Annotated in this window: 95 protein-coding genes, 1 tRNA gene, 1 pseudogene and 1 riboswitch (2 of these 98 cut by a window edge); of the genes and pseudogenes, 53 read left to right on the top strand and 44 right to left on the bottom strand. The window is 35.3% G+C overall.

The genetic code is table 11. From position 1 onward, the window contains the following. Positions 1–1,282: the 5' portion of a hemolysin family protein gene (locus G5B32_RS01730; RefSeq protein WP_165289829.1), read on the bottom strand. 44 nt of this gene lie to the left of the window's left edge; only the first 1,282 of its 1,326 coding nucleotides appear in the window; it begins with the start codon at positions 1,280–1,282; its stop codon lies beyond the left edge, outside the window. A gap of 155 nt (positions 1,283–1,437) precedes the next feature. Between G5B32_RS01730 and G5B32_RS01725 the strand changes: the two genes are divergently transcribed. Both G5B32_RS01725 and G5B32_RS01720 read left to right on the top strand, forming a co-directional pair. Further along, positions 1,438–2,553, top strand: a complete 1,116-nt coding sequence (locus tag G5B32_RS01725; RefSeq protein ID WP_165289828.1) for a phosphotransferase enzyme family protein — start codon at positions 1,438–1,440, stop codon at positions 2,551–2,553. A 3-nt stretch (positions 2,554–2,556) separates the two neighbouring features. Then, positions 2,557–3,183, top strand: coding sequence for a carbohydrate-binding family 9-like protein (locus G5B32_RS01720; RefSeq protein ID WP_165289827.1), 627 nt, complete (start codon positions 2,557–2,559; stop codon positions 3,181–3,183). A 45-nt stretch (positions 3,184–3,228) separates the two neighbouring features. Here G5B32_RS01720 and G5B32_RS01715 read toward each other — a convergent pair whose 3' ends face one another. The 5 genes from G5B32_RS01715 to G5B32_RS01695 all read right to left on the bottom strand — a co-directional run bounded on the left by G5B32_RS01715 (position 3,229) and on the right by G5B32_RS01695 (position 7,762). Then, a complete protein-coding gene (locus G5B32_RS01715; protein WP_165289826.1) occupies positions 3,229–3,888 on the bottom strand; it encodes a hypothetical protein in 660 nt (219 codons plus the stop codon). Between the two features lie 22 nt (positions 3,889–3,910). Beyond that, complete coding sequence (locus G5B32_RS01710; protein WP_206366759.1) at positions 3,911–4,660, bottom strand: hypothetical protein; 750 nt, start codon at positions 4,658–4,660, stop codon at positions 3,911–3,913. 121 nt (positions 4,661–4,781) lie between these two features. Further along, entirely contained in the window at positions 4,782–5,456 is a 675-nt protein-coding gene (locus G5B32_RS01705; RefSeq protein ID WP_165289825.1) for a hypothetical protein, read from the bottom strand. Continuing rightward, positions 5,457–7,412, bottom strand: a complete 1,956-nt coding sequence (locus tag G5B32_RS01700; protein ID WP_165289824.1) for a M1 family metallopeptidase — start codon at positions 7,410–7,412, stop codon at positions 5,457–5,459. Beyond that, positions 7,409–7,762 carry a Spx/MgsR family RNA polymerase-binding regulatory protein gene (locus G5B32_RS01695; RefSeq protein WP_165289823.1) on the bottom strand — a complete coding sequence of 118 codons (354 nt, stop codon included), beginning with the start codon at positions 7,760–7,762 and terminating at the stop codon, positions 7,409–7,411. The genes G5B32_RS01700 and G5B32_RS01695 overlap by 4 nt, the downstream gene beginning before the upstream one ends. A gap of 302 nt (positions 7,763–8,064) precedes the next feature. Between G5B32_RS01695 and fbaA the strand changes: the two genes are divergently transcribed. From fbaA to G5B32_RS01670, 5 genes are all read left to right on the top strand, one after another. Continuing rightward, on the top strand, positions 8,065–9,144 hold the full coding sequence (fbaA, locus tag G5B32_RS01690) for a class II fructose-bisphosphate aldolase (protein ID WP_165289822.1): 1,080 nt from the start codon (positions 8,065–8,067) through the stop codon (positions 9,142–9,144). 153 nt (positions 9,145–9,297) lie between these two features. Next, complete coding sequence (gene lepA / locus G5B32_RS01685; RefSeq protein WP_165289821.1) at positions 9,298–11,088, top strand: translation elongation factor 4; 1,791 nt, start codon at positions 9,298–9,300, stop codon at positions 11,086–11,088. Between the two features lie 31 nt (positions 11,089–11,119). Further along, the gene (locus tag G5B32_RS01680; protein WP_165289820.1) at positions 11,120–12,004 is read left to right on the top strand and encodes a bifunctional 5,10-methylenetetrahydrofolate dehydrogenase/5,10-methenyltetrahydrofolate cyclohydrolase; all 885 of its coding nucleotides are present in this window, start codon (positions 11,120–11,122) and stop codon (positions 12,002–12,004) included. Positions 12,005–12,070: 66 nt separating this feature from the next. Then, positions 12,071–12,586, top strand: coding sequence for a hypothetical protein (locus G5B32_RS01675; protein WP_165289819.1), 516 nt, complete (start codon positions 12,071–12,073; stop codon positions 12,584–12,586). A gap of 64 nt (positions 12,587–12,650) precedes the next feature. Continuing rightward, a complete protein-coding gene (locus G5B32_RS01670) occupies positions 12,651–13,100 on the top strand; it encodes a GreA/GreB family elongation factor (protein WP_165289818.1) in 450 nt (149 codons plus the stop codon). Here the strand turns inward: G5B32_RS01670 and map are convergent. Further along, entirely contained in the window at positions 13,097–13,861 is a 765-nt protein-coding gene (gene map / locus G5B32_RS01665) for a type I methionyl aminopeptidase (RefSeq protein ID WP_165289817.1), read from the bottom strand. The genes G5B32_RS01670 and map overlap by 4 nt on opposite strands. A gap of 37 nt (positions 13,862–13,898) precedes the next feature. Then, positions 13,899–14,777: a 1-aminocyclopropane-1-carboxylate deaminase/D-cysteine desulfhydrase gene (locus G5B32_RS01660; protein WP_165289816.1), complete on the bottom strand. Its 879-nt coding sequence runs from the start codon at positions 14,775–14,777 to the stop codon at positions 13,899–13,901. A 122-nt stretch (positions 14,778–14,899) separates the two neighbouring features. Between G5B32_RS01660 and G5B32_RS01655 the strand changes: the two genes are divergently transcribed. From G5B32_RS01655 to trxB, 4 genes are all read left to right on the top strand, one after another. Then, on the top strand, positions 14,900–15,934 hold the full coding sequence (locus G5B32_RS01655) for an RluA family pseudouridine synthase (RefSeq protein WP_165289815.1): 1,035 nt from the start codon (positions 14,900–14,902) through the stop codon (positions 15,932–15,934). Positions 15,935–15,947: 13 nt separating this feature from the next. Further along, positions 15,948–16,805, top strand: coding sequence for an aminotransferase class IV (locus G5B32_RS01650; RefSeq protein ID WP_165289814.1), 858 nt, complete (start codon positions 15,948–15,950; stop codon positions 16,803–16,805). Between the two features lie 150 nt (positions 16,806–16,955). Further along, a complete protein-coding gene (locus G5B32_RS01645; RefSeq protein WP_165289813.1) occupies positions 16,956–17,879 on the top strand; it encodes an exonuclease domain-containing protein in 924 nt (307 codons plus the stop codon). 20 nt (positions 17,880–17,899) lie between these two features. Next, positions 17,900–18,859 (top strand): thioredoxin-disulfide reductase, encoded by a 960-nt coding sequence (gene trxB / locus G5B32_RS01640; protein WP_165289812.1) that lies wholly within the window; start codon positions 17,900–17,902, stop codon positions 18,857–18,859. Between the two features lie 59 nt (positions 18,860–18,918). Here the strand turns inward: trxB and G5B32_RS01635 are convergent, their stop codons facing one another. The 7 genes from G5B32_RS01635 to G5B32_RS01605 all read right to left on the bottom strand — a co-directional run bounded on the left by G5B32_RS01635 (position 18,919) and on the right by G5B32_RS01605 (position 27,164). After that, complete coding sequence (locus G5B32_RS01635) at positions 18,919–20,346, bottom strand: amino acid permease (RefSeq protein WP_165289811.1); 1,428 nt, start codon at positions 20,344–20,346, stop codon at positions 18,919–18,921. Further along, complete coding sequence (locus G5B32_RS01630; protein WP_165289810.1) at positions 20,333–21,652, bottom strand: DUF5103 domain-containing protein; 1,320 nt, start codon at positions 21,650–21,652, stop codon at positions 20,333–20,335. The genes G5B32_RS01635 and G5B32_RS01630 overlap by 14 nt, the downstream gene beginning before the upstream one ends. Positions 21,653–21,664: 12 nt before the next feature. After that, a complete protein-coding gene (locus tag G5B32_RS01625) occupies positions 21,665–22,072 on the bottom strand; it encodes a hypothetical protein (RefSeq protein ID WP_223815315.1) in 408 nt (135 codons plus the stop codon). Between the two features lie 151 nt (positions 22,073–22,223). Next, on the bottom strand, positions 22,224–23,105 hold the full coding sequence (gene dapA / locus G5B32_RS01620; protein ID WP_165289809.1) for a 4-hydroxy-tetrahydrodipicolinate synthase: 882 nt from the start codon (positions 23,103–23,105) through the stop codon (positions 22,224–22,226). 25 nt (positions 23,106–23,130) lie between these two features. Next, complete coding sequence (gene ligA / locus G5B32_RS01615) at positions 23,131–25,152, bottom strand: NAD-dependent DNA ligase LigA (protein WP_165289808.1); 2,022 nt, start codon at positions 25,150–25,152, stop codon at positions 23,131–23,133. A 117-nt stretch (positions 25,153–25,269) separates the two neighbouring features. Then, entirely contained in the window at positions 25,270–26,322 is a 1,053-nt protein-coding gene (locus G5B32_RS01610; protein ID WP_223815316.1) for a glycosyltransferase family 2 protein, read from the bottom strand. Beyond that, complete coding sequence (locus G5B32_RS01605; RefSeq protein ID WP_165289807.1) at positions 26,292–27,164, bottom strand: lysophospholipid acyltransferase family protein; 873 nt, start codon at positions 27,162–27,164, stop codon at positions 26,292–26,294. The genes G5B32_RS01610 and G5B32_RS01605 overlap by 31 nt, the downstream gene beginning before the upstream one ends. An 80-nt stretch (positions 27,165–27,244) precedes the next feature. On the opposite strand from G5B32_RS01605, the gene G5B32_RS01600 reads away from it, so the two are divergent. The 3 genes from G5B32_RS01600 (at position 27,245) to G5B32_RS01590 (ending at position 29,198) form a co-directional block, all read left to right on the top strand. Continuing rightward, entirely contained in the window at positions 27,245–27,853 is a 609-nt protein-coding gene (locus tag G5B32_RS01600; protein ID WP_165289806.1) for a WbqC family protein, read from the top strand. 51 nt (positions 27,854–27,904) lie between these two features. Continuing rightward, positions 27,905–28,444: a hypothetical protein gene (locus G5B32_RS01595; RefSeq protein WP_165289805.1), complete on the top strand. Its 540-nt coding sequence runs from the start codon at positions 27,905–27,907 to the stop codon at positions 28,442–28,444. A gap of 94 nt (positions 28,445–28,538) precedes the next feature. Continuing rightward, positions 28,539–29,198 carry a hypothetical protein gene (locus tag G5B32_RS01590; RefSeq protein ID WP_165289804.1) on the top strand — a complete coding sequence of 220 codons (660 nt, stop codon included), beginning with the start codon at positions 28,539–28,541 and terminating at the stop codon, positions 29,196–29,198. 290 nt (positions 29,199–29,488) lie between these two features. On the opposite strand, the gene G5B32_RS01585 is transcribed toward G5B32_RS01590, so the two are convergent. Next, positions 29,489–30,082, bottom strand: coding sequence for a sugar O-acetyltransferase (locus G5B32_RS01585; protein ID WP_165289803.1), 594 nt, complete (start codon positions 30,080–30,082; stop codon positions 29,489–29,491). A gap of 119 nt (positions 30,083–30,201) precedes the next feature. Here G5B32_RS01585 and G5B32_RS01580 point away from each other — a divergent pair, with 119 nt between their 5' ends. From G5B32_RS01580 to G5B32_RS01565, 4 genes are read left to right on the top strand one after another with little or no spacing between them, the layout of a single operon-like run. Next, positions 30,202–31,212, top strand: coding sequence for an NAD(P)H-dependent glycerol-3-phosphate dehydrogenase (locus G5B32_RS01580; RefSeq protein WP_206366758.1), 1,011 nt, complete (start codon positions 30,202–30,204; stop codon positions 31,210–31,212). Between the two features lie 5 nt (positions 31,213–31,217). Continuing rightward, positions 31,218–32,111, top strand: coding sequence for an oxygen-dependent coproporphyrinogen oxidase (hemF, locus tag G5B32_RS01575; RefSeq protein ID WP_165289802.1), 894 nt, complete (start codon positions 31,218–31,220; stop codon positions 32,109–32,111). A gap of 13 nt (positions 32,112–32,124) precedes the next feature. After that, complete coding sequence (locus G5B32_RS01570) at positions 32,125–33,357, top strand: M16 family metallopeptidase (protein WP_165289801.1); 1,233 nt, start codon at positions 32,125–32,127, stop codon at positions 33,355–33,357. A gap of 10 nt (positions 33,358–33,367) precedes the next feature. Further along, positions 33,368–34,645, top strand: coding sequence for a M16 family metallopeptidase (locus G5B32_RS01565; protein ID WP_165289800.1), 1,278 nt, complete (start codon positions 33,368–33,370; stop codon positions 34,643–34,645). Positions 34,646–34,699: 54 nt separating this feature from the next. On the opposite strand, the gene G5B32_RS01560 is transcribed toward G5B32_RS01565, so the two are convergent. Both G5B32_RS01560 and G5B32_RS01555 read right to left on the bottom strand, forming a co-directional pair. Further along, the gene (locus G5B32_RS01560; protein WP_165289799.1) at positions 34,700–35,845 is read right to left on the bottom strand and encodes an exo-beta-N-acetylmuramidase NamZ domain-containing protein; all 1,146 of its coding nucleotides are present in this window, start codon (positions 35,843–35,845) and stop codon (positions 34,700–34,702) included. A gap of 75 nt (positions 35,846–35,920) precedes the next feature. Further along, complete coding sequence (locus tag G5B32_RS01555) at positions 35,921–36,778, bottom strand: AraC family transcriptional regulator (protein ID WP_165289798.1); 858 nt, start codon at positions 36,776–36,778, stop codon at positions 35,921–35,923. 147 nt (positions 36,779–36,925) lie between these two features. Here G5B32_RS01555 and fucP point away from each other — a divergent pair, with 147 nt between their 5' ends. Genes fucP through G5B32_RS01520 form a run of 7 tightly spaced genes read left to right on the top strand, consistent with a single transcriptional unit; the run spans position 36,926 to position 43,482 of the window. Further along, a complete protein-coding gene (gene fucP / locus G5B32_RS01550; protein ID WP_165289797.1) occupies positions 36,926–38,179 on the top strand; it encodes an L-fucose:H+ symporter permease in 1,254 nt (417 codons plus the stop codon). 9 nt (positions 38,180–38,188) lie between these two features. Next, entirely contained in the window at positions 38,189–38,518 is a 330-nt protein-coding gene (locus G5B32_RS01545; protein WP_165289796.1) for an L-rhamnose mutarotase, read from the top strand. Next, on the top strand, positions 38,519–40,183 hold the full coding sequence (locus tag G5B32_RS01540; protein WP_165289795.1) for a UxaA family hydrolase: 1,665 nt from the start codon (positions 38,519–38,521) through the stop codon (positions 40,181–40,183). A 31-nt stretch (positions 40,184–40,214) separates the two neighbouring features. Further along, on the top strand, positions 40,215–40,979 hold the full coding sequence (locus G5B32_RS01535) for an SDR family NAD(P)-dependent oxidoreductase (protein ID WP_165289794.1): 765 nt from the start codon (positions 40,215–40,217) through the stop codon (positions 40,977–40,979). A 17-nt stretch (positions 40,980–40,996) separates the two neighbouring features. Continuing rightward, positions 40,997–41,851, top strand: coding sequence for a fumarylacetoacetate hydrolase family protein (locus G5B32_RS01530; RefSeq protein ID WP_165289793.1), 855 nt, complete (start codon positions 40,997–40,999; stop codon positions 41,849–41,851). A 6-nt stretch (positions 41,852–41,857) separates the two neighbouring features. Beyond that, the gene (locus G5B32_RS01525) at positions 41,858–42,688 is read left to right on the top strand and encodes an amidohydrolase family protein (RefSeq protein ID WP_165289792.1); all 831 of its coding nucleotides are present in this window, start codon (positions 41,858–41,860) and stop codon (positions 42,686–42,688) included. 5 nt (positions 42,689–42,693) lie between these two features. Further along, positions 42,694–43,482 carry an SDR family oxidoreductase gene (locus G5B32_RS01520; RefSeq protein WP_165289791.1) on the top strand — a complete coding sequence of 263 codons (789 nt, stop codon included), beginning with the start codon at positions 42,694–42,696 and terminating at the stop codon, positions 43,480–43,482. 39 nt (positions 43,483–43,521) lie between these two features. Here the strand turns inward: G5B32_RS01520 and G5B32_RS01515 are convergent, their stop codons facing one another. From G5B32_RS01515 to G5B32_RS01495, 5 genes are all read right to left on the bottom strand, one after another. Next, positions 43,522–45,411, bottom strand: a complete 1,890-nt coding sequence (locus G5B32_RS01515; RefSeq protein ID WP_165289790.1) for a hybrid sensor histidine kinase/response regulator — start codon at positions 45,409–45,411, stop codon at positions 43,522–43,524. Between the two features lie 318 nt (positions 45,412–45,729). After that, entirely contained in the window at positions 45,730–47,055 is a 1,326-nt protein-coding gene (locus G5B32_RS01510; RefSeq protein WP_165289789.1) for a glucoamylase family protein, read from the bottom strand. Positions 47,056–47,103: 48 nt separating this feature from the next. Further along, positions 47,104–48,597, bottom strand: a complete 1,494-nt coding sequence (locus tag G5B32_RS01505) for a RagB/SusD family nutrient uptake outer membrane protein (RefSeq protein WP_165289788.1) — start codon at positions 48,595–48,597, stop codon at positions 47,104–47,106. A 21-nt stretch (positions 48,598–48,618) separates the two neighbouring features. Further along, positions 48,619–51,618: a SusC/RagA family TonB-linked outer membrane protein gene (locus G5B32_RS01500; protein ID WP_165289787.1), complete on the bottom strand. Its 3,000-nt coding sequence runs from the start codon at positions 51,616–51,618 to the stop codon at positions 48,619–48,621. 229 nt (positions 51,619–51,847) lie between these two features. Further along, positions 51,848–52,426 carry a PhnA domain-containing protein gene (locus G5B32_RS01495; RefSeq protein WP_165289786.1) on the bottom strand — a complete coding sequence of 193 codons (579 nt, stop codon included), beginning with the start codon at positions 52,424–52,426 and terminating at the stop codon, positions 51,848–51,850. Positions 52,427–52,556: 130 nt separating this feature from the next. Between G5B32_RS01495 and G5B32_RS01490 the strand changes: the two genes are divergently transcribed. The 7 genes from G5B32_RS01490 to G5B32_RS01460 all read left to right on the top strand — a co-directional run bounded on the left by G5B32_RS01490 (position 52,557) and on the right by G5B32_RS01460 (position 63,745). After that, complete coding sequence (locus G5B32_RS01490; RefSeq protein WP_165289785.1) at positions 52,557–53,417, top strand: neutral zinc metallopeptidase; 861 nt, start codon at positions 52,557–52,559, stop codon at positions 53,415–53,417. 393 nt (positions 53,418–53,810) lie between these two features. Next, positions 53,811–55,346, top strand: a complete 1,536-nt coding sequence (locus G5B32_RS01485; protein ID WP_165289784.1) for a S8 family serine peptidase — start codon at positions 53,811–53,813, stop codon at positions 55,344–55,346. Beyond that, positions 55,333–57,579 (top strand): S9 family peptidase, encoded by a 2,247-nt coding sequence (locus tag G5B32_RS01480; RefSeq protein ID WP_165289783.1) that lies wholly within the window; start codon positions 55,333–55,335, stop codon positions 57,577–57,579. The genes G5B32_RS01485 and G5B32_RS01480 overlap by 14 nt, the downstream gene beginning before the upstream one ends. Before the next feature lie 3 nt (positions 57,580–57,582). Beyond that, complete coding sequence (locus G5B32_RS01475) at positions 57,583–60,933, top strand: SusC/RagA family TonB-linked outer membrane protein (protein ID WP_165289782.1); 3,351 nt, start codon at positions 57,583–57,585, stop codon at positions 60,931–60,933. A gap of 1 nt (position 60,934) precedes the next feature. Further along, positions 60,935–62,299, top strand: a complete 1,365-nt coding sequence (locus tag G5B32_RS01470) for a RagB/SusD family nutrient uptake outer membrane protein (protein WP_165289781.1) — start codon at positions 60,935–60,937, stop codon at positions 62,297–62,299. Continuing rightward, complete coding sequence (locus G5B32_RS01465; protein ID WP_165289780.1) at positions 62,289–62,486, top strand: hypothetical protein; 198 nt, start codon at positions 62,289–62,291, stop codon at positions 62,484–62,486. Before G5B32_RS01470 ends, G5B32_RS01465 begins: the two co-directional genes overlap by 11 nt. An 11-nt stretch (positions 62,487–62,497) precedes the next feature. Next, positions 62,498–63,745: a DUF4843 domain-containing protein gene (locus G5B32_RS01460; protein ID WP_165289779.1), complete on the top strand. Its 1,248-nt coding sequence runs from the start codon at positions 62,498–62,500 to the stop codon at positions 63,743–63,745. A 63-nt stretch (positions 63,746–63,808) separates the two neighbouring features. On the opposite strand, the gene G5B32_RS01455 is transcribed toward G5B32_RS01460, so the two are convergent. The 4 genes and pseudogenes from G5B32_RS01455 to fabG form a co-directional block, all read right to left on the bottom strand. Further along, positions 63,809–64,846, bottom strand: a complete 1,038-nt coding sequence (locus tag G5B32_RS01455; RefSeq protein WP_165289778.1) for a sensor histidine kinase — start codon at positions 64,844–64,846, stop codon at positions 63,809–63,811. 389 nt (positions 64,847–65,235) lie between these two features. Then, positions 65,236–65,973 (bottom strand): annotated as a pseudogene (locus tag G5B32_RS01450) (YEATS-associated helix-containing protein); the annotation flags it as partial. Positions 65,974–66,338: 365 nt separating this feature from the next. Beyond that, on the bottom strand, positions 66,339–67,319 hold the full coding sequence (locus G5B32_RS01445; RefSeq protein WP_165289776.1) for an acyl transferase: 981 nt from the start codon (positions 67,317–67,319) through the stop codon (positions 66,339–66,341). Between the two features lie 79 nt (positions 67,320–67,398). Continuing rightward, positions 67,399–68,142 (bottom strand): 3-oxoacyl-[acyl-carrier-protein] reductase, encoded by a 744-nt coding sequence (gene fabG, locus G5B32_RS01440; protein WP_165289775.1) that lies wholly within the window; start codon positions 68,140–68,142, stop codon positions 67,399–67,401. A gap of 238 nt (positions 68,143–68,380) precedes the next feature. Between fabG and G5B32_RS01435 the strand changes: the two genes are divergently transcribed. The 3 genes from G5B32_RS01435 to G5B32_RS01425 all read left to right on the top strand — a co-directional run bounded on the left by G5B32_RS01435 (position 68,381) and on the right by G5B32_RS01425 (position 71,765). After that, positions 68,381–69,874: a malate:quinone oxidoreductase gene (locus G5B32_RS01435; RefSeq protein ID WP_165289774.1), complete on the top strand. Its 1,494-nt coding sequence runs from the start codon at positions 68,381–68,383 to the stop codon at positions 69,872–69,874. Positions 69,875–69,885: 11 nt separating this feature from the next. Continuing rightward, positions 69,886–70,016: riboswitch (TPP riboswitch) on the top strand. A gap of 53 nt (positions 70,017–70,069) precedes the next feature. Then, entirely contained in the window at positions 70,070–70,678 is a 609-nt protein-coding gene (pnuC, locus tag G5B32_RS01430; RefSeq protein ID WP_165289773.1) for a nicotinamide riboside transporter PnuC, read from the top strand. A 1-nt stretch (position 70,679) separates the two neighbouring features. Beyond that, the gene (locus G5B32_RS01425; protein WP_165289772.1) at positions 70,680–71,765 is read left to right on the top strand and encodes an acyl-CoA dehydrogenase; all 1,086 of its coding nucleotides are present in this window, start codon (positions 70,680–70,682) and stop codon (positions 71,763–71,765) included. A 37-nt stretch (positions 71,766–71,802) separates the two neighbouring features. Here G5B32_RS01425 and G5B32_RS01420 read toward each other — a convergent pair whose 3' ends face one another. The 5 genes from G5B32_RS01420 to G5B32_RS01400 are packed head-to-tail and all read right to left on the bottom strand — an operon-like array spanning position 71,803 to position 76,828. Continuing rightward, positions 71,803–72,798, bottom strand: a complete 996-nt coding sequence (locus G5B32_RS01420) for an LLM class flavin-dependent oxidoreductase (protein WP_165289771.1) — start codon at positions 72,796–72,798, stop codon at positions 71,803–71,805. 51 nt (positions 72,799–72,849) lie between these two features. Beyond that, positions 72,850–74,034, bottom strand: coding sequence for a THUMP-like domain-containing protein (locus tag G5B32_RS01415; protein WP_165289770.1), 1,185 nt, complete (start codon positions 74,032–74,034; stop codon positions 72,850–72,852). After that, on the bottom strand, positions 74,027–75,295 hold the full coding sequence (locus G5B32_RS01410) for an aspartate kinase (protein ID WP_165289769.1): 1,269 nt from the start codon (positions 75,293–75,295) through the stop codon (positions 74,027–74,029). The genes G5B32_RS01415 and G5B32_RS01410 overlap by 8 nt, the downstream gene beginning before the upstream one ends. Before the next feature lie 18 nt (positions 75,296–75,313). Beyond that, positions 75,314–76,123 (bottom strand): RsiV family protein, encoded by an 810-nt coding sequence (locus G5B32_RS01405; protein ID WP_165289768.1) that lies wholly within the window; start codon positions 76,121–76,123, stop codon positions 75,314–75,316. A 15-nt stretch (positions 76,124–76,138) separates the two neighbouring features. Then, the gene (locus tag G5B32_RS01400; RefSeq protein WP_165289767.1) at positions 76,139–76,828 is read right to left on the bottom strand and encodes a YggS family pyridoxal phosphate-dependent enzyme; all 690 of its coding nucleotides are present in this window, start codon (positions 76,826–76,828) and stop codon (positions 76,139–76,141) included. Between the two features lie 91 nt (positions 76,829–76,919). Here G5B32_RS01400 and G5B32_RS01395 point away from each other — a divergent pair, with 91 nt between their 5' ends. From G5B32_RS01395 to G5B32_RS01375, 5 genes are all read left to right on the top strand, one after another. Continuing rightward, positions 76,920–77,843 carry a DUF4296 domain-containing protein gene (locus G5B32_RS01395; protein ID WP_165289766.1) on the top strand — a complete coding sequence of 308 codons (924 nt, stop codon included), beginning with the start codon at positions 76,920–76,922 and terminating at the stop codon, positions 77,841–77,843. Beyond that, complete coding sequence (locus tag G5B32_RS01390) at positions 77,840–80,224, top strand: endonuclease MutS2 (RefSeq protein ID WP_165289765.1); 2,385 nt, start codon at positions 77,840–77,842, stop codon at positions 80,222–80,224. Before G5B32_RS01395 ends, G5B32_RS01390 begins: the two co-directional genes overlap by 4 nt. An 18-nt stretch (positions 80,225–80,242) precedes the next feature. After that, positions 80,243–80,443, top strand: coding sequence for a DUF6965 family protein (locus G5B32_RS01385; RefSeq protein WP_165289764.1), 201 nt, complete (start codon positions 80,243–80,245; stop codon positions 80,441–80,443). 162 nt (positions 80,444–80,605) lie between these two features. Continuing rightward, positions 80,606–83,503: a sugar-binding domain-containing protein gene (locus G5B32_RS01380; RefSeq protein ID WP_165289763.1), complete on the top strand. Its 2,898-nt coding sequence runs from the start codon at positions 80,606–80,608 to the stop codon at positions 83,501–83,503. 79 nt (positions 83,504–83,582) lie between these two features. Continuing rightward, entirely contained in the window at positions 83,583–86,027 is a 2,445-nt protein-coding gene (locus G5B32_RS01375; RefSeq protein WP_165289762.1) for a DUF4982 domain-containing protein, read from the top strand. 4 nt (positions 86,028–86,031) lie between these two features. Here G5B32_RS01375 and ppk1 read toward each other — a convergent pair whose 3' ends face one another. The 6 genes from ppk1 to G5B32_RS01345 are packed head-to-tail and all read right to left on the bottom strand — an operon-like array spanning position 86,032 to position 96,136. Beyond that, positions 86,032–88,074: a polyphosphate kinase 1 gene (gene ppk1 / locus G5B32_RS01370; RefSeq protein WP_165289761.1), complete on the bottom strand. Its 2,043-nt coding sequence runs from the start codon at positions 88,072–88,074 to the stop codon at positions 86,032–86,034. A 14-nt stretch (positions 88,075–88,088) separates the two neighbouring features. After that, positions 88,089–90,659, bottom strand: a complete 2,571-nt coding sequence (locus tag G5B32_RS01365) for a BamA/TamA family outer membrane protein (RefSeq protein ID WP_165289760.1) — start codon at positions 90,657–90,659, stop codon at positions 88,089–88,091. Between the two features lie 9 nt (positions 90,660–90,668). Further along, a complete protein-coding gene (locus tag G5B32_RS01360) occupies positions 90,669–92,972 on the bottom strand; it encodes a hypothetical protein (RefSeq protein ID WP_165289759.1) in 2,304 nt (767 codons plus the stop codon). 39 nt (positions 92,973–93,011) lie between these two features. Then, positions 93,012–94,088, bottom strand: coding sequence for a metallophosphoesterase (locus G5B32_RS01355; protein WP_165289758.1), 1,077 nt, complete (start codon positions 94,086–94,088; stop codon positions 93,012–93,014). After that, a complete protein-coding gene (locus G5B32_RS01350) occupies positions 94,088–94,975 on the bottom strand; it encodes an SdiA-regulated domain-containing protein (RefSeq protein ID WP_165289757.1) in 888 nt (295 codons plus the stop codon). The genes G5B32_RS01355 and G5B32_RS01350 overlap by 1 nt, the downstream gene beginning before the upstream one ends. Positions 94,976–94,984: 9 nt before the next feature. After that, the gene (locus G5B32_RS01345; protein ID WP_165289756.1) at positions 94,985–96,136 is read right to left on the bottom strand and encodes a Pycsar system effector family protein; all 1,152 of its coding nucleotides are present in this window, start codon (positions 96,134–96,136) and stop codon (positions 94,985–94,987) included. 231 nt (positions 96,137–96,367) lie between these two features. Here G5B32_RS01345 and G5B32_RS01340 point away from each other — a divergent pair, with 231 nt between their 5' ends. From G5B32_RS01340 to G5B32_RS01315, 6 genes are all read left to right on the top strand, one after another. After that, positions 96,368–97,279 (top strand): hypothetical protein, encoded by a 912-nt coding sequence (locus G5B32_RS01340; RefSeq protein WP_165289755.1) that lies wholly within the window; start codon positions 96,368–96,370, stop codon positions 97,277–97,279. Beyond that, complete coding sequence (locus G5B32_RS01335; protein ID WP_206366757.1) at positions 97,280–97,708, top strand: luciferase family protein; 429 nt, start codon at positions 97,280–97,282, stop codon at positions 97,706–97,708. Positions 97,709–97,810: 102 nt separating this feature from the next. Beyond that, the gene (locus G5B32_RS01330) at positions 97,811–99,130 is read left to right on the top strand and encodes a TolC family protein (protein WP_165289753.1); all 1,320 of its coding nucleotides are present in this window, start codon (positions 97,811–97,813) and stop codon (positions 99,128–99,130) included. Continuing rightward, on the top strand, positions 99,130–100,185 hold the full coding sequence (locus G5B32_RS01325) for an HlyD family secretion protein (RefSeq protein ID WP_165289752.1): 1,056 nt from the start codon (positions 99,130–99,132) through the stop codon (positions 100,183–100,185). The genes G5B32_RS01330 and G5B32_RS01325 overlap by 1 nt, the downstream gene beginning before the upstream one ends. A gap of 5 nt (positions 100,186–100,190) precedes the next feature. Further along, entirely contained in the window at positions 100,191–101,768 is a 1,578-nt protein-coding gene (locus G5B32_RS01320) for a beta-carotene 15,15'-monooxygenase (protein ID WP_165289751.1), read from the top strand. A gap of 423 nt (positions 101,769–102,191) precedes the next feature. Next, the gene (locus G5B32_RS01315) at positions 102,192–102,431 is read left to right on the top strand and encodes a YcxB family protein (protein ID WP_165289750.1); all 240 of its coding nucleotides are present in this window, start codon (positions 102,192–102,194) and stop codon (positions 102,429–102,431) included. A gap of 50 nt (positions 102,432–102,481) precedes the next feature. On the opposite strand, the gene G5B32_RS01310 is transcribed toward G5B32_RS01315, so the two are convergent. Continuing rightward, positions 102,482–104,113 carry an ABC-F family ATP-binding cassette domain-containing protein gene (locus tag G5B32_RS01310; RefSeq protein WP_165289749.1) on the bottom strand — a complete coding sequence of 544 codons (1,632 nt, stop codon included), beginning with the start codon at positions 104,111–104,113 and terminating at the stop codon, positions 102,482–102,484. A gap of 443 nt (positions 104,114–104,556) precedes the next feature. Between G5B32_RS01310 and G5B32_RS01305 the strand changes: the two genes are divergently transcribed. Together G5B32_RS01305 and G5B32_RS01300 are read left to right on the top strand one after the other, a co-directional pair. Beyond that, positions 104,557–104,736, top strand: coding sequence for a hypothetical protein (locus tag G5B32_RS01305; RefSeq protein WP_165289748.1), 180 nt, complete (start codon positions 104,557–104,559; stop codon positions 104,734–104,736). Between the two features lie 22 nt (positions 104,737–104,758). After that, complete coding sequence (locus tag G5B32_RS01300; protein WP_165289747.1) at positions 104,759–106,327, top strand: hypothetical protein; 1,569 nt, start codon at positions 104,759–104,761, stop codon at positions 106,325–106,327. Positions 106,328–106,351: 24 nt separating this feature from the next. On the opposite strand, the gene G5B32_RS01295 is transcribed toward G5B32_RS01300, so the two are convergent. Next, positions 106,352–106,963 (bottom strand): response regulator transcription factor, encoded by a 612-nt coding sequence (locus tag G5B32_RS01295; protein WP_165289746.1) that lies wholly within the window; start codon positions 106,961–106,963, stop codon positions 106,352–106,354. 272 nt (positions 106,964–107,235) lie between these two features. Here G5B32_RS01295 and G5B32_RS01290 point away from each other — a divergent pair, with 272 nt between their 5' ends. Further along, positions 107,236–108,324 (top strand): type I restriction endonuclease, encoded by a 1,089-nt coding sequence (locus tag G5B32_RS01290; RefSeq protein ID WP_165289745.1) that lies wholly within the window; start codon positions 107,236–107,238, stop codon positions 108,322–108,324. Positions 108,325–108,383: 59 nt separating this feature from the next. On the opposite strand, the gene G5B32_RS01285 is transcribed toward G5B32_RS01290, so the two are convergent. Next, positions 108,384–108,468, bottom strand: a tRNA-Ser gene (locus tag G5B32_RS01285). A gap of 160 nt (positions 108,469–108,628) precedes the next feature. On the opposite strand from G5B32_RS01285, the gene ispE reads away from it, so the two are divergent. Then, positions 108,629–109,438 (top strand): 4-(cytidine 5'-diphospho)-2-C-methyl-D-erythritol kinase, encoded by an 810-nt coding sequence (gene ispE, locus G5B32_RS01280; protein ID WP_165289744.1) that lies wholly within the window; start codon positions 108,629–108,631, stop codon positions 109,436–109,438. A 28-nt stretch (positions 109,439–109,466) separates the two neighbouring features. Here the strand turns inward: ispE and G5B32_RS01275 are convergent, their stop codons facing one another. Together G5B32_RS01275 and G5B32_RS01270 are read right to left on the bottom strand one after the other, a co-directional pair. Beyond that, positions 109,467–110,708 carry a PQQ-dependent sugar dehydrogenase gene (locus G5B32_RS01275; protein WP_165289743.1) on the bottom strand — a complete coding sequence of 414 codons (1,242 nt, stop codon included), beginning with the start codon at positions 110,706–110,708 and terminating at the stop codon, positions 109,467–109,469. A gap of 155 nt (positions 110,709–110,863) precedes the next feature. Then, positions 110,864–112,099 carry a PQQ-dependent sugar dehydrogenase gene (locus G5B32_RS01270; RefSeq protein WP_165289742.1) on the bottom strand — a complete coding sequence of 412 codons (1,236 nt, stop codon included), beginning with the start codon at positions 112,097–112,099 and terminating at the stop codon, positions 110,864–110,866. 137 nt (positions 112,100–112,236) lie between these two features. On the opposite strand from G5B32_RS01270, the gene G5B32_RS01265 reads away from it, so the two are divergent. The 3 genes from G5B32_RS01265 to G5B32_RS01255 all read left to right on the top strand — a co-directional run bounded on the left by G5B32_RS01265 (position 112,237) and on the right by G5B32_RS01255 (position 114,226). Further along, entirely contained in the window at positions 112,237–112,956 is a 720-nt protein-coding gene (locus G5B32_RS01265; RefSeq protein ID WP_165289741.1) for a class I SAM-dependent methyltransferase, read from the top strand. A 348-nt stretch (positions 112,957–113,304) separates the two neighbouring features. Then, positions 113,305–113,901 carry a hypothetical protein gene (locus G5B32_RS01260; protein ID WP_165289740.1) on the top strand — a complete coding sequence of 199 codons (597 nt, stop codon included), beginning with the start codon at positions 113,305–113,307 and terminating at the stop codon, positions 113,899–113,901. Continuing rightward, positions 113,888–114,226, top strand: a complete 339-nt coding sequence (locus G5B32_RS01255) for a n-acetylglutamate synthase (RefSeq protein ID WP_165289739.1) — start codon at positions 113,888–113,890, stop codon at positions 114,224–114,226. The genes G5B32_RS01260 and G5B32_RS01255 overlap by 14 nt, the downstream gene beginning before the upstream one ends. Before the next feature lie 63 nt (positions 114,227–114,289). Here the strand turns inward: G5B32_RS01255 and G5B32_RS01250 are convergent, their stop codons facing one another. Then, positions 114,290–115,343, bottom strand: partial view of an ABC-F family ATP-binding cassette domain-containing protein gene (locus G5B32_RS01250; RefSeq protein WP_165289738.1) — the 3' portion only. Its footprint extends 578 nt past the window's final position; only the last 1,054 of its 1,632 coding nucleotides appear in the window; its start codon lies off the right edge, out of view — the gene reads right to left on this strand; it ends in the stop codon at positions 114,290–114,292.

The raw sequence follows: 115,343 nt of genomic DNA, 5'->3' as shown, positions 1-115,343 counted from the left end.
TTGTCATCGCCACCTTGTCTATTCGGTTGCCATCCATGTCGATGACTTCCAAATGGTAACCTTTGTAGGTGATGGATTCTCCTTCGGCAGGGATATGATCCAAATAAAGGAATACCAGTCCTCCGACAGTCGTTATATTTGAAATTTCATCTTCGTCATCTTCGCTTAGGTGGATTTCAAATTTTTCGAAGAAATCATCAAGCTGACAACGTCCATCTATGATGTATGAGCCATCTTCGCGCAAACGAACCAATTTTGATTTACTTTCTTTCGCTTCTTCATCGAAAGTTCCAACTAGATTTCCGAGGATATCTTTTAATGTAATAATACCTTGAGGTGTTCCGTACTCATCAATTACAACAGCTTGTGTCACTCTGCTGCTTTTTAATATCTCCAACACAGAATATATTCCGCTGTTTTCATTCACAAATGGAATAGGCTGGATTAATTTTTCGATATCTGGATGATCATTCAATAAAAAGGCTTTCAATAAATCTTTCACCGAAATAATACCTTTCATATTATCAAAATGTCCGTCGCAGACTGGGTACTCTGTATGATTGGACTTAAGAATATATTTCCGCATCTCCTCAAAGGAATCCTGAATATCCAAGTATGTAATATCATTGCGGTGAACCATAATATTCAAAGCGCGCTTATCGCCAATAGTCAACAAGCGATCTACCAAATCATGTTCAAAGCCTTCAATAACGCCACTAGTCACTCCTTCATCGACTAAAGCTTTAATTTCTTCCTCTGTTACCGCATTGCTGGAAGTTTTGATATTTAATAATTTAACAATAAAATCAGTCGAAACAGATAATGACCAAACAAACGGCTTTACAATTTTGCTCAGGATGTCCATTGGTCTGGAGATGAGCGAAGCATATTTTTCTGGTATAGCCATCCCAATTCTTTTGGGCACCAGTTCGCCAATAACCAAGGACATATAGGTAATTATTAATACAACTATACCTACGGAAAGCGTGTCGCTATATGGAGCTAATGAAGGAATCGATTTCAGGTGTTCAGCGATGTAAGTTGAAATAGAGCCCCCAGAGAAAAAACCAGTTAAAATACCAATTAAGGTAATACCTATTTGAACGGTAGATAAGAATTGATTGGGGTCATCTTTAAGTTTTAAGGCTCTTTTTGCGCCCGCATTTTCATCACTTATGGATTGTAATCGTGCTTTTCTACTGGATACTATGGCGATTTCGGAGGCGGACAAAATACCATTAAGTACCATAAGCACCAAAATGACGACTATTTCTGTTATCATATATTAAATAAAAATCTTCATTACGAATATAATAAATTAAATCAGGATAAATGATTCCATTCTGAAAGAAAATGGTGCAAACGTTTGATATAAAAAAAAGCTTTATTTAATACAATGAATTATTGATATTGGTCATTATTTTGAAAATCAAGTGCATGAATTTAACCAATGACGTTTATTTTGAGCTCAAAAATGTAGTTTCTCAATTTGATATTTCTGGCGAAATCGTAAGTATCGAAAAATTTGGTTCCGGCCATATTAACGATACATTTCGAGTGCGCATAGATAATGCCGATACTTCCTATTTATTGCAAAAGATTAACCACCATATATTTCCTAATATTGATGGATTGATGCAAAATATTCAATTGGTCACCGATCATTTGAAAAATGTGATGGCAGGTAGTGTGGAGGATGTAACAAAACATACTTTGACGATTATTCCTTGCAAGGACAGCAAGCTTTACCACAAAGACCAGGATGGTCAATATTGGAGAGTATTTATATTGTTAGACAATGTTAAAAGCTACGATATCGTAGAAACTTATCAGCAAGCTTACTCTGGTGGGCGAGCTTTTGGACAATTTCAAAAACAATTATCTACGCTAGATGCGCGTAAAATTGTAGAGATATTGCCAAATTTCCACAATATTGATTTTAGATTGAATAATCTTAAAAATGCGATTCGTGAAAATAAAGCTAATCGACTAGATGAGGTAAAAGATATATTAGACTATATCAACTCGCGTGAAAATCGCATGCTTACCGTTTTGCACATGGCCGAAAATGGTGAATTGCCTTTACGTATTACGCACAATGATACCAAATTCAATAATGTATTATTGGATGAGAATGATAATGTACAATGTGTGATTGACCTGGATACGGTAATGCCAGGTTATGTAGCTTATGATTTTGGTGATGCGATACGCACGATTATCAATTCAGCCGCTGAGGATGAAAAAGACCTATCTAAAATAGTTTTAAATATTCCATTGTTTCAAGCTTATACAGAAGGTTATTTGGCAGAAGCCGCTGAATTTTTAACCGAAGAGGAAATAGAATCTTTATTTTATGGGGTGTTATTATTGCCTTATATGCAGGCAGTTCGTTTCTTGACTGATTATATAGATGGTGATTTATACTACAAAATTCATTATCTTGACCACAATTTAGTACGTACTCGTGCTCAAATAAAGCTCGTTCAGGAATTGGAGCAACACGAAACGGTACTGAAGGATATTTTGAAAAATACACTATCTATCAATTAGTAAATGAGTTCATTAGAAGTACCTAAAATTCACATTCCCTCCATTACGATGGAATCCTTAAAATTTGTTTTCAAGGAATTGGAATGGCATGCTATCGATCAGGCTCCATGGGCTAACGAATATCCATATCAACCTGATGTGAAGTTTCAGATTGCTTACGATAAAGAGCATATATTTATACATTACGATGTGAAAGAAGAGTTTGTGAAAGCTTCTTACATTCGACCAAATGAAAATGTATGGGAAGATAGCTGTGTGGAATTTTTTCTTTCCTTAGATGGTAAAGAGACCTACTACAATTTTGAATTCAACGCATTGGGTACAGGTTTGATAGGATACGGATCGGCAGTAAAGTCAGAAAGAACACGTTTATCTGCAGCGCAAATAGAATTAGTGGATACGTACATTCAAGTGAAAAATATTAAAGGTAGTAAAGAGTGGGAGAGTTATTTGGTGATTCCAACCTCACTTTTTAATGCAGTTTCGTTGGAAGGTCAGACGTATCATGCAAACTTTTATAAATGTGGGGATGGTCTTCCGCAACCACACTTCTTAGCCTGGAGTACTATCGATTTACCCAAACCAAACTTTCACCAACCCCAATTTTTTGGCGAGATAAATTTCATATAGAAAACCATAAAATAAGAAAAGGCGAATCTTACGATTCGCCTTTTCTTATTTTATAGTGGAAACTTTATGCTTATCAACTTTTTTAATCCAGTAAATTATATAAACTGTTCCTAAAACTGTTGGCGCCATCCAGTAAATGGTTTCATTAAAGTGTAACCCCGCGACAAGGAAAGCGGTAAAGGAAGCAATTAATGCACCTACCATTCGACCAATATGGCTTTTCAGATAGGCTATGTTTTTCGTAGTTAATCTTTTGAAATATTTAAAATCATTTACGCTCATAAATAAGCCAAATCGCGCAAAGAATACATACAATATAGAACCTTCTATTTTCTGTAGGATTCCCAATACACCCAATCCAAGCATGATGATACTGATGAATAACATTGACCCCGAGATGATTTTGTCCAATGTATCTGCGGCGGATTTCTCTTTGCTTTTAAATGTGAGCGCACGATTACCTGCTAAAATCATATAGATAGTGAATAAGCCAATTAGAAATAAAAAGGTGTTTTCGTGATTCGGCAACCGCGCAATTATCAACGAAATAAGAGAACTGCTGATCATAGCTGCACTGAATATTTTACCAGATTCTTTGTGTGAAGTATTTCCCTTTCGAAAATATACGCTTGAAAGTCCAGATAACAGTCCTAATCCCCCTAAAAAAGCGTGGATATAAATTAATGTTTTTATAAATGTTTCCATTAGTAAAGGTGTGTAAGTGTGATTATGACGTAATAATTGGCGTGCAAGCTACATTATTTTTACTTAATAGATCACAAATAAAATCAAAAATCGAATGACAAAATTTGATTTTATAAACTTCTTTTATAAAACCTCTTTTTCTTACTTTTTTTGTCCAATAAGTAATGATGATAATACCAATAAAAGTAGGAGTAATCCAAAAGATTATATCATTTCGTTGTAACCCTGTTACTAGAAATGCCGTAAAAGCTGCTATTAAAGCTCCTATCATGCGACCAATGTGACTTTTCAACCAAGCAATTTTTTGGAATCTGTAAAATTTGTAATTTCTAAAATCATTTATTCCCAAGAATAAGCCTATCGCTCCAAAGAATAAGAAAAATATAGCATCTTCGTGTTCAGCTATCCATTTGAAAGTCGCGACAATTAGCATTATTAGCGCAATAAGAAACATACTTCCAGAGATAACTTTATCGGTTGTATTAGCCGACAATTTATTAGAATCTCTAAATGATAAAGCGCGATTTCCAGATAATATCAAATAAATGGTAAAGAGTCCGATTAAAAAAAGAAAAGTATTTTGATGATTGGGGAGTATGGCAATGACTAAAGATAGTCCTGAACTAATCAGCATAGAAAAGGAAAATATTTGACCGGAGTTTCGGTGTTTTGTTCTTTCTTTTCTAACATATAGACTTGCTACACCCGATAGCAATCCTAATCCACCAAAGAAGGCATGGATATAGATTAATATTTTAATTAAAAATTCCATTCTAGGGTTAGTGTGATTTAAGTCAATTTACGATTATAACTTTACCCTATCAAGAAGTGTTTGAGTATTTACTTAAAAAAGTTGTTAAAAAGTAAGAGCGAATCAATCGATTCGCTCTTACTTATTTTATTTTTTTAAATGTGGTATAACTTTCTATAATATAAACTTTTAGATCTTCAGGGCTGGAGTTTTCAATGAACTCTACCGTAGGTCTAAATCGTTCTCGAAATAAGGCTATATCGGCATCATTTAATGGTAGCAATGATCCAATTAGATGCTTGGTAAATTTGCGATCGATCTTTCTGGCTTGAAATTCTTCGTAGAGTATATCAACGCTTCGACGCGCATTTTTTGCTTCACGCCCTAAAAGGCGAGACGGTGATATTTTTACTCCACCTTGATTTCTGGGAACTTCTACAATTTTTCCTGCATTTTTTGCCTTTTCTAGTTCTTGTGCGAGCACATTGTCCGTCATTCTCTTGACTAAAACCTCGTCAATATGAAGGATGTTTTCGTCTTTATTCAAATAAATTCGACGAACCGCTTCGTCATAATAGAAGATAGTATCTGGATTATAGCCTAAAATTTGAACGCCCAAATAATCATTTACTTCGCCCGCAATTTTGAAAGAGCCGTCTCGGTTGGAATTGGCAATTTCATTGGTACGTAGGTTTTTTATTTCTACATTATTCAAGGGTTGGCTGCTAACTAAATCGTAGATAAAGCCATTAATGTGCTGCGCTTGAGCAAAGCTCGATATCGCAGTAAGAACTGTTATAATAATATATTTAATCATTTATTTGGCTCTCCAAGTATTGTTTTCTGGATTAATGTCGGGATAAACATTACGTGGATCTAATCTTACAGAAGTAAGTTTTTCTGTAGTATTCAACTTGAATGTCCAGACTTTATTCCTTTCCCAGATTTCTACAGGAAGTTTAGTCGTTACTTTCTGTCCACTTTCTGTAGTAGCTTCCACTTCAATTGGCATTGGAAGTTTACCTAAATTTTGTACGGTAACCAATGCGCCTTTCTTTTCATCCAACTCTACATAACGAACCTCTGAAATGCCTTGATCCATTTGCCAGTTATTTTGGAACATTCCTCTCCAAAACCAATTTAAATTTTCGCCTGTTTCATTTTCGATAGTACGGAAAAAGTCCGTTGGAGTGGGGTGTTTGTAAGCCCAATATTCTATGTATTTGCGGAAAGCAACATCGAAACGCTCAGGACCTATAATTTCTTCGCGCAATAATCGCAAGGCATATGCTGGTTTGTAATACGCTAATATACCTATGTTTCTTTCTCTCATCGTTTGAGGAGAATTCATCACAGGTTCTAATGAAGGATTGAATGTGGCTTGAGTTAAACTATTCTTACTTCCGAAAGATCTGTTGTATTCGCCTTTATTAAAATGCGCTGTAGAAATCTCATTGATAAACGTATTAAAGCCTTCATCCATCCACGCGTGTAATCTTTCGTTGCTACCCACAATCATCGGAAACCAGTTGTGACCAAATTCATGATCTGTTACGCCCCATAAGTCTCCGCCTTTAGCTTTATAACCACAGAAAGATAATCCTGGATACTCCATACCGCCAACATTAGAAGCGACATTTACGGCAACAGGATAAGGGTATTCAAACCATTTGGTGGAATAATGCTCAATAGAAGCTTTTGTGTATTCTGTAGAGCGTTCCCATCCATTTTTGCCATTGCTTTCTTCTGGATATAGGGAAAGTGCTAAACTTGTTTTTCCGGAAGGAAGATTAATCTTTGCACCATCTACGATGAATGATGTAGAAGCAGTCCAAGCTACGTCATGCGCATTTTCTAAACGATACTTCCATGTAAGTTCCTTTTTATTCGGTCGAGAATTCTTATCTGTTACTTCTGCTAATGAACGAATCATGACTGTTTTGTCTGATTTTTTCGCTTCATTATAGCGGGATAGTTGCGTAGCAGTCCATACTTCTGCAGGATTCAATAACTCACCACCTAATGCCACAATATGATTAGCAGGCGCAGTAATTTCTACATTAAAATCACCAAATTCTAAATAAAATTCACCTGGTCCAGTATACGGATGCGTATTCCAACCTAAAACATCATCGAATACCGCTACACGTGGATACCATTGTGCGATAGCATATATCTTCCCGTTTTTTGTTGGTAAAATACCTGTTCTGTCCGCGCCATATTCTGGAATAGAAAATTCAAAATCCATAGCAAAGGTGATTTTACCACCTTTAGCTTCTAAAGATTTCGGTAAATTAATACGCATTCTCGTATCGGTAATTACATAATCCGTAGTTGTTGCATTATTGATTTTGACATTTGATAATTTATAACCACCGTCAAAAGTGCTACTGGCACTTCCGTAACGGCTTTCTGTCAAAGGAATAGTCGCTTGTCCACGTGACTGGGAATTAAAAAGATTTTGATCTAACTGAAACCAGACAAAGTCCAAAGCTTCTGGACTATTATTGGTATACGTTATTGTTAAAGAACCTTTTATTTTATCTTGTTTATCATCCAAAGTAGCTTTGATGTCGTAGCTGGCAGCATTCTGCCAATATTGTGGGCCGGGTTTTCCGCTTGCAGAACGATATTCTGTTCCATTAGAAGTATAAAAATTAGGACCAAAAGCTTCGCTATAATTGTAATCGCTTTTCGGTTGTTGTGCTACTAAAGTTTGCGAAGATAATAATGCAAGACTTAGTAAAAGGCAGTTAGATATATTCTTTATCATAAATTAGATAATTTTTGTTTATAGGTTTCTTCATCAAATCCCAATATGATATCATTTTCCAATTCGATAACTGGACGTTTAATCATACTGTTGTTACTTAATAAAACTTCACGGGCAGATTTTTCATCTACTACAGCAGCTTGCTGTTCTGCAGAAAGCTTTTTCCAAGTAGTTCCTTTTTTATTTACTAAATTTTCCCAAGACGTTAGCTTTTGCCATTCCATTAGTTTTGAATCTTGAGCGGGTTCTTTTTTATAATCGTGGAAAGTATAAGCGATCTGGTTTTCATTCAGCCAATCCAAAGCTTTTTTTACTGTGTTACAATTCTTGATTCCGTAGACGTTTAACATATTTATTCGTTTTAGCTCTTAATATATTACTATAAAAGTAAGTATTATTTCAATTCTTAGGTTGTTAAAAATAGGTAAACTTATATCATTTATATTGAAAAATCTCGAGATATGGTTTTCATAGGTTTAGTCATATTCAATAATTTTAGATGGCTATATGTTTCTATTTCATAATGTTAGAAAGAAGAAGGATTAGGATAATTTTATAAAAAATTCATTTTCATAGTGTATTTTTTACACTATTATTTTTTTTAATGATAAATTAATTATATTTTTATAACTTCATTAAAAATAATACAAAAATGAGCCTAAAAGATTATAAAGGTGTTTTGACAGGTGATCAAGTTCAAGAGTTATTTGAAATTGCTAAAAAACACAAATTTGCTTTACCTGCTGTAAACGTAATAGGTACTAACTCTATTAATGCAGTTCTAGAAACAGCAAAAGCTGTTAACTCTCCAGTTATCGTGCAATTGTCTAATGGTGGTGCACAATTTTATGCTGGTAAAACATTAAATAACGATGGATTAAAAGCATGTATCTTGGGTGCTGTTTCAGCTGCTCAACATGTTCATTTATTAGCTGAGCATTATGGTGTTGCAGTAATCTTGCATACGGATCACGCTGCTAAAAAATTACTTCCTTGGATCGATGGTTTATTAGATGCTGGTGAAAAATTCTTTGCACAAAACGGTAAGCCTTTATTCTCTTCGCACATGTTGGATTTATCAGAAGAGCCTATCGAAGAAAATATCGAAATCTCTGCTAAATACTTAGCTCGTATGAAACCACTAGGTATGACTGTAGAAATCGAATTGGGTGTGACTGGTGGTGAAGAAGACGGCGTAGACAACTCAGATGTTGATAGCTCTAAATTATACACTCAACCTGAAGAAGTAGCGTACGCTTATGAAGAATTATCTAAAGTATCTGATAAATTCACAGTAGCTGCTGCTTTTGGTAACGTACATGGTGTATACAAACCAGGTAACGTGAAATTACAACCAGTTATCTTACACAACTCTCAAGAGTACATTCGTGAGAAATTTAATTTAGAAGCTGAAAAACCAGTAAACTTCGTATTCCACGGTGGTTCGGGTTCTTCTCCAGAAGAAATCGCTGAAGCTATCTCTTACGGCGCTATCAAAATGAACATCGATACAGATATGCAATGGGCTATGTGGGATGGTGTTCGTGCTTACGAAGCTAAAAACCACGATTACTTACAAAGTCAAATTGGTAATCCTGAAGGTGAAGATTCACCTAACAAAAAATACTACGATCCTCGTGTATGGTTACGCAAAGGAGAGGAAGCTTTCGTTGAGCGCTTAAAACAAGCTTTCGCGGAATTGAATGCTATTGACGTAAACAGTAAATTGTAATACCAAACATTCTATATAGTTGAGGGTTATTGATTGAACATCGATAACCCTTTTCTTTTGCTGTAAAAAACTCTTTGTACAGCTCATTTTAGTGCATATTTCTTGATATAAATACAGTATATTTGCTTTTTAATTTGAAGGCATAAAACCTGTATGAAGCATATACGTAATTTTTGTATTATAGCACACATTGACCACGGTAAAAGTACCTTGGCGGATAGATTATTAGAATACACCAACACAATTTCGCAAAGAGAAGCACAAGCTCAACTTTTGGATAATATGGATTTGGAACGTGAGCGTGGTATCACCATCAAATCGCACGCTATTCAAATGGATTATATTCAAGATGGTGAAAAATATACTTTGAATTTGATCGATACGCCAGGACACGTGGATTTCTCTTATGAAGTATCTCGTTCAATCGCGGCGTGTGAAGGTGCATTATTAATCGTGGATGCTTCGCAAGGTATTCAGGCGCAAACTATTTCGAACCTTTATTTGGCAATGGAGCATGATTTAGAAATCATTCCTATCCTAAATAAAATGGACTTGCCTGGAGCAATGCCAGAAGAAGTGAAAGACCAAATCATTGATTTGATTGGTGGTAAACGTGAAGATATTATCCCAGCATCTGGTAAAACAGGTTTGGGGATTCCTGATATTTTAAGAGCGATTGTAGAGCGTGTACCTGCACCAGTTGGTGATCCAAATGCGCCATTGCAAGCTTTGATTTTTGACTCGGTGTTCAACTCGTTTCGCGGTATCATGGCGTATTTCAAAGTAGAAAATGGCGAGATTCGTAAAGGTGATAGGGTAAAATTCGTTGCTACGGGCAAAGAATATTTTGCGGATGAAGTAGGAACATTGAAATTAAATCAAGTACCGAAAGAAGTAATCAAAACAGGTGACGTAGGTTATATCATCTCCGGTATCAAAGAAGCACGGGAAGTAAAAGTAGGAGATACAATCACTACAAAAGATAACCCGTGTAAAGAAGCTATCCAAGGTTTTGAAGAGGTAAAACCAATGGTATTTGCCGGTATTTATCCAGTAGATACTGAAGACTTCGAAGAATTGCGTGAGTCTATGCACCGTTTGCAATTGAATGATGCTTCGTTGGTTTTCGAACCCGAATCTTCTGCGGCTTTAGGTTTTGGTTTCCGTTGTGGTTTCTTGGGCATGCTGCATATGGAGATTATCCAAGAGCGTTTGGAGCGTGAGTTCAATATGACTGTAATCACCACAGTTCCCAACGTTTCTTACAAAGCATATTTGACAAAAGATAACGAAGAAATCATTGTTCACAACCCTTCGGATTTACCAGATCCTAGTAAATTGGATTCTATCGAAGAACCATATATTAAAGCAAACATCATTACAAAAGCGGATTTCGTTGGTCCTGTAATGTCTCTTTGTATCCAAAAACGTGGTACTATAATTAATCAATCATACTTAACTTCGGATCGTGTGGAATTGGTGTTCGAGATGCCGATGGGTGAAATTGTATTCGATTTCTATGATAAGTTGAAAACCATTTCTAAAGGTTATGCATCTTTTGATTACCACCAGATTGGATACAGGCAATCGGATTTGGTGAAATTAGATATTCGTTTGAACGATGAGCCAGTAGATGCATTGTCATCCTTGATTCACCGTAGTAATGCGTACGATTTTGGTAAAAAAATCTGTGAAAAATTAAAAGAACTTTTACCTCGTCAACAATTCGAAATTCGTATACAAGCTTCTATTGGTGCGAAAATTATCGCGCGTGAAACTATTTCAGCTTTACGTAAAGATGTAACGGCTAAATGTTATGGTGGTGATATTTCGCGTAAGCGTAAATTGTTGGAGAAACAGAAAAAAGGTAAAAAACGTATGCGTCAAGTCGGTAACGTAGAGATTCCTCAATCGGCGTTTATGGCGGTGTTGAAATTAGATTAATTTGTAGATCAACCTATAAAAATATATAAGCATGAGATTATTAGACGGTAAAGAAGTATCCGCTAAGATTAAAGAAGATATTAAGAAAGAAGCTGCAGAATTTACGGCTAAAGCTGGTCGTAAGCCTCATTTGGTTGCTATTTTAGTAGGTAATGACGGTGGTAGCGAAACATATGTAGCAAGTAAAATGCGTAACTGTGAATTGGTAGGTTTTGAATCTACTAATATTCGTTACGGCGTTGATATTACAGAAGAAGAATTAATCGCAAAAATTCAAGAAATCAATCAAGATGATACCATTGATGGATTAATTGTTCAATTGCCATTACCAAAACATATTGATCCTGATAAGATTACCGAAGCTATTGATTATCGCAAGGATGTTGATGGTTTCCACCCAATCAACTTGGGTCGTATGCAACGTAATTTGCCATGTTTTATTCCTGCGACACCTTATGGAATTATGCTGATGTTGGAGCATTATGGTATTGATACATCTGGTAAACATGCTGTAGTCGTTGGTCGTAGTAATATAGTGGGCTCGCCGATGAGTATTTTATTGGCACGCAATAGCAATCCAGGTAACTGTACCGTGACTTTAACACATAGCCGTACTGCAGATTTGAAAACTGAAGTATTGCGTGGAGACATCGTTGTAGCTGCTATCGGTAAAAAGAACTTCGTTACTGCTGATATGGTAAAAGATGGTGCTATCGTCATTGACGTAGGTATCAATAGAGAAAACTCTACAGAAACAAAATCAGGTTTCAAATTATACGGTGACGTTGACTTTGAAGAAGTTTCTAAAAAAGCATCTTGGATTACTCCGGTACCAGGAGGTGTAGGTTTGATGACTATTGTTGGTCTATTAAAGAACACTTTGGAAGCCGCAAAAGGTACTATCTACACGAAATAGTTAAAGATTCTTTGGCATAAGAATTGTAAAACAATAACAGTTAATAAATTTTTAAACTTAAATAGTATGAAAAAAATTGCATTATTAGCTGTTGCAACAGCAGCTTTAACATTTACTGCGTGTAATAATAATCCGTCAAAAGATAGAAATAATGACGGCGAAGTTTCAGTAGGAGAGCATGTGGATCACACACATGATCACTTGAACGATGCAGCACATGATGCGTATCATAAAGCAGAAGAAGACTATAATCAAGCTAAAGCTGATCTGGATGCTGCAATTGAAAGAGGAGATAAAGAAGCTGAAGCTGCAGCTCGTAAAACTTTAGCTGATGCAGAAACTGTTTGGGAAAAGGCAAAAGCAGATATGCAACATGCTGCTGACAAAGCAAAAGATGGTATTAATCATGCTGTAGATGCAACTGAGGATGCCGCTGAAAAAACAGGTGATAAAATCGAAAGCGGAGCTAAGAAAGTAGGAGATGCTGCAAAGGATGCTGCTGACAAAACTGAAGCAGCCGCTAAGGATGCAGCAGATAAGACTAAGAAAAAAGCTAACGAACTAAAAGAAGCTTTAAAATAATCTATAATTAAAGTATTTTGTGAAGCGTCTATCGAATGATAGGCGCTTTACTTATTTTTGTGCTATGAATAAAGAACAAATTGTTGAGGCGTGTTTTTCAATCTTGAATCAAAAAATTGATCAGGTAAATTTTGCAATTCAGGATGCTAATCAAAGTCTACATGATGATACCAAAAGTAGCGCAGGGGATAAGTATGAGACAAGCCGTGAAATGATTCAACAAGATTTGAATCGTTATGAACAACAATTGAAAGTTCTGAATCAAGATACCGAAATATTGAACCGTATTAAAACGCAAAAAGTTGAAAGCAACAAAGCTGGTCTTGGCTCAGTGATACAAACCGATAAAGCGATTTATTTTTTGGCAACAAGTATTGGTTTAGTAAGCGTAGGAGATCAGAAAATATTTAGTATTTCTACAGCTTCACCAATTGGAAAAGTACTTGTAGGAAAGGCTGTAGGTGAGTCTTTTGAGTTTAATGGGGCTAAACAAGTGATTAAAGATTTGTATTAATTGAAAATCTTATTGTCTGCTGTTAGAATAATTGGTTTTCCGTCAGTAATTAAGATAGTATGTTCATGTTGTGCCATATAGCCTCCTTTGTCGCCAATCATTGTCCAACCATCATTTAATTCGATAGCATATGTTGAATTTGTTGATATAAATGTTTCTATCGCTACAACTGAATTTTTCTTGAAGCGACGTTGATCAAAACGGTTTCTATAGTTTAGTAACTCATCTGGATCTTCGTGTAAACTTTTTCCAACACCATGCCCACCTAAGTTTTTGATAACTTTATATCCGCGCTTTTTGGCTTCAGTTTCCATCAAATGTCCTATATCAGCAATTTTAACACCACCACGAATATTATCCAAAGTTTTTTGCAATATTTCTTTTGACGCGTCTACTAATTTTTGGTGGTTATAAATATCTTTTCCTAAAACAAAGGAACAACCATTATCCGCCCAAAAACCGTTTAATTCTGCTGAAACATCGATGTTTATTAAATCTCCATCTTTCAAAATACGGTTTTCAGAAGGTATGCCGTGACAAAATTCTTTATTTACACTTATACACGTATATCCAGGAAAGCCATATGTTTTATTAGGTGCAGAATTAGCATACATAGAAGTAAGGATACTAGCACCATAATTGTCCAATTCCTTTGTTGACATTCCAACTTTGGTAAACTCAACCATTTTCCTTAGGGTGTATGCAACTGCATTTGCAGCTTTTTGCATACCTAATAACTCTTGTTCGTTGCTAATTGACATGAGTAATAATATTTATATAGTTAAAGATAAAGAAATATCATTTATCAAACTTTTCTAATTGTCCCAATAAGCCAGTCAATCCTCCAGTATGGACAATTAGGATTTTGGTTCCTTCTTGAAAATAATCTTTTTCAATTAAATCGTGCAAAGCATACATTGCTTTACCCGTATAGGTCGGTTCTATCATGACACCGGTAGCTTTGATATAATTTTTGACAAAATTTATTAGTTCGGGCTTTACTTTTGCATATCCGCCAAAGTGATAATCTAGATGTAATTCTATTTGATCAATAGGCGCATGGTACTTTTGGATTTCATCTAAGATAAAACCACCATTTTTCAAAACAGGAATAACGTGTAGTTTCGTTTTTAGATTTTGTTCTTGAATTCCTTGTGCTATTCCAGCTGCTGTAGTTCCTGTTCCAGCAGCACAAAAGATGTGGTCATAAGTATTTGCTAATTCATCAACCAATTCTTTGCATCCCCAAGTCGCCTCTGAACTAGCGCCGCCTTCATCAATAAAATAGCATTTTTCTTTATTTTCTAATTGCTCGAAAAGCTTTAGCTTATCCTTATAGTCCTCTCTTGAAACAAATCGCAGTTTCATCCCAAAAAGCTTACACATATCCAGCACGGGATTATTGATATCTTCACCGCGTACAAAGCCAATAGTTTTATACTGATAAGTTGCACCTGAACAAGCTGTTGCTAATAGATGGTTGGACCACGCTCCACCAAAGGTGACTAAGGTTGTCTTTTGTTCTTCTTGTGCTTTTTGCAGGTTATATTTTAATTTACGCCATTTATTCCCTGAGATAAAAGGATGAATCATATCATCTCTTTTGAGATAGACCTGTACATTTTTGGATTTGTAGAGTAGATGTTCAATCTTTTGTTCTGGGCTATAAATGTGCATGTGCGCTAATTCCTAATTTTATTATTTAGCTCCATAAATATAATCGCTGAATTATCAATGATTTTAATTGTAGAACTGCCCAAAGTTAATAGATTTCGGCTTATTTCCTTTACTTTTGTAACATGTCTGAAGATTTGGAATTAATCGAACAAGAGGATCAGGAATTATTTGAACATATACGTATTGTCGCGGAAAAAGGAGTGACTACGATTCGTATTGACAAGTTCTTGATGAATAGAGTAGAGAATACCTCGCGTAATCGTATACAAAATGCCATAGATGCTGGTTCGGTGCGTGTCAATGATAAACCTATTAAGGCGAGTTATAAGATAAAGCCATTGGATGTAATCACCATGTTATTGCCCGATCCGCCACGCGATACCGAAGTCTATCCGGAGAATATTCCTTTAGAAATAATCTATGAAGACGATGATGTACTTTTGGTTAACAAGGAAGCAGGAATGGTAGTGCATCCCGGGTACAACAACTATACAGGAACATTGGTCAATGCATTGACCTATCATCTGAATCAATTGCCTACTTTGCCAGGTAATACGGGACGACCAGGATTGGTGCACCGCATTGATAAGGATACATCCGGTTTGTTGATTATAGCGAAAAATGAATGGGCAATGACCTATTTAGCTAAACAGTTTTTTGAACATACTATCAATCGTCGTTATATAGCATTAGTATGGGGAGATATAGCGGAGGATGGAACGGTGACAGGTTATATTGGTCGCGATCTTAAGGACCGTCGTATCATGGCTATGTATGATGATCCTGAAAAAGGGAAGTGGTCGGTGACGCATTATAAAGTACTAGAAAGGTTAGGTTTTGTGACATTGATTGAATGTCAACTCGAAACAGGACGTACACACCAGATTCGTGCACATATGAAATCTATAGGTCATCCTTTATTTTCGGATGCTATGTATGGTGGAGATAAGATAGTGAAAGGTACTTCGTTCAGTAAATATAAACAATTTGTAGACAATTGTTTTGCAGTTTTACCTCGTCAAGCACTTCATGCGCGTTTATTAGGTTTTATCCATCCGGTGACGAAAAAACAGATGGATTTTGAAGTACCAATGCCAGCAGATATGCAACAGGTTTTGGAAAAATGGAGAGCTTACGCAGCGCAAGTTAAAAGTTAATTAGTGAGAATTTATGCCAATACATTATATAAATTTTAATGGAGAAATAGTTTCTGAGGATTCAAAACTATTAACTGTTGAAAATAGAGGATTGAGATATGGTGATGGTCTTTTTGAGACGATGCTGTATCAAGGAGGGGAGATTAGATTTTTGCATTTACATGTAGAAAGACTACAACGTAGTATGCAAAAAATTCAATTGGAACAATCTACCATGTTTGATGAATATTTCATCAAAAAAATCACGGATGAATTGATTCGTAAAAATAATATGGTAGGTCAGCGTGTGCGTGTGCGATTGATAGTGTATCGTTCTGGAGGCGGTATTTATTCCCCAGAGACAAACAAACCCGCTTACATTTTACAGGTGCAAAAAGTTGATATTCAGGTACGCGATAAAAAGGTAGGTTTGATTGTGGATTTATATTCTGAAATCAAAAAGCCTTATAGCGATTTGTCTGAATTGAAATCCAATAACTCCTTGATTTACGTTTTGGCAGGGAACTACAAGAAGAAATTTGATTACGATGATGTATTTATCTTAAATCAAGAAGGCTTTTTGTGTGAAGCGCTTACCTCTAATATTTTCGTTTATTACGATAAAGTGTTGTACACCCCAGCTTTGAATCAAGGCTGTATCGACGGTGTAATGCGTCGGGTTGTGATGGATATGTGTGAAGAAGAAGGTATTCCAGTCGTAGAAGCGCAGATCAGTCCAGAAATCATGAAGAAAGCGGATGAGCTATTCTGTACGAATGCGGTTCAAGGTATTCAGTGGGTGATGGGCTATAAGCAGAAACGTTACTTCAATAAAATTTCACGTATTTTGCAAGAAAAATTACGTACTTGGAGTTATAATAAAGAAGATTAAGACCTTGTTTTTTGGTCAAAGTCATTCTTTTGTTGAAAATATCTCATAATATAGAGTTGTGACAAAAATAAGTTTTTGCTACGTTGGCATTTGCTTATTTTTGTTTTTAATAATTTTTGGTCTTAGGGCTGAAAGTATAAAAATAAATTCATGGAACTAAAATTAAAACGTCCGTTAGCTTTTTTCGATTTAGAGACAACAGGAGTCAATATTGCAACCGATAAAATCGTTGAAATTTCGATTTTAAAAGTGAATGTTGACAATTCGGAAGAAGTGTATACACGTCGTATCAATCCTCAAATCCCAATTCCTGTAGAGTCATCTATGTTCCATGGCATCTATGATGAAGATATCAAAGATGCACCTACATTTAAGGATTTGGCAAAGGAAATTGCAGAGTTTATTGGAGATTCAGATTTGGCGGGATATAATTCCAATAAATTCGATGTTCCCATGTTAATGGAAGAATTTCTAGCAGCGGGTGTAGAGTTTAGTCTAGAAGGACGTTCGTTTGTTGATGTGCAAAATATTTTCCATCAAATGGAGCAACGTACGTTGAAAGCTGCGTATAAGTTCTACTGTGGTAAGTCTTTAGACAATGCACATCAAGCAGAAGATGATGTACGTGCAACATATGAAGTGCTTAAAGCACAACTCTCAAAATATGAAAATGAAAGTTATACAGACAAGCATGGTGCTGTTTCATACCCAGTGGTGAATGATGTAGAAGCCTTACATAAGTTTACGAACCTGACTAAACCAGTAGATTTTGCTGGTCGTTTTGTCTATGATGAGCAGGATGAGGTTTGTATCAATTTTGGGAAGCACAAGGGTAGAAGATTAACAGATGTTTTTGAATCTGAACCAAGCTATTATGCATGGATGCAGAATGGAGATTTTCCATTGTACACCAAACGCATTTTAGAAAAATTGTGGAATGAATACAAAAGCGCAAGAAATGCACAAAAGCAACAAATTGCTAAAAAGGATGAGCCGAAAGTAAAAGTAGAAACAAATCCAAAGCCTATTACAAGCGATATGTTGGCGAGTTTGCAAAATAAATTTGGTAAGTAAAATAAATCTAAAAAGACATAATGAATAAAGAGCAAGTTTCAGAACACGTTAATTGTTTGATTATTGGATCTGGGCCAGCAGGTTATACTGCAGCTATTTATGCAGCGCGTGCTGATTTGAAACCTGTAGTGTATACAGGTATTGTTCCGGGAGGTCAATTGACACAAACTACAGAAGTAGATAATTTTCCAGGTTATCCTAAAGGTATTACAGGTCCTGAATTAATGGAAGATTTGAAAAATCAAGCAGAACGTTTCGGAACGCAGGTACGTTTTGGCTATGCTACTAAAGTAGATTTTTCAAAAGATGGTAGTATTCACTATGTAGAAATTGATGGTAAAACCGTTATTTCTGCGGATACTGTTATTATCTCTACCGGTGCTACAGCTAAATGGTTAGGATTAGAATCAGAACAAAAATACAATGGTTTTGGTGTATCTGCTTGTGCTGTATGTGATGGTTTCTTCTTCAAAGGACAAGATGTGGCAATAGTAGGTGCTGGGGATACAGCTGCAGAAGAAGCTACTTATTTGGCTAAATTGTGTAATAAAGTATATATGTTGGTGCGTCGTGACGAGTTCAGAGCTTCAAAAGCAATGTATCACCGTGTAATGAATACAGCTAACATCGAAGTATTATACAATACGGAAACACAAGAAATTTTAGGTGATGGTCAAGTGGTTACTGGTGTTCGTGTACTAAATAATAAAACGAACGAAACAACAGACTTAGATGTAACAGGTTTCTTTGTGGCTATTGGCCATAAACCAAATACAGAATTGTTCCAAGGTATTTTGGATATGGACGAGACAGGTTATTTGATTACAAAACCAAATGTTACAGCCACAAATATACCTGGTGTATTTGCAGCGGGTGACGTGCAAGATAATGTTTACCGTCAAGCTATTACCGCAGCTGGAACAGGCTGTATGGCGGCTTTAGAGGCTGAAAGATACTTAGCGGCTAAGGGTGATCATTAAATTTTGATCAACTGTATAAAAAACAAAGGCTCGAATTTATAAATTCGAGCCTTTGTTTTTTATACGCTTTGTTTAGCTTTATTGGCTTTCACTATGCGGTAACTTATATAGAGTAATAATATCCAAATAGGAATTAATTCTACAGATATTCGTAACCCTGTTAACCACATCATTCCCAAAACCCCGAATAAGAATAATAAGGTTAAATAATTACTTAAAGGATAGAATAAGCTTGGAAAGCTAGTAGATTTGTTTTCTTTATTCTTTTGTTTTTTGAAGAACAAATGTGTCCAAGAAATCATAATCCAGTTAATAATCAAAGAAGATACAACCAATGACATCAATACTTCTAAGGCTTGTTCTGGCATTATTTTGTTAATTACAATACAAAAAGCAACCAATACCGCTGACACCATTAAAGCAGCAATAGGAGCATGGTTTTTATTTAGTTTTCGTAAAAATTTTGGGGCATTTCCTTGTTCAGCCAAACCATACAGCATTCTTGAATTACTATAAACACAACTGTTATAAACCGATAACGCTGCTGTCAAAACGATAATATTCAATACATTCGCAATTAAGCTCATGAAGTCAAATGTTTTGCCGAAGACAGTAAATTGCTTATCGTTCAAAATGTCAAATACTTCTACAAAGGGGCTTGTATTTGCTGTAATTGAGCGCCAAGGCATCAAGGAGAATAGTATAAACAAAGCACCTACATAGAAAATTAAAATACGAATCAAAACTTGATTGGTCGCTTTCGGAATATTTTTCTCTGGATTTTCTGCTTCCGCAGCTGTGATGCCGACTAATTCTAAACCTCCAAAAGAGAACATTATGGTTACCAAGGCTGCCAATAGCCCTTGATAAGAACCGTCTTCTGTTTGTTGCAACCAGCCTTTAGGGAAAAATCCTCCATCATTCACTAAATTTTGTACGGTGGCTTGGTCACCTTCAGCTCCCGAAATTAAAAGATAGCCTCCAAAGATAATCATTGCTATAATGGCTGAAACTTTAATAATGGAAAACCAAAATTCCGTTTCTCCATAAACTTTTACTGAAGTAAGATTTAAGGCATTGATTACAATAAAAAAGAATAAACTTGAAACCCATAATGGTATTTCGGGCCACCAAAATTGAATATAAACACCAATAGCCGTTAATTCAGCCATACTTACAAGTATATAAAGAATCCAATAATTCCAACCTGAAGCATACCCTGCAAAAGGCCCCCAATATTTATTGGCAAAATAAGAGAAACTTCCCGATACAGGTTCGTCAACCACCATTTCACCTAATTGCCTTAATATAAAAAATGCAAAAATACCAGCAATAGCGTAGCCTAGAATAACGGATGGGCCAGCTAAAATGGCGGCTTTCCCAATTCCAAGAAATAAACCTGTACCTACAGCTCCACCAATAGCAATAAGTTGAATATGTCTATTGCTTAATCCTCTCTTGAGCTCTTTTTCTTTATTTTCCTCCACTGTATATGTTATTATTTGTAGTTTTTATGTTTTTAAATCCAATAAGTTCATCCCAATATATTCCTTGTTTGCGGTAATATACGAGAATTTGATATTCATTTTCTGTTTCAAAATATGATCCTGAATACTTATCGGTTATGATTTTGTTTTCCTCTATTGTGATGTATTCATAATTATAGATACCTTGCTTTAATAATTGAGTGGTAGTCCATACGCCTTGCTGTTCGTCGTAGGATAACTTATTTTCTGACCCAATCTTATAATTATTAAAAGCTCCTACAAGGTAAATATCTCCTTTAATATTTGCAGAATCTTTTAGCGAAAAAAATGAATTAATATATTCACTTTGTAAGTTTGCTTCTTCAAAATCTATATTCCGAATATAAAACTTCCCGTTTTCATCGGGTTTGTAGATGTATTTGTTATCTGACTTTTTCTCGTCTAAATTGACTTGCGCCAAAATTATGCTGTCACGAACTATTGATTGTACTGAAGAAGACGCACTTCTAACACTGCGCAAATCTAAGGTTCTAAACTCATTGTTCCCTTCAAAATCTAAACTTTGAGGGTTATTGTAAGTTATCTTATTACTCGAAACTTGAGTTGGTGCTTTGAGGATTTTATAATTGTCTTGTCTTTGATTTTGGTAGACATGAATCTGTAAGTTCGTATGAGGATTTCTTATTTCCTGAGAGGAATTAACTGAAACATTTAGTTTTTGATTTTTTGATCTTTTAGTAGGAGATAAGGATGGAATAATTTCAGAATCAAGTTGCACTTCTGATTTTAAAACATAAATCTTTCTAGTAAAAAGTAGGCGTTCTTGATCAGCATCTTCGTAGACTTTGAGTAGATAGTTGCCAGATAATTTCGGTTTTATGTTTTCATTTGGAAAGATGAAAGCATAATGCGTATAAGCTTGTAGGGTATTTTGCGAATTCTGAAAAGTATAAATTCTATCTTCTTCGTACCCCGTGAGATAATCTATACTAGGTAATCGACTAGATGTCCAATCGGCATTACAATATTCTATCCGATAATAAAAATTGCGCTGATCCGCACGTAAGTCATCAAAAGAAATCGTTAAAGTTTCATTTTTATTTAAATCAATAATTGGAAATTCGTTTTCCTTGCCTATATGATTCAATTGTACAGTCCTGATATAAGAAGAATAATTAAAATTATCGTATATCAAGTTGCTTTTACCAGTTCTTAAATCAGGATTAGATTTTCGTTTTTGTGCATAGCTGTTAATACTTGTTGTTATTATTAACAGGCATATAATAAATGATTTAAATTTAATCATTTAAACAATAGCTTATTTCATTCTTACAATTTTATCTACTATATATACGGTATTACCACGCCAAGGTAAGGCACCTTTATATTCTTTATAATGTAGATCAAAGAATTTGCCGCTATTAGTTTCTAAAATATTATAAATAGAATCACTTTCGACCGAAAAAATAAATTCATTGCTGGTGATAACTCCCGTGCGACCACCGCCAAATCCTTCTTGAATTAATTTTCCTTCATAAGTTTTGAAAAGATTGCCCTTCTTGACAGCATAGTTTAAATAGCCAGATTTTACACCTTCACCAAAAACAAAATAATATTTCCAGTAAATTATTCCGCTAATAATTAATAGAGCTACGACAATAAGCCAACCAAAAAATGATTTCAATTTTGAACCTTTCTTTTCTGTGTTTAACGATGATTCCGCCATATTACAAGAATTTGATATACATAAATATAGCAGAATGTTTTTATAGTTTCTAAGCTTGCCTATTAAAATTCACATTCCTTGTAGAAGAGTTAAAAATAAGAAAGGCTTCATCATTAAAACGAAGCCCTCTATAATATACATTTACCTGAATTTATTCCGCTAAAATAGTTATTTCTTCTCTAATTTTATCCTGTGTGGTTGAACTTACTGAAACTAAAGGTAAGCGAACCACATCTTTTCCGAATCCCAACTCCTGCAAGATGTATTTTACACCACAAGGATTTCCTTCAACAAAACAAAGATCTGTAATGTGTAATAGCTTATTGTGGATTTTTCGTGCCTCCACATATTTTCCTTCTGCACACAATTGGGCTAAAGTTGCTACTTCTTTTGGGTAAGCATTTCCTACCACAGAGATAATTCCCACAGCACCCAATGCCATCATCGGTAAAGTAGCAGGATCGTCTCCTGAAATTAATAAAAAATTCTCAGGTTTGTCTCTCAAAATTTCCGAAAACTGTGCGAAATTACCTGAAGCTTCTTTGATCGCGACAATGTTTTTGAAGTCATTAGCCAATCTCAATGTCGTCTGTGCCGTCATATTTGATCCTGTTCTTCCAGGGACATTATATAAAATAACAGGCAAGCTTGATGCTTCAACTACTGCTTTATAATGTTGGTAAATACCTTCTTGCGTAGGTTTATTATAGTAAGGTGAAACTGAAAGTATAGCGCAGTAACCTTCTGTATCAAAATATTTTATAGCTTCAACAATTTCATGTGTGTGATTTCCACCAATACCTGCTACCAATGGAACTCTACCATTTACTTTATCTTTTGTAAACTTCCAAATCTTCTTCTTCTCCTCAGAGCTTAATGTAGCTGTCTCACCTGTAGTTCCTAACGAAACTAAATAATTCATACCCTCTTTGATTTGAAACTCAATTAAATTTCCTAAAGTTTCAAAATCTACGCTTCCATCTGCATTAAATGGCGTAACCAATGCTACACCTGCTCCTTGAATCTCAGTCATTTTGATTTTTTAATTTATATAGTATTTATTCTTGATTAATCATTTGTAATAGTTCCTTTTCCGAAATGATAGGAACATTTAATTTTTCAGCTTTTGCTAGTTTTGATGGTCCCATTTTATCTCCAGCCACCAAATAATTGAGCTTCGCAGAAATACTGCTCAACATTTTTCCACCATGAGACTCTATTAATTTGGTCAATTGCTCGCGTGAGTAATCCACAAAAACTCCCGATATTAAGAATGTCTTACCTGATAATCCATCACCCGCTAAAACAATTTCTTTTTCTTCGATCTGGAATTGTAAGCCATAGCTTTGAAGTTTATTTAGCTCTGCTAAATTATCTTGGTTATGCAGATAAGCATATAAACTTTCTGCAATACGGATTCCGATATCCTGTACCGAAGCGATATCCTCTACAGTAGCTGTTTTTAGATTTTCTAAATTCTTGAAATAAAGAGCTAATTTTTTAGCTACCGTCTCGCCCACATGACGAATACCCAAAGCAAATAGTACTTTTTCAAAAGGTTTTGATTTCGATTCCTCAATACCTTTAAGCATATTGTCGATGGATTTTTGACCAAATCTTTCGATAGTAACTAATAGATCTCGCTTTTCGTGTAGCGTATACAGATCTGAAATATGTCTTACTAAATTCATTCTGTATAGCGTTTCTATTGTTTCATCGCCAAGACCTTGTATATCCATCATCTTGCGTCCAATGAAGTGTTGCACTTTACCCACTATTTGGGGTTTACAACCATTTTCATTAGGACAGTAATGTACTGCTTCGCCGTCTTGTCGTACTAACTTTGTGTTACACTCCGGACAATGTGTAGGGTAGTGGATAGGCGTAGCATCTGCAGCTCTTTTATCTGGATTTGCAGCAATAATTTTGGGAATAATTTCCCCACCTTTTTCTACGAATACCGTATCACCTTCGTGTAAGTCAAGACGCTCAATTTCATTCGCATTATGCAATGAAGCACGTTTCACTGTAGTACCTGCTAACAGTACAGGCTTTAAATTAGCTACAGGAGTTACTGCACCTGTGCGTCCTACTTGATAACTCACACTATTTAGCGTAGTTTCTACTCGTTCTGCCTTGAATTTAAATGAAGTCGCCCAACGTGGAGATTTAGCCGTAAAACCTAATTCTTCTTGATACGAATAATCGTTTACTTTGATAACGATCCCATCAATATCATACGATAAATCGTGACGGGCCGTATCCCAATAATGGACAAATTCTAAAACATCATCTATACTACTGCACAATTTGCTGTGTTCAGAAATATGAAAGCCCCAATCTTTAACTTTTTGCAAGCTTTCCCAATGTGTAGAGAAGAACTTATTTCTATTTTCTAAATACAAGAAATATAAGAAACAGTCTAAAGGTCTTTTAGCTACTTCCGCTGAATCTTGTAATTTAATGGTACCTGAAGCAAAATTTCTAGGATTGGCGTATGTTTGTTCTCCGTTTTCTTCACGCTCTTTGTTTAAGCGCAAGAAAGCAGATTTATGCATAAAGATTTCACCGCGAATCTCAAAGATTTCGGGATAGTCTGATTTTTTCAGTTGATGTGGAATTTTACGGATGGTCTTTACATTTTGAGTCACATCGTCCCCTTGTACACCATCTCCGCGTGTAATAGCTTGCGCTAATTTTCCGTTTTCGTATGTCAAAGAAATAGATAATCCATCAAATTTTAACTCACAAACATACTCTACGGGATGTCCTATAGCTTTCTGTACGCGGTTATCAAAATCACGTAACTCCTGTTCGCTGTACGTATTGCTCAATGAAAGCATCGGCCAACGATGTTTAACAGTTTTGAATTTACTAGTAATATCTCCTCCCACTTTTAAAGTAGGTGAGTTGGGGTCTCTAAATTGAGGATATTCTTGTTCTAACTTTTCAAGTTCTTTGAGTTTAATGTCAAAATCAAAATCGGAAATTACAGAATTAGCCAATACATAATATTGGTAATTATATTCGTTTAATTCTGCTGTTAATTGTTCGATTTTTGCTTGAATATCTTGTGACATACGCGACGAAATTAATAAAATTTAAATGCTTAAAATAATTTAGAAACCAATATTTTACGAACTATAACTGCTAGGAGAATAGTTCGTAAAATCGGTTATTCTAAGATTTGTGTTGGGTTAAAAATTATTTGCTGACAATTCTGTGAATTTTTGAATTTTATTCACATAAAAATCCCAAATAATGGATTTTTTATATCTTCCTATTTTGTTTTCTGTAGCAGAATATTTTTTACGTTTTCTGGAATTCTTGAAGAAATTGACGAAAAAATCCTGATGTGCGCGACTAATAGCCCATGCATCTTTGGGTTTTCTTTGAGCCAAAAAAGCTAATAAAGCTAATAAATCTAACCAGAAACGGACAAAAATAACACCGAAAGCTTGGGCTAAGGGAAGGTTTTTTTGCAACATAAAAAGGTTGTTTCTGAAGTTGAGATAGGTCTTTTTAGGATTGCTTGTGTTTAAAGTTCCTCCGCCGACATGATAAACCGTACTTGTAGGACAATAACCGATTTTATAACCCATTTTTTTCAAACGCCAGCATAAATCAATCTCTTCCATATGTGCAAAAAAATCGGAGTCAAAGCCTTGAGCTTCTTTCCAAACATGGGATTTAATAAATAAAGCAGCACCCGTTGCCCAAAAGATTTCTTTCTCGTCCTCATATTGCCCTAAATCTTCTTCGGCTAGGTGAAGTATACGGCCGCGACAAAAAGGATAACCGAATGCGTCAATATATCCCCCTGCTGCTCCAGCATGTTCAAAATGCGTTTTTTTATGGTAAGCTCTGATTTTTGGTTGTGCCGCAGCGTAATTGTTGCGTTCCATCATTTCGATGACAGGTTCGATCCAATTTTCCGTTACTTCAACATCTGAATTGAGTAAAACGTAATAATCGGCATCTACTTGTTCCAGCACTTTATTATATCCACCTGCGAAACCATAATTTTCTGAATTGGAAATAATGCGAATGGTGGGATAATATTCTTTTACAAAAGCCAAAGAATCATCTGTCGATGCATTGTCTCCAATGACGAATTCTATATTGGGATAGGTGCTATTATACACAGAAGGTAAAAATTTCTCCAAGAAATATTTACCATTCCAGTTCAATATTACCACAGATACTTTTGGATAGTGTGTCATGCTTGATTTCTTCGCTGTCTTTTCCATCTATTATGCGTCCATAACCAATACGGGGGATTCTCACGAATCATTTTTTCTGTAAATCGATTATGAATATGCGTTATCTCATGTTCTGCGTATTCTGCAGGATTTTCTACCAATGTAGTAAATTTACAATAATAATGCCCTCGTTTTTCTTTTCGACCAATATGACAATATACTACAGGGCTGTTGGTCATTTTGGCTATACGTTCAGTACCCGTATACACTAATGCTTCTTGGTTCAAGAAAGGCATAAAATAATCCGAATCCTGATAAACGGGTGTTTGGTCGGCTACGAACATACTGATGTGAGGTGTGTTGCGTAATCTTACAATATGACGCAAGATTTGCTTCATGGGAACCATTGTCGCACCAAATCGTGTGCGAATGCCATTGTACACCTCATCGAAAGCTTTATTGTTTAGTGGCTTATAGATAACCAGTCGTGGATTTTCAGTCATTAGTGAAAGACGAAAAATTCCCAGTTCCCAATTCCCATAATGCGCGGTTACTCCAATAACAGCCTTACCTTTATCAAAATGTTGGTAAACTTCTTCTGGATTATGTAATTCAATCCGCTTAATAACTTCTCGCTCGCTGATATCTGCCATTTTGATAGCTTCAACGATTAAATCAGGGAAATACCTGTAGAACTTTTTGGCTATTTGTTGTATTTCTAGTTCTGTTTTTTCGGGAAAAGAATTACGAAGGTTTTTGAGAACTACCTTTTTGCGGTAGCCAAAGACATAATAAATCAATAAATATAAAGCATCCGATAGGAGATACAAGGCACTAAAAGGTAGTTTGGATAGACTCCAGAATATAAATTTAAGAATGCTTTTACTCATCAACCTAACTTGTTTTCGATGCTACAAATATCCTCAAATTAACTTATTTTTGCGGTAATTTTTAATAAGTAAGTATAAATATGTCAAATTCAATCATTTTATCAGCGAATTATCTTCCTCCAGTATCTTATTTTCATGCCATTGCGCAAAATGACGGAAATGTAATCCTTGATAAATATGAGCATTTTCCAAAGCAGACTTATCGCAACCGTGCAAAGATTGCGACAGCAAATGGAATTTTGGATTTGATTGTCCCGATACAACATGGTCGCAAAGAACGTATTGCGATGAAAGATGTTAAGATTACTTATGATCACGAATGGCAACGCTTACATTGGTTGAGTTTACAAACTGCTTATCGTAGTTCGCCTTATTTCGAATTCTACGAAGACGATTTCAGACCTTTCTACGAAGAAAAGCATGAATTTCTATTTGATTTCAACGTAGCTCAATTGGAGTTAATTCTAAAATGTCTTAAACTGAAACGTACAATTGATTTTACAGAAACTTACGAAAAATCTTATGAATCAGGTGACTTTAGAAGTTTGATCCATCCGAAAAAAGGTTCAGTTTTACAAAATCCAAAACCTTATTACCAAATCTTTGAGGAAAGACACGGGTTCCTTCCGGATTTGAGTGTGATAGATTTAATTTTTAACCAAGGTCCTCAAAGCAAAAACTATTTGTAGAGGAAAGTAGGTTTCTTCGTATATTTAAGAGAAGAATAAAAAAATCTAGTTATGAAATCACTTCTCTTAATTATGCTGACTTCGATCAGCTTTAATATTTTCGGTCAGAAATATAATATGACCCATTTCAATAAATTAACTGAAGTGGAGGGTACACCTTATGTTATTGCAGGGGTAGATGAGCGAAATAAGATAGAAAATAAAAGGCTGTCTTATCTTTTATTTATTAATACTAATGATAAAAAAACGCATGAAGTTAATTTTGGGGTTGGCGGATATTATTTAAATGTGGAACAGATAAAAATTGATGAATTATACATTAATTCTATTCTTGTCTCCGCGAAAACACTGGATTGGAATAGCAAAAATGGCATAGATGGGGAGGATCCTACTCAGCTATTTGTGCTTTCTGTAGATGGAAAAACTAAAACTCTTCTCACTCCCAGTAGTTTTTATGTTCAGAAGTGGGTAGTCAATAAACAATCTGGCACTTTAACGGTAACGGGCTTTCCCGACTTTAATCAGAATAGAAAACTGGATAAATCAGAATTTAGTCAAATTGAAATTTATGATTTAAAAACCTTAAGTTAATTCATAAAATATAATACTTATTCATCTTACAATTTCTCTTCAAAACAAATGACCTGATTTATTGTTATGGAATAATAATGCCTAAAAGTATTTTATGACTAAATATTTCACACTGATTGCTTGTTTCTTTTTCGCAATTCAATATTCATTTGCTCAAAATGACGCGGATACGATTCACTATCGTAAAATCTATTATTTTGCCGGAACTGGATTGGCGCTACCTATTGGAAAGACGAAAGAAGTACTTTCTCCGAAATTATTTGCTGGGAGCATGGGATTAGATATTTCGCTTAAAAACTCTAAATATTATCTTTATCCTGCCTTGTATATGTTCAATTTTGACTACGATCAGAAAATCGAGGATAATAAATACAATCATTTAATTGAAAATGGAAATGCAAGTATATATATGTTGAGTTTGGCTGGAGGAACGCGGAAGCAGATGAAAAGACTTAATACGTATGTCTATGGTGGTCCAAGTTTTGGCTTAGTCAATGAACCTCGCGCTCAAAAATTGGAGACTACCGTTAAAATCGACTACGATAGATCATTTGCTATAGGGGCTAAAGTAGGGGTTGGAGCGGATTATAAATTTAAAAGTTTCTTTTTAGGGGGAGAGTTAGGATATATGCGGCATTTTACTAAAGTACAAGGACGACCTTTTCATGCTATGACCCTGTTGTTTGGTTTGAAATCTGATATTACTAGACTCGGGGAGAAAGTAGTAGAAATAATTGCTCCGTCATCGAATTAGCGATTTGTTAAAAAGTGTTAAAATCAAAAATATGAAATAATAAACTTAATAGACCTGCGTTTTAAGGGTAGAAATTAATATTCATAATTTCATATTTAGGTTAATAATTGGTTTGGTACCCCTACAGTTCTCCGCTGTAGGGGTTTCTTTTTATAATCTATTTGTTACAATTACCACTTAATCTTGGCATGCTATTTGATATTATATTAACGAATATAAAATTTTCAATAATTTCATATTTAGGTTAATAATTGGTTTGGTAAACCCTATGCTCTCCGCATAGGGTTTTTTTATATTTCTCGATTTTTGTAATAATACTTTTTATCTTCATCGGTTATTTTACGGATTACTTTACAAGGATTACCTACCGCAATGACATTTGCAGGAATATCTTTTGTAACTACTGAGCCTGAGCCTATTACCGAATTAGCGCCTATATTTACATTGGGATTAATGACCACATTTCCACCAATCCATACATTATCTCCTATAGTTACAGGCAAGGCAAATTCTAATCCTGTATTTCTTATTTCTGGATGAATAGGATGTCCAGCAGTATAAATGGACACATTTGGTCCAAACATCACATTTTCACCAATAGTAACTGGTGCGCAATCTAAAATAGTAAGGTGATAATTTGAGAAAAAATTATTTCCAATGCGAATATTAAAACCATAATCACAATAAAATGGCTGTTCTATGCAAAACAATGCATCCGTCTCTCCGAAAAGCCCGCGTATCAAAGCTTTTCTTTCTTTATAATTTTTAGGATCTATCTGATTGTATCGATAACAGGCGCGTTGTGCTTCGAGTCTATCTTTTTGTAATTCTTTGTCCGAAGCCATATATGGCTTGCCTAAAATCATTTTATCTTTCTCAGTCATGGCTTGTATTTTGCACGTAAATATATTATTAAGATACATAAAGTCATTTTTATTCCATTAATTCACGATAATAATCGGGTAAACATATTTAATAAGTATCTTTGGGCAATCATTAAAGTATGGATAAACACATTTCAAATCGGATTGGTGTCATCGGGAGTGGTAGTTGGGCGACGGCCATGATTAAGATGTTGACAGACAATCAATCAGAAAAGGAAATATATTGGTGGGTAAGAAAACGGGAGGATATTGCATACATTGAATCCTATAAACATAACCCAAGTTATTTGACAGCCGTAGACATTAAAATTCCTTTTGAGCATATTTCTTCAAAAGTGAAATTTGTATTTGACAACAGTGATATTATTGTGTTGAATACCCCAGCGGCTTATCTTAAAGATGCCCTTCAGGATTTAAACGCAGAAGATTTTCAAAATAAAATCATCGTTTCGGCGATTAAAGGTATCATTCCAGATGAAAATCAAATTGTAGGAGAATATCTGACTTCTACTTACGGTATTAGCATAGAAAATATTATTGTTATCGGAGGACCTTGTCATGCAGAAGAAGTTTCGCAAGAGAAGTTGTCGTATTTAACATTTGGCTGTAATGATTTAGAAAAAGCTGAAATTGTAGCTTCATTATATAAGAGCCGATACATAAATACTATTGTTTCGGACGATATTTTGGGTATTGAATATGGTGCTGTATTGAAAAATATCTATGCCTTGGCTGGAGGCATTTGTCACGGACTAGGATTTGGGGATAATTTTCAAGCGGTATTAGTATCCAATGCGATCCGTGAGATGGAATATTTTGTGGAAGCTATTAATCCAGGATCACGTGATATTAATGCTTCCGCGTATTTGGGTGACTTATTGGTTACCGCTTATTCACAATTCAGTCGAAACCGCACATTTGGCAATATGATTGGCAAGGGATACAGTGTGAAATCTGCTCAATTGGAAATGAATATGGTTGCCGAAGGGTATTATGCGTCGAATTGTATTCAAGGCATTATTGCTAAATATCAATTGGATATGCATATTTGCAATATGGTGTATCAGATATTGTACAACAATAGCCCTGCATTAAAAGAAGTAAATATATTAGCACAGAAATTGTCGTAAATAAGATGACAAAAGAACATATAGCAGAAACCTATCAGAAGATACAAGATGAAATTACCCAAGCCTTGGAGGCTTTGGATGGGGGAGCGAAATTCGAGGAAGAAGTTTGGGAACGCGAAGGCGGTGGTGGAGGAAGAACACGTATTATTCAAAATGGAAATATTTTGGAAAAAGGCGGTGTAAATTTCTCTGCTGTACATGGGAAATTACCTGAGGCTATTAAAAAAGCTTTTGGAGTTGATGAAGAATATTTTTTCGCTACGGGTGTTTCTATTGTTATTCACCCGAACAATCCGCATGTTCCGATTATTCATATGAATATTCGTTATTTTGAATTGAACGAACAAATTCGTTGGTTCGGTGGAGGAATAGATTTAACGCCGCATTATGTTATTGATGAAGATGCGAAATTCTTCCATCAACAATTAAAAAATGTATGTGATACCCATCATCCTAATTTTTATGCTGATTTCAAAACTTGGGCGGATAACTACTTTTTTATCAAACACCGAAACGAAACGCGCGGAATTGGTGGGGTATTCTATGATAAATTGACTCCTGAAAAGACAGGATTAAGCTATGAGCAAATCTTTGATTTCTCGTGTGATTTGGGAAGAATCTTTGCACCGACTTATATAGAGCTTGTTAATAGACATCGTGATCAATCTTACACACAACGAGAGAAAGATTGGCAATTGATTAGGAGAGGTCGTTATGTGGAGTTCAACTTAGTATATGATTCGGGTACGAAATTTGGTTTGGAAACCAATGGTCGTATTGAGTCAATCTTAATGAGTTTACCGGCACAAGCCAACTGGTTTTATGATTTCAAAGCGGAACCAGGATCGCAAGAAGAAAGAACTTTAGATTTATTGAAGAAAGATATTCCCTGGGTATAATTATCAATTATTAATGATAAATTTCAATCGTTTCAAACTAGATAATGGTTTGACAGTTTTGGTGCACGAAGACCATACTACAGCTATGGCTGTGGTGAATATTCTATACAAAGTAGGAGCTCGTGATGAATCTCCTGAACAAACAGGTTTCGCACACTTGTTCGAACATCTTATGTTTGGAGGTTCAATAAATATTCCTAATTATGATGCTCCTTTGCAATCCGTAGGAGGCGAAAACAATGCTTTCACAAGTAATGATATTACGAACTATTACATCACATTGCCTTCTAATAATTTGGAAACAGCATTTTGGTTGGAGAGTGATAGAATGTTAAGCTTAGCTTTCAGTGAGCAAAGTTTAGAAGTTCAGCGTCAGGTAGTTTGTGAAGAGTTTAAGCAGCGATACTTAAACCAACCTTATGGAGATGTTTGGTTGAAACTGCGGCCTTTAGCCTATAAAGTTCATCCATATAGATGGGCAACTATTGGTAAGGAGCTTAGGCATATTGAAGAAGCAAAAATGGAAGATGTAAAAGCATTCTTCCAAAAATTCTACACACCTCAAAATGCTATTATGGTGGTAGCAGGAGATGTAAATCTTGAGGAAGTCAAAGCGTTAGCAGAAAAATGGTTTGGTGATATTCCGGCAGGTAATGCTTATGAACGTAATTTGCCTCAAGAGCCAAAGCAAGAAGAAGCTAGATTTGAAAGTGTAGAAGCTGATGTTCCAGTAGATGCTTTATATATAGCATTTCATGGACCAGACAGACTTTCTCCAGATTATTATGCTACCGATTTAATTTCTGATTTATTATCAAGGGGTTCCTCCTCCAGATTGTATCGTTCGTTGGTAAAAGAAAATCAAGTTTTCAGCGAAATTAATGCTTACATGATGGGCAGTATTGATACTAATCTTTTTGTGGTAGAAGGAAAACCGTTACCGCATATATCTTTAGAAGATGCTGAAAAACATATTTGGACGGAACTGGAAAAAATAAAATCTGAACTGGTTGCTGAAAATGAACTGCAGAAAGTGAAGAACAAGGTAGAATCAACCATGTTATTTGCTGAACTATCAATTTTGGATAAAGCGATGAATTTGGCTTTTTTTGAAATGCTAAGCAAAGCAGAAGATTATAATCAAGATGTGGCTAAATATAGTGCTGTTACTATAGAAGATATTCATCGTGTAGCCAATTCACTATTTGTGAAAGAAAACTCTTCTACATTATTTTATAAATCATAAGCGAAGGAAAATGTTGAATAGAACAGTAGCACCTCATTTCAAAGAAATAAAGGATGTTAACTTGGTAGAACCAGAAAAAATGGTTTATGCCAATGGATTGAAAACATTTATTTTTCAAGCTCCAGATTTGGATTTGATTAAGTTAGAATTCACTTTTGATAATATTCTATTAAAAGAAGAACTTGCTATATTAAATCCTGTGCTTTCTTCAATGTTGAGAGAAGGTACAGAAAGTCTAACATCCAAACAGATAGCGGACACCGTTGATTTTTACGGTGCTTATTTGATGCCAGAATACAGTTTTGATCAAAGTTCATTGACTGTATATACGATGCACAAATATGTAGATAAAATACTTCCAATTTTAGCCGATATCCTGCAGCATTCTATTATTCCACAAGCGGAATTAGATACGCACATACGCAATAATAAACAGTCTTTACAAATCTCGTTGCAAAAAAATGATGTGCTAGCAAGACGTAATTTCTATAAGGAAGTCTTCAAAGGAACGCGTTATGGTGTGCTTCCGACAGAGGAAACATACGATGCTATTGAGCGAGCGCACATTGTAGAATTGTATCGTAAGCAGATACAACCTGCTAACTGTAATTTGTTTATTGCTGGAAATATAGACGCCAATTTGAAGTCTTTAATAGCTACTTTATTTGGTCAGGAGTGGGAAAATACACATGAGCTGGTGAAGAAAACTTCATTGGAATTCCAACCGTATTCTTCGGAATTGTTGATCAAAGAAAAACCAGAGGCTTTACAATCTGCGGTTCGTTTAGGCGGATTAACTATTAATCGCCGTCATATTGACTTCCCTGCATTACAGTTTGTAAATACATTATTTGGCGGTTTCTTTGGTTCACGTTTAATGCGTAATATTCGTGAAGAAAAAGGGTATACGTACAGTATAGGTTCGTACATTGGAAATTTACGTCATACAGGATTTATAACTATTGCTTCGGAAGTTGGCGTTGATGTGACACAAAATACGCTGAGTGAAATTCAGAAGGAATTTGAAATCCTTAGAAATGAAAAAACTTCTGAAGAAGAAATTGCCTTGGTTCGTAATTATATGCAAGGAATGCTTTTAGGAAGTTTAGAAAGTATTTTTTCGCATGTCGATAAGTTCAAAGCAGTATACTTTTCTGGATTAGGAACAGAATATTACCAGTATTATTCTTACATCTTAAAAGATATGAATGCGGATAAGGTGCAAGATATCGCTCAACGATATTTTGACTATGATAAATTATTTAAAGTGGTAGTCGGAAAGATTTAAGATCAAACTTTAAAATTAAAAAAGCCCAATGAAAATTTTTCATTGGGCTTTTCCTTAATACAGTAAAAACGGAGTTATTTCTTTTTCCCAATCTTCAATGCCTTCTCTTGTGTTTATTTTATGTTGTTTCAAATATTTAAAAGCATTTGGTATTCCTAATAATTTATCTAAATGTTTGTTTCCATCAGGATTAACGTTGGTATGGTAATTACGTTCTTTTAAATGATCTGGAAACATGCTGTAGATAATCTGAATGAGATTTATGAAATATTGAACGGATTGAAATGCAGTTGGATTTTTAGGAATAATTCTCAAACCGTGACATTCTTCTCCAATATACAAACTCATTGTGGAGGTATAATGTACAACCTCTATATCCGCGCCAACTAATTCTTTGGAAACCTGTTTATATAATAGATCAGCATCTATCCAAGGCGCACCGAATTGTGCAAAAGGATAATCTGTTCCTCGGCCTTCTTGGATATTTAATCCTTCAAAGAGACAAGCACCCGCGTACGTATATATAGTTTCTCTGTTTTGAATGGCTGGAGATGTAGGGAAGAAAGGATAGTCTGTGTTTGTTGCCCTATTCCAGTTTTCCATTTTCTGAATTTGTAAATCTAATTTCGGGTAATATTTACCTCTGAAATATTGAGCAAGTTCTGCCAAAGTACATTGGTGAGTAATAGGAATATTAAATCTTCCTATAAATGAACTACAACTCTCATTCAAAAAAGGACCTTCTGCCAAATGAATAGCCTGCTCTATTGGATTTGGTCTGTCTAATAATAGGACTGGCTTATTGTATTTTTCGCAACTCTCCAATACGTGGGTCATCGTCCACAAGTAAGTATAAAATCGAGCTCCAATATCGGGTAAATCCACTATAATCAAATCCAAATCGGCTAAGTCTTTCTCCGTCGGAGCAAGTTTTTCACTATATAGACTGATGATAGGAATTTGTGTTGCGCTATCAATGTGGTGATCGATATAAGCCCCATCATCTCCAGTTCCATCAAATCCATGTTCGGGAGCAAAAAGTTTGGTTATATTAAATCCAGCGTCTTTCAACGCTAATCGGCTATGTTGACCCTTACTAGTCATTGAGGCGGCATTGCAGACTAATCCTATTTTTAAGTTTTTATTGATGGATTCTTTTTCAAGTAAAATATCGACGCCAAAACGTGTGGTAGATTTCATGCGCTGAAAATAAGGAATTACAATTTAATCCAAAGATTTATTGACCTTATTATATAAAGAAGCGTAGTATTAAAATTAAATTGTCGTGATTGTATTTAATTTTTTATACTGTTTTGGGCTAGTATCCGTTACACTTTTAAATATTTTATGAAAATTCACAAAGTTGTTGAAACCGGATTCAAAGCAAATTTCTTTGAGATTCATATCAGAAGATTTTAATAATCTACAGGCATGAGCGACACGCAGTTCACTTACGAATTGGATTGGAGTTTTACCAGTTTTTTGTTTAAAATATCTACAGAATGAATTTTTAGTCATCTTCGCTAAGCTCGCTAATGCATCCAATTCCACTTTATTACGGTAATTATCTTTAATGTAATTAATCACATCATTCATCCTTTTATGATCTAACGAATGCGTATAAACTTCGTAGTTTTCGCTAATCAACATTTGCGGTTGATACTTTTCGAAATAATGAAGGGATTCGATGAGTTTGGTGATTTTAAGAATATCCGATTTCTCATGAATATAAGCAAACAGGTCGTTGAACATGGCGTCACAATTCTCCAAATACATTACTCTTGATGAATTGGAAATCAACTGTTGAATACTTTTAGCTTCTTGTAATTGATAAAAATCTTCGCCTAAAAAATTAGGTTTAAAGTGGATCACAATACAGTCAATCGGATTATGTTTGTGAAGATAATCACCATCAAAAAGCCAATAATGCGGAATGTTAGACCCAATTAAAACACAGCTGTTTTCAGCAACACTCTGAATACAATCCCCGACGAATAAAGTTCCCATACCTTTTGCTAAATAGATAAATTCAATTTCTTCGTGATAATGCCAAAGATTATGGTGTTGCGGATAGCTATCTCTGCGCACATGTAAGTTTTTATGATAACTTTCTGTGAGGCTTAGTTTTTTCATATCATCGGTTTATATTATCCACTTATTCAAGTAAATCCTAAAATTAATACTAAAGTAGATAATATAGTTTATGTTTTAGGTAAATTGGTTTATGTAATTATTCTTTAATACCTTTAATTTTATTCCAATCAATTATAAACAAAGACCATGACGAAACAACAAAAGTATACTTTTGCAATTATACTGATTACATCACTATTTTTCTTTTGGGGATTTATTCATAATCTAGATCCTATATTAATCAAGCATTTACGCAGTGCATTTAGCTTAACACATTTCCAAGCGTCCTTAGTTGATTCTGCTGTATTCGTTGCCTATTTTTTATTGGCCATTCCAGCTGGAATCATCATGCAAAAATTTGGTTATAAGGCTGGTATTCTCGTTGGATTAAGTTTGTTCGCCTTGGGTTGCTTTTTGTTTATACCTGCGGCTAACACAGTGAGTTATGGTTTTTTCCTAACTGCCTTATTTATACTTTCTTGTGGATTGACTATTTTGGAAACAGCCGCAAATCCATATATCACCGTGTTGGGTGATCCTGCTAAAGCTACTCAACGCCTTAATTTTGCGCAATCTTTCAATGGTCTTGCAGCTTCACTAGCACCAATTGTTGGAGGAGTTTTTATTCTTGCAGAAGAGCCAAAATCTTCAGAGGAATTAGCTTCCATGTCTGAAGGGGCAAGATTAGCCTACATTCAAGCAGAAACAGGATTAGTGAAAGGACCTTATTTGGTATTGGGGTTAATTATATTGGTTGTTGCCGTATTATTTTTTCTGACCAAATTACCAGATATCAAAGAAGAGGAGGATGGTTCTACTGAGCATGTGGGCTTTTTCAGGAGTCTAAGACACATGCAGGTTCGTTGGGGAATTGTTGCGCAATTCTTTTATGTAGGGGCGCAAGTTTACGTATTTAGTTTTTTATTAGTTTTTGCAGAAGATGCAATAAATATGGCTGGTCAAGATGCAAAATATTACGCAGGACTAGCGGGCTTTTTGTTTATGATAGGGCGATTTGTCGGCACATTTTTTATGCGTTATATAGCTCCTTACAAATTGCTTATGCTTTATAGCATATTTTCTATACTGTTAAGTCTTATAGTGATTTTTGGAACTGGAATATTTACGTTTTATGCGTTGATTGGGATTACGTTTTTCATGTCAATAATGTTCCCGACAATTTTTGCGATCGGCATACAAGGCGTAGGAAGAGATACCAAGTCCGCTTCCAGTTTTATAATTATGTCAATCGTAGGTGGTGCGGTTATTCCTCCTTTAGCAAGTATGATTACAGATAGTACGAAGAATATTCACCTTTCTTATGTGGTGGTATTGTTGTGTTTCCTGGTTATATTGTTGTTTGGATGGAAAACACGTCATGTCAAAGCTATTCAAAATTAAAAAATAGAAATGAAGAGATATGCTTTAGGATTGGATTTAGTAAATGATCCAAAATTAATTCAAGAATATGAGGAGTACCATAAAGCTGTGTGGCCAGAAATCAAAAAATCGATAGCTGATGCGGGAATAGAAAATATGGAGATTTATCGATTTGGCAATAGGTTGTTTATGCTTATGGAGACAGCTGAGGATTTTGATTTCTCTGTAAAAGCTGAAATGGATGCTTCAAATTCAAAAGTGCAAGAATGGGAACAATTGATGTGGAAATATCAGCAAGCGATTCCAGGAGCCAAAGAAGGTGAAAAGTGGGTATTAATGGATAAAATATTTCAATTATAAATGGAAAAAGAGCGTTTGTATTTTTTACAAATACATTCAAAAGATAATGTGTTAGTTGCTTTGCAGGATTTGCAAGCAGGACAAGTCATTGATTTTGCAGGACAAACAGTTGTTTTAGTAGATCATATTAAAGCAAAACATAAATTTACTTTGGCTGATTACGATAAAGATCAGGAAATCTATATGTATGGTGTTTTGGTAGGAAAATTAAACTATGCGCTACCAAAAGGAAGTTTAATTACTGTAGACAATCTGCGCCATGCTTCAGAAGATTTTAAATTGGGTGAGCGCAAATTGGAATGGCACAAGCCGGATGTTTCGAAATATCAGAATAAAACATTTTTTGGTTTTCATCGATCGAATGGTAAAGTAGGCACCGCCAATTACTGGCTGGTCATTCCTTTAGTATTCTGTGAAAATAGAAATGTCTTAACGCTAAAATCTGCATTAGAAGAGAGATTAGGCTATAAAGTAGAAAGCAAGGATTATTCGAATGAGGTAGATTTACTGCTTGATCGATATAAAGCAGGAGCTTCTATCGATGAATTATTACAGATGGACTTAACCTCTTCTAGTATTAAACAGAAGACTAATCGGCCTTTTCCAAATGTTGATGGTGTGAAATTCTTAAATCACGATATGGGTTGTGGCGGGACACGTATGGATTCCGATGCCCTTTGTGGATTATTAGCGGGGTACATCACGCATCCTAATGTGGCAGGTGCGACGGTTCTAAGTTTAGGGTGTCAACATGCACAAGCTTCCATATTACGTGATGAAATCGCTAAAAGAGACGCTAACTTTGATAAACCGTTATACATTTTTGAGCAGCAAAAGGAGGGGACGGAAGCCGAATTGATGCAGAAGGCTCTCAAAGCAACTTTTGCCGGATTAGCTCAGGCTAATTTGCAGACGCGTCAACGCGCTACATTGGACAAACTTTGTATTGGCTTAGAGTGTGGAGGCTCAGATGGTTTTTCGGGAATATCCGCCAATCCCGCTTTAGGAATGGTTTCGGACATTATAGTTAGTTTAGGCGGTTCAGTTATCCTAGCAGAATTCCCTGAATTGTGTGGTGTTGAGCAGGAAATGAGCGACAGATGTCTGAATGAAGATATCGCTCAACGCTTCATGTACTTAATGAAAACCTACAATGCCAAAGCAGAAGCAGATGGTTCAGGATTTTATATGAATCCTTCTCCTGGAAATATTCGTGATGGTTTAATCACGGATGCAATTAAATCCGCAGGAGCAGCTAAAAAAGGGGGCACTTCTCCTGTAGCGAATGTCGCCGATTATCCCGAACTAGCAGATAAACCTGGATTGAATCTATTGTGTACACCAGGAAATGATGTGGAGAGTACTACAGCAGAAGTGGCTGCCGGAGCGAATGTTGTGCTTTTTACAACAGGTTTAGGCACGCCAACGGGTAATCCCATTGCACCGGTAATTAAAATTTCTACCAATACAACAACTTATGAACGAATGCCAGATATAATAGACATTAATTGTGGGACTATTATCGATGGACAAGAAACAATAGAAGAATCAGCTCATCGTATACTTGATTATGTCATTGAAGTAGCAAGTGGTCAACAAGTTCCAAAAGCTGTGAAGCTTGGACAAGATGATTTTATTCCTTGGAGAAGAGGTGTGTCGTTATAGAGATTATGTAATAAATACAATTTAAATTAAGATGTCAAAATTAGAAGGGAAAGTTGCCGTAATTACAGGAGGTGGAAGTGGTATTGGCCAAGCGATTTCAGAGCTTTTTGCTGCTGAAGGGGCTATGGTACATATCATAGATTTAAATGTTGAAGGTGGTAATAAGGTGGTTCAAAATATTATTTCAAATGGAGGAGGAGCGAAATTACACATTTGCTCCGTTTCGAATCAAGCAGAGATAATAAACGTTATTGATTCAATTGGCAAAGTAGATATTCTGGTGAATAATGCGGGAATTGCACATGTTGGAAATCTCGAAAACTGCGCTGAAGCAGATTTTGAAAAAGTTTTTGACGTCAATGTCAAAGGCGCATATAACGCATTATATGCTTGTGTTCCTAAAATGAAACAACAAGGCAGCGGAGTAATATTAAATTTAGCTTCTATAGCAGCGGTGGTCGGTATTGCTGACCGTTTTGCTTATTCGATGAGCAAGGGCGCTATTTACGCAATGAGCATGTCTGTAGCCCGAGATTATATGAAGTATAACATTCGAAGTAATTCTATTTCTCCAGCACGAGTTCATACACCTTTTGTGGATGGATTTATCTCGAAAAACTATCCTGGAAAGGAAGTAGAAATGTTTCAAAAACTTTCCGATTCACAACCTATAGGTCGTATGGCAAAACCAGAGGAAATTGCTAAATTGGCTCTATTCCTATGTTCGGACGATGCCGCATTCATCACAGGTAATGATTATCCAATTGATGGTGGCTTTATTAAACTCAATAACTAACAATTAAAATATAAATAATGAAATTAATACGATTTGGTGAAGTTGGTAAAGAAAAATGTGGTGTACAGATAGAAGGTGTAAATTATGATGTTTCCGATTTCGTGTCAGATTATAATGAATCTTTTTTTGAAAATGAAGGGCTAAAGAGACTACAAGACTATTTGGAAACAAATACTGAGAGACTAACTGAATTACCTAGGGATTCCAGATTAGGTGCTCCGTTTTCAAGGCCTTCCAAAATTGTTTGTATTGGTTTGAATTATAAAGACCATGCAGAAGAAACAGGAGCTGCGATACCAGCAGAACCTATTATTTTTATGAAATCTACCACCGCATTAATAGGTCCGAATGATACGGTAGTAATACCTAAAAACTCTAAAAAAACGGATTGGGAGGTTGAATTTGGAATTGTAATCGGCCAGAAAGCGACTTATGTAGAAGAAGCTGAAGCATTGGATTATGTGGCTGGATATGTATTACACAATGATATTTCGGAGCGTGAGTTTCAAATAGAGCGTGGTGGTACTTGGGATAAAGGCAAAGGCTGTGATACTTTTGCGCCGATGGGACCTGTACTCACTACAAAAGACGAAATTCCTGATATCAATAATGTAAATCTTTGGTTGAAAGTGAATGGCAAGACATATCAAAATGGTAATACCAAGAACTTAATCTTTTCTGTTCCTTTTATTGTTTCTTATGTTTCGCAATTTATGACCTTGCTTCCAGGCGATGTTATTTCTACCGGAACTCCAGCTGGAGTGGGTCTAGGATTTAATCCGCCGATATATTTAAAAGAAGGAGACGTTATTGAATTAGGAGCAGATTATTTAGGCGAGCAAAGACAAGAAGTAATTGATTATAAAAAATAAAACAATATGCGTATAGATGCTCATCAACATTTTTGGATTTATGATCCTGTGAGAGATTCTTGGATTACAGACGAAATGTCTACTATTCAGCGCAATTTTTTGCCAAATGATATTTCTCAAACGCTAAAAGATAATCGTATTGATGGTGTAGTGGCTGTTCAAGCTAGCGAAAGTCATCAGGAAAGCTATTTTTTGGCTGAGTTAGCGCAGGTTTACAAATTGATAAAAGGTGTTGTAGGGTGGGTAGATTTACATTCTGCACATATTGATGAATATTTAGAAGAATTCAAAAAACATGAGATTATCAAAGGTTTTAGGCATGTTATTGAGGCGGAACCCCATGGTGATTTCTTGAGTTCAGATGAATTTTTGCGCGGTATAGAAGCTCTCACAAAATACGATTATATTTACGATTTGCTGATTAGACCGCGTCATTATGCAAGTACATTGGCATGTGTAAAGGCTAATCCGAATCAAAAATTTATGCTTGATCATATTGCAAAGCCACCTATCAAATCCCAAGAGTTTGAAGAGTGGGCTTTGTTTATTGAAAGTCTAGCATCTTTTCCAAACGTATTCTGCAAAGTTTCGGGATTGGCAACAGAAGCGGATTGGACGAATTGGCGACTGGATCATTTTACACAATATATTGATCATGTCATCAAAAGTTTTGGTAAAGATCGTGTATGTTTCGGATCAGACTGGCCGGTTTGTTTACTAGCAGCCAGTTATGAACAAAGCATCGAAATTGTTCAAGATAAATTAAAAGATTTCACAAACGAAGAACTCGATAAGTTTTGGGGACTGAATGCCGTGAAATTTTATAATCTCAAATAACTAATATGGACTTAAATTTAAAAGGCAAAGTTTTCATCGTCACGGGTGGAGCAAAGGGTATTGGTAAAGGCATTGTTTTGGCGTTAGCAAAGGAGGGAGCCATTCCTGTCATTGTTGGGCGTAAACAATCCGATAATAATTTGGTAAAGGATGAGGTTGTAGCTTTAGGAGGCGAAGCCTTATGCGTTGAAGCAGAATTGTCCAATCCTGAAGAATCTAAAAAAGCAGTAGACGCCACTTTAGAGAAGTATGGTCGGATTGATGGGATTGTAAATAATGCAGGGCAAAATGATGGAGTAGGATTGGAAAATGGTAATTATGAAGATTTTATCCAATCTTATCATAAAAATGTGGTACACTATTATTTGATTGTACATCATGCATTATCCGCTTTAAAAGAATCTAAGGGAGTAATTGTAAATATTAGTTCTAAAACGGCAGAAACAGGTCAGGGAGGTACTTCGGGGTATGCAGCATCAAATGGAGCACGCAATGCCTTAACGAGAGAATGGGCCGTTGAATTGTTACCTTACGGTATTCGTGTGAATGCCATTATAGTAGCTGAATGTGCTACTCCACAATACGATACTTGGATTCAAACATTGGATAATCCAGAGGAAACATTGAAGAAAATTACAGATCGTATCCCCTTGGAGCATCGTATGACGACTCCAGAGGAGATTGCAAATACAGCTGTGTTTTTACTTTCCAATCGATCAAGCCATACTACGGGACAATTGGTTTATGTCGATGGGGGATATGTGCATCTTGATCGTGCTTTAATAAAAGAATAAAAACAAAAGGGGATTTTTAAATCCCCTTTTGTTTTGCTTTTAATTATAGTATATCTTAGCTAAATTATCTGGATCAAATCCCTTTTCTAATATTCCATCGAACTGGAAATTAGAATGTTTGTTATCTGCAAAACTACTTTCAGCTGAGTTTGCAAAAACTTTGGTTTGCTGAAGGTCTTTTTTAGACTTAATAGACTCCAATACGTTCCAACCTGATAATGTAGGCATGATGACGTCCGTAATCACAATATCTGGTTTTGTTTTTTCTATATAGGAAAGCGCATGCTCTGTGTCTTCAAAAAATTGAATATTCTTAAAATTGCTAAAAGCTTGTTTTGCTAATAGCAAGTTTATCTTATTATCATCAATGAAGACTATAGAAGTATCTACAGGAATTTCCTTTGTAACCCTAGATTGAATTGTAGGTTTTTTATTAGCAACAGATTTATTCATTGGAACTTGTAAAGTAAAAGTGGAGCCTTTTCCTAATTTATTTTTTACGCTAAGTTTGCCATTTATTTGCTTCGCTAAAATCTGAGATATGTGTAGTCCTAATCCAAAACCAACTTTGTTTTTTTCGCCATCGACAGTATAGTATTTCCTAAAAACCTGATCGATTTTTTTATCGTCTATTCCTATGCCTGTATCCACTATATCTATGGATATTTTATCATTTACAATTTTGCTTTCGAGCTTAATACTGCCTTTGTTGGTGTATTTTAAGGCATTATTAATTAAATTAGAAATTACTTGTCTAAGCCTAAATTCGTTGGATTTAATTTTTAATATAGGATCTAATTGATTTTCGTTAATGAAAGTAAGACCTTTTTGCTCCGCTTGGTATTTATGTAAACTGAAAGTGTCGTTGATAATTTTAGAAATATATACTTCATCAAGTACCACGTCCACAGCACCAGATTCTATTTTACTTAAGTTGAGAATATCATTAACGGTATTATTGATGAGATTAATGTCGTAATTGATATTTGACAGTAATTTGTCATCAATTTCTTCCGCTTTATTGGAAGTCAACAGCTTCATAACACCTTTCAATGAATTTAGAGGTGTACGGATCTCATGACTGATATTGGTTAATAAACTGGTTTTTTCCTCGGCTAATTGTGACGCATAGTCTTTCTCTTTTATCAATTTGTTCTCGTATTTCGATACGACATATTGATAATATATAATAAACATCAACATTAAAAGAATCACACATAAGGCCATTATAGCATACGAGCGAAACTTTTGCGTGTTGAATTTATAGAGCACATAATCATCTTTTTCCACTGTTCTGAATTTTAAAAATTCAATTTCTCGAATGGCTTCAATTGATTTTTTGAGTTCATTTATTAATTCATAATTGGAAGTGATGATCTTTCTTTCTTTTTCTTTGGAAAGTAGATAGACCCTTCTTAAATCTTTTATATTGCTTATATAGCTTGCTTCATTCGTACGAATGAGATTTTCAATATACTTTTGAACAATGTCGATTTGGTTTACATTTAATACCGCGGTATTATTAGTGTTGAGAACTGTATCATTTTTAGCATTGAAAATTCTCTTAAACAGATTTTGTTTTTTCTTCACTATAGTATCTGCATCAGAATCTAGGCGCGCCAATGTATCGCTTAAAATGCGATTGATAACCGAATCACTGCTGACAATTCGATCTCTTTGGACTGTTCTTAAATTATTATTATTCTTAGCAAAATTCTGGTCTGCGAAAATTATTAAATCGTCTATCTGCTTTTTAAGTGCTAAATATTGCATAGATAGCGATTGATCCAAAATGGCAATTTCCTTCTTTTGGACTTTGGTGTTTTGCTGCGCTGGAATAGTATCCAAAGCGTGAATTATTTGCCCTAATGTATCTAATTTACTTTGATAGGCTTTAAAATTCTTGTCATCGAAAGATATAGCATACAATCGAAATAAATTGTCTACTTCTGTGAACGTCGAGAAAAGCTCATATAACGCCGGCGATACCTTGGAATTATGAGATTAGGCAAGATTTAATCTATTTTCAACTTGCTTATACTGTTTGTATTGTTTTATGAATATGGTGCAAAGAATACTGAAAGATACTAGGATAACTAGCACTAACAATAATCTCAACAAAAAAGTTTTTCTAATTGGCACGGTTTTGCTATTTGTATGCGTAAAGATATCAATAATCTATTTATTATCAATAATTCACTACAAATATATTTATTTAAATAATATAATTTTATCTAAAAAGAATAATTATTTGTTATATTGAAAATTTAGTTTTTTTAATCCTTCTTTTATTTCTGGAGCATTCATAAACAAATTCCAGATAAATTGGGATCGATAATTCTCAATCATTACGATAATTGGTCCTTGATCAATAGCGAGATAACGTTGAGGAAACCAGTTCGCCGTTTCACTATAAGCATCATAAAAACCATAAGGCCCCCAAACTTTTGACTCCAGATTCTGAAACAAATAATTAGCAAAGGCGATACTTTCTTTCGGACTGTAAGGCATAGATGATAATGCTGCGGTAGGAGAAATTACGCCCTTATCATTATCTGGGTGATGGGCTTCATATCCATTAATCGAATAGCTGGCTGTTAATCCCCAACCTTTATCCGGACCATAACCTAAATAATTATTAGGATTATCATCTGCATAAGCGATATTGATACGTGTATGATTTTTAACAACCTTTCCATAATCCACATAGTCATCTTTTAAACCATTCGGATTTAATCCAAGAAAGCTGTAATGTGCCCAAAATAATGGACCTACTTCTCCCTGAATAGCATTATGCTTTGCTACAGTAGGTATATTATATTTTTCAATAGCTGTTTTAATTTTTCCATTTCGGGTCCAGCCATTTACATAAACTTGTTTGTCGATTGGAAAAGTAGGAGATGAGGCTGCTAATATATAGGTGATTAAGCATTCATCAAAACCTTGAATAGGATGATTCATCCCAAATTCGTGTTCTGGACTCCAATGCCAAAAGATAACATTTGATCCGTTTGTATAATGTGCCCAATCAATTTCTTTCCATAGTTTGTGGGCTAATAGAGCGATGTCTTTCTGCTCAGGACTACCATTTTTATAGTACTCCCGAATACAAATCAGCGACTGCGCTAGAAAAGCTGTTTCTACGATATCTCCGCCATCATCTTTATTGCCAAAAGCTTTGACTTTGCCAGTAGGACCATCATACCAATGCGCATATGCTCCTTTAAAACGTGGGATTTTATCTAGATAATTTAAAGCTTTTTTAAATCGTTCTAAGGCTTCTTGGGGTTGAATAAAATTTCTTTTTTCTGCAACCAATATACTCATCAATCCAAAACCACTACCTCCAATAGTAATCACGTCTTTATCATTCTGCGGATATACACCATCCAAATGAATGCGTTCACGCGCAAGACCAGAAGTAGGTTCAGCACCTTCCCAAAAGTATTTAAAGGTTTGTCGCTGAATTTTGTTCAATAATTCTTCCGTCTGCTTATCATTTTTTGGTAAGTCAGTTGTTTTACATCCTATAAGAAATAATAGTATAAAAATATATGAAGGGATTAATTTCATGAAATATTATTAAAACCTCCTCTCAATAGAGAGGAGGAAGTTTTATACTTAACTATAATCAGGGTTTTGAACTAATATTCCAGCAGATTTATCAATTTCTGGCTGTGGAATAGGGAAGAAGCGATGTTTTAATTGGTAATTAGAATGTCCGGCGTCGCGCATGGTCTGTACATCAATATCCCAACGTATCAAATCATAGAAACGTTCGTTTTCCATACCCAATTCAACCTGTCTCTCATGTCTTATGACGTTGCGAAGAGCAACTTGATCACGTGTTGAAATGGCTGGTAAAATGGTAGTATTGCCTCCTCGTGCACGGACTCTAACTCTTTCTAATAAATCTAAAGCTAGATCTGTATTCGCTGCCCCACCAACCTCATTAGCAGCCTCTGCTGCTAGTAATACTATATCCGCATAACGTATTATACGTACATTGAACCATTCTCCGAAACGGCTGCCATATCGTGATCGTAAGGTAGGATTAGTATACACTTTTTTATTCCAATAATCTCTTGGTAAATTATCGGGTAAAACTTCTCCATAAGGTTCGTTGCGTTGTCCGCTATATAATACGGTCACATCTTTACGGGGATCATCTGTTTCAAAAGCATCAAGCAAACGTTGATTAGGAACATTCCATCCCCATCCTAAATCCCAAGCGCCAGATCCACGGACACCTTGTCTACCAGCGTAAGTAACCCCAAAATTTTGAACGCCATCGAATAAAGCTTGAATTTCAAAGATGGATTCTTTACTATTTTCACTCTCCTCACGGAAAATCATATTATAAGGTACACTCAAATCATAAATACCGGAATTAATAATTTGCATCGCAGAAGCTAAGCCTTCGCTGTATCTTTTACGAGCCATGAAGGTCTTGGTTTGTACAGCCAAAGCTGCTCCTCTTGTAATACGTCCTGGATGACTTGGCCATGTTTCAGGAAGATACGCCACCGCATCGGCTAAATCTTCATCGATTTGTCTATATATATCATTGATACTTGATTTAGGAATATTAGCGGAAGCTTGATCAGTTATCTTGAAATTAATAAGAGGTATTTCCCCAAATGTTCGAACCATATTAAAATATGCCCAAGCACGTAAGAATTTGACCTCTCCAATATTAGCTAAAGTTCCTTCTGTAGGATTATCAATAGAATCTGCTGTAGCCAATACATTATTAGCTAGATTGATTAAATTGTAATGTCCAGTCCAATAATTATTGACTAGCCAATAATCCAATGGATAATTAAATTCATCAAAGATAGGACCTGCGGCAGCATTATCGCCTGAATTACTGCCTAAACTGGCATCATCCGAGCGAATATTGTGCAGCACCACATAAGGCAAGCCACTCGTTCCTTCGCTTCTTAAACCTGCATAAGCCGCAAATACTTGACCTTCTAAGGAACCCGTAGGCATTTCTTCTTCCGTAAATCGCCCTTTCGGTTTAATATCTAACCAATCTTTACCACAGCTGCTTATGAAAAGAAGCAGGGCTATGCTTAGAATAAATTTATAAGTGTATATCGTTGTTTTCATAATTACTTACTTAAATGCTTGTTAAAAATTTAAGTTTAAACCGAATGTATAAATCGCTGGAACAGGATAAGTTCCGTTGTCTACTCCAAATGAAGTCGTACTTCCGCCAATCTCAGGGGTAAAGCCAGTATTTTTTGAGAATGTAGCGACGTTTTGTGCATTCAAAAACAATCGCAGATTTTGAAGACGCATTTTATTCAATGTTTCAGAAGGGAAGGAGTAGCCTAAAGTAATATCACGAATTCTGAAGAAACTTCCATCTTCAATAAAGTAAGTAGAATATTGTCTATTTACTGATCGGCCTTCATGAAGTATAGGCTCCCAGTTAGAGGTTCCTTCACCATTCCAACGTCCTAGACGGTCTGTAAGAAAATTGAACGTTGCAAATTGGTTTTGATTCCAAGTACGCAGAATTTCGTTGCCATGTACACCTTGGAATTCTATGCCTAAATCAAAATTTTTGTAGGAAGATGAAAGAGAAATTCCATAGAAAAAGTCTGGCGTAGGATTACCAATCATGGTTCTATCTTGCGTATTGATTACGCCATTATTATCTATATCTCTATATTTGATATCTCCTGGTAAAAAGGCTCCTCCGCCTAATCCATTTGTAGCATATTGATTAATTTCAGATTGATTTTGGAAAATACCATCGTGAACATATCCCCAGAAGTAACCAATAGGAAAACCAGCTACCGTACGAGATGCACCGCTTATAATATCGTAACCGTCTGTAGATAGTTTAACTACATTATTTTTAATAGTAGTAATGTTAGCTCCGATGGAGAGGTTCCAGTTTTCGGATAGACTTTGCTGCCAAGTAGCAGCTGCTTCAATACCTTTATTTTGGATAGTTCCTAGATTACTTAATCCAGGTTTACTTCCCAAAATACCAGGTACGCGAACTAAAATATCTTCTGTATTCTTATTGTAATACACTGCTTCGACACTTAGCTTATTCTGAATAGCATTAAATTCAAAACCTGCTTCCCAGCTTTTCACGACTTCCCAATGTAAATTTGCATCAGGAATATACTCTGCTTCATACGCAGGAACTAAATTATCTCCAAATACGGCAGAGTTGCCAGGTACCATCAGCGGGTACATCGGATACCAATTACCTCCTACATTTTGATTTCCTAAAGAAGCCCAAGATCCCTTTAGTTTCAGGTTGTTGATGGATTCTACATTTTGCATAAAGCCTTCTTCGCTCAGCACCCAAGCAGCACCGATAGAATAGAAATTTTGCCAAGGTTTGCCATTTTTCGCAAAGGCAGAGCTTCCATCTCTTCTGAAAGAGGTATTTATTAAATATCTTCCATCATAATTGTACAAAGCCCTTGCTAACCAGGACAAAGTTCGGTATTCTGAGGCTGTACTGTTACCAGTAGTGGTAGCAGGATCTCCTATATTTACGTACCAATAATCTGGATCATTTGGAATTTCAATTCCTTCGCCTTGCGTTCTACGTGCTGTGGTAGCTTCATTACCTTGTAAATAAGTTGTAAAACCGCCCATTAAGGTGAGGTTGTGTTTTCCGAACGTGTTTCTATAGTTTAACAACCAATCTGTTTGGTATTTATAATGTGTGTTTTGTTCGTGATTAACGGAAGTCAATTGATTGCCAATACGTTCTGATTTATCTTCACCTTGAATATCAGGGTTGTAAACCGAGACTAATCCTTGGTAAGTCCTTAAATTATTAAATCCATAATCAGCAGATAAGTTTACCCTAAAATTGAAATGTTCTAGAAAATCAACTTCCGCGTACCAATTAGCTAAAGCTCTATAATTGATTCCAATGTATGTATTTTTTCTTTCCTCAATATCTACAAGGGGATTATTAACCTGTGCACGTTGGAAGTCAGGTAAAGTATGGTAAAGACCATATTGATCGTTGAATATCGGAGCAATTGGAGCTGCAAGGATAGATCCAAATACATTACGTTCTTGTGGTAGGCGAGCGCGGTAACCATTGATGACTATACCTGTTTTAAAATTGTCTGTTAATCTTACCTCATCATTAATGTTTAACGTTATTTGGCTATGCTTCTCATGGTTAATTATTCCTTCGTCTGTAGAATATCCTAACCCTAAACGAAATGAATTCCGTTCTGTCGCTCCACTAACACTAAGATTATTGTAATTGAGAATAGCATTTCTGAATATTTCATCCTGCCAATCGGTATTGCCAGTCCAATTACTGTAGTTATAAGGTGCATCACCCTGATTAGCTCGCTGCTCATCGTACAATTCCTTGAATTGCGCAGCGTTTGCCATGTTCATACGCTTTGCCACATTTTTCATCCCTACACGCGTATTGAACTCAAAATTCAATTGTCCTGATTTAGCGCGTTTGGTGGTAATAGCGATAACTCCATTTGCTCCTCTAACCCCGAAAATAGCTAAACTCGATGGATCCCGTAGTACTTCCATGCTTTCGATATCAGAAGGATTCAGGAAATTGATGTTGTCATTTAACAACCCATCGACCACATACAACGGTTTAGCACCATTGATGGAATTCGTTCCCCGAATACGAATGTCTGGTTCTTGCCCTGGTCTACCCGAATTGGTCACTTGTAAACCTGGAACTTTACCTTGCAAATTAGCGATAGGATTTGTTCCTGGTCTATCCACGATGTCTTCGCCTTTTATTTGTGTGATGGATCCCGTTAAATCTCTCTTCCGAGCCGTACCATATCCGATGACAACTACTTCTTCAAGCGCATTGTCATCACTGACCAAAAACACATCAATTTGACTTTGATTTCCAACAACAATATCTTGTGGCTGATAACCGATGAAAGTGAATGTTAAGGTATCTCCCGCTGCAGCTACAATAGAATATTGTCCTACAGCATTCGTTTGTACCGCTGTCGCTTTGCTTTTTATAGAGACAGTAACACCAGGTATAGTTACTAAAGATTCTTCATCTTTTACTATCCCCGTAATCGTATTTTGCGCATTAACTGAATTAGCATAGAGCAAAATCATGAACAAAGTAAATATATACCTCATATTATTTTGGTTTATAAAGTTTATGTTTATTAGTTTGGTAGTTTTGTAAAGTGATTAGCCTTCAATTAAGCCTAACTTTATGTTAGTGTTCTACACAGTATACTTTGTATAACAAATAAGTGAAATTTTCGTTTGATGGAAGAAGAGAATTTCTTTGTTTGAGGAGGAGGGGGAAATAAAAAACGGAATATGTTTGGCATATCCCGTCTTTATTTATGTGAAAAGTATACTATCCTTTTCTCAAATATTTTGTAAGAATTACGATAGTTTGACCATCGATTTTTCCTTCGATATACTCTGTGTTATTCGGGTCAAGGCGGATATTTTTTACCACTGTTCCTAATTTAGCGTTAACAGAAGAACCTTTTACATCTAATGTTTTGATCAACACCACCGTGTCACCTTCGTATAAGCGCGTTCCGTTAGAATCCTGGTGGAACTCTACCGTTGCTTCTGCTTCGTGATCACCTGTTTTCTTAGCCCACTCTAAATTTTCTTCTTCCAAATATAAGATGTCTAAGTTGTCAATAGCCCAGCTTTCGTTGCGTAAGCGACTTAAGATTCTCCATGCTACTACTTGTACAGGAGCATGCTCCGACCACATGGTCTCACTCAAAACTTTCCAATGTTCAGGATCAATTTGTTCTGTCTTTTCGATTTGAGATTTACAAGTTTGACATACATAAATACTATTATCAGCATTCACGATAGACACTGGAGGAACTTCATAAACACTCAAATTGGATATGCTGCTGCACAATTCACATTTGCTTCCGCTTCTTTCTTGAAGTTGTTTTTCTAAACTCATATAGGTTAATTAAAAAACCAAAAATACGAAATATCGTTCATATTACCTTTATCAAGTGTTTTACTTAAGTTATTTTCGATTTTGGTAAGGAATTTGTTAAATTCAATAAACTTAAAATCAAATTTGAAATATGAAATGGCAAGGAGGCCGCAAAGGAGGCAACATCGAAGATAGACGAGGTATGTCTGGCGGTAAAAAATTAGCTTTAGGTGGTGTAGGTGGAGTTATAGTGTTGTTGATTAGTCTTTTTATGGGCGGAGATCCCGGTCAATTATTAGAGCAAATGCAGGGTGGTGCATTAACCACTGAGCAAGGAGAATATCAATCTACACCTGAAGAAGACAGACTGATGGAATTTTCGGAGATAGTACTGACCAGTACAGATGAAGTATGGACACATGTTTTCAAACAAGGAGGACAACAATATAAAAAACCTACCTTAGCTGTATACTCGCAGGCTACGGAAACAGGAGGCTGTGGAGTGGGGCAGTCTTCTTTTGGGCCATTTTATTGTCCTGGAGATAATACAGTCTATTTAGATTTGAGCTTTAATCGAGAATTGAGTTCTAAGTTTGGTGCTAAAGGTGAATTTGCTTTGGCGTATGTTATTGCGCATGAGGTAGGACATCATATTCAAAATCTTACTGGTGTTTTGAGTCAGACAAATGCAATGCGTGCAAAAATGAGTGAGCGCGAATACAATAAGATATCCGTGATGACGGAATTGCAGGCAGATTTTTATGCGGGCGTGTGGGCACACTATGTGAATAAGCTTACTAGTATAGAAATTACGTACGATGATATATTAGATGGTATGCGTGCTGCTGCTGCGGTGGGAGATGATCATATTCAAGAACAAACTTATGGTCACTCTAATCCAGAATCTTTTACCCACGGCACCTCCGAACAGCGTATGTACTGGTTTAAGAAAGGTTATGAAACTGGCGATATTAATGCAGGAAACACCTTTAATGATCCAAGTTTAAGATAATATTAAAATCCCTTTGTAGTACGACAAAGGGATTTTTTTACACCCCTTTCGAAATATCTACTGGTAATTTTACCCTAGGAAACCAGTTATTCCATTTGATATATCCCAAAAATAAAAAGGACCATCTTTTATAAAATAAAGAAATAGTCACTTCTTATTATAAAATGGGTTAAAACGTGCTTTCCAATTTTTTCGAAATATTCATTTGCGACAGAAAATTGTTCAACATGGAAAGCATCTTGACTACAAATAACTTGTTTATTTCTAAATGATTATCGATAGTTTAATGACTTCAATTTAGGATAAGATGTTTATGCAACAAAAGTAACAAATGCGTTATTTTGCATTTTTATTATTTAAAATCTGCATTATTTAACATATTTTCGCGTTGTTATGCGTTTTTTGAAAATATTTGTAATCGTGCAGATTCTTTTTTATTCAGAATCATCCTTTGCACAGAAAAGTTCTTTACCAATACATTGGCATCATAGTAATAGCGATCAAGGTTATTTTGGAGTTAACACAAATCAAGCTTATGAATATATCAGCAATCAGAAACTCAGCTTGAAACCTGTAGTAGTAGCTGTTATAGATGGCGATTTAGATACCAATCATGAAGATTTAAAATCCAATTTGTGGGTTTATACCAAACCAAATAAACATTATCCTGAGGCAGTAAACGGCTGGAACTTCTTAGGAACGAGCAACAATACTCATATCACAAAAGTAGGTACAGAGGCTTTTCGTGAATATAAACGTCTACGTCCCAAATATGAAAATACTAAAATTTCGGATTGGAAGAAGAAACAGGATATTGCTGAATTCAACTATTTCTTGCAGGTAAAAAAAGATGCTAAAATCCAGGGCTACCTTAATTTCTTTCCAATAATCAAATTAACTTACGAAGCATTTCGTTTGACGGATTCTACAATCAAAGCACAAAATTTGGATGGATCAGCTTTATCGATAAAAGATTTAGCAAACTTAAAATCTGATGCTACTACGCAAGAATATATTGAAGCAGCTAGACGTTCTTCCTTTCGCTATGCAGAAACGACGAAGTGGAACGATTTATATGCTTTTCAGGTACAGGAATATCAAACAGCTGTAAAGCGAATTGAGAGTTTGGATGATCAATCGAATCCTAGATATACCATAGGCGATAACATTAAATCATTAGGTGATAAATATTATGGTAATGCGGTGTTGGTGGATTCAAATAGCTTCCATGGTACATTCGTTGGTGGGCTAATTGCTGCTGATCGTCATAATGAAATTGGAATAAATGGTATTGCTGATAATGCTAAATTGATGGGGATTCGTGCGGTTCCGGACGGAGATGAATTTGATAAAGATATTGCTTTGTCTATTCGCTTTGCTGTGGATTATGGTGCAAATATCATTAACATGAGCTTTGGTAAATATTATTCGCCAAATAGCAAATGGGTAACTGACGCAATTAAATATGCCATGCGCAAGAATGTAATTGTTGTTCAAGCTGCTGGTAATGACAATAAGAATTTAGACACAATCAATAGTTATCCGATCAAACCTGCGAAAATCAAGAAAACTAAAAATTCATACTTACGTATTGGCGCTTCCACAAGTGAAGGAACAAAAGCTTCTTTTTCTAACTATGGCAGCAAAGAGGTTGATTTTTTTGCGCCAGGCGAGAAAGTGACTTCTACATCTACATTTGATCAATATAAAACGGCGAACGGAACTTCATTCTCCGCGCCTATAGTTTCAGGTGTGGCTGCTTTAGTTTGGGGAGTTTATCCTGAATTAAAAGCTTACGAAGTTGTAGAGATTTTGAAACGTTCAGCTGCTAAAAATCATGTAGCGGGTCTTCAGAATTATGCGGTTACGCCAGGAATCGTAGATGCTTACCAAGCATTATTAATTGCTTATGAATATGTTAAGAAATAGTTCGCTAGCCTTTATTTTATTTGGTTTTGTTTCTGTGTACGGGCAGACATTGCCTGTCAAGTCTAAGTATGAATCTTCGAGTCAACTTATTACGAATAACAGTATTAACGTAAACTGGAAAAGCTCAGCTGCCTATTATGTGTGGACAGCAGGTGAAGACAAGGTTTTGTATAAAATAGATTTAAGAAGCAAAAAGAAAACCAAGACTACTGACGAGAATACATTAAAATCACTTCTTCAAAAAGGAAACTTCGGTACTGCTACGGAAATTGAAAAGTGGAATTTGTACAGTTATCAGGTAGATGATAAACAAACTTCTTTGTCTTTTAAATTCAAAGGATCGAATATTATCTATTCCTTTCAACAAAAAATCCTTAAGCAAGAAGAAGTAAAAACTTCCTCTAATAAAGGGGGATATAAAGCTCCTTCAGCTGAATATTGGAAGAAATTTAATGCTGATAGCACGAAGTATATTTTTGGTAAAGGTCATCAGTTGTATTTGTTTGATGTTAAGGCTAATAAAGAGTATAAATTATCTTGCGATGGTGAGCCTTATTTCTCTTACAATAGTAATAATACGGCGGATAATGATACGACAAAGATTGTTAGTACAAGCGCTATTTGGTTAGGAGATAATGTCTTAGCTTGGCGTGAAGATAAGCGCATGATTGGGGAAATGGCAGTAATTAATAGCCTATCCAATCCTCGTCCAACTATTCGCACGTATAAATTTCCTATGCCGGGTGACTCTACCACAATAGGGTACGATGTCAAAATTTGGAATACATCAAATCGTGAGGCAAGAACGATTAAAGTTACCGAAGAAAAAGATCAGCGTATTATTCTTGCTGGACAGCTTGTCAATGGAAGAACCTATTTGTGGGCAGATCGTTTAGGTACTAATACGTCTTACACTTACTTCCTAAGACGCTCTCGTTCGAATGAGAAAGTAGAATTGTGCCGTTTGGATTTCAATACAGGAAACGTAAAAGTATTGATTACTGAATCTACATTACCGCATGTAAATGAGCAATTGTTTAATGTAAAGATTTTCAATTCGGATAAAGATATTTTGTATTGGTCTGAGCGCACCGGATTTGGTCAGTACTATCATTATGACAATACTGGTAAATTGTTGAACAAAATTGGTCCAAAGGGAGACTATGTGGTTAGCAAAATTGTTGAATTGGATACAGCCAAGAGAGAATTGTTCTTGGAAGTATACGGTTATTCCAAAACTGTAAATCCATATTACAAGCAATATATCAAGGCGTATTTGGATAATGAAAAAGGTGTTTTATTGACCCCAGAGGCTGCTAATAATCAAATCGAGTTTTCAGACGATAAAAAATACATCTTAAATACATATTCTACAGCTAATTCGCCGAGTACGCACGTTATTCGCGACACAAATGGAAAGTTGATAAGTACACTTGGTCAAGCGAATATCGACAAGCTAATAACTATCGGTTGGTCTGCGCCAGAACAAATTCAGCTAAATGCTGCGGACGATTCGACAATGTTGTACGGACTTTTGTACAAGCCATCGAACTTTGATCCAACAAGAAAATACCCCATTATTACTTCGGTATATCCAGGACCACAAGAGGATTTTGTACCGCAATCTTTCTCTGTAGATGACAACAACCATCAATCCTTTGCGGATTTAGGATTTTTAGTGGTTCAAGTTCCATCGAGAGGTTCTTCACCTTACAGAGGATTGAAATTCCACGGATATAGTCATGGCAATATGCGCGACTATGCCTTAGCAGATAACAAAAAGACTATAGAAGATTTGGCGAAAGAAAGACCTTATATCAATCTGGATAAAGTAGGAATCTTTGGGCACTCAGGCGGTGGTTTTATGACAGCGACGGCCATGATGACTTATCCAGACTTTTACAAAGTTGGTGTTGCCGCTTCGGGTAATTATGATCCAAACATTTATACCCAATGGTGGGGTGAAACTTATCATGGGATAAATACAACGAATAAGCCAAACTACATTCCTACGACAGCAGAATTAGCGCCTAATCTAAAAGGAAAACTTTTGCTCATTACGGGTGACGTAGATACTAATGTACATCCGGCTAATACGTTCCGTTTGGCAAATGCTTTAATCAAGGCAAATAAGTTTTTTGATATGATGGTTTTGCCTGGAAAAGATCACGGTTTGGGGGATTGGTATTACCAATCGTTAATAGCGAATTATTTTTTATTACACCTAAAATAAATAATGTTAAGAAAATTTAAGTACAAATTTCTTATACCTAATCTTTGGTTATTACCAGCTTTGGGAGGAACATTAACTGTTACTCCTTTAGGTATTTATGCGCAGTCATCTAATCAGCAACTAAATGTTTCGGGGTATGTGACTGACGAATTTAATAATGCCATTGGTGGTGCAACAATTACACTTGCCAATGGAAAGCAGGTCATGACAAATAATGAAGGTTATTTTGAAATTAAAGCTGCCAAAGGAGAGAAGTTCAAGGTGTCTTTTATTACGATGATACCTCAAGAACTGACGGTTCAGAATGAAAAACCTATACGTATTCGTCTTCAGGCGTATGACATCAATGTCGGTGAAGTGGTGGTAACTGGTTATAATACCACGACGACAAGACGTACTACAGGTTCAGTAGCTGTAGTAGATGGGGAATTGTTGAAAGATCAACCTTTGTTCAACGTCGATAAATTATTGCAAGGTAAGGTAGCGGGGGTAATCATCAAATCATTGTCTGGAAGACCGGGAGAATCTGCTGAAATCCGCATCCGTGGTACAAATACGATTACGGGTAATGCGGAGCCATTATGGGTAGTCGACGGTGTACCTTTACAAAAAGATATTCCTACTATCAGCTCTTCACAAATAAAAGCAGGAGATTTCAATGCTATTTTCTCCGGAGGTATAGCAGGAATCAATGCAAATGATATTGAAAGTGTTACGGTATTGAAAGATGCTTCTGCGGCAGCAATCTATGGTTCAAGAGCTGCTGGAGGTGTAATCGTAGTAACGACTAAACGTGGTAAAGCTGGGCGTATGCAAACTACATATTCCAATTATTTTTCGATGAATGCCAAACCTCAACGTTCGTTAGGTTTGATGAATTCTTCGGAAAAAATTGCTTGGGAGAAAGAATTGTGGGATAGATATTCGCAGCAAGGATTCTTGAATAGCACACATTATCCGAAACTAGGCTTGGTGGGTTTAGTTAGAGGAGGTGTAGGAGAGTTTGCAGGTCTAACGCCCGATCAACAAGAAGCTATTCTCCAAGAAGCTACATTGACAAGCACGGATTGGTTTGATGAATTGTTCCAAAATTCTTGGTCTCAAAATCATTATTTAAGTTTTTCTGGAGGTAATGAAAGAAACCGATATTACATTTCTACGGGTTATGGAAACAATAATGGTTTAGTGCAAAAGACATTGCACGACCGATATAATATTGCTTCTAAATTAGATATTACACCAAATGACCGTTTGCAAATCGGGGTGAATTTGGACTTCACGGGTCAAAAGTCTAAATCTCCTTCTGTAAATCAGGATTTATTCCGTTACGCTTATTTCGCGAATCCGTACGAAAAGCCCTATAATGAAGATGGAAGCTATAGAGCGGATCGTACATTTTATAGTTTGAAAGAAGCTAATGGAGGAGGTTATGATATTTATACACCACCAAATGGTTTTAATATACTGCGTGAAATCAACGAAACCTCTAATGTTTCGGACAACTATTCTGGATCGGTAACGACTAACTTAAGATATAAGATTTCGAATCTATTCTCCTTTTCGGGAATGGGATCATATTCTTATACGAATAATCAATCGGACAACGTTAATGGTAAAAATTCCAATGCAGCTTTCCGAGATAGATTAAGTTTCGATGGTTATTTGTCTACAAGAACCTATGCCTCGATCACACAAACATCATCGGTAAACAACAGTTACATGTTGCGTGGACAATTTGAAGTTGGAAACTTCCTAAAAGGCAACAATCGTATATCTGCCTTAGTGGGTTCTGAAATTCGTTCACAACGTGCTAAATCTGTTTTTAGTAAGCGCTATGGCTACGATGAGGTAACCGGAAATGCATCTATGCCTGTTCCTCCAAAAATCAATGACCTGGTTAATTATAACGACTTAATAAATTATGCAGCGATTGTGGATGCCTTATCGGGACAAACACGTACAGAAGATGCTTTTGCTTCTTTTTATTTCTCGGCTGACTATAATTACAATCGTAAATATACCTTAAGTCTGACGGCAAGAACAGATGGTTCCAATAATTTTGGTTCCGATCAACAGTTCAATCCGACATGGTCTGCAGGTTTTTCTTGGAATGTAGATGAAGAAAATTTCTTTGAAACAATAAAACCTGTAGTCAATAGATTTACGATCAAAGCGGCTACAGGGTATACAGGTAATGTCAATCGTCAGGTATCTCCGCAATTGATTATGGATTATTTGACATCATTCCGTAAAACGTATGATGATTACTACCGTATTGGTGTAATTAGCAATGCGCCAAACAAGAATTTGCGTTGGGAAAAGACACAGGATTATAAAATTGCAGCTGATTTTGGATTATTCAAAAATAGAATTAGCGGTTTAGTAGAATATTATACGAGAACAAGTACGGACTTAGTAACATCATTGGCTGTTCCTTCAACTACTGGTTTTACTTCCCAACGTTACAATACCTCTAAAGTACAAAATTCAGGTATAGAGTTCTCGTTGAATGGTACAATAATCAAAAAGAAAGATTTTACTTGGTCAGCTTCCGCTAACGCAGCTCATAACAGTAACAAACTGTTAAAATTCTCGACGCCAACGGGCACGGCAAATACCACAGCTGGTCAGCAAGAAGGTTATCCGTTGAACAGTATTTTCACTGGAAAAGTGATAGGTATTGATCCAGCAACGGGTATTTACAAATATCAGTTACGTCCAGATGCAGTTATCACTTCGAATGCTGATTTGCGCGATGCAGCTAATTACGTGTTCTATGTAGGAACTTCTGATGCGCCATTAACTGGTGGTTTTAGCACTTCAGTTTCCTATAAACAATGGACAATGTCTGTTGGTGGAAACTTTACATTGAATAGCAAAATTGTGGATGAAGTTAATCCGCAAACGAATTACAGTACCATTTCTACGACAAATTCTGATGCGCGTGAAACCATTCCTACAAGTTACAATGATTTATATTTGCACCATTTGAATATTCCTAGAGATCGTGCACAAGTGTGGTTCCAAGATAATCCTTCAATAAGTGACTATCCGCGTTTGATCGACCATTTCGCTGCACCTATTGGACTATCCATGACTAATCCTACGAGCAGTACCATCACGAGAGCTTCTATGTTGAAAGACGTGTCATACCTACGTGTGGGTTCAATTCATATTGGCTATAATTTGAAAGATGAGGTAGTTAAGAAAATAAGATTAAGTAGTATGGGCTTTAATTTTTCTACTTCGAATTTATTCACCATTACAAATTATGATGGTATCGATCCAGAAACTCCTGGAGCAGTGTATCCATTGACACGTTCATTTTCATTTGGTCTAAATATTGGTTTTTAATATGAGAAAAATATGTATGCTGGCTTTAGTAGTTTTACTTTTCAGTAGTTGTGATAACTACTTAGAAGTAAAAACTTATGGTAAAGCTATTCCTAAAACTTCTGAAGAATTTGCTTCTATTCTTCACAAACATCTTAACAGTATCGATAATGGAGAAGATCATGTATTGATAGAAAATGCTTCTGCTTTAGTCGCTATTGAATCCATTACAGATAATTTCAATGCTACGTTGACACAACCAGGGGGGAGTACCTTGCAAATGTATATCGGTGGTCAGCTAAGCAATAAGCAAACACGTTACCAAAAATTATATGAGGTCATTCGTGATGCCAACATCATTATCAATAACCTGCCTTCGGTACAATCTGCTGAAGAAAAGAATGTGATGGGTACAGCTTACACGATGCGTGCAATAGCTTATTTCTTTTTATTACGTGATTTTTGTGAGCCATTTGCAGATGATACACAATTAGGTGTGCCTATCGTAGTCGATTTTGATATGGAAGAACGCCCCATACGTGCTTCATATGGTGCCGTGAAATCTTTAATTGAAAGTGATTTTGATAAAGCATTGAGCTATGATATTTCAGATGAAATCTACCGATACACCGAGGATGTAATTAAAGCTTATTATGCAAAATATTATTTCTGGACTAAGCAATGGCAAAAAGCAATTGACTTGTCAGCTGAAATTGTCGACCGTCATCCATTGGTAAAAGGTTTAGAATATGCTTCCATGATCCAATCTCAAAATAATAAAGAAGCGAATGTCTTGTTACGTTCTTATTTATTCTCATTTAGCACTTCTGCAGAATTTATCAACAGCCAAGCTGTGATTAAGAATCGTCCATTAAGCAAAGACTTTGTGGAAGCTTTCACGGAGAAAGGAAATGATGTACGGTATGCCATCACGACAAATAGCAAACGCGTAAATCAAAAGCTATTTGTAGGAAAGGTGCGTTCAGCAGAATTTGTGTTGGTCTTAGCAGAAGCAAACGCGCATTTGGGGAATACGGAAGAAGCTTTAAAATGGCTAAACATTTTACGTCAAAACCGCATAACTAACTTCCAACCTTACACGTTGGCAACCTTGCCAACTGAAACTTCTTCTGGAAACATTAAAGTAGATGTGAATGGAAAACCGTTGACACCTTTAATTACGGCTATTCTAAATGAAAGAAGAAAAGAATTGCATGGTGAAGGTGATCGTTTCTACGAGTTAAAAAGAAACGGTAGACCAGAATTTTGGGTAGCCAACAACGGTCTTAAATACACTACTAAAAAATACATGTACACCTTTCCATTGCCTCGCCGCGACGTGGAATTAACACCTGGACTCATTCAAAATGAAGGATATGAATTTTAATAAAATATTGAAATGTGTCGCTGTTTTAGGATGCGTTACGATCCTATCAGCATGTGAAAAACCAAATGAAGTTCCTCCGCCATCGGAGACTTTTATTCGGGAATACAGAGCGCCAGATCCTGTTTTTCTATCGGAAGAAGAACGTGAATTGGTGAATCAACAACGTGAAGAATACAATAAACTATAATTAATAATTTTATGAAAACTAAATTTTCAGCCATTTTATTGGCATTTGTAGCCGTTGCGACTTTATTGACGTCGTGCTCGAAAGATGAAACCGTGCAGTTACCTGTTGTTGCTTTTGCAAAAGAGTTGTATGGTTTAGATTTCAACAATGAAGCGGTAGTAAAAGTGGTTTCTACAGCACCATTCGCAAACAATCAATCTGTTGATTTTACAGTTTCTGGTGGTTTGGTAGAAGGTGTGGACTACACGCTTTCCGCTAAAAAATTCACTTTTGCTAATGGTAGCAACGAAGCAACTGTCGTGGTGAAATTTTTAAAATCTATTACAGAAGACACAAAGCTTGATCTTACATTGGCTCCTGCGTCTTTTGCTACTTTAGGTTTGTCAAAAGCTTCAGTTGGTGTGGATATTTCCAACACTGTAATCTACTCTTTTGACAAAGAAAACTACACTATGACGCAATCTTCGGATGTGGTATTGCAATTGAGCAAAATTTCAGGTGCATACACTACAGAAGAAGCATTAACTTTTGAAGTAGAAGTAGATCCTTCATCTACAGCGGTAGAAGGTGAGCACTTCAAATTCAGCAATGGTAAAACAATCACTATTCTTGCTGGGCAAAGCAAAGGAACTTTGAAATTGGATTTAATCAAACAAGAGGCTGGTAAAGAGCAAGTAGTATTAAAATTAAAACAAGTTCCTTTCATCTTGAAACCAGGTAACTTTGATAAAGCTTCAGTAGTAATTTTCGGTAGCCTATACGATAAATTAGTAGGTGAGTGGAAATACGCAGCTTTCACAAACGAAGATTGGTGGAAAACAATGAATAACTTCGGTGTGGATGATTTAACGAAATTAGCTAAAGGTGCTGCTACTGACAAATTAGTCTTCAACGAAGAAGGTTTGACAACAGCCTTGACAAGTGACCTTAAAAATTATTTTAGAGATTCTAAATTAATCAATTTAGGTGAGGTTGCTGAAAGATTACAAGAAGAGGCTGGATACCCAAGTGTTCAAATGTTGGTAGTCAAAGCTTTGGCAAATGTGAAATTCTCGGCTACGAATGTAGCAGAACGCGAAGCGCAAATTGGTTTCCGTGTTTTTACTACAAATGACGGTGTAGAAACTTTAGAAGTAACTATCTTTGATTTCGAACCAACTGATTTCTTGAAAAACACGTACGATATATACAAATCATTTGGTGACAGCCCAGCTATGCGTTTCGCACCATTACGTTACCACTTTACAAAAGTAAAATAAGCTAAGGTTTTAACTTAGAAATATAAAAGGCAGAACTCATGTTCTGCCTTTTTTTATAAACTATCAAGTATTTAATGTCAATTCTAACTTAACTTGGTAGGTTTCTTCATCCGATTGGATGTCTAAAGCATACTTATTAGGATATAATAGATTAAGTCTTTCTTTCACATTATTCATACCTATACCACCTGAGTTTTTTCGCGTTGTTTTATATGGATTTTTAATATTCTTTACAGTCAATGTAAGTACATTCGTAGTGCTTAATGTCGCTTGAATATCAATCGAAACAGGGGAGATGTCGACTCTACCATGTTTGAAAGCATTTTCAATAAAAGGTATCAAAACCATAGGTGCTATCTTCAATTGATTATCCTTGTTGATATTGAAATTATAATGAATATTTTGTTGATATTCTTCAGGTAATCTTCTGCGTTCTAGTTCGAGGTAACTTTTAATATAATCTAGTTCTTTATCTATAGTAACATATTTTTGGTCACTTTCATAAAGCATATAGCGCATCATTTCGGACAAATCCATAATGATGTCTGCCGTGGTATTGTCTTTATTTATTTTAGCGCTAGCATACGCTGTATTCAGTACATTAAATAGAAAATGTGGATTGATCTGACTCTTTAGGAATTTGATTTGTGTCTTTAAATTTTCTTGAATCAATAGTTGATTTTTACGTTCGTTATTCAACCATAAGATCGTTAATCCAATTAATGAGCCCGCAAGTAAATAGATGAAGTTTGCTGCGAAGTTTATTATCACAATTTCAAGAAAGAAATTGAGGTCTTTAGTTTCTATTGGAATAAAAATATAATCTACAAGACATTCAATCGCTGTAATAAAAAGGTATATCGCTAAAAGCTGTAAGATTGATTTTCCTAAAGTATCATATTTGAAGTTTCGAGGAATCCAATAATGTACAATACCATGAAATAACAATGCATTCATCAGCATCCCGAAAAATAGTATTCCTTTGAAATTACTATGTTCGTGATCTATTTTTCCAATGGTATTAAATTGGGTAATAACGATGTAATAAAGCCCTAACCAAAAAAACAAATTATAAAAAAATATCCTCAATATGTTTTTCATATTTCAAAGATATAGCTTAATTGTTAATGGTCAGTCTGTTGCGGGAAGTTTTTTATTGAAATTTAATAAGCTTTTTTTAACGTTGAAGGATTGGCGATGTGGTGGTATTCTGTGTTCCGTCCGCTGTTGCCGCTGTTAATTAAAGCTACAGAAGCCTATTGTTAATTCTGCTGCTAGGCTCTATTCGTCTGCCGAAACAGAAGCTGAATAGAGAACAAAAAGTTGAGAGTATATTCGTCAACCCGCCATATTGCCAATGCACTGTTGTAGGCATTTACTCGTCATCAAGAGGTCCAATGAAACTCAAAATATTTAAGGTATCATGAATTTTTCTAAGCAAAGGTCTGTCCGCATGAGTTCTGAAAGCCTTGACTATATCACTCACTTCTTTAACTTGATTTGGGCTTATATAACTGTTTCTTGCTAGCGTCAAAAGAAACAAGAATCGAATATTTAGTGTAGAGCTGTGAAGCGTATTTTGCAATGCTAATAAGCAAATCCAAGCCTGTTTCGTTAGGCTTAAGTTGAACCGAGTATGACAGTGCTAATAACATTCCTTCAGAATGGTGATTAGATAGTAACTCATCTTTTGGTAGATTATTTCGAACTATTATTTCTCCCATTTTTCTACCTAGTTCTGCCTTCAGCTTCAACCTTTCACTATAATCGGGAACACTAGTTTTGGAGATGTAGTTGTCTGCAAGCTCCAATAAAATATCTTTCTGAGTATTATTAGTGCTCTCGGTGACAGTATTCTCAGAGTTTTTTAAATCAACGGCAAGCTTTACATCTTCAATTCTTTCTCTGGCGGAGGAGAGTTCAAGTTGCGTATTTTCAATTTTTTGCTTGCTCTCTTGCGCTGTTTTTTCAGCCTTCTTAGCAGCTTCTAATATTCTCTCTCCAATTGTAGTGATAAATCTTCGAGAGAAAATTGCAGCGATTAAGCAGAAACCAGCAAATATCAAGTAGTCATTGTTGTCTTGACTACTAACAAGATTGCTGGAAATCATTTTGAGAAATGCAGGGACTAATAAAGCCGCACCGATACCTAATAGAATATATTTAAGCTTTGCGAGTTTATCCTTTCCATCCTTCTCGTGAGTATCAAAATTATGCAAGTAGTTGAGGTAACCGCCTAACTAACCGCTGGCAACCATAATGCCAATGATTATAAATAAGTGGGTGTCCATTTTGCAGTCCATGTTTAGTTGATTTAGAATAGTTTGTCAATTGCCTACAACAATTGGTTTTACGAAAACTAATATACAAAAATGCTTCGCTAAATCATCCTTATAGTAGTATTTCATTTATAACTATTGTATATTATTAGTTTTCACATATTTATTTTGTTTCTATTTCACATATAGCGAACAAAATAATTGTTTAATCAGCTGTAGAGTTTTGTGTAGCGAAACTATACTTTCTTGAGTTGTTAATTAAACTAGTTGTTTAATCTTTATTGTTAAACAATAACGTAGATGGAGCTGTAAATCTACTGCACTAACAAATTACAACCTCTAATATCTGCATTGTCGAATCTGCCTAGGATTTCAAAAGATTGGTCGGGGTATATTTTGCCTAAATCTTGTGTAGCTATAAAGGAACAAGAATGTATATTCGCTAAATCAATGACATTAATAGCTCCCGTATTGCTGTTTGGGATTAAGGTCAGCGGGTCGTTGGTGTCACGGATTAATATCTTCATCCATTTTGGGGTTTGGAAGAGACCTTGACCTTTAGAGTAACCTTGTGACAATAGTTCGGTCATGCCGTATTCGGAGTGAATAGCGGATACACCAAAACCAGTACAAAGAATATGATGCAGTTCTTCGCGAATCATTTCTTTGCGTTTTCCTTTCATACCGCCCGTTTCCATAACGATTAATTCAGGAAAGTCGACTTTGTATTTCTCAACAAAATCCAATAGGGCATAGGTGACACCTATTAATAATGTCTTTGTGCCTTTGGCTTGTAATTGTTGCAAAGTCGCATAAAGTTCATCGTGATTGTACAGGAAGTAATTGCTTTCGGGCTGTTGCGAGGCTTGAATCAAATCATTCACCATATAGATTAACGAAGAACCTTCACGTTCTAAGTAGGATGGAAGCAACGCTAATACTGCAATATCTTTGATACTACCATAGAACTGTTCAAAAGCTTTACGAAAGCTCATTTCATACCATTCCAAGTCGTACACATGGTGCTGACTGTTGATCATTCCTGTAGTACCCGAACTGGTAAAAGTAATTTGTGGCATACTATCTAGCGTCGACACCTTTTGTGTTTTGAAGAATTGAATCGGTAGAAAAGGAATTTCACTATAATGGCTGATAGCTGAAGTGTCTATATGCAGATTGCGTACATATTGTTGGTAGACTTTATTGTTTTCAAATTGATATTGGAAAACTTCTAAGGCAACACGATTGAAATCTTCTTCATTCTGAATAGAAAAAACACTTTCTTTAGCTATCATAGTGTGCAAATATAAGCATAAAAAAAGCGTCTCAAATTACTCGAGACGCTTCCAATCGTTTTATTACAATAATATTTTATTATACCATACCACCATCTACTGACAATGTTTGTCCTGTGATGTATGATGATAAGTCAGAAGCTAAGAATAAACAAGCATTCGCGATATCGTCTGTAGAACCCGCACGTTTCAATGGAATACCAGCTTCCCAACCTGCTACTACTTTCGGATCTAATACGTCAGTCATTTCTGTACGGATAAATCCTGGAGCAATCACGTTTGCACGGATATTACGAGAACCTAATTCTTTAGCTACCGATTTAGTGAAACCGATGATACCTGCTTTAGAAGCTGCATAGTTCGCTTGACCTGCATTACCTTGGATACCAACCACCGAAGACATATTAATAAATGAACCTTTACGGTTTTTCATCATAACTTTAGAAGCAGCTTTCGTTACGTTGAAGATAGATTTCAAGTTTACATTGATCACATCATCCCAGTTTTCTTCTGTCATACGCATCAAAAGACCATCTTTTGTAATACCTGCATTATTAACGACGATATCGATAGTGCTAAAATCAGCAACAATGTCATTAATTAATTTTTCTGCTTCATCAAATTTTGAAGCATCTGAGCGATAACCCACGACTTTAGTACCGAAAGCTTGTAGTTCTTGCTCCAAAGCTTGACCTTTTTCTACAGATGAAAGGTATGTGAAAGCCACATTAGCGCCGTGTTGAGCAAATACTTCTGCGATTTTACGACCGATTCCCTTAGAAGCACCGGTTACTAAAGCTGTTTTTCCCTCTAATAATTTCATATAGCAATTTTTATAGTTTCAATTTTACCTCTGATGAAGATTCCTTCATTTTGGAGTTAAAAACAAAAATACACAAATTTTGAAATTGTAGTAATTTATTAAAAAATGACAGTGAATTTCATTTCCGAACCAAGATTGACTTTTTGTTAAAAAATTTCAAACTATATGAGTATAAATTGACAAAATCATTCGTTAGAAAGATTTATGAATGTTAATTTTGTTGGAATTAATACTAGTCATGGGCAAGAAAAAACAAAAATCAGAAGTTGATGTAGTGCTAATTGGTGGGGGTATCATGAGTGCTACTCTAGGTACATTGATCAATGAGTTAAATCCTGATATTAATATTGAGATTTTAGAGCGTTTGGACGTTGTAGCAGCTGAAAGTTCGGATGCATGGAATAATGCAGGAACAGGTCACTCTGCTTTATGTGAATTGAACTATACGCCTCAACAAGCTGATGGTTCAGTAAAAATTGATAAAGCCATCAAAATTGCAGAACAATTCGAGATTTCGAAACAATTTTGGGCATATTTGGTTGAAAAAGGGGTTATTCAAAATCCTGAACACTTCATTCGCAAAGTGCCTCATATGAGTGCGGTATTTGGCGAGAATGACGTGAAATTCTTAAAAACACGTTACGAAGCATTGACTAAACAAACGTTGTTCAAAGGTATGGAATATACGGAAGACAAGACGTTGTTAGAGCAATGGGTTCCATTAATGATGCAAGGTAGAACAGGTAATGAACCTATCGCTGCTACAAAAATGGATATCGGTACGGATGTGAATTTCGGTGCATTGACTAGAGATTTAATTAAGCATCTTTCTACAAAGAAAAACATTAATATTTCGGTTAATCAAGAAGTAAAAGATATCGATCGTGAAGATGATGGCCGTTGGGAAGTAGAAGTAAAAGACCTTAAAACTGGTGATAAACGCGAAATCAAAGCGAAATTTGTATTCATCGGTGCAGGTGGTCACTCTTTATTATTGTTAGAAAAATCAGGTATTCCTGAAGCTAACGGTTACGGTGGTTTCCCTGTAGGTGGTCAATGGTTGAGATGTACAAATGAAGAAATCATCAAACAACACCAAGCGAAAGTATACGGTAAAGCATCTGTAGGTGCTCCTCCGATGTCTGTACCTCACTTGGATACACGTTATATCGATGGTAAACAAGCATTATTGTTTGGTCCTTATGCAGGATTCTCCACAAAATTCTTGAAACAAGGTTCATTCTTCGATTTACCAGCTTCTATTAAGTTGTCAAACATCAAACCGATGTTGTCAGCAGGTTTGGACAACTTAGATTTAACTAAATATTTGATTACGGAGGTGATGAAAAAACCAAAAGACAAATTAGAGTCTTTAAAACAATTCATGCCTACAGCAAAAATGGAAGACTGGGTTATCGAAAAAGCAGGTCAACGTGTACAGGTTATCAAAAAAGATCCTAAACATGGTGGTGTGTTAGAATTCGGAACAGAAGTAGTTTCAAGTGCAGATGGTTCTATCGCAGCTTTATTAGGTGCTTCTCCTGGTGCTTCGACTTCAGTGGCTATCATGATTCAATTATTGAAAAAATGTTTCCCTGAAAGAGCCAAATCAACAGAATACAAAAATAAACTTCGTGAGATGATTCCTTCTTGGGGTCAATCATTGAATGACAATCCAGAACTTTGTGCGCAAGTTCGCGAGCATTCGCAACGCGTATTGAAAATGGATTAATATATAAGTAAAAGAAACTTATGGGGTGCTAGAGTAGAGCCGAATAGGCTCTACTTTTTAAGCTGAGATTATACCCAATTCCGTCTATCGGAAGGAACCTGATCCAGGTAATGCTGGCGTAGGGATTAATTTCTAAAAGCTGTCAAAATATTAGCATTTCCGTAAGTGTAGTTTTAAAAATTATAACGCACTTAAATGGAAATTATAGACCAAATTATAAAAGCCTTTCACGCCACTTCTTGGTTAGAAAGATTCTCTGTGCTTTGCGGCATTATCCAAGTACTTCTTAGTAAAAATAATAAAGTATCTAATTATCTTTTTGGTATTTTGGGTATTGTATCCGGTATGTATGTACTTTTTGGAGCCAAACTTTATGCGGATATCGCTTTAAATATGTATTATCTCGTCATGAGTATATACGGTTGGTGGTATTGGAAAACGAATAAAGATGCGAGCGAACAACCTATTACTTCCTGTACTTCACAAGAATGGACAACGGTTATTGGTATTGTACTTGGCGCTTTTGCGATTTTGTATTTCTTTTTGATATACGTGACCGATTCGGATGTGCCTATTTGGGATGCTTGGGTTTCTTGCACGGCCTGGGCAGGTATGTGGTTATTGGCTCGACGCAAAATCGAAAACTGGATTTTGCTCAACATTAGCAATGCTTTTGCTATTCCTTTATTGATTCACAAAGACTTATATTTATTTGCTTTACTCACGACTTTCCTGTTTATTGTAGCCATTTTTGGTTATTTCAAATGGGCTAGAATTATGAAACTCGAAGCTAAACTATCTTAATATGCACCTAGACGAACAGACTATAGCCGTAATCCGCGATGCACAATCCAAATCTATTCAAGCGAAGCAATTGGTACCTGAACAATTAGATTTAATTTATAAATACAATTGGTTTAACATTTGGGTTACGAAAGAATACAAAGGGTTGGATTTGAGTTTAATAGATGGGTTTAAGTTAATTAAGAATTTAGCGTATTGGGACGGAGGCTTTGCGTGGACAGTAACACTTTGTTCAGGAGCGAATATGTTTGCTGGTTTTATCAATGCCTCACTGGCAAAAGAAGTTTTTGCGAATCCAAAAGTTTGTTTTGGTGGTAGTGGAAGGGCTAATGGCAAAGCTATTTTTGACGGTGAAAAATATCATCTCACAGGTGTGTGGCAATATGCTACAGGAGCGCCACATTTAACGCATTTTACGCTGAATGCTTTTATTTACGATGGAGATGTTCAAAGGGTAAATGCACAAGGCGAATCGGTGATTTATTCCTTCTTCGTGCCAAAAGAGCATGTGTTGATTCATTACGATTGGGATACGTTTGGTTTGGAATGTACGGCCTCACACAGTTTTTCGCTGGATAGTGTAGCTATCGATAAAGCTTATGCTTTTGAACTGAAACCTTCGGAACGTAAAGTAGAAAGTACACTTTACAAAATTCCGTTTATGACCTTCGCCGAGTTGACTTTGCTTCCTAATTATTTGGGGATGTATAAGCGTTTTTTGGATTTAGTCGAAAAGTACTTTTTTGATAAGTCCAAAAATCCCGATTGGGCGGAGAAGTACAGTAAAACTCGTTTTCGTCAGGTAGATAGCTATCAGCAATTAGTTGAAAAGTATGAGCAAAAAGCAGAGGCTCTAATCCAGCAGCTTTGGGAACAAGTTTCGGTCGATGCAGCAAATATCTCCGTAGAGTTATTATCTGAAATTGCCACCGAATCAAGAAGAATAGTTCGCGAAATCAGAGAAGGGGTAACTTCACTATTTCCTTTGGTAGGTATTTCTGGAGCACAAAAAGACAATGAACTGAATATTGTCTTCCGCAATATTTTTACGGCTACGCAGCATAGTTTATTGAATTTGGAGGTGTAACAAAAATGGCTGATAAATTATGTATCAGCCATTTTTGTTATTTTTCTATCAATGCTTTCGCAATAATATCAAATGCTTCTAAACGTTTCTTGGCATCAAAGATATAATTTGTTGCCATGATCTCATCCGCTTGATATTGTTCAGCAAAAGCCAAAACATCTTCACGAATTTCTTTCTCTGTACCAATAAACGTACAATTTACCATACTTTGCACGGCTTGTTCTATTTCGGGAATGCCATCATAGATTGGTTTTTCCGTGGGAGGAGAAAGTGGTTTACGTAAATTCGTCAAGATTCCTGCGAACATATTGAACAAACTCGTGGACTGGAATTGCGCTTCTTCTACAGTTTCTGCCGCCACAATGTTTACACAAATAATAAAATAAGGATTTTGTAGATATTGAGAAGGTTGGAATTTTTCGTGGTAAATTTCTGTAGCTTGTTTTAACATAGCAGGAGCGAAGTGTGCAGCAAAAGCATATGGTAAGCCCAATTCAGCAGCTAAATAAGCACTATCAGTACTAGAACCTAAAAGGTAAATCGGAATATCTAAGCCTTCTCCTGGAAATGCACGCACTTTGGCTTGTACATTGTTTTCATCCAAATATTGCTGTAATTCTAAGATGTCATCTTTGAAATAGAATGACGTATTCAAATTATTGCGACGCAAAGCCATCGCAGTGAGTTGATCTGTTCCAGGCGCACGACCTAATCCCAAATCAATTCTTCCCGGATAAATACTTTCGAGTGTGCCAAATTGTTCAGCAATAATCAAGGGCGTGTGGTTTGGCAACATAATACCGCCGGAACCTACACGGATTGTATTGGTTTTGCCTGCAATATGGCCGATTAAAACCGAAGTGGCAGAACTCGCAATATGCGGCATATTGTGGTGCTCTGCAAACCAAATACGTTCAAAACCTAATTTTTCGATATGTTGAGCACCATCAACAGCACGTTGAATGGCTTCTGATGGGTTACTGTTTTTACAAATTGTGGCTAATTCTAGAGCCGAAATTTTTAGTTTATTCATAGTAATTTAAATATACAATGAATAGGATAGAAGATTGTAAGCTGTATGTCTTTATTCAACTTTTGAGCAATGAATGACAATATGGTTTTCCGCGTAGTCCGTCAAAAAATATAGGAAATCTGCTCCTCCGTCTTTGATTTTGAATTTCTTACGAATCTCATCTACTTTTATTGGGAAATTTTTGGTGGCTACATTCGCCTTTGCAAACGTGTTTAGTTTCTTAAATTCGCCTAAAGAGTACACGTTTTGGATTTTAAAAATACGTCCAGGAAAATCCTTAACCAAATTTTCGGAAGTATAGAGGTGTGTATGTGTATGCAGTTTAAACAAGCCAAATGCTTTGGCTACACTTTTAAAAGCTCCAGCTTTGGTAATAGCCACATCTGGATCGTACAGATAGTTTAAGGGTTCGGATGTTTTGACTAAAGTTGATTTTTCTTCTTCTGGTGTGAAAGAAATATTCTGCAACTGGTCAGAAAACAAACGAATAGCTGTTATTGTAGTTTCTCCATTAAAATCTCGATCCTGCAAGAACAACAATTCTTTGCAATCACCATCTACACTGATAACATATAACAATTTTACGTGCTTCAACTTCTGTAAAGCCGAATTGATATCCATCAACGGAGAAAGTTTGCACAGAATATAACGCGATTTACGGAAAAACATGTCCTGTAGCTCGACGATATTAGGTTCACAGTCTTCTAATAAGAATACTTTTGCGTGATTAACCCGGCGGGAAGGATCAATGTAAATATAATCCAAGGAGTCATCTTCTTGCTCTTCGACAAATTTGACGCCGTCCGTATGAAGCGGAACTAGGTTGCGTACACCAAGCTGCTCCGCATTGTGCTTTACGATTTGGGAAAGTTTTTCGTTTAGTTCACAATGGACAACTATATGCGCTTCTTGCGCAATATAACAACTATCTACACTAAAGCCTCCAGTTAAATCGACCACTTTGCTTCCTTTGCGAATCAATGATTGCTTCACCAAAGCGGTATGCTCCGAAGAACATTGTTCCAAATTGATTTTATCGGGATAATAAATGTTTGCTGAATATGCCCAAGTCGGCAACTTCTTGCAGGCACGTTGCCAGCCATCAATTTGGGCTGCCAATTCGGATGGAGAAACGTCTGGAAAAGGACTTTTCTTAAAAGCAACAACCGCTGGATCCAACTGCCTGTTAGCTTTTATATAATCCTGAACCTCTTTATGTAAGATGTTTCTATTCATTCAAATCTTTAACCAGAATCTGACAAGTATATTGATCCTTAAGTTCGCGAATTATTTCTTTATTTACTAATACTCGATCAATTGTTTGTTGATTGTAATAGCGAATGGTGATTAATTCTAACCCTTTTTCGACGGTTACTTTAAATCTCTTTTCTAAATCTTCTAATAAAGCATCAATATTTGTACCTGTATTATCTACACTAATTGCAAAACTAATAGCACTGTTGTGCATCATATTAATCTTTATACGATGCTCATGCAATAGATTAAATATGTGAGATAAGTTGTCTTCTACGATAAAAGAGAAATCTCGCGGTTGAATATTGATAAATACCTGATCTACCTTAAAGATAAAGGATGGAACGGGTAGAGTCTGATTTGTAGTGCGTATAACTGTACCGGGTTTCTCCGGATTGATGAAAGAACGAACATTTAATGTTATCTTCTTGTTTTGTAGTGGTTTAATTGTTTTAGGGTGAATTACCGTTGCACCATAATACGTTAATTCGATTGCATCCGTATACGATAACTCGGGAATAAGCTCTGTTTCAGCAAACCATTTTGGATCGGCATTCAATACACCAGGTACGTCCTTCCAAATGGTGATATCTTCCGCATTGAGACAGGAAGCAAAGATTGCAGCAGAATAATCTGACCCTTCGCGACCCAAGGTTGTTGTGAAATTCTCCGAAGTCGAACCAATAAAACCTTGTGTAATCGCAATATATTCATCCAAAATTTCTGGCAAGTCTCGGCGGATTTTGTCTTCTGTCAATTGCCAATTTACTTTTCCTTCACGATAGGTATTGTCCGTCTGAATATAATCACGGGCATCGATCCATTTAGCTTTCATGCCTGTATGAACCAGATATGCCGCAATAATTTTTGAAGAAAGTATTTCTCCTAATGACACTATCTGATCATATAAATAATCGTATGTATCTTGTGGTTCTTCCTCCAGTATCCATTCCACTTCCACAAAAGTATTGGCTATTTCGTCAAAAATGGGGTGGTTTGGATCTTCGAAAAGATTATGTAATATTTGATAGTGCTCTTGTTTCACCTCATTCAGGTAACCAAAATAATCACCATTTTGATGAAAATAAGCATTGATAACTTGCTCTAGTTTATTTGTGGTCTTGTTGATGGCTGAGACTACGACTATTAATTCCGAAGAATTGTATGTGGAGATGATGGAAGTTACGTTTTTGATATTGTCCGCATTCTTTACAGAAGCACCACCAAACTTAAATACCTGCATGTATAATTTCGTATAAGGTTAATTTAAAGACTGTCTCAAACTGTGAATGTACTTTTGGCCTACAGGATTCAGGATGTTTTCGATATCCGAATAGGGGATTTCTAATAAAGTTGGTCCCTCAGCGTACGGTCTTATTTCGTATTCATTGTAATAAATGACAAAACTATTTTTGGTTAGTCCAAAATTGTCGTTGACCGCAAAAATACCATTTTCAAAAAAGAAATCCTTTTCTAATGAGGCAGAATCTGATAAATTTTCATTCTTTCTAAAATGTTTCTCTGCGATTTTTGTGAATGTGGGAATATTCTCTTTTTGAATTATGTCCTTTAGTTCGATCTTTTTCTTTTTTTCCAGGTCAATAGTAGAGATTATCGTGTAATGATTGCCATGAGCACCGCCAGTATATTCGTCCACAGCTGTAGCCAAAGTCAAAAATAATGGAGTATTGGTCCACACTTCACTAGATACATTTTTGTACCAAGGGAAGTTTATGCTTTGCGTACTGCTTTCTTCCACAAATTCATTGTAACCTAAAATAAAGGATTCGGCAGCAATCTCTGGCGATTCATCTCCATCCACTAAAATATAGGGAGATAAAATTTCATTCAAAGTTCGATCGTGAAATATAGGATAAGATATTTGGTAATAAGCCGTGTCTATATTTCCTTCACTCTCCACCAGATAAGAGCTAATATTCTTATGTATATTGTAAGTGTAAGACACCGTATCGCGCGGAGTAACTTGTTCCTGCTGCGATTGGGATTTTACATTACCTTGCGAACAGGAATTAAACAATATAAAAGCGAATATGTAGGCTAATTTTACCATTAAATAATGCAATTTTTATTTTGCTTTGAAATGTTTGATGACTCTTTTTCCGAATAATGTACTACCTAGGCGAATCATATTACTGCCTTGCTCAATAGCAATTTTGTAATCCGAAGACATGCCCATAGAAAGCGTATCAAAGGATTCTTCTTTGCGGAAATAACTTACTTTGATGCCATCAAAAAGCATTTTTAATTCATAAAACTCTTCTTTAATGAATTTTTCGTTGTCGGTATTTGTCGCAATTCCCATCAAACCACGGATACGTACATTTTCTAATTCAGCATATTCCTGACTTTCTAATAATTCAATAAGTTCAACATGATCTAAACCAAATTTACTGTCTTCATCAGCAATATAAATTTGTAAGAGACAATCTATTATACGATTGTTCTTATGTGCATGTTTATTGATTTCTTTCAGAACCTTTAATGAATCTACAGATTCAATCATAGCCACGAAAGGAGCAATATATTTTACTTTATTGGTCTGTAAATGACCTACTAAATGCCATTCAATGTCTTTAGGGAGTTTTTCGTACTTATCAACCATTTCTTGAACCATATTCTCTCCAAAAATACGTTGACCAGCATCATAGGCTTCTTGTATATCTTCTATAGGTTTAGTTTTCGATATCGCCACAAGAGTTACACCCAAAGGTTTTAACTCGGTCTGAATTTCCTCAATATTTGTCGTAATGCTCATTATAAAATCTAATTAAGAAGATAAAATTATTATTTTACAAGATGTGGCTCATAGAAGAGTATCATTTCGTAAATTTGTACAAATTTAAGCAATGCAAAGGTTATTATACAGCATATTTATATCGTTTTTTTTGATTCTTTCTTGTGCCAAGTCCAAACCGAGTGGAGTAGTTTCGGAAAGTAAGATCACAGAGATACTTACAGAAGTTTCTATAGTGGATGGTTATTTGAATACTCTGCCTTCAGACAGTGCTAAGAAGGTAATGCCTGTATTGTATGATAAAATATTTGATAAGTACGATATTGATTCTGCTACTTTTGTCAAAAATTTGAATTTCTACTTTGGTAATCCGAATTTGACAGATAAAATCTATGGCGATATCAACAAAAATTTAAGTAAATACGAACGCGAATTTCATGTTGAAGATTCTATTCGTAATGCGAAGCAACAAGATAGCATGCAACGTGTATATCATATGCAACGTATATATAGTCGTATAGAAAACCTGAGATATTATAACAGCAGTGATACTGGATTTAGAAATTATTTTGACTATACACGGAGAGTCTTGAATAATACAAATTTCGATTTCTTAAATAATCAATTCAACTTAATACCGGTTCCAAATCTGACTATGTTAGATAAAGATAGTTTGGCAAATTATGCGCGCAACTTCAAATCGCCATTTGTATTTGTTGATACAGCAAAAAATAAAGCTATTGATTTGACACAATTTAAACTTAATAGCGAACGTTTTATTAATAAATTGAACATCTATAATCCCTCAGGAGGTTCTTATTATCAAGCTCCTCAACAACTTCCAACGGAAGGACCACAGGAAGTTTCATTGGATAGAGCGGCTGAGCAGCTTCAACCAGTAGAAGAACCTGTTAAGGTAAATGATGAACCTGATGCAACAAAAAAAGATTCGGTCAGAGAAGTCTTACGTAAAAGACGAGAATTGTTTAAAAATGATCGAATGGTAAAACCTGTAAAACGACAATTACCTCAATGATATATCCTCAAAATGCAATTGATAAGCTGGGCTTCACGGAAATACGAGAGTTAATCAAAGAGAAATGTTTGAGTGAGGCTGGACGATTGATGGTGGAGAAAATTCAGCCACAGATAAAAGTAGATCAAATCGATCGCTTTTTGCGTCAAACGCACGAATTCAAAGAATTATTATTACACGATGAGCCGCTTCCTGTGGATCATATCTATCCGATAAAGCCTTTAGCAGATAAAGCTAAGCTGGAAGGTGCTTTTTTGACGGAAGATGAATTGTACCGCATGCTTTTGGCATTACGCACCGTCTTTAATATCATTCGCTATTTCAATGATCGAGAAGGACAATATTCGCATCTGGAATTGTTATTTGAACATTTGCCAATTGAAAAATCTATTATTCGTTCTATTGAGCGGGTGCTGGACGATCGTGGTCGCTTGAAAAATAACGCTTCTAGATTATTGGAAGCCATTACGCAAGAAATTCAAAAATCAGAACAGGAAGCGCGTAAGCGTTTGGATGTTGTATATAGACAGGCACAAGCGAATGGATGGACAGCGGATGGTAGCTTGACTATTCGTGAAGGTCGTTTGTGTATTCCTATTCTTGCGGAAAATAAAAGAAAGCTTAAAGGCCTAATACATGATGAATCTGCTACAGGACAAACTGCTTATATAGAGCCAGAAGAGGTGTTTCACCTTAACAATCGAGTGAGAGATTTGGAATTTGACAGAAGACGGGAAGTTGTTCGTATATTAACGGAGTTGACAACAGAAATTCGTCCTAATGTTCCTCTATTATTGTCCTACCATGGCTTGATTACTAAGTTGGATTTTGTTCGTGCAAAAGCATTATTTGCAATTGATTTGCAAGCAAATATGCCATTACTGGACAAAGAAGCTAGTATAAATTTAGTACATGCGAGACATCCTATTTTATTTCTGAATTCACTTAAAGAAAAGAATGAGGTTGTTCCTTTAAATATAAAAATAGACGCTACAGATCGAATTATTTTAGTTTCTGGTCCGAATGCGGGAGGTAAGTCCGTCTGTATGAAGACAGTGGGTTTGCTTCAAATCATGGTGCAGTCTGGTCTCTTGATTCCAGCGGATGAAAGTTCTTCTATCGGGATATTTAAGCAGATTTTCGCAGATATCGGTGATGATCAATCTATAGAAAGTGATTTGAGTACATACTCTGCCCATCTTTCTAAGATGAAGCATTTTACGACATTTGCGAATGCTCGAACATTAATTTTAATCGATGAGTTTGGAACGGGTACAGATCCACAATTTGGTGGACCTATTGCGGAAGCAGTGTTGGAGCAATTGAATAAAAAGCAGGTTCGAGGAGTGATTACTACTCACTATTCCAACTTAAAACTTTTTGCAAGTCATACTAAAGGTTTGGAAAATGCTTCTATGTTGTTTGACAACCAAAAGATGCAGCCTTTGTATATTTTGCAAATCGGAAAACCTGGTAGTTCTTATGCTTTCGAAATAGCTCAAAAAATTGGTTTGACTAATGATATTCTGGAGTCTGCAAAACAAAAAATAGGCGTACAACAGAAGAAAGTGGATACTTTACTCGTGGATTTAGAACGAGATAAAAAGGAGATCGTAGATACGAAATATGCTATCAGCAAACGCGAAAAGGAATTAGTCGAGTTGAAAGCAAAGTATGAAGCTTTGAGTACGGATATAGAAACCAATAAGCGTGAGATTATTCGCAAAGCGAAGGAAGAAGCTAAACTAATTCTGAAAGATGCGAATAAGCTCATTGAAAATACCATTGCTGAAATCAAAAACGTTCAAGCGGATAAAGAGAAAACTAAAGAAATTCGTTCTAAGCTTAATAAAGCACTTGATCAACATACTACTTCTTTGCAAAAAGCTAAAAATCTAATTAAAGTTCCGGGTACAACTGCTGTTACAACAGAATTAGAAGTGGGTGATTGGGTGCGTATTGAAGATTCAGGTTCGGAAGGTGAGATTTTGGAGATTACAAAAAACAATAGCTTAATTCTTGCTTTAGGTGAACTTCGTACAGTTGTTAAAAAGAACAGAGTAACAAAATTAAGAAGCAAAGAGAAATCAAAAGCTATCAAACGACAAAGTTCTGTATCAACAGAATCTTCGGCTGATTTTTATCCCGAATTAGATGTGCGTGGTATGCGTACTGAAGATGCTTTGCAAAAGATTGAATTGGTGTTAGACCGTGCGGTGATGATTGGTTATCCTACACTGAAAATCATTCATGGTAAAGGAGATGGAATTTTAAGGAAGTTTATTCGAGATTACTTGCGTAAATACAATCATGTGAGTCGTTTTGAGGATGAGCATGCAGATAGAGGTGGAGACGGTATTACATATGCTTATATTGGATAATTTTAAGAGGAGGAAGAAGTGACTAAAGAAGAATTACAGCAAGAATTATTAGGAAAAACTTATCCGGAGCAGGTACAAATAAGTGAAGACCAAATTGTGGTAGATGTTCCTTTATTCCTGAAAGTACAGTTTATTGAATTGGATAAATGGCAAAAGGATATCACAAAGTGTCCTGGTTACGTACGCTTAATGAAGTTCAAAGAAGCGCTTAAAAATTAAATAAGACCAATATTTAGTTAAGGCACGGCAGGATAGTCGTGCCTTTTATTTTACACTAGATTTTGTATCTAGGAAGTTTTGTATATTTTTATAGTCGATTTCAATCAATCAAAACCTGACGGGTATTAGTCAGTCCAATTATAAATTGCTATCTACTTTAAAATGAAAAACATATTCTCTTTACTTCTTTATGGAGTTTTTTACGTCTTTATTTGCCCAAGCTATGCCCAAGAGAAGATTTCTTTGCGCGGAAAATGGCATTTTCAAATAGACCATTCAGATTTGGGTGTACAGCAAAAGTGGTATTCTCAAAAGCTAAATGATGAAATAAACTTGCCTGGTTCCATGACTGCTCAAAATAAAGGAGAAGAGATTACCTTGACCACAAAATGGACCGGTTCCATATATGATAGTTCTTTTTACTTTAACCCGGCTTTGGAGAAGTTTAGGCAGCCTGGAAATATTCATATTCCTTTTTGGTTGACACCATTAAAGTATTATACTGGAGCAGCGTGGTATCAAAAGGAAGTCGTAATACCTCAAAATTGGACCAATAAGCAAATTACTCTATTTCTTGAAAGGACGCATATCGAGACGCGTGTATGGGTGAATAGTCAGGAAGTAGGTTTACAAAATTCATTGGTAGCACCCCATATTTATGATATTACTTCTTATTTACAAAAAGGAAAAAATAACATCACAATACGAGTTGACAATCAAATAAAAGAAATAAATGTAGGGCCTGATTCGCATAGTATTTCGGATCATACGCAAGGAAATTGGAATGGAATCATAGGAAAAATTGCTTTAGAAGCATTGCCTAAAATTCATATCGATCAGATCTCGGTTTTTCCTGATATCACCAATAGAAAAGCCATCATTAAGCTTGCAATAAAAAATCGTACAGGTAAGAAAATCACCACTTCAATATCTTATTCCGCAGAAAGTTTTAATTCCACTAAAAAAGACAAAACGAAACTTATTAAGAAATCTCTTGATGTTTTGGAAACTGAAACGTATGAATTAGAAGTTCCTTTCAGTGAAGGTATGTTGACTTGGGATGAATTTGACCCAGCATTATATAACTTAAAAATTACTTTAAATTCCTCCTTTGGTAAAGAAGAAAAAGTCGTGCAGTTTGGTATGCGTGACTTCAAAGTAGAAAATAAGCAATTTAAAATTAATGGAAGACCTGTGTTTTTGCGAGGTACATTGCACAATTGTGAATTTCCGCTGACAGGATATCCTTCAACAGACGTAGAAGATTGGGTAAAGATTTATACGAAAATCAAGTCTTTTGGATTGAATCATGTACGTTTTCATTCGTGGTGTCCTCCTGAGGCAGCTTTTATTGCAGCAGATCGTGTTGGATTATATTTGCAGCCAGAAGCACCTAGCTGGCCAAATCACGGGCCTAAAATCGGTTTGGGACAGCCTGTAGATCAATATTTGTATGATGAAAGTGAGCGAATGGTTAAGCACTATGGCAATTATGCCTCATTCGTGATGATGTCCGCTGGGAATGAACCTGCAGGAAATCAAGTTGCCTACTTAAATAAATATGTAGATTATTGGAAAGCTAAAGATTCAAGAAGGGTATATACTGGTATGTCGGTCGGTGGTAGCTGGCCAGTAGTACCAAATGCGGAATTTCAGGTGCGAGGTGGATTAAGAGGTTTGCAATGGAATAAAATGCCAGAAACCTATTCTGATTTTAGTGCGCAGCTTGCTTCTTTTCAGGTTCCTTTTATAGCGCATGAAAATGGTCAGTATTGTGTTTTTCCAAATTTTGAGGAGATTTCGCAATATACAGGTGCTTATCGTGCGAAAAACTTGGAAATGTTCAAGCAAATATTGACGGATAACCATATGTCTGATCAAGCTAAAGACTTTTTGATGGCTTCAGGTAAACTTCAAGTTTTAGCGTACAAACATGATATCGAGAGAATTCTGCGCACCCCAGATTATGGCGGTTTTCAGTTATTAGGTTTACAAGATTTTCCTGGGCAAGGAACAGCTTTAGTTGGGGTTTTGAATGCTTTTTGGCAAGAAAAAGGTTATGTTACGGCGGATGAATATATAAAATTTTCGAATGAGACTGTTCCTTTGACGAAGTTTCCAAAATTCGTATTCTCAAATTCTGAAAATTTAGAAGTAGATGTTGCCTTATTTCATTCGGGAAGATCTGCATTAGCGCATGCCATATTGGATTGGGTGATTCGCGATGAACGTGGCGAAATATTTTCTAAAGGAAGTTTTGATCCTAAAACTTATCCGATTGCCAATGGAATTCCTGTGGGAAAAATAAAACAATCTTTGCAAAATACTCAAAAACCGACTAAATATAAGCTAGAAGTAACTGTTCGAGGCACTTCGTTTATCAATGATTGGAATTTTTGGGTATATCCTTCTACCAAAGAAAAAACCTATTCTTCTGTGTATTATACCACTTCTTGGGATGAAAAGGCAAAGAAAGTATTAGCTGAAGGTGGAAAAGTATTCCTAAACGCTGCAGGAAAAGTGCTGAAGGGAAAGGAAGTAGAAATGCACTTTTTGCCAGTTTTTTGGAATACTTCATGGTTCAAGATGCGTCCACCCCATGTGACGGGTATGTTGATTCAACATAATCATAAGGCTTTTGCGGATTTTCCGACGAGCTATCACTCGGATTTACAATGGTGGGATATACAGCAAAAAGCTCAGGTTATGAATTTAGAGGATTTTCCACAAGATTTTAAACCAATTGTACAACCTATAGATACTTGGTTTTTGAGCAGAAGATTGGGATTAATTTTCGAAGCAAAAGTCGGAAATGGTAAAATTGTGGTGAGTAGTGCGGATTTACAAGCTAATATGAATGGTATGCCATCTTCAGTGCAATTGTATCATTCTATAATGGAATATATGGAGTCTAATGCTTTTGATCCGAAAGATACTATTCGTTTAGAAATCATTGAAGATATTTTCCAAACCGCATCTCGCACGAAAGTCTCCAATTACACCAATGACAGTCCCGATGAATTAAAACCAAATTCGAATCAAAATAAGGTGAATGAGTAGGACAGTAAAGGATAGTTTTGATAAAAATGTTTCATATATTTTGTTGGTGAAATAATATCATTTGTACCTAATTACATCTATGAAAGCATATTTTAGTCATTATACCAATTTAATATTCACATTAATCCTTCTTTTTACTGGAGATAGCGTTTTCGGACAAGTTCGATCAGTTATCAAATTAAATGATGGCTGGTTGTTTAAACGAGGTGAAATTCCCGAAGCCGAAAAAGTTAATTTTGACGCTAAAAATTGGGAAAAGGTTCGAATTCCACATGACTATGCTATTTTCGGGCCTTTTGACAAAGAAATTGATAAACAGACAGTAGCCATAACACAGAATAATGAAAAAGTAGCCACTGAAAAAACAGGACGTACAGGAGCGTTGCCATATATTGGTGAGGCTTGGTATCGTAATACTTTTGAAGTTCCAGATTTTAAAAAAGGCAAGCGTGCATTGTTACTTTTTGAAGGAGCAATGAGCCAACCTAAGGTTTATTTGAATGGAAGATTAATCGGACAATGGAATTATGGATACAGTTATTTCTACTTTGATATCAGCGAGGAATTATTAGAAAATAAAGAAAACACTTTAGCGGTACAGCTAACCAATCTACCGCAGTCTTCACGATGGTATCCCGGAGCAGGCTTATATCGGAATGTATCTATTATTGTGACGGAAGATGTGAGCTTTGAACAATGGGGAATTAGCATAACAACAAAACAAGTACAAGAAGACTTTGCGCAAGTACATGTTAAATCCGAAGTTGTAGGGCAGCCAGATTATATCGTAACTGAAATCCAAGATTTGAATGGCAAAACTGTAGCTGTAGATTCTTCTTCTAAAGTCTTTGGAAAGTTTTTCGAAGAGGATATCAAAGTGGAGAATCCGAAATTATGGGAACCTGACGCGCCAAATTTATATATCGCTATATCAAAACTATATAAAGATGGTAAGTTGACGGATATAAAACATACACGGTTTGGAATAAGGACCATAGCATACATTGCTGGAAAAGGATTCTTACTAAATGAAAAAGTAACCAAATTTAAAGGCGTATGTCTCCATCATGATTTAGGACCTTTGGGAGCAGCCGTAAATAAAGCCGCGCTGCGACGACAAATGGAAATTCTCAAAGATATGGGGTGTAATGCCATACGAAGTGCACATAATATGCCATCTTTTGAGCAATTGGAGTTAGCTGATGAAATGGGATTTTTGTTTTTAGCTGAAAGCTTTGATGAATGGGCAAAGCCGAAAGTGAAGAATGGTTACGCGAAGTTTTTTAATTCCGATGCCGAGAAAGACATCGTTAATTTAGTGCGCGCAACACGAAATCATCCCAGCATAGTCATGTGGAGTTCTGGAAATGAAGTGCCGGACCAATGGGGTAGTGAAGGAGTGAAAAGAGCTAAATTTTTACAAGAAATCTTTCATCGGGAAGATCCTACGCGTCCTGTGACTGTCGGTATGGACCAAGTAAAAGCTGTTATGGAATCTGGATTTGGGGTGCTAGTGGATATTCCTGGTCTTAATTATCGAACACATTTGTACGAAGAGGCTTACCAAAAATTTCCACAAGGCATGTTGTTGGGTTCAGAAACAGCGTCTACCGTAAGTTCGCGCGGTGTATATAAATTTCCGGTTCAAATTGCGAAGAACAAAACTTATGACGATTTGCAATCTTCGAGCTATGATTTGGAATCGACAAGTTGGTCTAATCTTCCTGAAGATGATTTTATCTTGCAGGATGATAAAGATTGGGTTATAGGTGAATTTGTATGGACAGGATTTGATTATTTGGGCGAGCCAACACCTTATGATGAAAAATGGCCCTCGCGTAGTTCATATTTCGGTATCAATGACTTAGCTGGCTTGCCAAAAGATCGATTTTATTTGTACCGCAGTCGTTGGAATACTACGGATAACACCTTACATATTTTACCTCATTGGACTTGGCCAGATCGCGTGGGACAGACCACCCCCGTGTTTGTGTATACAAATTTTGATAGAGCAGAACTTTTTGTGAATGGAAAGAGCATGGGAGTTCAGCAAAAAAACAATTCTACTCCGCAACACCGTTACCGGTTAATGTGGATGGATGTGAAGTATGAGCCAGGTACGGTAAAAGTTGTCGCTTATCACAAAGACGGTTCAAAAGCAATGGAAAAAGAAATTCATACAGCAGGAAAACCTCATAAAATAGTTTTAGAAGCAGATAGAAGTACGATTAACGCTGATAAAGAAGATTTATCATTCGTCAAAGTGTCTGTAGTGGATAAGCATGGAAACTTATGTCCAAATGCGAATATACCTTTGCAGTTTGAAGTTAGTGGTGCTGGAAATTTTAAGGCAGTGTGTAATGGCGACCCTACATCTTTAGAGCCTTTTCATTTACCAACGATGAGGACTTTCAACGGACAATTAGTTGTTTTGGTTCAGTCTAAAGACAAAGCTGGAATCGCAAAATTAGTAGTAAAAGGTAAAGGTCTTAAATCTTCAGAATTATCGATTAATATAAAATAATAAGTTAATCGCAATGTATTAAAAAACGCGGAATTTCTTCCTGTGCATCGATGAAATTATTGATTTCAGGGATCTCATTCTGACCTAAATTATTAATACTGCTGGCCGAAGTATCATCAGCTAATTGTATATCCAAATACTTCAATAGTTGCTGCTTGTATAGTTCATTCTTAATCGGAAAACACACCTCAATACGATGATAAATATTGCGGTTCATCCAATCCGAAGAACCTATATATACTAAATTATCTCCAGCATGATGAAAGTGAAAAATTCGAGAATGTTCTAAATAGCGACCTACAATACGTCTTACAGTTATATTTTCACTCAAACCTATTTGGTTAGGAATTATCCTACAAATGCTTCGGACTATAAGCTCAATTCGCACACCTGCAGAGGAAGCTTCGTATAATTTTTTTATTAAAGTTTCCTCTTCTAAATTGTTCAGTTTTATACGAATAAATGCTATACGGCCTGCTTTAGCTTGTTCAATCTCATGGTCAATAAGATTCATAAATTCGTCGTACAAATTAAAATGTGCAACTAAGAGATGGTGAAAAACCAATTCTTTATCATGAATCTTCTCGCGGTGTTTGGTTAAGAAATCAAAAAGTGTAGCAAGCTCTTTTAATGGTTTTTCGTCAGAAGTCAGCAAAGAATGATCTGTATACACTTTTGCTGTGTTTTCATTTAGATTCCCTGTTGACAAGAGTCCATAATATTTGATTTGCTCGTTTTCTAGACGTTCGACCAGAGCCACTTTAGCATGTACTTTTATTTTTGGTATACTGTAGGAAATATTTACCCCAGCTTGTTCCAAACGCCTAGCCCATTGCAAATTATTACTTTCGTCAAAACGAGCTTTTAATTCGACAAAAACATTTACTTTCTTTCCATTTTGTGCTGCATTCAATAAGGCGCGTCCAATCTTTGAATCTTTTGCCAATCGGTATAAAGTTACCCAAATGGATTGAACAGATTCGTCCATAGCCGCTTCATTGAAAAAACGCAAAACAGTGTCATAGCTATGATAGGGCGTGTGTAATAAGATTTCTTGTTGCTGTAAGACTGAAAATATAGAATTGGAATTCAATAATTCTTGAAAGGGAGGTTCTATCGAGACAGCTTGAGAATATTCTAATTGTCGATTATGAGCAGGAAAATCAAAGAAATCTTTCAAATTGTGGTATTTTCCACCTTTCATGGTATTGGATTTTTTCAAATTTAAGCAGTCCAATAAGATGGCCAATTCTTCCGAAGGTAAATCGCTTTGATACAAAAGACGCGTGGCAATACCGAAATCTCGTTTACTTAATTCTTTTATTAAAGCTTCAGTTAGATCGGTTCCAGCTTCTTCTTGTAAGTTCAATTCCGCGTCGCGAGTTACTTTAAAGCTATAGAAAGATTCAATATTAGGAATAAGATTGGCTTCCGCTAAAAAGTGTTTTATGATATCATCAATAAAGAAAATATAGTACTTTTCTTCGTGAACAATAGTCTTAAACCTACCTACACTTGATGAGGGAATAGGGCAGAAGTAACGTTCTTGATTGGATGTTAGAATAAAGAAATACAACTCATTATTGAGCGGAAAGAAGTCCGTATGGTCTTCAAGCTTTGAAACATGTAAATAAGAAGCAATTTCCGCTAAGAAAAATTCACGTAGTGTAGTAAGGGCAAATTCAGGTAAAGCTAAATCGTAATGTAGAATAATATTATGCTTACTTAGTCCTGGAATTATTTCTTGAGTTAAAATATGACCAAAAAGTTCTTGCTGCTTTTTAATGATATTTTTAGCCTTTTTGTAAACGTTTAATTCAGCTTGCTGATCCGTACTGTCTAATTTTCCTTTTTTATCCAATTTCTTCCAGCCATGCAAAAGAGGTATTCGAACACGAAAAAACTCATCTAAATTAGAAGAATAAATAGCTAGAAATTTCAGTTTTTCCAATAACGGAACATAATCTCGTTGGGATTCCAACAATACGCGTTCATTGAAGTACAGCCAACTGATATCTCTATTATTAAAAAGATTATGATTTTTCATCTGCTAAAAATTCTTTAGAAAGACATGCCAATTCGAATATAAGGCAAAGTAGCCTCATTGCTAAATCCTACTGCGCCTTGAATGATAAATAGATCAGCAGGCATAAAATATATACCGCCACCGTATCCCATATGCCATTTGGATGATTGCTCATTTGTGTGCCATACGCGACCAATATCGTAAAATCCTAATACACCAAATGTGGCAGGAAGCAAATAGGAATTAATAGAAAACAATTTGATACGCGCATCTAAATTGTTGTAAGCGGTTGTTTTACCAGTAAATCGATTGGTGTTAAATCCTCTCAAACTATTTTCTCCACCGATTTTAGCATGTTGAAAGAAATAAGGATTTCCCCATACAGCCTGTGCTCCTGTACGATTAGCCAAAGTGACCGTGCTATCCAATATGGATTTGTATACACTCAAGCTAGTTTCAAAAGCAGTATACTGTCTATTAGCTTCCGAAATTTGGCTTTGCCAAGATATTTTAGAATTTAGGTGAATTCCTTTTTTAGCAAATTCCTTTTTATCTCTCGTATCGTAAGAAATTCCAGCTGCTACTCCCGTGAAAAACTTAGCGCCATAAATATCTTCAGAAGGGTAGTTGTTATCAAAATATTCAAAGAAATGTCCTCCATTGTTCGCCTTTGAACTATGGTAGAATTGTGAAGTACTACCATAATAGACATTAAATGATTTTTGTATTTCCTTTTCTAAAAAAATGTTGGCATTTACCAGATCATATCGATTACGATAATATTTTATTCCGCGAATATCTCGGTATTCGAATTGGGTATTGTTTCCATACCCAAAGAAATTACTCAGATTTCGTGGACCTAAAGACGAAAGTTCTAAAGCCAAATCATGACCAAAGATGAGGTCTTTGTATTTTCCTTCATAATCAAAAATAAAGGAACGTCGTCCCGTAAGATAGCTTCCAGAAAACTGATGTCTTTCTGCAAAAGGAGATTTTCGGAATCCTTGATTTTCGATCAAATAGCCTAGACCTAGTATCAGACCTCTGTCTACTCCATAATTTAGATTTAAGATAACACCTTTTCGGTCGTAAGCAAAATTGTAATAATCGTAAGCATGTACCGCAGTGTCATTCTTTAGACGATAACTAATTTTATTATCTAGGTCAATTTTGTTTGTCGTTGTATCTTTAGTGTCGTAAAGGATAACGTTTTTATTTTTTAGGAAGGCAGCTGAACGAGAATAGATATCATAATCTTTACCGCCGAGAATGCGAACTTTAATTGCTGTTTTCCCTTGACCTTTTAATTTATATTCGTCATTTCCTGCAATGCCATAAATTCGAATTTCTTTTGTTTCATGAGGTGAAAATTGTCTTTTGAAAAGTCTTCTGCCTTGTGTCCCATCTTTCTTTTTATTGTGTACATCGATCTCGACCGATCCATTATCATCAATTGTGATTTCAATAAACTCATTTTTTGCAGAAAGAGGCAAGTCAACTACTTTAGATAGGGAATTGTAATAGGTTAATCCAGAGTTTTTTAAATCTGCGGTTCGAGCGTGTATATTGTGTTCAATTTCTGCAGCACTCAATTTAGCAATAGTATCAGGCATGGCCAACATGGCCTGATGAATAAGGGAATCAGTTACAATAACTTGAAAAGAAGATATCTCTTTTTCCCAATCTTTATGATTTAAATGGTTGAGAAAAAAACGATCGAAATGGCGTTCGTTATAATTCCAATGTGCCACATTTCTAATCTTCGGACTAAAAGGTTGTAGATGTGCTTTCAACCATTGGTAGGATAGAAGTGTAGGAAAAACACCAGACGTTTTGTAGAATACTTTATCTCGATCTCGAGGGACAGGCGAATATAATGTCTTGCCATCTTCTTTGAAAGGAGACCACCGCCAATTATCTTCATGACGATCCCAATCTCCTAATACAAAATCCAACAATCGAGCGCGTAAGGTGAGTTTTTGATCCACTTGCACATCATTGTCTTCAAGCGATTTGCGTATAACTTTATCCGTGTTATCAGTTTTAGGATCGCTGTCTGGAGTGCGAGATTCGAAAATGTAAGCTCGATTTTTGAAAATTTCTCTGTATTCGCCTAATCGAGGATCATCTCCAACATAAACGAGTTCAGGCGCCGCATGCGGAATTTCTAAAGCTTTATTAAATGTTGGGGCAGTTAAAGCCCCAAAAGGATGCGCAATTGAAATCTGATCCTGTACGATGTCTTTTGCAATGGTTTTGCGGAGAGCTTGCGGAAGACTACGCTCTGGAAACTTTTGGATGGAGCGTAAAACCCATTGTCGCCCAGAAGGATCTTCCAGACGTAAGGATTGAGTTTGCATACCACCTCCCAGTTTTACCACCTGCAATCCACCTTTTTCTGTAGCGAGATTGACCACACGCATCTTCACTGGAGTATTGTAAAGTTTGCGGTAACTATCACCAAGCCAAAATCGATGAAATGCCCCAACATTATCGTATTCTGAAGCAATAATGGCGGTAGTACTATCGGATTGCTGTGCAAAAGCTGAGTTCCAACCTGCTAGAATGAATATAAGAAATAAAGATTTTTGGATATAATTCCTCATACAAAAAGATTAGATGACTTTTACTCGAATAGCACGCAATTCGCTTACGCCTTGTAGTTCCTCTAATGTAAGAAATTCATAATCTTTCTCGATTAATCCCGATAAAATAATTTCTTCCAAAATCTTTTGAATATCATCTTTGATATACTCATTGCTGAATACGATAGCAATAGTTTCTGGTTGAACTAATCGTTCTTTAGTGTTTTCAATTAATGCTTTATCAATACGTTTTTTAATAATCTGATAACGAATGTTATAACCACCTTCTACGTCAAAACGCTTTTCATCTTCCCTGAAACTGATGCTAATCTTTTCGGGATGAACAAAAAGAAGTTGGGTAGTTTTCAAAGGAAGGGGTAAATCTGTACTCAGCGTTCTCGCCTTTTGCACTACACGTATCATTGAAAGAATCTGATGTTTACACATTTCGTGTAGAATTTCGTCTCGGAAAGTGGATGTAGGCGTTATGGATTGCCCAATATAAGCGTCATACTCCACACCGTCCGTTCTGAATGTTTCAAAATAACACGGAAATATGCTTTGAAGCTGTTTGTTCAGATCATCATATTCCGATTTAATCATTTGAGTAAATGCTCGTAATGATTTCTCGAAAGGATCATTATTTGGATCTAAAATAAGTGTATTGTTTCGCTCTATCTCATCAATAGTAATAAGAAGTTTGACATTGTCTTCCAACTTCGGTTTTATTTCTGCTAAAAATATAGGCACTTTTTTCTCGAGAAACGTACGAAGATTAACAATATTTTTCTCTATCCCTTTGTCATGAATACATTGGTAAGCGTTTTCAATATTTTGTCCATAACAGTGTAAATAATCAAAATCTTGATGTGTAATTAGCTCTTCATACAATTGCTTTAACGATTCTAAATGATGGAGCAGAGTTTGCTTTTGGGCAGCATTACGAATTCGGGTGGAGTCTTTAATATCTACAGCGCCATAGATTGGATAGACGTCTTTAAAGATGATTTTATCTAATTTTGCTGTTTCTTTATTACTGTTTAATTGGGAAAAATACGAAACGGCCACTTCATTAAATCGCCATTGCAAGGCTGGCTGAATAGAAGTGTAATTTTGCAAAATAATATTGTTCAACTGATTTTTCAAATAGGCAACAAAATCATTAGATAACTGAGCAAAATGAGGAAGATAAGGTTTTAGCTTCAATGCGTCATTTTTGTCAAAATTATTGTGTTTTGAATAAATTTCGATAAAACCTACAAAGCGGTCTGTATGAAAAAGCGGAATACCCAAATAATTGGTAATGCCATTATCTTTTAGTATTTGTATAAAGACCTGATCATTAATGTTTAAATCTTGATCTATTCCATAGGACCAAATAATAGGCTCACTCAAATAAGAATATATGGAGCATAAACTGCAGGCAATGGAATGATTCATATATTCTCCCAAAAGAATGGATTTCTTGGCGTATTCATTCTCAGAAATAGGAAAACCGCTTAATTCAAAAATGGGTAAAAAGAAGAAATCTAAATCATTCTTATGAATGATCGATCTAAAAATACTGTTTAATTCTTCCTTTAAACTTTCCTTATTCTTAATATTGACATTTTTAATAATATCTTGTAATCTCTTAATTATGAATTCTTTGTCGCGGTTTTTAAAACGTAGAATACTTAATCCTTCGAATTTGAATTTAGATAAATCAATCCCTGCCAAAGCATCGTTTAATGCATCGTAGGAATGAAATTTATTATCTCTTATCGCTGCAAGGTCGATTTTCGGAAGTGTTCCTTGGTATTGAATATCAACAAACGAAAAATCTATCTTTAGCTCATAGTATTTGGTATAACCTGCGAAGGAGCTCTCAAATATATAATCTGTCTCGATAGAGTTGATTCCATAAAAACGTTCAAGTATAAGATTATAAAGAATTAAGTTTTTTGTATTAATAGTGTCGCAATTCGTTTCTCCTTCATAGAATTTTAAACCATTAGCCGAAAGTTCCTGCAAGTTAGAAGAACTGAAAATAAGTTTGTCCGGAACGGGAAAACCAAAGGCAATAGGCTCTTCTGTTGAAAAATTTATATCTCCCGAAAGGTTTGAAATGATTTCAAAAATCGGTTTAAATTTTTCTGAATCTTTCTTAACACTCAGATTTTCAACGTGATTTTCTTCAATAATATGGAGTAATTCTTTAGCTAATAATTTTGTGCCGTAAGAAGCATCCTCGCTAATAGTCTTTATTTTTGCTATGACGGGCGAAAGCGAGAATTCTTGTTGTATATCGCTTGAATCTATATTTAAATCAATATGTATATTCTTGAATGGCATGTAATCTAATTCTCTAGTCGTTAATAATATTCTTTTATACTATTTCTTTGGCAACAAAGTTTCAAAGGATTTTGTAACGGTTCCTTTTTCTACAGTATAAAAAGCAAGTCTAATGTCTTCACTGGAAAGAACATCTAATACACAAAATCCTTGCTTATTGGAAACAAATTTTTGCGCCGTATTATGCGCTATATGTGAAGTTTTGGAACCCGAACCTGTCACTATTTGCGTAATATTCTGGTTTTCTATGAATTGCAAGCCATGATCATGTCCAGCTATAAAAAGTATGTTTTTATGATTTGACGTACTATTAGTAATGTCGTTTATAAGTTTCTGATAGATAGTGTGTCCCATATCTTCAGCTGAATGAAATATTGTATTTCTAAGTAACGGATATACCGATCCAATAATAGGCAATGGGACATACAAATTCTTCCATTTTCTAGTCAAAGGAAAAACGTGATCTTTCCATGTTATATTTTTTCCATGTTCACCATAGGACAGCATAGGGTGGTGGGAAAGAATAAAAATTGTTTGGTCTGGATTTGAAGAAATCAAGGATTTAATGTTATCCAAAAAGATATTTCTTACCTGTTCCGAAAGGGCAGAATCTGGATTACTGTGATGAGGAAATAACCAATATTCACTATCGTATAGAATAGCCTTAGTAGTATTTGTGATATCCACTACTGATACATCTGCAGTGCCTGCTTTGGGTACAAATTTTAAAAGATCTAATGACCGTGAAAATAAATACGCCTCTTGAGCTTTAACTTTTTCCAATCCCTGCTTGCCTGATTTATCCCAATCGTGATTCCCGGCGATAAATGTAACAGGCACATTAATATAGATAAATGGGGCATATTGGTGCCTTAGTATTTGTTCTGTTTCTAAAGCGCTCGCACTATCTATTCCCATTCCAACAGGATAAATATTGTCTCCTAAAAAATAAACAGAAGTTTTTTCAGGAATAACAAGTCCTAGAGCGGTCTTAATAGAAAGTTGTTGTCCTTCATTTATTTCACCTGCATCACCGAATAGGAGCATACGATGAGTAATCGTTTGCCCAAAAGAATTAATCGATAAAAGTAAAAGTAAGGAAAGTAAATACTTCATTATATTTCGCTCTTAAACTGATATAATGCGGCGGAGTTTGAATCTCCAATTTCACTGCTAATAAATAATTCTCCCTTGGTATTTATCGCTAATCCTTCTGGTTGTTCAAATTGACGACGTTGGAATGAAACCAAATTTTTTGGATTAAAATCAGAATCTGTAACCAAGAGAAACTTGTCAATAGAAGAGATTATAAACCATTCTTGTGTCTTCGCGTTATATGTTATTGCTGAAGGTTTAATGCTTTTTCCTATATCGGATTTCCAAGATTTAAGACTATTTATATCCAAACTAAACGTTTTATAAGTAGTGTTGAAACTTCCATTTTCTCCCAATTGAAAAATATACCCCGTAAGAGTGCCGTTAGATTTGTCTACTTTACATTCTTTACATAGCACATGAAGTGTATTATTCGATGGGTTGATAGCTAAAGATTCATATTCACCCTTCGGTAATAGATTCTTAATTACTTGAACATTTGATTTATCATTTTTATGATCAAACGGGAAATAAAATATATCTCCATTGCTCTTTAACACATAAAAGTACTTTCCATCCGTCGCAACATCTTCATAATCTCCACTTTTGCCAAAAGTAAATTCATCAATGACTTTTTCTTGCAATAAACTGTAAGAATACAACTTACCTAATTCATCTTGAATAGCATAAATAACTTCTGTGTGTTGAGGATGAAATGTAATTCCTGAAATTTCATCCAATACTGCCGGTAATGTATATATCTTTTGTGATGTATTTAAATCATATTGGAAACTAGATACTGCAATAGTATTATCTTTCGATTTTTGCTGACCATTGCTCGAGGTTTGGCAAGAGCTTAAAACCCATATGCACATCAAATAAAATAAGAATAGTGTATTCTTTGACATATTATAATACTATTTACCTGCAACAACCGCTATGCTAAAAGCTATAACAGAGATTATCAAACCAATCATAAAAATTCCATACGCGTAACGCAAAAGAACGTACTTACGCCCCAAAGAAACACCTTGGGAATATACATCTCTTGTTAACATACCGTAAAGTAATTCGCTGTCTTCCATAGCTTTACCCATTCCTTTTTCGTAATCTATATAACTCATCTTATAGAAGTTTCCGAAGAAGAGAAGATTGACTTTTTTCTTTTCCAATTGATCTAAATTAAAATACCCGTTAGGAATTTTTGGAATAGTAGAAAGAATAGCAAAGATCATAGTTAAAACCACGATCACCATTAAAAATATCGTTGGAATCAATAAATGCGTATCATTATCCAACTTGCGAAGCAGTACAGTGACAACCAACGATAATATAATGGAATTGACAGTTAACAAGATATTTGCTTTGTTGTCCGCCATATCGCTCAAGCGTTGATTGTTTGACGAGGTAATGCGAAACATTGTTTCTATCCCACGTTCCGGTTTCTTATTTAAAGCACTTTTATCTTTTGATTTTTTTTCTTCTTTGATAAGAGTTTCCAAGTTTTCTTGCTTCTTTTTTTCCAATTTTTCCTTTGCGTAATCTGTATGATATTTGTGTTCTTGCATAAGCAGAATAGTCATTCTTCGCCACAGTCCTTTACCTATTTTTTTGTTATGTGTATTCTCGATTTCTTGATGAATGAGTTTACTTTTTTCTTTGAAATTTTGAGATCCCAAATGAAATAAATCCGCATCGCAGAGAATTGACTCTAATAGATTAGAAGGCGATTGTGGCATTTTAGTGGAAAGAATACAATCTTTAACTTTTTGAATCACTTCTTCAGACACTTCTTCGGCTTTCAAAAAGTCTTCCGCTAGTTGCGCACTTCGAACTTCATGATCCTGGCTACCACCATTCATATATCCTAAATCGTGAAAATAGGCTGCAGTAACCACTATAAAATAGTCTTCATCGGGCAAATTATAATGTGTCGCAATTTCTTTTGTCGCATTTACCACACCTTCGGTATGTTGCATACCATGATAACAATAGTTACTGGCACAATTGCCAAATAAGGATTGTATATGGAGTTGAATTTTAACTAGTAATGAGCTGTATGCTGTCATACAATTTGTTTAATGATAATAGGTATTTGAACAGTTCTATCCATTTAAATTTACTATTATTTTCGCAAAAATACCTTTAATAATGGATTAACATGTCACTCTATTTTCAAGATATTATCTATTATATGCTATAACTAGTTCCCATATTTATAGTTTTATATGCAGAGTAAGTCGTTAATTTTAAAATAAATTATTTACTTTAGATAAAAAAAACAAACTATCTTTCATTCTATGAATCAAAGATTTTTAAAAACTGCTTTAGGAATAATAATTGCGAATATATTTGCCCTTACCGTGGTGGGAATTCAAACTAAAATTTCGCATGAAAACTCTTCGGGTATAATTGTCTTTTCTTCTTTCGTAATTGTTCCTATTCTCATGGGTATTATTTCTGCAGGAATTTGGCGGGATTTAGAATTGAGAGGTAAGCAATTGACCTTATTATCGTTGTTAAATGGTATAATAGGAATAATATTAAGTTATTTTTTATTAGGTGAAGGTATTTTGTGTTTACTGATCGTCTCACCACTAATAGGAGCTTTTGTTATTACAGGTGCTTTTTTAGGAAGAGCAATGTTTAAACGCAAAAATCAAAAACTCAATGTCAGTGTGATTTCCTTATTGATAGCAGTGTTTATAGTTGATTCTATAAGTGATCATGATCATGAAAATTTAGTTGCTGATGAGATTTTAATTGAAGCCACTCCTGACAAAATATGGCCACATGTAGTAGCTTTTGATAAAATAGAAGAGAAGGAAAAATATTGGTTTTTCAAAATCGGTATGCCCAGTCCAATGGCTACAACAGTGAGTGCACGAGAATTAGGTGCCAACCGTAAATGTATATTTAGCAATGGGTATATTTTTGATGAAACAATTGTTGAATTTGAAGAGAATAAAAAACTAACTTTTGATATCATCGATCAGCCAAAAGACCCAGAAATAATGGGGCATATTGATATTAAAAGAGGTCAATTTATCCTAAAAGATAATGGTAATGGAACGACCACTTTAATTGGAAACAGTTGGTATAAGTTGTACGTTTTCCCGACCTGGTATTTTGATTTGTGGGCGGAGAATGTGACGCGAAATGTGCATTTTCGTGTCATGGAGCACATAAAACACCTTAGTGAAAAGAACTAGATGTTTTCGTTCGTCGTCAAATATTTAGGCTATTTGAAGCATATTCCCTTGATGGGAAATGTTTATGACAGTATAATGCGGATTTGGTATTTAATAACGAATCCAATAATATTAGACTTCATAGATGAATTAGAATCTTTTGGTCAGCAAATGCCCGATGTAATTATTTTGATGCACCCATATGGAGGGTTACAATTCGATTTTAATAAGAAAGAATTAGCGCATATACATAGCAATGGTCTTTTAGATGTCCTTTTATCAAAAAAACTGAAGGCTCAATTATTGTTTGAAGGTCGAATTTCATCCCATCATGTCTTTCCTAAGTCGGGTTGGATTAGCTTTTATATTAAAAATACCGATGATTTAGTTTATGCAAAAAAGCTTCTTTCTCTAGCCTATCAACAAAGATCATTCAAAAACATGTCTTAAATCACACTTTTGGCAATAATTAGAATTTTATTGCCATTTGTGAATAAATTTTTAAATGAATTAGTCTCTAAGTTTGCACTAATTAATTTAGAATAAAGGGCAGTGAATTTAAATTTCCCAACTTGGGTAAAGAGGTCTTTAGCGATAGGCGTGCTATCGTCCTCGGTATATACAACTTATGCGATCGATTCATTACATGTATCGTTGGATGATATCCTAAAACATGCAATGAATAACAGTAAACACATCAAACAATCACACTTAAACTTAAAACAAAAAGAAGTAGAGGTAGAGCAAACACGAATGGAATTACTTCCAAAAATTTCTGTTCGTGGGTCCGCAAGTTATGCAACTAATATGCCCATTTATGACAATGGGATTTTCAAAAAACCTTCTCAACACGAGGTCATCCATTATTTATACGATACTGGAGCAGATTTTTATTTGAACCTTTATAATGGCCATCGTGATTTGATGAAGATTCAATCCGCGAAATTAGAGAAAGAAATTGCTTCTATAGATTGGTTGACGGCCAATGCAGAAATCAAGATGGAAGTTTGCAATCTTTATTTGGATTTGCAACGTTGCTATATTCACAAAAATTTGATTGAAAATGATATTATCGATCAAAAAGAACAATTAAAGCAAATAAAAAACCTGTACAAAGCAGGTTCTGTGCTTTCTAGTGATGTATTACGAATAGAATTGGAATTGTCCAAACGTGAAATGTTGCTTGTTCAAATTCAACATGATATTGCTGCAAACAATCAAAAATTACAGTTTATTACTGGCATTGATGATGAGATAGTTCCTACGGAACGAGTTTTTGACAAAACACTGTTCGACTACGAGGAAATTGTGAAAGAAGCCAAAGAAAACGCATTTATCCTCCAAAAATCAGAACAGGAAGTTCAACTCAAAAAGCTTTCCATCAAGCAAGCCAAATCCAATTATCTTCCCGAACTCGGACTTACAAGTACCTTCACTTTCGCAAATCCTCAAATATTTCTTTATCCCTATAATGATGCCTGGTACAACTTAGGTATCGTAGGTCTGAAGTTGAATATTCCGATTTCATCATTTTACTTGAATAAGAATGTGGTCAAATCCGCGAACATCGCTTACGAACGTGAAAAAGTAAAACATCACCACGAGGAAGAAACATTAGAAAATCAATTGTTGCAAGCTTTCTTAGGGTATAAACTTGCATTGGAAGAGAAGGATGTAAAATTGAAAAATGTCGATTTAGCCCAAGAGAATGCACGTATCATTAAAAACCGCTATTTCAAATCTGCAGCATTAGTTACAGACCTTCTCGATGCAGATATGCAATTATTGCAAACATTATTTGAGCTGGAAACAGCCAAAATCGCTATACAGAAACACTATTATTTTATTGAATTTTTAAAGGGTACTATTTAATGAAGCCTAAATCGGAGCAGCATTTATCAGATAGAAAATTAACACGCATCACAAATATTCTAGCTGGGGTCATTTTATTTGTGTTATTAATTTGGGGAGGAAAAACATTGTGGTTGCGTGTCAGGTATACTTATACGAATGATGCGCAGGTGACACAATATATAAATCCTGTTATTTCCCGTGTCGGAGGATATATTGTTTCTGTAAACTACCGCGATCACCAAACGGTAAAAAGAGGTGATACTTTATTGGTTATTGACAATCGAGAATACAAATATGAAGCGGATCAGGCTTCAGCATCAATTCAGCGCGAGAATGCGGAAATCAGTGTTTTGTCGAGCAAAAAGCAAATTTTAAATCAAGAACACGAAGCGTTGCAAAAATCTATTAGCGCCAGCGAAGCAAAAGTAAAAAAGCAACAGTTGGAATATGATCGCTATAAGTTCTTATACGATGAAAAATCAGCAACAGCACAACAATTGGAAGAAGTAGAAGCAAAACTTGATATATACAAAAGTGAATTAGAATCGCTAAAACATAAATTGGATGCATCGAAAGAGCGAGTAGAAGATGTCGATGTCCAAAAGAATGTAATTGGCGCAGAAAAAAGTCGTTTGGCTGCTGCTGCAGGCAGAAAACATTTGGATGTTGGTTATACAATCATTCGTGCGCCTTATGATGGTATCATGGGAAAAAGAACTATTGAAGTAGGGCAGATGATCAATGCGGGTGAAGTTTTAGGTTTTATTGTGAATGCCGAAACGCCTGTTTGGGTTACTGCGAACTTTAAAGAAACACAATTGCGTCATTTGGCTCTAAATGATAAAGTAGAAATTGAAGCGGATGCTTACCCAGATGAGAAGTTTATAGGTCATATTATTTCGATATCACCAGCAACAGGTTCTTCTTTTTCACTCTTGCCTCCAGATAACTCTACAGGTAACTTCGTGAAGATCGTACAGCGTGTTCCGGTTCGTATTGAATTAGATAAAGGACAAAACGAAAATAAGCTTCGTTCGGGTATGAATGTGAATGTTTCTGTTCCGAAAAAATAACAGAGGTGAAAGGAATATTCAAAGAGTGGGTGCCAGAATGGTTGATCAAGTTGATTCTTTTCAGCGGATTGATGCCCAGCATGGTTTTATTTTTTCTACCGGGCGCCAATATCAATGTGACAGCAGGTTATTACGGTTGTCAGCCATCGGATGTACAGTTATTAATTGTATTGTTTTATGCAGGCTTTGTAGGTTTCTATATATTAGAAAGACGATTTTTTCAGTTCTTTCCTGTCAAACATTACTACATTATATTCAATATACTGCAAATATTGAATTGTCTGCTCATGCATTTGATTTCGGATATTGAATGGGTGTATGGATTGCGATTTTTTCAAGGAATGTTATTTGCTTCTGCGGTGAATCTGTCTATTTCTATGATATTCTCCCGATTGAAATCTGAGAGAGCAAAGGAGGGAAGTTATGCTGTGTTTTTTGGTATGTTATTGTGTAGTTCGCCATTCAATACCTTCGTTACAGCAGATTTTATTGATTCCTTCAATTTCGATGAAATCTACTTTTACGCAGCCATTTCTTTTGTTCCAGGGCTTATCATGATTATGCTGACGATGCGTTCCATCCGTCAGGCAAAACCTTATCCTTTATTTTCTTTGGATTGGGGAAGTTTTATTTTGTACAGCTTGCTTATTGTAAGTTTCGGTTATATGATGGTGTACGGGCAAGAAGTCTATTGGTTCTCAGATTCCAAAATGCTTATTGCACTGATCTTATTTATCTCGCTAACACTAATTTTTACTGTTCGCCAAAATGTGTTGAAGCGTATTTGTATTCACATGGGAATATTCAAAAGCCGAAATTTTCTTTTAGGACTTATGGTGCTTTACATGATGTATATTGAGCGTTTCTCATTGTCAATTGCCAATCAGTATTTCCTTCAAGTATTGCATTTAGATCCAATACATTTATCCTATATACAATGGTTTAATATTTTAGGGATAGTCTGCGGGGTAGTCTTTTCGATGTATTGGATTCTGGCAAAACGATCGGTAAAATGGATGTGGTCTTTTGGGTATATTAGCTTGTTGACTTTCCATCAGATCATGTTCTTTTCTTTCGAAAGTGATGGTAATGACTATTATTTCTTTATTCCACTAGTGATTCATGGATTAGGAGTAGGATTGATCATGGTGCCGACAATTCTCTTTGTAATTTCCAGCGTCAAAACTCATTTTGGCGTTTCAGCAGCAGCTGTTTGTTTAGCAATTCGCTATTTAGGATATACAACAAGTATAGGATTACAGAATTTTTTCAAACTATTTGAAAATTCACAACACCAAGAGGCTTTTGGCAGTCAACTTCAACCGAATAATCCAATTTTCAGAGAATACTTATCCACAGAAGCGGGAAAATTAATGAATCAAGGCTTGCAATATAAAGAGCATGCTGCCGCAATTAAGTTAATAGCCCAACGTGTACGGAATGAGGCTTATGTTCGCTATGCCATGGATTATTACGAATTGATGTCCCTTATTAGCATTTGTTTATTGGTGTTGATTTTATTCTCACCATCATTGAAAACGATGTATAATAAATTAAAGCAAAATCTAGTCTCACCAGCATAGTCCGTTTTTATCTTCATATATTATATTTTAACAGTAGAAAGCCTGAGCAAATGTTCAGGCTTTCTTTATAAAATTTCACAAAGTTTTCTTTATTTTAGACAAATCAATAACCTAAACTATGATTTTAAAATACTCCTTAGATGAGAATCATTATTTAATATATCAATTATACACAGCTTCGAAATCGGAGCGCATAACAAAGAAAAGATTTAGAAATAAGATAATTGTACCTGTATTTTACGTGTTCTTTGGTATTCTTTTTTTGTCAAAGAAAATATAGCGTTAGCTATAATTTTTGGTGTTTTCGCTATTCTATGGTATTTCCTTTATCCTAAATGGGAAAGAAGAAAATATACAAACCATTTTAAAGCATATATTAAGGAGAATTTCGTAGAAAAATTAAATCAGGTTGTAACAGTTGAATTGGCTGATGATTTTATTCATACACGTGATGCCGGAAGCGAAAGTAAAGTTTCAACGAGCGAAGTCATGGAATTGGTTGAGATTTCTTCTATGTTTTTGATTAAAATTAAAGGTGGTCAATCATTAATTATTCCAAAAGAAGATACAAATCATACAGAATCTATAAAACTAAGATTACTTGAAATGTATAAACTGCTTAATATACCTTATTCAGAAGAATTGAATTGGGAATGGAAATAGAGATATCTATTTGAAATCAAAAGCCTGAACATGTGTTCAGGCTTTGATTTTTATTTTTCTATATCTTTTAGACTGGCCATCTTTTTATATTCCAAGAAGCCTTTAATATCTTCAAAATGTTCGCGTACACGTTTATTACCGAACTCAAAAACTTTAGTCACCAATCCATCTAAGAAATCACGGTCGTGGGAAACTAAAATCAATGTACCATCGAAATCCTGCAAAGCGTCTTTAATGATATCTTTAGTTTTCATATCCAAATGGTTGGTAGGCTCATCGAGAATCAACACGTTTACAGGTTCTAACAATAATTTTATCATCGCAAGACGTGTTTTCTCACCACCTGAAAGCACCTTTACTTTTTTGTTCATATCATCACCGCTGAACATAAAAGCACCCAACAAGTCTTTGATTTTCACACGTACATCTCCAATAGCAATTTGATCAATTGTGTCGAAAACAGTTAATTCACCATCCAATAAGGAAGCTTGGTTCTGTGCGAAGTACCCGATTTTAGCATTATGACCGACTTTCAACGTACCTTCAAAATCTATTTCACCCATAATGGCTTTGATCATGGTCGATTTACCTTCACCATTTTTACCAACGAAAGCTAGTTTTTGACCTCGTTCGATAACCATATTTGCTTTTTCAAAAACAACATGGTCTCCGTACGATTTAGAAAGATCTTCGACAATCACAGGATAATTACCTGAGCGAGGAGAAGGAGGAAATTTCAAGCGCAAAGCAGAATTATCTACTTCATCTACTTGAATAATCTCTAATTTCTCCAACATTTTCACGCGAGATTGTACCTGCAGTGTTTTTGAATACGTTCCTTTGAAACGCTCGATAAATTCTTGATTGTCGGCAATGAACTTTTGTTGCTCTTCATACGCCTTCAATTGATGTGCACGGCGTTCTTTACGTAACTCTAAGTAGTGGGAGTATTTGGCTTTATAGTCATAAATACGTCCCATTGTCACCTCAATCGTACGATTCGTAATATTATCGACGAAAGCACGGTCATGGGAAATAACGATAACAGCTTTCGCTGAATTAACCAAGAATTCTTCTAACCATTGAATACTTTCGATGTCCATATGGTTGGTTGGCTCATCTAAAAGAATAAGGTCAGGCTTTTTTAGAAGAATTTTAGCTAATTCGATACGCATACGCCATCCACCAGAGAATTCAGAAGTTTGTCTCGTGAAATCTGTGCGTTCAAAGCCAAGTCCTTTTAATACCTTCTCGACTTCTGCATCGTAGTTTGTTTCTTCAATAGAGTAATATTTTTCGCTCAATTCAGATACACGTTCGATCAATTTCATGTAATCATCCGATTCGTAATCTGTACGAATATTCAACTGCTCATTGATTTGATCAAGTTCATCACGCATTTTATAAACTTCTTCGAAGGCTTTAGAAGCTTCTTCGAAAACTGTTGCGTTATCTGTCGTAAGAAGGTGCTGTGGTAAATAAGCTATAACAGCTTCTTTAGGGCCAGTTACATTTCCAGTAGTCGGTTTACCAACGCCAGCTATAATTTTAAGTAAGGTAGATTTACCAGCACCATTTTTGCCCATCAGGGCTATTTTGTCATTTTCATTAATAGAAAAAGATACGTCGCTAAATAAGGTAGTGCCTCCAAATGTTACAGAGACATTATTTACATCAATCACAATTAAAATTTTTTATGAGTTGCAAAGATAAGATAATCAACTTAATTAAAAATTTATAAATTAAAATGATTACCTCAATAAAATATGCGCTGTTATTTATGTAATTCGATGAATTTTAACAATAATTATTATTATTCAACAGTAAAATTTCTTAATAATTTATTAATAAAATTTTAGAAAACGAATAGCTACAACAAGTGTAAGATTAGATTTATTGAAAAACAATCGATAAATTGATTGCCTTTTATTTTGTTTTGATAAAATAATTATACTTTAACAGTCTTAAAAGCGTGTTTTTCCTTGTTGTCGTGTAGTTTTTAAGCTACAAAATGTGTTTTCAGTTTATTTGTTGGATATTAAATTATTTTAATTTGTTGTTAACAATGATCACTTCTGCTTAGAAATTGATCGTTAAATATTATCACACACTAACAAACTAAAGAATGAAAACTTTTAAAAAGAAAAAATACCAAAAGCCAATCTTCCATATGTATATAGTTGAAATTGACTCTGCTTTGGCTGCAGGATCCAATGTACAATCCACATGGGGTAGTGATCAGGATGGTCGACCTCTTTTAACGGATCCAAATGTAGAAACAATCGAGAATGAATTATTTTTCTAGTACCAATAACAATTAAATAAATATGAAAATTTCTACTTTTAATATATATGCATTACATGTATTTTCAATCATAGTATTGCTACCATCTTGTAAGACTGATGGAGTTCCAGAAGTTGATTCTGAGAAAGAAACTCTAAACGTACAAATTGCATTTGCAGATATAATTGATAATAATGTGTCAGAAATCCAGGCTTCAGCAAATCCTTTAATAAATCAAGCAGATAAAAATAATACATCGATTCTTATAGATGATGGATTTGTAATTGAGACTGAAAACACAAATAGTGGACATTCAAATTCAACTAATAATTTATTGCCTAGCCATAAGAATAAAAACTCTTTGACTGCAGCGACACCATTGAATGTTGGTATTAAATTACGTTTATTATTATATGAGGTGGAGTCTGATGGTTCCCTTACTTTTAAAGCCAATATAGGAGCAGCTGTCCAACAAAATTTTTACACGACGTCTTTGGTTAAAAATACCAAATATAAATATTTTGCATATTCCTATAATAATTTTGACGAATATCCGCCTTCTCCACAAAACGAGAATAATCCAATAATTCCTACGAGTACTAAGTTTTCTTTAATATACGCAAGTGGTGATATCAATGTGCAAGAAGATCCAGTTCATGTGAATGTTTTATTTCGACATATAACATCACGGATTTCTATAGGTGTAGATGCTCAATCCTACTTTGCGAATTCCATTAAAGAATTAAAAGTAAGTTTGGATAATGTAATATTAACGACGCACAATTTAAATCTTTTTAACGGTACTTTGGTAGGTGGTGCACTCACAGCTATTCCTTCGGATACATCATTTCTATTTGCGAATTTTGAAAATTCACCAGCTAAAAAACTGTCTATAGACAGAATTTATACGTCCACACCTTTAAATAGCTATACGTATAAGATAAATAGACTTGTGGTTAACAAAAATGGAGCTGATGAAGTATTAATATCAGAAACAAACCCCCGAACTATAACGGCTTCGGGTTTTACAGGCCCATTATCTACAGTATATTTTTCCAGAAACTATATTTATCCTGCTAAAAACTTTGATGGAGATCTATGGGCAACTGGTAATTTATATTATAATTCAAGTGCTTTACCTGAGAGTCAATATGTAATTGATGCTACGAAAACAGTAAGTAATAGTGAACCTTGTAATTATTACTTTAATTGGAATACTTTATTGTCAAGATCTCAAACGTCTAGTACCACTTACGACAGAGGAGATCCATGTAGTAAAGTGTACCCTTATGGAAAGTGGAAAACTCCAAGTCAATCAGATTATCAGAGATTAATCGATAATTCCAATCTTAGTATCAATGGAAATGGAGCCCTACTATTTACTAGTAAAGCCAATTCTAATCAAGTAGTAACATTTCATCAGGCAGGCTGGCAGTATGGTGCTAGTTGTCTTGTGACAAATGTTAGTGATGGTCAATATTGGACTTCAACTACTTCTGGCACTTCAAAAGGTATAATTTTTGAGACTGGAAATACCGCAGGATCTCCAAGAACTGAATTTGATCCTGAAAATAGAGATATTGGAGCTAGTATACGTTGTATTAGAAATTAAATTGAAACACTTTTAGCCAGTCATTTAAGACATTTGAATGGTTGGCAAATTAATATTGATATTATAAAATTCAAGTTTCTGCTTTAACATCTTGAAATATATTTCCATTGAATGTTTATTTTCTCCCATGCCATCGCTAATAAACTCTATACAAGGTTTGATATTTGCTAATTCAATTATTTGTTGTTCTCTTTTGGTTAGTTTTACGGATTTGTGAGTTATATTGGTTGTATTATCAAGGGCACCTCTTGCAGTATTACATAGGTATTGACTTCCTTTCAACACCTCTTTAATAGCCTCTATCATTTCAGAATTTTTAGCACCCTTTACGATATAGCCATTTGCACCGTTTTTGAGTAATTGAGTTATATGTTCGTAATCTTCAAATGAGGATATACCTATAATCTTTATATGTGGATGATTCGCCTTTAAGTATTTACAGATTTCAAATCCATTTAAATCAGGCAAATTAATGTCTAACAAAGCTAAATCTATATCTTCCAAGATTTGCGAGGATAATAAGGCGTTACCTGAATTATATGTTTCTATAACTTCAATGCCATCTTGACCATGTAAGCCTAATTTAAGATTAAAGACCACAATAGGATGATCTTCAATTATGATAATACGTTTCATTTATAGATGCTATAATTATATAGTATATTCAATATTACAAAAAAATATTGCATTCACAATAATTTTAGTCTAAAAATATTTATGGATGCTATATGTTGTATTGTTTTTCTAAAAATAAATGAAATTTTTAGAAGATTATAGGTGTTGGATTCCAATAATGCGTCTTTGATACTAATTGTATTTACACGAATATATAAATGCAATATTGCAAACTGAAAATTATTTTAATATATTGGATATATAAAATCAATTATAACTATTAACCTAAATTCATGGAACAAGATTTAAAAATTAAGTTGGAGCAACTTCATCAAAGAGTTGATGCTCTTAAGGATCAGATAAATACTGAAGAAGCCACAAAAAATGCCTTTGTCATGCCATTTATTCAAATATTAGGGTATGATATTTTTAATCCTACAGAAGTAATTCCTGAATTTATTGCTGATATTGGAACTAAAAAAGGAGAAAAGGTGGACTATGTTATTAAAAGGGATAATGAGCCTATTTTAATAATAGAATGTAAGCATTGGAAAGAAAAGGCTGATGCCCATAATTCTCAACTTCATAGATATTATCATGTATCAAAAGCACGATTTGGAGTATTAACAAATGGACATATTTATAATTTTTATGGCGATTTGGAAAAGCCCAATATCATGGATGAGAAGCCATTTTTTACTCTTGATTTAAATAACCTGAAAGATTCTAGCTTAAAAATTTTAGAAAAGTTTACGAAAAATGGTTATAGTCTTGAAAGCATTCTTGACTCTGCAGAGAGTTTAAAATATATTAAAGCAATAAAGAATGAATTTGACAAAGAGCTTCAAAACCCTTCTGATGAATTTGTGAAGCTTTTGGTTTCTAGATTCTTTGATAAACCATTAATAGCTTCTAGATTAGCTGTTTTTAAAGATTATACTAGTCGAGCAATATCAAATCATATTAATGAGACTATTAGTTCTCGATTAAAAAATGCTTTAAGTATAAATGAAACCATTCCATCAAAAGATATTGAAAATATAGACTCAATAGATGAAAATTCTGAAATGACTTCTAGACAAGACGGGATTATTACAACGGAGGAAGAAATTGAAGGATTTCAAATTATAAAGGCAATATTGAGGGAAATTTTACCTGCTTCTCGTATTGCACAACGCGATACTAAGTCATATTTTGGGATTCTTCTAGATGACAACAATAGAAAACCTATTGCAAGACTACATTTTAATGCCAATAGTACTAAATACATTGAACTTTTTGATAAAGGAAAAGATAATGGAGAAAGAAAACTGATTACATCGGTTGATGATATATACCTTTATAAACAAGCTTTATTGGATACAATAAAAAATTACGAATAAATTACCTTAAGAGAGGCTATAAATACAAAAAGCTCCATCTTTCGATGAAGCTTTTTTTGCGGAGAGTGAGGGATTCGAACCCCCGAACCTGTGACAGTTAACGGTTTTCAAGACCGCCGCATTCGACCACTCTGCCAACTCTCCGCCACAAAAGTAGAAATTCTAACTAGATCTACAAAACTTATTTTAGTCTAGTAGCTTTATGCGCTGAAAATGAGCTTAATTATTTTATTAAAGCCATTTTTAGCAATGTCCAAAGAGTTTATTCTTTTCAATTTTTCGCTTTATTTCGTTATTTTGTGTTATGATCTCATTCGCTAATGCAAAAATAAATTTAGGTTTATCTGTTACAGAGAAACGACAAGATGGTTATCACAATATTGAAACTATCTTTTATCCTGTACAATTGTATGATGTATTAGAATTTAATGAAGCATCGGATTATGCTTTCGAAACCTATGGAATTGATATTCGTGAAAATGGAGATAATCTATGTACAAAAGCATTTAATTTGTTAAAATCAGATTATCCCGAAATACAACCTGTTCACATTAAATTATTGAAAAATATTCCAGTAGGTGCTGGCTTAGGTGGAGGTTCTTCAGATGCAGCTTTTGTATTGAAAGCTTTGAATGAATTAAATAGTTTAGGACTAAATAGCATACAACTTCAGGATTATGCAAGTAAGTTAGGAGCCGATTGTGCTTTTTTTATAGATAACAAGCCTTTATTCGCGGAAGGCATCGGAACAACATTTAGTGAGGTGGAAGTAGACCTTTCAAACTATTTTATTGTAATTATAAAACCTGATATCCATATCTCTACAGCAGAAGCCTACGCAAGTATAACACCTCAAATACCTAAGGTAGATTTAAAACGAGCAATACAATTACCTATTCAAGAATGGAAATATCATATTACTAATGATTTTGAGTTAGGTATTTTTGAGAAATATCCGCTGATACAGGATATTAAACGGAAGCTTTATGAGAAAGGTGCATTATATGCTTGCATGTCAGGTTCAGGATCGTCCGTATTTGGAATCTTTGAAGAAAAAATTAATCTAGATGATTTAAATACTTTGGGTAAGGTTTATTATCCAACAGAATTATAAGATGTTAAGATAGAAGTAGTAGCCTTAGCTACTTCTTCTGAATAATATAAAGTTTACCTGCATCGGTAATTGCGAATAATTCGCCATTTTTAGCTTCTACGACATCACGAAATCTTTCGGCTTCTCGCGATAATAAACGTTCTTCCCCAATGACTTTATTATCCTTAATAACTAATCGCGCAATATGCGTACTGCTCAAACCCGCAATAAATAAATTATTTTTCCATTCGGCAATCCCTTTTCCGGAGTAAAAAGTCATACCTGAGGGGGATAAAACTGGATCCCAATAATATACGGGTTGTTCCATACCTGCTTTGGCTTGCAATGTTGGAGTACCCACAGGTTTACCCGAATATTCTAAACCGTAGGTAAGGACAGGCCAACCATAATTTTTACCAGGCTTAATTAAGTTTAATTCATCACCACCTCTAGGTCCAAATTCCGCTGCCCACAATGTACCATTGGTAGGATGAAAAGCAATGCCCTGTGGATTACGGTGTCCATACGAATAGATTTCTGGCAATGCATTTTTATTTTTGGAGAAAGGATTATTAGTCGCTGGTTTACCATCTTTAGTAATTCGAACTATCTTACCCAAACTACTTTTTAGATCTTGTGCTAAAGGACGTGTAGCGAGATCTGATCTTTCTCCAATAGTTAGTAATAAATGTCCTGTTTTGTCAAAAACTAATCTTCCTCCAAAATGTAAAGCCCCTTTGTGTGAAGGGCTCGAGCGGTAAATTACTTTTGCATTCTCTATCGTTTTATCATTTTTGGATAAAACTCCCTTAGCTACAGCAGTATGATTTCCATTAGTTGTAGGTTCGCTAAATGCCCAATAAACTGTTCTATTATTTGCAAATTGCGGATCTAACACCAAACCCAAAAGTCCACCTTGGGCGCGAGCATCTACTTTGGGCAATCCTGTAATAGCTTCACTCACATTTCCGGACTTATTGACGATACGCAATACACCCTCTTTTTCGGTGATTAGTAATCTACCGTCAGGTAGCACTGCTATTCCCCACGGAGATTTTAACTGCTTAGTAAGTACTTTAAAATCATAAGCCGATTTCGTTTTTACACCAGCAATGCGTGTTTGACCTTTGAATGCGGGTTTATAGTCTGAATTAGCTTTGTTTTTTTCTACAGGAGCTAAGGTATCTTGATTACCGAGTGGAGTTTTAAAAGATGATACTGATTTTGGATTAATAGCCGATGACAAAAGTAAAGATGACATCAAACTAGCTGATAGGATTAGGTTTTTCATAAAATAAGTTCTTTAGTATCAAATTTATTAAAAAGAAAACAGATAATTACGGTATACCGTTGATAAGAGGAATACACAAAACAGAAAAGTCTTCTAATATGTGTGATTAGAAGACTTTTCAATGTATTGTAAAGAATATTTTACTGTATAACAGATTATTTCTTAGCTATGCTATATAATTTACCACCGTCCGTAATAGCAAAAAGTTCACCATTTTTACCTTGAACAACATCGCGAAAACGTTCACCTTCTTTTGCTAATAAACGTTCTTCACCTACGACTTTATTGTCTTTAATGACCAAGCGTGCAATGTGTGTACTGCTTAAACCACCAATAAATAAGTTATTTTTCCATTCTGGAATAGCATCACCAGAGTAAAATGTCATACCTGAAGGTGATAATACCGGATCCCAGTAATATACGGGTTGTTCTAAACCTTCTTTAACTTGAATAGGAGGATTCCCAATTGCACTTCCAGAGTATTCCAAACCGTAAGTAATTGTTGGCCAACCGTAGTTTTTACCCGCCTCGATACGATTTAATTCATCCCCGCCACGAGGCCCGAATTCTGTTTCCCACAGGTCACCTGTTTCTGGATGAAATGCTATTCCTTGAGGATTACGATGCCCATAAGATAAAATTTCTGGTAAGGCATCAGATTTTCCTGCAAATGGATTATCTGCTGCAGGTTGTCCTTCTTTCGTAATACGTACTAATTTTCCTAATGTTGAATTTAAGTCTTGTGCTTTTGGTCTTGTTTCCAAATCCGAACGCTCACCACTTGAAACTATTAAGTGCCCTGTTTTATCAAAAATTATACGTCCACCATAATGCAATTTACCATTATAAGTCGGTGTAGTGCGGTAAATTACTTGCGCACCTACGATTGATTTTTCATCATCAGCTAACTGACCCTTTGCTACTGCAGTGTGGTTTCCTTCGCCTACTGGCTCCGAAAATGTCCAATAGACCATTTTATTCGTTGCAAAATCGGGGTCTAATGTAATCCCTAATAAACCGCCTTGTCCATCGCTATCTACAGTAGGAAGTCCTTTTATAGCTTCGCTAACTGTACCATCCGCAGAAACGATGCGCAATACACCTTCTTTTTCGGTTATTAATAATCTTCCGTCAGGCATTACTGCGATACCCCATGGTGATTTTAATTTATTAGTGATCACTTTACTTTCGTAAGGAGTTGTTGTTTTTACACCTTGGATACGGGTCTGTCCTTCGAATGCAGGTTTATAATCCGTATTTGCTTTACCAGTCTCCACAGGAGGTAAAGAATCTGAAATTTGAGTATCGTTGTCTTTGTTGGTATGATCATTATTGCATGAAGATGCAAGTAATGCTGTACATAGGAATGTAGATAAGAATAATTTATTCATGATATATGAAGTATGTATGATTAAACTAAGATATTAAATTTATTATAATTCAATTCTCTTTAATAACAAGTCTTTGCTTAAAATGTTCGCAAAAACCCAATTAAGAGGATTTCGATTTTATTATTTAACTTCATAATATGAAAGAAAAATCTAGCATTCAGGAAATAGAACAGCGTTTCGATAAGGATGTAGCACGATTCTCCAATTTAGATACAGGTCAATTAACGACGTTGGATGCGAAATTTAACATGGAGTTAATTACCGAAGGAATTGTACGGACACATCCGAATGTAGAGTATGTATTAGATATTGGCTGTGGTGCTGGTAATTATGATATAAGTCTATTGCAACGCAAATCGCCTTTGCATATTACGTTATCCGATCTGAGTCAACCTATGCTTGACAAAGCAAAGGAAAGGGTAGATACAATCAATAAAGGAGGTTCATGTCAAACAATTAAAGGTGATTTTAGAACTTTACCAGTTGCGGATGACTCTTTCGATGTAATTATTGCGACGGCAACATTGCATCACCTTCGTGATGATGCCGATTGGGAAAATACTTTTGAGATGTTGTATCGTAAACTCAAAAAAGGAGGAAGTATCTGGATTTTTGATTTGATAACACAAGATGCTAATGCACTACAGGAATTTATTTATAAAGTTCGGTATGGCGATTATTTGACATCGTTGAAAGATGAAGCTTATCGCGATCATGTTTTTGACTACATTGATAAAGAAGATTCTCCACGAAGCTTGATGTACCAACTAGATTTGTTGCGTAAGGTCGGTTTTTCGAAAGTAGATATTCTGCATAAGAATTTGTGCTTTGCGAGTTTTGTAGGGGTGAAGGGGTAGTTTTGTTTTTTGCACTATTGTGTGTTATTAAATCCCGTCATTGCGAGGAGGCACGACGTAGCAATCTATTTACTTTGTAATCTCGCTCGAGCCGAGAGAGGCTTTTCCTTTTGTCTTTTCAAAAGGAAACAAACCGAAGGCTGAAAGCCGAGCTCCGCGAAGCTAAACCGTGTCGCTGAAAAATTTTGTTAGGCGACATTTTAAGTGTTTGTAAGGATTTTGCTTTTTATCTTCTTATTAGATTTCTTCTTCTTGCTACATCGCTATGACAAACCTTATTGTTATTCTGACGGTAGGAAGAATCTAAAAATTAGATATTTCAATTTTCTTTTTAGTATATTTAATTGCATGAAGGGTTTTGATAAATTTAAGTTGCTAAATAAAACCAATAGGGAGTTGGAACTGTATATCAATGAACCAGAAAAATACGAATCTGAAGCTGTTGCCTCTGCTTACGCTGTTTTATTAGAAAGGAAATATGTATTTACGGATGAGCATAAGTGGAATATTAATTCCCTAATAAATCATAACAATATAGAAAACCTTAAAATATTAGAGGAGCAGAAGTTAATTACAGATAATATAAAGCTGATAAATACTTTGACCCTAATACTATATTTATTAACAGCACTTTCTGTAATTTATTTAGTCTATACTTTTTATGATAAACAGCTTTTAGATTCTCTGAATCCTATTTTATTTATACCTAGTATTATTATTTTTATTACAGCTATACTGATTAGGCTAAAATTCAAGTATAGGTATCTCATTCCTGGATTAATTATTCCAATTATAGCTAATTATGCTTCAAGTTCATATTTTGAAAATGTTGATTATTTGTCTAATGTTTTGTTTTTATTACAATTGATTATCTGGGGGGTAGCAAATTTGATTTTATTCTTATATAAAAAATCTCCTAAGAGAATTACTAATGATAAATTATAATAATAAAATATTTAGAACAATTAAGAACACAGAAAATGGAGAGACTTCTTCTGAAACTATTTTTGAATACAAGCAAGTAAATAATATATTGACATCAGAATATTCAGGAGGAAAAATTAAATATGGACAATTGATAGGAATAGTTGATGAGGTAGGTAATATTGAGATGCGTTATCATCAAATAAATATGAAAGATGAAATTATGACGGGTATTTGTAAGTCAAAACCTGAAATCCTTGAAAATGGAAAAATTCGTTTACACGAAATCTGGGAATGGACATCTTCTGATTATTCATCAGGAGAATCAATAATTGAAGAAATTTAATACCAAAAAATCCCCAACTAGCTAAGCCAATTGGGGATTCTTATATATACTAAACATAAAGTCTTATTTCACGTTGTACATTTCTTCGCGTTGTGCTTTTACAACGTCTGAATTGATGTATTCGTCGTAAGTCATTAATTTATCGATGATACCGTTTGGAGTCAATTCGATAATACGGTTTGCTACTGTTTCAGTCAACTCGTGGTCACGAGAAGTGAACAACATCGAACCTCTGAAATCTTTCATACCGTTGTTCAACGCTGTGATAGATTCCAAATCCAAGTGGTTGGTAGGTTCGTCGAAGATTAAGAAGTTAGCACCTTGTAACATCATTTTGGAGAACATACAACGCATTTTCTCACCTCCTGATAATACCGATACTTTTTTCATTACCTCTTCGCCAGAGAATAACATTTTACCTAAGAAACCACGGATAAATTGCTCATCAGCATCTGGTTTAGTTGTGTAGTTACGCAACCAGTCTACCAAGTTTTCATTGTTTCCTTCGAAATACTCCGCGTTGTCCATCGGCATGTCCGTAGGTGTAATGGTAATACCCCATTTAAAATCACCTGTAAAATCTTTGTCACGACCAGTAAGTATTTCGTAAAATGCTGTTGTTACCAAGTTATTTTGACTTAATACAGCGATTTTATCTCCTTTATTCATCATGAATGTGATGTCTTTAAAGTAAGTCTCACCATTCACTGTTTTGCTCAGTCCTTCTACTTGCAAGATTTGGTCACCCGGCTCTCTGTCATAATTATTGAACATGATAGCAGGATATTTACGGTTAGAAGGCTTGATTTCATCAATATTGATTTTATCCAAAGCTTTCTTACGTGAAGTCGCTTGTTTTGATTTGGAAGCATTCGCAGAGAAGCGACGAATAAATTCTTGCAACTCTTTTACTTTATCTTCCATTTTCTTGTTTTGGTCAGTACGTTGTTTCAACGCTAACTGAGATGACTCATACCAGAATGTATAGTTACCTGAGTAAATTGTCATTTTGCTGAAATCGATGTCAACGATGTGCGTACACACATGGTCCAAGAAGTGACGGTCATGGGATACGACCAATACGATAGCTTCATAAGACGCTAAGAAATCTTCTAAC

It is taken from the genome of Sphingobacterium sp. SGL-16 (assembly GCF_011043515.1).
GTDB lineage: Bacteria > Bacteroidota > Bacteroidia > Sphingobacteriales > Sphingobacteriaceae > Sphingobacterium > Sphingobacterium litopenaei.
The sequence above is the reverse complement of the archived record's forward strand: the minus strand, read 5'-3'. Positions and strand labels throughout refer to the sequence as shown.

What these genes read in the sequence shown, in the direction of transcription:
- G5B32_RS01725 (WP_165289828.1), top strand. Translation starts at nt 1,438, where the DNA reads ATGAATTTAACCAATGACGTTTATTTTGAGCTCAAAAATGTAGTTTCT.
- G5B32_RS01570 (WP_165289801.1), top strand. Translation starts at nt 32,125, where the DNA reads ATGATAAATTTCAATCGTTTCAAACTAGATAATGGTTTGACAGTTTTG.
- G5B32_RS01650 (WP_165289814.1), top strand. Translation starts at nt 15,948, where the DNA reads ATGCCAATACATTATATAAATTTTAATGGAGAAATAGTTTCTGAGGAT.
- G5B32_RS01435 (WP_165289774.1), top strand. Translation starts at nt 68,381, where the DNA reads ATGGGCAAGAAAAAACAAAAATCAGAAGTTGATGTAGTGCTAATTGGT.
- G5B32_RS01505 (WP_165289788.1), bottom strand. Translation starts at nt 48,597, where the DNA reads ATGAAAACAACGATATACACTTATAAATTTATTCTAAGCATAGCCCTG.
- G5B32_RS01660 (WP_165289816.1), bottom strand. Translation starts at nt 14,777, where the DNA reads ATGCACATTTATAGCCCAGAACAAAAGATTGAACATCTACTCTACAAA.
- fabG (WP_165289775.1), bottom strand. Translation starts at nt 68,142, where the DNA reads ATGAAATTATTAGAGGGAAAAACAGCTTTAGTAACCGGTGCTTCTAAG.
- G5B32_RS01265 (WP_165289741.1), top strand. Translation starts at nt 112,237, where the DNA reads ATGAAAGAAAAATCTAGCATTCAGGAAATAGAACAGCGTTTCGATAAG.
- G5B32_RS01490 (WP_165289785.1), top strand. Translation starts at nt 52,557, where the DNA reads ATGAAATGGCAAGGAGGCCGCAAAGGAGGCAACATCGAAGATAGACGA.
- G5B32_RS01480 (WP_165289783.1), top strand. Translation starts at nt 55,333, where the DNA reads ATGTTAAGAAATAGTTCGCTAGCCTTTATTTTATTTGGTTTTGTTTCT.
- G5B32_RS01380 (WP_165289763.1), top strand. Translation starts at nt 80,606, where the DNA reads ATGAAAAACATATTCTCTTTACTTCTTTATGGAGTTTTTTACGTCTTT.
- G5B32_RS01275 (WP_165289743.1), bottom strand. Translation starts at nt 110,708, where the DNA reads ATGAAAAACCTAATCCTATCAGCTAGTTTGATGTCATCTTTACTTTTG.
- G5B32_RS01600 (WP_165289806.1), top strand. Translation starts at nt 27,245, where the DNA reads ATGTCAAATTCAATCATTTTATCAGCGAATTATCTTCCTCCAGTATCT.
- G5B32_RS01655 (WP_165289815.1), top strand. Translation starts at nt 14,900, where the DNA reads ATGTCTGAAGATTTGGAATTAATCGAACAAGAGGATCAGGAATTATTT.
- G5B32_RS01305 (WP_165289748.1), top strand. Translation starts at nt 104,557, where the DNA reads ATGAAAACTTTTAAAAAGAAAAAATACCAAAAGCCAATCTTCCATATG.
- G5B32_RS01355 (WP_165289758.1), bottom strand. Translation starts at nt 94,088, where the DNA reads ATGAAGTATTTACTTTCCTTACTTTTACTTTTATCGATTAATTCTTTT.
- G5B32_RS01290 (WP_165289745.1), top strand. Translation starts at nt 107,236, where the DNA reads ATGGAACAAGATTTAAAAATTAAGTTGGAGCAACTTCATCAAAGAGTT.
- G5B32_RS01340 (WP_165289755.1), top strand. Translation starts at nt 96,368, where the DNA reads ATGAATCAAAGATTTTTAAAAACTGCTTTAGGAATAATAATTGCGAAT.
- G5B32_RS01595 (WP_165289805.1), top strand. Translation starts at nt 27,905, where the DNA reads ATGAAATCACTTCTCTTAATTATGCTGACTTCGATCAGCTTTAATATT.
- G5B32_RS01530 (WP_165289793.1), top strand. Translation starts at nt 40,997, where the DNA reads ATGAAATTAATACGATTTGGTGAAGTTGGTAAAGAAAAATGTGGTGTA.
- G5B32_RS01335 (WP_206366757.1), top strand. Translation starts at nt 97,280, where the DNA reads ATGTTTTCGTTCGTCGTCAAATATTTAGGCTATTTGAAGCATATTCCC.
- G5B32_RS01360 (WP_165289759.1), bottom strand. Translation starts at nt 92,972, where the DNA reads ATGCCATTCAAGAATATACATATTGATTTAAATATAGATTCAAGCGAT.
- G5B32_RS01590 (WP_165289804.1), top strand. Translation starts at nt 28,539, where the DNA reads ATGACTAAATATTTCACACTGATTGCTTGTTTCTTTTTCGCAATTCAA.
- G5B32_RS01495 (WP_165289786.1), bottom strand. Translation starts at nt 52,426, where the DNA reads ATGAGTTTAGAAAAACAACTTCAAGAAAGAAGCGGAAGCAAATGTGAA.
- G5B32_RS01510 (WP_165289789.1), bottom strand. Translation starts at nt 47,055, where the DNA reads ATGAAATTAATCCCTTCATATATTTTTATACTATTATTTCTTATAGGA.
- hemF (WP_165289802.1), top strand. Translation starts at nt 31,218, where the DNA reads ATGACAAAAGAACATATAGCAGAAACCTATCAGAAGATACAAGATGAA.
- fbaA (WP_165289822.1), top strand. Translation starts at nt 8,065, where the DNA reads ATGAGCCTAAAAGATTATAAAGGTGTTTTGACAGGTGATCAAGTTCAA.
- G5B32_RS01470 (WP_165289781.1), top strand. Translation starts at nt 60,935, where the DNA reads ATGAGAAAAATATGTATGCTGGCTTTAGTAGTTTTACTTTTCAGTAGT.
- G5B32_RS01465 (WP_165289780.1), top strand. Translation starts at nt 62,289, where the DNA reads ATGAATTTTAATAAAATATTGAAATGTGTCGCTGTTTTAGGATGCGTT.
- G5B32_RS01260 (WP_165289740.1), top strand. Translation starts at nt 113,305, where the DNA reads ATGAAGGGTTTTGATAAATTTAAGTTGCTAAATAAAACCAATAGGGAG.
- G5B32_RS01565 (WP_165289800.1), top strand. Translation starts at nt 33,368, where the DNA reads ATGTTGAATAGAACAGTAGCACCTCATTTCAAAGAAATAAAGGATGTT.
- G5B32_RS01545 (WP_165289796.1), top strand. Translation starts at nt 38,189, where the DNA reads ATGAAGAGATATGCTTTAGGATTGGATTTAGTAAATGATCCAAAATTA.
- G5B32_RS01300 (WP_165289747.1), top strand. Translation starts at nt 104,759, where the DNA reads ATGAAAATTTCTACTTTTAATATATATGCATTACATGTATTTTCAATC.
- G5B32_RS01295 (WP_165289746.1), bottom strand. Translation starts at nt 106,963, where the DNA reads ATGAAACGTATTATCATAATTGAAGATCATCCTATTGTGGTCTTTAAT.
- pnuC (WP_165289773.1), top strand. Translation starts at nt 70,070, where the DNA reads ATGGAAATTATAGACCAAATTATAAAAGCCTTTCACGCCACTTCTTGG.
- G5B32_RS01715 (WP_165289826.1), bottom strand. Translation starts at nt 3,888, where the DNA reads ATGGAAACATTTATAAAAACATTAATTTATATCCACGCTTTTTTAGGG.
- ispE (WP_165289744.1), top strand. Translation starts at nt 108,629, where the DNA reads ATGATCTCATTCGCTAATGCAAAAATAAATTTAGGTTTATCTGTTACA.
- G5B32_RS01420 (WP_165289771.1), bottom strand. Translation starts at nt 72,798, where the DNA reads ATGAATAAACTAAAAATTTCGGCTCTAGAATTAGCCACAATTTGTAAA.
- G5B32_RS01680 (WP_165289820.1), top strand. Translation starts at nt 11,120, where the DNA reads ATGAGATTATTAGACGGTAAAGAAGTATCCGCTAAGATTAAAGAAGAT.
- G5B32_RS01415 (WP_165289770.1), bottom strand. Translation starts at nt 74,034, where the DNA reads ATGAATAGAAACATCTTACATAAAGAGGTTCAGGATTATATAAAAGCT.
- G5B32_RS01580 (WP_206366758.1), top strand. Translation starts at nt 30,202, where the DNA reads ATGGATAAACACATTTCAAATCGGATTGGTGTCATCGGGAGTGGTAGT.
- G5B32_RS01705 (WP_165289825.1), bottom strand. Translation starts at nt 5,456, where the DNA reads ATGATTAAATATATTATTATAACAGTTCTTACTGCGATATCGAGCTTT.
- lepA (WP_165289821.1), top strand. Translation starts at nt 9,298, where the DNA reads ATGAAGCATATACGTAATTTTTGTATTATAGCACACATTGACCACGGT.
- G5B32_RS01610 (WP_223815316.1), bottom strand. Translation starts at nt 26,322, where the DNA reads ATGGAAAAGACAGCGAAGAAATCAAGCATGACACACTATCCAAAAGTA.
- G5B32_RS01475 (WP_165289782.1), top strand. Translation starts at nt 57,583, where the DNA reads ATGTTAAGAAAATTTAAGTACAAATTTCTTATACCTAATCTTTGGTTA.
- ligA (WP_165289808.1), bottom strand. Translation starts at nt 25,152, where the DNA reads ATGTCACAAGATATTCAAGCAAAAATCGAACAATTAACAGCAGAATTA.
- G5B32_RS01585 (WP_165289803.1), bottom strand. Translation starts at nt 30,082, where the DNA reads ATGACTGAGAAAGATAAAATGATTTTAGGCAAGCCATATATGGCTTCG.
- G5B32_RS01345 (WP_165289756.1), bottom strand. Translation starts at nt 96,136, where the DNA reads ATGACAGCATACAGCTCATTACTAGTTAAAATTCAACTCCATATACAA.
- G5B32_RS01605 (WP_165289807.1), bottom strand. Translation starts at nt 27,164, where the DNA reads ATGAGTAAAAGCATTCTTAAATTTATATTCTGGAGTCTATCCAAACTA.
- G5B32_RS01710 (WP_206366759.1), bottom strand. Translation starts at nt 4,660, where the DNA reads ATGGAATTTTTAATTAAAATATTAATCTATATCCATGCCTTCTTTGGT.
- G5B32_RS01675 (WP_165289819.1), top strand. Translation starts at nt 12,071, where the DNA reads ATGAAAAAAATTGCATTATTAGCTGTTGCAACAGCAGCTTTAACATTT.
- G5B32_RS01395 (WP_165289766.1), top strand. Translation starts at nt 76,920, where the DNA reads ATGCAAAGGTTATTATACAGCATATTTATATCGTTTTTTTTGATTCTT.
- G5B32_RS01540 (WP_165289795.1), top strand. Translation starts at nt 38,519, where the DNA reads ATGGAAAAAGAGCGTTTGTATTTTTTACAAATACATTCAAAAGATAAT.
- G5B32_RS01270 (WP_165289742.1), bottom strand. Translation starts at nt 112,099, where the DNA reads ATGAATAAATTATTCTTATCTACATTCCTATGTACAGCATTACTTGCA.
- G5B32_RS01425 (WP_165289772.1), top strand. Translation starts at nt 70,680, where the DNA reads ATGCACCTAGACGAACAGACTATAGCCGTAATCCGCGATGCACAATCC.
- G5B32_RS01560 (WP_165289799.1), bottom strand. Translation starts at nt 35,845, where the DNA reads ATGAAATCTACCACACGTTTTGGCGTCGATATTTTACTTGAAAAAGAA.
- G5B32_RS01460 (WP_165289779.1), top strand. Translation starts at nt 62,498, where the DNA reads ATGAAAACTAAATTTTCAGCCATTTTATTGGCATTTGTAGCCGTTGCG.
- G5B32_RS01390 (WP_165289765.1), top strand. Translation starts at nt 77,840, where the DNA reads ATGATATATCCTCAAAATGCAATTGATAAGCTGGGCTTCACGGAAATA.
- G5B32_RS01400 (WP_165289767.1), bottom strand. Translation starts at nt 76,828, where the DNA reads ATGAGCATTACGACAAATATTGAGGAAATTCAGACCGAGTTAAAACCT.
- G5B32_RS01405 (WP_165289768.1), bottom strand. Translation starts at nt 76,123, where the DNA reads ATGGTAAAATTAGCCTACATATTCGCTTTTATATTGTTTAATTCCTGT.
- G5B32_RS01670 (WP_165289818.1), top strand. Translation starts at nt 12,651, where the DNA reads ATGAATAAAGAACAAATTGTTGAGGCGTGTTTTTCAATCTTGAATCAA.
- G5B32_RS01255 (WP_165289739.1), top strand. Translation starts at nt 113,888, where the DNA reads ATGATAAATTATAATAATAAAATATTTAGAACAATTAAGAACACAGAA.
- G5B32_RS01410 (WP_165289769.1), bottom strand. Translation starts at nt 75,295, where the DNA reads ATGCAGGTATTTAAGTTTGGTGGTGCTTCTGTAAAGAATGCGGACAAT.
- G5B32_RS01325 (WP_165289752.1), top strand. Translation starts at nt 99,130, where the DNA reads ATGAAGCCTAAATCGGAGCAGCATTTATCAGATAGAAAATTAACACGC.
- map (WP_165289817.1), bottom strand. Translation starts at nt 13,861, where the DNA reads ATGTCAATTAGCAACGAACAAGAGTTATTAGGTATGCAAAAAGCTGCA.
- G5B32_RS01500 (WP_165289787.1), bottom strand. Translation starts at nt 51,618, where the DNA reads ATGAGGTATATATTTACTTTGTTCATGATTTTGCTCTATGCTAATTCA.
- G5B32_RS01720 (WP_165289827.1), top strand. Translation starts at nt 2,557, where the DNA reads ATGAGTTCATTAGAAGTACCTAAAATTCACATTCCCTCCATTACGATG.
- G5B32_RS01700 (WP_165289824.1), bottom strand. Translation starts at nt 7,412, where the DNA reads ATGATAAAGAATATATCTAACTGCCTTTTACTAAGTCTTGCATTATTA.
- G5B32_RS01630 (WP_165289810.1), bottom strand. Translation starts at nt 21,652, where the DNA reads ATGATTAAATTTAAATCATTTATTATATGCCTGTTAATAATAACAACA.
- G5B32_RS01525 (WP_165289792.1), top strand. Translation starts at nt 41,858, where the DNA reads ATGCGTATAGATGCTCATCAACATTTTTGGATTTATGATCCTGTGAGA.
- G5B32_RS01485 (WP_165289784.1), top strand. Translation starts at nt 53,811, where the DNA reads ATGCGTTTTTTGAAAATATTTGTAATCGTGCAGATTCTTTTTTATTCA.
- G5B32_RS01535 (WP_165289794.1), top strand. Translation starts at nt 40,215, where the DNA reads ATGTCAAAATTAGAAGGGAAAGTTGCCGTAATTACAGGAGGTGGAAGT.
- G5B32_RS01445 (WP_165289776.1), bottom strand. Translation starts at nt 67,319, where the DNA reads ATGATAGCTAAAGAAAGTGTTTTTTCTATTCAGAATGAAGAAGATTTC.
- G5B32_RS01625 (WP_223815315.1), bottom strand. Translation starts at nt 22,072, where the DNA reads ATGGCGGAATCATCGTTAAACACAGAAAAGAAAGGTTCAAAATTGAAA.
- G5B32_RS01365 (WP_165289760.1), bottom strand. Translation starts at nt 90,659, where the DNA reads ATGAGGAATTATATCCAAAAATCTTTATTTCTTATATTCATTCTAGCA.
- G5B32_RS01555 (WP_165289798.1), bottom strand. Translation starts at nt 36,778, where the DNA reads ATGAAAAAACTAAGCCTCACAGAAAGTTATCATAAAAACTTACATGTG.
- G5B32_RS01520 (WP_165289791.1), top strand. Translation starts at nt 42,694, where the DNA reads ATGGACTTAAATTTAAAAGGCAAAGTTTTCATCGTCACGGGTGGAGCA.
- G5B32_RS01375 (WP_165289762.1), top strand. Translation starts at nt 83,583, where the DNA reads ATGAAAGCATATTTTAGTCATTATACCAATTTAATATTCACATTAATC.
- G5B32_RS01455 (WP_165289778.1), bottom strand. Translation starts at nt 64,846, where the DNA reads ATGAAAAACATATTGAGGATATTTTTTTATAATTTGTTTTTTTGGTTA.
- G5B32_RS01695 (WP_165289823.1), bottom strand. Translation starts at nt 7,762, where the DNA reads ATGTTAAACGTCTACGGAATCAAGAATTGTAACACAGTAAAAAAAGCT.
- G5B32_RS01350 (WP_165289757.1), bottom strand. Translation starts at nt 94,975, where the DNA reads ATGTCAAAGAATACACTATTCTTATTTTATTTGATGTGCATATGGGTT.
- dapA (WP_165289809.1), bottom strand. Translation starts at nt 23,105, where the DNA reads ATGACTGAGATTCAAGGAGCAGGTGTAGCATTGGTTACGCCATTTAAT.
- trxB (WP_165289812.1), top strand. Translation starts at nt 17,900, where the DNA reads ATGAATAAAGAGCAAGTTTCAGAACACGTTAATTGTTTGATTATTGGA.
- ppk1 (WP_165289761.1), bottom strand. Translation starts at nt 88,074, where the DNA reads ATGAAAAATCATAATCTTTTTAATAATAGAGATATCAGTTGGCTGTAC.
- G5B32_RS01645 (WP_165289813.1), top strand. Translation starts at nt 16,956, where the DNA reads ATGGAACTAAAATTAAAACGTCCGTTAGCTTTTTTCGATTTAGAGACA.
- fucP (WP_165289797.1), top strand. Translation starts at nt 36,926, where the DNA reads ATGACGAAACAACAAAAGTATACTTTTGCAATTATACTGATTACATCA.